The sequence below is a fragment of the Maribacter sp. 1_MG-2023 genome (genome assembly GCF_030547005.1).
Taxonomy (GTDB): domain Bacteria; phylum Bacteroidota; class Bacteroidia; order Flavobacteriales; family Flavobacteriaceae; genus Maribacter.
Genome location: NZ_JAUOPN010000009.1, coordinates 57,672 through 173,014, shown reverse-complemented (window position 1 = coordinate 173,014; position 115,343 = coordinate 57,672). Strand labels below are relative to the sequence as shown.

The 115,343-nt window shown below is 35.0% G+C and carries 104 protein-coding genes and 1 pseudogene (2 of these 105 cut by a window edge); 57 read left to right on the top strand and 48 right to left on the bottom strand.

Features of this window, described 5'->3' with window-relative positions:
• Positions 1 to 2,513: the 5' portion of a carbamoyl-phosphate synthase large subunit gene (gene carB / locus Q4500_RS11925; protein WP_303599884.1), read on the bottom strand. 340 nt of this gene lie to the left of the window's left edge; the window shows 2,513 of its 2,853 coding nt (coding positions 1-2,513); the start codon lies at positions 2,511 to 2,513; its stop codon lies off the left edge, out of view.
• Positions 2,514 to 2,603: 90 nt separating this feature from the next.
• A complete protein-coding gene (gene rpmH, locus Q4500_RS11920) occupies positions 2,604 to 2,771 on the bottom strand; it encodes a 50S ribosomal protein L34 (protein ID WP_027067351.1) in 168 nt (55 codons plus the stop codon).
• 252 nt (positions 2,772 to 3,023) lie between these two features.
• On the opposite strand from rpmH, the gene Q4500_RS11915 reads away from it, so the two are divergent.
• On the top strand, positions 3,024 to 3,539 hold the full coding sequence (locus Q4500_RS11915) for a DUF2892 domain-containing protein (RefSeq protein ID WP_299317760.1): 516 nt from the start codon (positions 3,024 to 3,026) through the stop codon (positions 3,537 to 3,539).
• 2 nt (positions 3,540 to 3,541) lie between these two features.
• Here Q4500_RS11915 and Q4500_RS11910 read toward each other — a convergent pair whose 3' ends face one another.
• Complete coding sequence (locus Q4500_RS11910) at positions 3,542 to 4,498, bottom strand: lytic transglycosylase domain-containing protein (protein WP_303599883.1); 957 nt, start codon at positions 4,496 to 4,498, stop codon at positions 3,542 to 3,544.
• A 65-nt stretch (positions 4,499 to 4,563) separates the two neighbouring features.
• On the bottom strand, positions 4,564 to 5,226 hold the full coding sequence (locus tag Q4500_RS11905) for an alpha/beta hydrolase (RefSeq protein WP_303599882.1): 663 nt from the start codon (positions 5,224 to 5,226) through the stop codon (positions 4,564 to 4,566).
• A gap of 177 nt (positions 5,227 to 5,403) precedes the next feature.
• Between Q4500_RS11905 and Q4500_RS11900 the strand changes: the two genes are divergently transcribed.
• Positions 5,404 to 5,700, top strand: coding sequence for a GNAT family N-acetyltransferase (locus Q4500_RS11900; RefSeq protein WP_073244921.1), 297 nt, complete (start codon positions 5,404 to 5,406; stop codon positions 5,698 to 5,700).
• 35 nt (positions 5,701 to 5,735) lie between these two features.
• Here the strand turns inward: Q4500_RS11900 and mtaB are convergent, their stop codons facing one another.
• From mtaB to Q4500_RS11885, 3 genes are all read right to left on the bottom strand, one after another.
• Positions 5,736 to 7,064: a tRNA (N(6)-L-threonylcarbamoyladenosine(37)-C(2))-methylthiotransferase MtaB gene (mtaB, locus tag Q4500_RS11895; protein ID WP_303599881.1), complete on the bottom strand. Its 1,329-nt coding sequence runs from the start codon at positions 7,062 to 7,064 to the stop codon at positions 5,736 to 5,738.
• A gap of 84 nt (positions 7,065 to 7,148) precedes the next feature.
• Entirely contained in the window at positions 7,149 to 8,324 is a 1,176-nt protein-coding gene (locus Q4500_RS11890; RefSeq protein ID WP_303599880.1) for a GlmU family protein, read from the bottom strand.
• A 143-nt stretch (positions 8,325 to 8,467) separates the two neighbouring features.
• Positions 8,468 to 8,752 (bottom strand): type B 50S ribosomal protein L31, encoded by a 285-nt coding sequence (locus tag Q4500_RS11885; RefSeq protein WP_303599879.1) that lies wholly within the window; start codon positions 8,750 to 8,752, stop codon positions 8,468 to 8,470.
• Between the two features lie 181 nt (positions 8,753 to 8,933).
• Between Q4500_RS11885 and Q4500_RS11880 the strand changes: the two genes are divergently transcribed.
• Genes Q4500_RS11880 through Q4500_RS11865 form a run of 4 tightly spaced genes read left to right on the top strand, consistent with a single transcriptional unit; the run spans position 8,934 to position 14,040 of the window.
• The gene (locus Q4500_RS11880) at positions 8,934 to 9,455 is read left to right on the top strand and encodes a DUF4199 domain-containing protein (RefSeq protein WP_303599878.1); all 522 of its coding nucleotides are present in this window, start codon (positions 8,934 to 8,936) and stop codon (positions 9,453 to 9,455) included.
• Between the two features lie 46 nt (positions 9,456 to 9,501).
• Positions 9,502 to 10,461, top strand: a complete 960-nt coding sequence (locus Q4500_RS11875) for a glycosyltransferase family 2 protein (RefSeq protein ID WP_303599877.1) — start codon at positions 9,502 to 9,504, stop codon at positions 10,459 to 10,461.
• Between the two features lie 43 nt (positions 10,462 to 10,504).
• Positions 10,505 to 12,214 carry a phospho-sugar mutase gene (locus tag Q4500_RS11870; protein WP_303599876.1) on the top strand — a complete coding sequence of 570 codons (1,710 nt, stop codon included), beginning with the start codon at positions 10,505 to 10,507 and terminating at the stop codon, positions 12,212 to 12,214.
• Positions 12,214 to 14,040 (top strand): ABC transporter ATP-binding protein, encoded by a 1,827-nt coding sequence (locus tag Q4500_RS11865; RefSeq protein ID WP_303599875.1) that lies wholly within the window; start codon positions 12,214 to 12,216, stop codon positions 14,038 to 14,040. Before Q4500_RS11870 ends, Q4500_RS11865 begins: the two co-directional genes overlap by 1 nt.
• Positions 14,041 to 14,087: 47 nt before the next feature.
• Here the strand turns inward: Q4500_RS11865 and Q4500_RS11860 are convergent, their stop codons facing one another.
• Positions 14,088 to 14,672, bottom strand: a complete 585-nt coding sequence (locus tag Q4500_RS11860; RefSeq protein WP_303599874.1) for a hypothetical protein — start codon at positions 14,670 to 14,672, stop codon at positions 14,088 to 14,090.
• 140 nt (positions 14,673 to 14,812) lie between these two features.
• On the opposite strand from Q4500_RS11860, the gene Q4500_RS11855 reads away from it, so the two are divergent.
• The 3 genes from Q4500_RS11855 to Q4500_RS11845 are packed head-to-tail and all read left to right on the top strand — an operon-like array spanning position 14,813 to position 16,325.
• Positions 14,813 to 15,355 (top strand): RNA polymerase sigma factor, encoded by a 543-nt coding sequence (locus Q4500_RS11855; protein WP_303599873.1) that lies wholly within the window; start codon positions 14,813 to 14,815, stop codon positions 15,353 to 15,355.
• A 33-nt stretch (positions 15,356 to 15,388) separates the two neighbouring features.
• A complete protein-coding gene (locus tag Q4500_RS11850) occupies positions 15,389 to 15,895 on the top strand; it encodes a hypothetical protein (protein WP_303599872.1) in 507 nt (168 codons plus the stop codon).
• Positions 15,888 to 16,325 carry a hypothetical protein gene (locus tag Q4500_RS11845; protein WP_303599871.1) on the top strand — a complete coding sequence of 146 codons (438 nt, stop codon included), beginning with the start codon at positions 15,888 to 15,890 and terminating at the stop codon, positions 16,323 to 16,325. The genes Q4500_RS11850 and Q4500_RS11845 overlap by 8 nt, the downstream gene beginning before the upstream one ends.
• On the opposite strand, the gene Q4500_RS11840 is transcribed toward Q4500_RS11845, so the two are convergent.
• Positions 16,326 to 17,348, bottom strand: a complete 1,023-nt coding sequence (locus Q4500_RS11840; RefSeq protein WP_303599870.1) for an oxidoreductase — start codon at positions 17,346 to 17,348, stop codon at positions 16,326 to 16,328. It abuts the gene before it with no gap.
• 157 nt (positions 17,349 to 17,505) lie between these two features.
• Here Q4500_RS11840 and Q4500_RS11835 point away from each other — a divergent pair, with 157 nt between their 5' ends.
• Positions 17,506 to 18,720 (top strand): RsmB/NOP family class I SAM-dependent RNA methyltransferase, encoded by a 1,215-nt coding sequence (locus Q4500_RS11835; RefSeq protein WP_303599869.1) that lies wholly within the window; start codon positions 17,506 to 17,508, stop codon positions 18,718 to 18,720.
• A 79-nt stretch (positions 18,721 to 18,799) separates the two neighbouring features.
• On the opposite strand, the gene Q4500_RS11830 is transcribed toward Q4500_RS11835, so the two are convergent.
• Positions 18,800 to 20,392, bottom strand: a complete 1,593-nt coding sequence (locus Q4500_RS11830) for an amidohydrolase (protein ID WP_303599868.1) — start codon at positions 20,390 to 20,392, stop codon at positions 18,800 to 18,802.
• 171 nt (positions 20,393 to 20,563) lie between these two features.
• The gene (locus Q4500_RS11825; RefSeq protein ID WP_303599867.1) at positions 20,564 to 20,938 is read right to left on the bottom strand and encodes a helix-turn-helix domain-containing protein; all 375 of its coding nucleotides are present in this window, start codon (positions 20,936 to 20,938) and stop codon (positions 20,564 to 20,566) included.
• 276 nt (positions 20,939 to 21,214) lie between these two features.
• Here Q4500_RS11825 and purL point away from each other — a divergent pair, with 276 nt between their 5' ends.
• The gene (purL, locus tag Q4500_RS11820; protein WP_303599866.1) at positions 21,215 to 24,934 is read left to right on the top strand and encodes a phosphoribosylformylglycinamidine synthase; all 3,720 of its coding nucleotides are present in this window, start codon (positions 21,215 to 21,217) and stop codon (positions 24,932 to 24,934) included.
• Positions 24,935 to 25,013: 79 nt separating this feature from the next.
• Here the strand turns inward: purL and Q4500_RS11815 are convergent, their stop codons facing one another.
• Positions 25,014 to 27,611 carry a T9SS type A sorting domain-containing protein gene (locus Q4500_RS11815; RefSeq protein WP_303599865.1) on the bottom strand — a complete coding sequence of 866 codons (2,598 nt, stop codon included), beginning with the start codon at positions 27,609 to 27,611 and terminating at the stop codon, positions 25,014 to 25,016.
• Positions 27,612 to 27,865: 254 nt separating this feature from the next.
• Between Q4500_RS11815 and Q4500_RS11810 the strand changes: the two genes are divergently transcribed.
• From Q4500_RS11810 to Q4500_RS11785, 6 genes are all read left to right on the top strand, one after another.
• On the top strand, positions 27,866 to 29,638 hold the full coding sequence (locus tag Q4500_RS11810) for a long-chain fatty acid--CoA ligase (RefSeq protein WP_303599864.1): 1,773 nt from the start codon (positions 27,866 to 27,868) through the stop codon (positions 29,636 to 29,638).
• 385 nt (positions 29,639 to 30,023) lie between these two features.
• Positions 30,024 to 30,455, top strand: coding sequence for a MarR family winged helix-turn-helix transcriptional regulator (locus Q4500_RS11805; RefSeq protein ID WP_303599863.1), 432 nt, complete (start codon positions 30,024 to 30,026; stop codon positions 30,453 to 30,455).
• Between the two features lie 33 nt (positions 30,456 to 30,488).
• Positions 30,489 to 32,894, top strand: a complete 2,406-nt coding sequence (locus Q4500_RS11800) for a 3-hydroxyacyl-CoA dehydrogenase/enoyl-CoA hydratase family protein (protein ID WP_303599862.1) — start codon at positions 30,489 to 30,491, stop codon at positions 32,892 to 32,894.
• A gap of 99 nt (positions 32,895 to 32,993) precedes the next feature.
• The gene (locus tag Q4500_RS11795) at positions 32,994 to 34,184 is read left to right on the top strand and encodes an acetyl-CoA C-acyltransferase (protein WP_282075395.1); all 1,191 of its coding nucleotides are present in this window, start codon (positions 32,994 to 32,996) and stop codon (positions 34,182 to 34,184) included.
• 61 nt (positions 34,185 to 34,245) lie between these two features.
• A complete protein-coding gene (locus tag Q4500_RS11790; protein ID WP_303599861.1) occupies positions 34,246 to 36,057 on the top strand; it encodes an acyl-CoA dehydrogenase family protein in 1,812 nt (603 codons plus the stop codon).
• Positions 36,058 to 36,159: 102 nt separating this feature from the next.
• The gene (locus Q4500_RS11785; protein ID WP_303599860.1) at positions 36,160 to 37,596 is read left to right on the top strand and encodes an aminotransferase class V-fold PLP-dependent enzyme; all 1,437 of its coding nucleotides are present in this window, start codon (positions 36,160 to 36,162) and stop codon (positions 37,594 to 37,596) included.
• Here the strand turns inward: Q4500_RS11785 and Q4500_RS11780 are convergent.
• Positions 37,585 to 39,387: a glycoside hydrolase family 15 protein gene (locus Q4500_RS11780; protein WP_303599859.1), complete on the bottom strand. Its 1,803-nt coding sequence runs from the start codon at positions 39,385 to 39,387 to the stop codon at positions 37,585 to 37,587. The two genes, Q4500_RS11785 and Q4500_RS11780, sit on opposite strands and share 12 nt — an antisense overlap.
• A gap of 103 nt (positions 39,388 to 39,490) precedes the next feature.
• On the opposite strand from Q4500_RS11780, the gene Q4500_RS11775 reads away from it, so the two are divergent.
• The 9 genes from Q4500_RS11775 to Q4500_RS11735 all read left to right on the top strand — a co-directional run bounded on the left by Q4500_RS11775 (position 39,491) and on the right by Q4500_RS11735 (position 50,723).
• Entirely contained in the window at positions 39,491 to 41,704 is a 2,214-nt protein-coding gene (locus tag Q4500_RS11775; RefSeq protein WP_303599858.1) for a bifunctional alpha,alpha-trehalose-phosphate synthase (UDP-forming)/trehalose-phosphatase, read from the top strand.
• 22 nt (positions 41,705 to 41,726) lie between these two features.
• Positions 41,727 to 43,250 carry a nuclear transport factor 2 family protein gene (locus Q4500_RS11770; RefSeq protein ID WP_303599857.1) on the top strand — a complete coding sequence of 508 codons (1,524 nt, stop codon included), beginning with the start codon at positions 41,727 to 41,729 and terminating at the stop codon, positions 43,248 to 43,250.
• Between the two features lie 4 nt (positions 43,251 to 43,254).
• Positions 43,255 to 44,418, top strand: a complete 1,164-nt coding sequence (locus Q4500_RS11765; RefSeq protein WP_303599856.1) for a nitrate/nitrite transporter — start codon at positions 43,255 to 43,257, stop codon at positions 44,416 to 44,418.
• 153 nt (positions 44,419 to 44,571) lie between these two features.
• Positions 44,572 to 45,903: a M28 family metallopeptidase gene (locus Q4500_RS11760; RefSeq protein WP_303599855.1), complete on the top strand. Its 1,332-nt coding sequence runs from the start codon at positions 44,572 to 44,574 to the stop codon at positions 45,901 to 45,903.
• Positions 45,904 to 45,921: 18 nt separating this feature from the next.
• Positions 45,922 to 47,529, top strand: a complete 1,608-nt coding sequence (locus tag Q4500_RS11755) for a M1 family metallopeptidase (RefSeq protein WP_303599854.1) — start codon at positions 45,922 to 45,924, stop codon at positions 47,527 to 47,529.
• A gap of 106 nt (positions 47,530 to 47,635) precedes the next feature.
• Complete coding sequence (locus tag Q4500_RS11750) at positions 47,636 to 48,751, top strand: DUF2914 domain-containing protein (protein WP_303599853.1); 1,116 nt, start codon at positions 47,636 to 47,638, stop codon at positions 48,749 to 48,751.
• Positions 48,752 to 48,896: 145 nt separating this feature from the next.
• Positions 48,897 to 49,502: a YkgJ family cysteine cluster protein gene (locus Q4500_RS11745; protein ID WP_303599852.1), complete on the top strand. Its 606-nt coding sequence runs from the start codon at positions 48,897 to 48,899 to the stop codon at positions 49,500 to 49,502.
• A 106-nt stretch (positions 49,503 to 49,608) separates the two neighbouring features.
• On the top strand, positions 49,609 to 50,244 hold the full coding sequence (locus tag Q4500_RS11740; RefSeq protein ID WP_303599851.1) for an alpha/beta fold hydrolase: 636 nt from the start codon (positions 49,609 to 49,611) through the stop codon (positions 50,242 to 50,244).
• Positions 50,245 to 50,255: 11 nt separating this feature from the next.
• Positions 50,256 to 50,723: a GAF domain-containing protein gene (locus Q4500_RS11735; RefSeq protein WP_303599850.1), complete on the top strand. Its 468-nt coding sequence runs from the start codon at positions 50,256 to 50,258 to the stop codon at positions 50,721 to 50,723.
• Between the two features lie 67 nt (positions 50,724 to 50,790).
• On the opposite strand, the gene Q4500_RS11730 is transcribed toward Q4500_RS11735, so the two are convergent.
• Positions 50,791 to 54,186 (bottom strand): ThuA domain-containing protein, encoded by a 3,396-nt coding sequence (locus tag Q4500_RS11730; protein WP_303599849.1) that lies wholly within the window; start codon positions 54,184 to 54,186, stop codon positions 50,791 to 50,793.
• 122 nt (positions 54,187 to 54,308) lie between these two features.
• Here Q4500_RS11730 and Q4500_RS11725 point away from each other — a divergent pair, with 122 nt between their 5' ends.
• From Q4500_RS11725 to Q4500_RS11710, 4 genes are all read left to right on the top strand, one after another.
• On the top strand, positions 54,309 to 54,902 hold the full coding sequence (locus Q4500_RS11725; protein ID WP_303599848.1) for a YdeI family protein: 594 nt from the start codon (positions 54,309 to 54,311) through the stop codon (positions 54,900 to 54,902).
• 129 nt (positions 54,903 to 55,031) lie between these two features.
• Positions 55,032 to 55,799 carry a CDP-alcohol phosphatidyltransferase family protein gene (locus tag Q4500_RS11720; protein WP_303599847.1) on the top strand — a complete coding sequence of 256 codons (768 nt, stop codon included), beginning with the start codon at positions 55,032 to 55,034 and terminating at the stop codon, positions 55,797 to 55,799.
• A gap of 34 nt (positions 55,800 to 55,833) precedes the next feature.
• A complete protein-coding gene (locus tag Q4500_RS11715; protein WP_303599846.1) occupies positions 55,834 to 57,264 on the top strand; it encodes an amidohydrolase family protein in 1,431 nt (476 codons plus the stop codon).
• 13 nt (positions 57,265 to 57,277) lie between these two features.
• The gene (locus Q4500_RS11710; protein WP_303599845.1) at positions 57,278 to 58,522 is read left to right on the top strand and encodes an amidohydrolase family protein; all 1,245 of its coding nucleotides are present in this window, start codon (positions 57,278 to 57,280) and stop codon (positions 58,520 to 58,522) included.
• A gap of 151 nt (positions 58,523 to 58,673) precedes the next feature.
• Here Q4500_RS11710 and Q4500_RS11705 read toward each other — a convergent pair whose 3' ends face one another.
• The 3 genes from Q4500_RS11705 to Q4500_RS11695 form a co-directional block, all read right to left on the bottom strand.
• Positions 58,674 to 59,741, bottom strand: a complete 1,068-nt coding sequence (locus Q4500_RS11705; RefSeq protein ID WP_303599844.1) for an OmpA family protein — start codon at positions 59,739 to 59,741, stop codon at positions 58,674 to 58,676.
• A 78-nt stretch (positions 59,742 to 59,819) separates the two neighbouring features.
• Entirely contained in the window at positions 59,820 to 60,452 is a 633-nt protein-coding gene (locus Q4500_RS11700; RefSeq protein ID WP_303599843.1) for a DUF998 domain-containing protein, read from the bottom strand.
• A gap of 90 nt (positions 60,453 to 60,542) precedes the next feature.
• Positions 60,543 to 61,442 carry a sterol desaturase family protein gene (locus tag Q4500_RS11695; protein WP_303599842.1) on the bottom strand — a complete coding sequence of 300 codons (900 nt, stop codon included), beginning with the start codon at positions 61,440 to 61,442 and terminating at the stop codon, positions 60,543 to 60,545.
• A gap of 195 nt (positions 61,443 to 61,637) precedes the next feature.
• Between Q4500_RS11695 and Q4500_RS11690 the strand changes: the two genes are divergently transcribed.
• Positions 61,638 to 62,114, top strand: a complete 477-nt coding sequence (locus tag Q4500_RS11690; RefSeq protein WP_303599841.1) for a Dps family protein — start codon at positions 61,638 to 61,640, stop codon at positions 62,112 to 62,114.
• A 93-nt stretch (positions 62,115 to 62,207) separates the two neighbouring features.
• Here the strand turns inward: Q4500_RS11690 and Q4500_RS11685 are convergent, their stop codons facing one another.
• From Q4500_RS11685 to Q4500_RS11620, 14 genes are all read right to left on the bottom strand, one after another.
• Positions 62,208 to 62,621 carry a hypothetical protein gene (locus Q4500_RS11685; protein WP_303599840.1) on the bottom strand — a complete coding sequence of 138 codons (414 nt, stop codon included), beginning with the start codon at positions 62,619 to 62,621 and terminating at the stop codon, positions 62,208 to 62,210.
• A gap of 237 nt (positions 62,622 to 62,858) precedes the next feature.
• Positions 62,859 to 63,281 (bottom strand): VOC family protein, encoded by a 423-nt coding sequence (locus Q4500_RS11680; protein ID WP_303599839.1) that lies wholly within the window; start codon positions 63,279 to 63,281, stop codon positions 62,859 to 62,861.
• Positions 63,282 to 63,363: 82 nt separating this feature from the next.
• Positions 63,364 to 63,591: a hypothetical protein gene (locus Q4500_RS11675; RefSeq protein WP_303599838.1), complete on the bottom strand. Its 228-nt coding sequence runs from the start codon at positions 63,589 to 63,591 to the stop codon at positions 63,364 to 63,366.
• A gap of 111 nt (positions 63,592 to 63,702) precedes the next feature.
• A complete protein-coding gene (locus tag Q4500_RS11670) occupies positions 63,703 to 63,849 on the bottom strand; it encodes a hypothetical protein (protein ID WP_303599837.1) in 147 nt (48 codons plus the stop codon).
• Between the two features lie 45 nt (positions 63,850 to 63,894).
• Positions 63,895 to 64,290, bottom strand: coding sequence for a hypothetical protein (locus tag Q4500_RS11665; protein ID WP_303599836.1), 396 nt, complete (start codon positions 64,288 to 64,290; stop codon positions 63,895 to 63,897).
• A 56-nt stretch (positions 64,291 to 64,346) separates the two neighbouring features.
• Positions 64,347 to 64,889 carry a hypothetical protein gene (locus Q4500_RS11660; RefSeq protein WP_303599835.1) on the bottom strand — a complete coding sequence of 181 codons (543 nt, stop codon included), beginning with the start codon at positions 64,887 to 64,889 and terminating at the stop codon, positions 64,347 to 64,349.
• 35 nt (positions 64,890 to 64,924) lie between these two features.
• Positions 64,925 to 66,337 carry a carbon starvation protein A gene (locus Q4500_RS11655; RefSeq protein WP_303599834.1) on the bottom strand — a complete coding sequence of 471 codons (1,413 nt, stop codon included), beginning with the start codon at positions 66,335 to 66,337 and terminating at the stop codon, positions 64,925 to 64,927.
• Between the two features lie 107 nt (positions 66,338 to 66,444).
• Positions 66,445 to 66,612 carry a hypothetical protein gene (locus tag Q4500_RS11650; protein ID WP_303599833.1) on the bottom strand — a complete coding sequence of 56 codons (168 nt, stop codon included), beginning with the start codon at positions 66,610 to 66,612 and terminating at the stop codon, positions 66,445 to 66,447.
• A 78-nt stretch (positions 66,613 to 66,690) separates the two neighbouring features.
• A complete protein-coding gene (locus Q4500_RS11645) occupies positions 66,691 to 67,113 on the bottom strand; it encodes a hypothetical protein (protein WP_303599832.1) in 423 nt (140 codons plus the stop codon).
• A 103-nt stretch (positions 67,114 to 67,216) separates the two neighbouring features.
• On the bottom strand, positions 67,217 to 68,326 hold the full coding sequence (locus Q4500_RS11640) for an alpha/beta hydrolase (protein ID WP_303599831.1): 1,110 nt from the start codon (positions 68,324 to 68,326) through the stop codon (positions 67,217 to 67,219).
• A 207-nt stretch (positions 68,327 to 68,533) separates the two neighbouring features.
• Positions 68,534 to 69,004 (bottom strand): OsmC family protein, encoded by a 471-nt coding sequence (locus Q4500_RS11635; RefSeq protein ID WP_303599830.1) that lies wholly within the window; start codon positions 69,002 to 69,004, stop codon positions 68,534 to 68,536.
• A 175-nt stretch (positions 69,005 to 69,179) separates the two neighbouring features.
• Entirely contained in the window at positions 69,180 to 69,503 is a 324-nt protein-coding gene (locus Q4500_RS11630; protein WP_303599829.1) for an HNH endonuclease, read from the bottom strand.
• A 5-nt stretch (positions 69,504 to 69,508) separates the two neighbouring features.
• Positions 69,509 to 70,018 (bottom strand): hypothetical protein, encoded by a 510-nt coding sequence (locus Q4500_RS11625; protein ID WP_303599828.1) that lies wholly within the window; start codon positions 70,016 to 70,018, stop codon positions 69,509 to 69,511.
• Positions 70,019 to 70,124: 106 nt separating this feature from the next.
• The gene (locus Q4500_RS11620) at positions 70,125 to 73,352 is read right to left on the bottom strand and encodes a S41 family peptidase (RefSeq protein ID WP_303599827.1); all 3,228 of its coding nucleotides are present in this window, start codon (positions 73,350 to 73,352) and stop codon (positions 70,125 to 70,127) included.
• Between the two features lie 158 nt (positions 73,353 to 73,510).
• Between Q4500_RS11620 and Q4500_RS11615 the strand changes: the two genes are divergently transcribed.
• The 8 genes from Q4500_RS11615 (at position 73,511) to Q4500_RS11580 (ending at position 83,458) form a co-directional block, all read left to right on the top strand.
• Positions 73,511 to 74,104 carry a methyltransferase domain-containing protein gene (locus Q4500_RS11615; protein WP_303599826.1) on the top strand — a complete coding sequence of 198 codons (594 nt, stop codon included), beginning with the start codon at positions 73,511 to 73,513 and terminating at the stop codon, positions 74,102 to 74,104.
• A 561-nt stretch (positions 74,105 to 74,665) separates the two neighbouring features.
• Positions 74,666 to 77,902, top strand: coding sequence for a hypothetical protein (locus tag Q4500_RS11610; RefSeq protein ID WP_303599825.1), 3,237 nt, complete (start codon positions 74,666 to 74,668; stop codon positions 77,900 to 77,902).
• 40 nt (positions 77,903 to 77,942) lie between these two features.
• Complete coding sequence (locus Q4500_RS11605) at positions 77,943 to 79,883, top strand: alpha/beta fold hydrolase (RefSeq protein WP_303599824.1); 1,941 nt, start codon at positions 77,943 to 77,945, stop codon at positions 79,881 to 79,883.
• A 33-nt stretch (positions 79,884 to 79,916) separates the two neighbouring features.
• The gene (locus Q4500_RS11600; RefSeq protein ID WP_303599823.1) at positions 79,917 to 80,642 is read left to right on the top strand and encodes a DUF2490 domain-containing protein; all 726 of its coding nucleotides are present in this window, start codon (positions 79,917 to 79,919) and stop codon (positions 80,640 to 80,642) included.
• A gap of 28 nt (positions 80,643 to 80,670) precedes the next feature.
• Positions 80,671 to 81,306, top strand: a complete 636-nt coding sequence (locus Q4500_RS11595; RefSeq protein WP_303599822.1) for a YceI family protein — start codon at positions 80,671 to 80,673, stop codon at positions 81,304 to 81,306.
• 151 nt (positions 81,307 to 81,457) lie between these two features.
• Positions 81,458 to 82,051, top strand: a complete 594-nt coding sequence (locus tag Q4500_RS11590) for a superoxide dismutase family protein (RefSeq protein WP_303599821.1) — start codon at positions 81,458 to 81,460, stop codon at positions 82,049 to 82,051.
• A 74-nt stretch (positions 82,052 to 82,125) separates the two neighbouring features.
• On the top strand, positions 82,126 to 82,662 hold the full coding sequence (locus Q4500_RS11585; RefSeq protein ID WP_299800069.1) for an RNA polymerase sigma factor: 537 nt from the start codon (positions 82,126 to 82,128) through the stop codon (positions 82,660 to 82,662).
• A 1-nt stretch (position 82,663) separates the two neighbouring features.
• Entirely contained in the window at positions 82,664 to 83,458 is a 795-nt protein-coding gene (locus Q4500_RS11580; RefSeq protein WP_303599820.1) for an anti-sigma factor, read from the top strand.
• A gap of 267 nt (positions 83,459 to 83,725) precedes the next feature.
• On the opposite strand, the gene Q4500_RS11575 is transcribed toward Q4500_RS11580, so the two are convergent.
• Together Q4500_RS11575 and Q4500_RS11570 are read right to left on the bottom strand one after the other, a co-directional pair.
• The gene (locus Q4500_RS11575; protein ID WP_303599819.1) at positions 83,726 to 84,772 is read right to left on the bottom strand and encodes a VOC family protein; all 1,047 of its coding nucleotides are present in this window, start codon (positions 84,770 to 84,772) and stop codon (positions 83,726 to 83,728) included.
• Positions 84,765 to 85,277: pseudogene (locus Q4500_RS11570) on the bottom strand (glycosyl transferase); the annotation flags it as partial. The pseudogene Q4500_RS11570 and the gene Q4500_RS11575, both read right to left, overlap by 8 nt.
• A 401-nt stretch (positions 85,278 to 85,678) precedes the next feature.
• On the opposite strand from Q4500_RS11570, the gene Q4500_RS11565 reads away from it, so the two are divergent.
• Both Q4500_RS11565 and Q4500_RS11560 read left to right on the top strand, forming a co-directional pair.
• A complete protein-coding gene (locus Q4500_RS11565) occupies positions 85,679 to 86,467 on the top strand; it encodes a DUF547 domain-containing protein (protein ID WP_303599817.1) in 789 nt (262 codons plus the stop codon).
• A gap of 83 nt (positions 86,468 to 86,550) precedes the next feature.
• Entirely contained in the window at positions 86,551 to 88,839 is a 2,289-nt protein-coding gene (locus tag Q4500_RS11560; protein ID WP_303599816.1) for an RND family transporter, read from the top strand.
• 347 nt (positions 88,840 to 89,186) lie between these two features.
• Here Q4500_RS11560 and Q4500_RS11555 read toward each other — a convergent pair whose 3' ends face one another.
• The 3 genes from Q4500_RS11555 to Q4500_RS11545 form a co-directional block, all read right to left on the bottom strand.
• A complete protein-coding gene (locus tag Q4500_RS11555) occupies positions 89,187 to 90,464 on the bottom strand; it encodes a CDC27 family protein (protein WP_303599815.1) in 1,278 nt (425 codons plus the stop codon).
• Positions 90,465 to 90,595: 131 nt separating this feature from the next.
• Positions 90,596 to 91,357, bottom strand: coding sequence for a DUF4331 family protein (locus tag Q4500_RS11550; protein ID WP_303599814.1), 762 nt, complete (start codon positions 91,355 to 91,357; stop codon positions 90,596 to 90,598).
• Positions 91,358 to 91,381: 24 nt separating this feature from the next.
• A complete protein-coding gene (locus tag Q4500_RS11545; RefSeq protein ID WP_303599813.1) occupies positions 91,382 to 92,092 on the bottom strand; it encodes a DUF4331 family protein in 711 nt (236 codons plus the stop codon).
• Positions 92,093 to 92,295: 203 nt separating this feature from the next.
• Here Q4500_RS11545 and Q4500_RS11540 point away from each other — a divergent pair, with 203 nt between their 5' ends.
• The gene (locus Q4500_RS11540) at positions 92,296 to 93,501 is read left to right on the top strand and encodes an LETM1-related biofilm-associated protein (RefSeq protein ID WP_303599812.1); all 1,206 of its coding nucleotides are present in this window, start codon (positions 92,296 to 92,298) and stop codon (positions 93,499 to 93,501) included.
• Between the two features lie 24 nt (positions 93,502 to 93,525).
• Here the strand turns inward: Q4500_RS11540 and Q4500_RS11535 are convergent, their stop codons facing one another.
• The 8 genes from Q4500_RS11535 to Q4500_RS11500 form a co-directional block, all read right to left on the bottom strand.
• Positions 93,526 to 94,290: a LytTR family DNA-binding domain-containing protein gene (locus Q4500_RS11535; RefSeq protein ID WP_303599811.1), complete on the bottom strand. Its 765-nt coding sequence runs from the start codon at positions 94,288 to 94,290 to the stop codon at positions 93,526 to 93,528.
• A 34-nt stretch (positions 94,291 to 94,324) separates the two neighbouring features.
• Entirely contained in the window at positions 94,325 to 94,690 is a 366-nt protein-coding gene (locus tag Q4500_RS11530; protein ID WP_303599810.1) for a 2TM domain-containing protein, read from the bottom strand.
• Position 94,691: 1 nt separating this feature from the next.
• Positions 94,692 to 95,051: a 2TM domain-containing protein gene (locus Q4500_RS11525; protein ID WP_303599809.1), complete on the bottom strand. Its 360-nt coding sequence runs from the start codon at positions 95,049 to 95,051 to the stop codon at positions 94,692 to 94,694.
• Positions 95,032 to 95,370, bottom strand: coding sequence for a 2TM domain-containing protein (locus Q4500_RS11520; RefSeq protein WP_303599808.1), 339 nt, complete (start codon positions 95,368 to 95,370; stop codon positions 95,032 to 95,034). The genes Q4500_RS11525 and Q4500_RS11520 overlap by 20 nt, the downstream gene beginning before the upstream one ends.
• On the bottom strand, positions 95,361 to 95,651 hold the full coding sequence (locus Q4500_RS11515; RefSeq protein ID WP_303599807.1) for a 2TM domain-containing protein: 291 nt from the start codon (positions 95,649 to 95,651) through the stop codon (positions 95,361 to 95,363). Before Q4500_RS11515 ends, Q4500_RS11520 begins: the two co-directional genes overlap by 10 nt.
• 21 nt (positions 95,652 to 95,672) lie before the next feature.
• Entirely contained in the window at positions 95,673 to 95,954 is a 282-nt protein-coding gene (locus Q4500_RS11510; RefSeq protein WP_368389755.1) for a 2TM domain-containing protein, read from the bottom strand.
• A gap of 143 nt (positions 95,955 to 96,097) precedes the next feature.
• On the bottom strand, positions 96,098 to 96,550 hold the full coding sequence (locus tag Q4500_RS11505; protein WP_303599806.1) for a pyridoxamine 5'-phosphate oxidase family protein: 453 nt from the start codon (positions 96,548 to 96,550) through the stop codon (positions 96,098 to 96,100).
• 22 nt (positions 96,551 to 96,572) lie between these two features.
• Positions 96,573 to 97,895 carry a 2TM domain-containing protein gene (locus tag Q4500_RS11500; RefSeq protein ID WP_303599805.1) on the bottom strand — a complete coding sequence of 441 codons (1,323 nt, stop codon included), beginning with the start codon at positions 97,893 to 97,895 and terminating at the stop codon, positions 96,573 to 96,575.
• 304 nt (positions 97,896 to 98,199) lie between these two features.
• Here Q4500_RS11500 and Q4500_RS11495 point away from each other — a divergent pair, with 304 nt between their 5' ends.
• The 3 genes from Q4500_RS11495 to Q4500_RS11485 are packed head-to-tail and all read left to right on the top strand — an operon-like array spanning position 98,200 to position 99,564.
• The gene (locus tag Q4500_RS11495) at positions 98,200 to 98,661 is read left to right on the top strand and encodes a hypothetical protein (protein ID WP_303599804.1); all 462 of its coding nucleotides are present in this window, start codon (positions 98,200 to 98,202) and stop codon (positions 98,659 to 98,661) included.
• Between the two features lie 30 nt (positions 98,662 to 98,691).
• Positions 98,692 to 99,153, top strand: a complete 462-nt coding sequence (locus Q4500_RS11490) for a RidA family protein (RefSeq protein ID WP_303599803.1) — start codon at positions 98,692 to 98,694, stop codon at positions 99,151 to 99,153.
• A 60-nt stretch (positions 99,154 to 99,213) separates the two neighbouring features.
• Positions 99,214 to 99,564 (top strand): nuclear transport factor 2 family protein, encoded by a 351-nt coding sequence (locus tag Q4500_RS11485; protein ID WP_303599802.1) that lies wholly within the window; start codon positions 99,214 to 99,216, stop codon positions 99,562 to 99,564.
• 219 nt (positions 99,565 to 99,783) lie between these two features.
• On the opposite strand, the gene Q4500_RS11480 is transcribed toward Q4500_RS11485, so the two are convergent.
• Positions 99,784 to 100,353 (bottom strand): peptidylprolyl isomerase, encoded by a 570-nt coding sequence (locus Q4500_RS11480; protein ID WP_303599801.1) that lies wholly within the window; start codon positions 100,351 to 100,353, stop codon positions 99,784 to 99,786.
• 190 nt (positions 100,354 to 100,543) lie between these two features.
• Here Q4500_RS11480 and Q4500_RS11475 point away from each other — a divergent pair, with 190 nt between their 5' ends.
• The 6 genes from Q4500_RS11475 (at position 100,544) to Q4500_RS11450 (ending at position 106,214) form a co-directional block, all read left to right on the top strand.
• Positions 100,544 to 101,413 (top strand): alpha/beta hydrolase, encoded by an 870-nt coding sequence (locus Q4500_RS11475; RefSeq protein ID WP_303599800.1) that lies wholly within the window; start codon positions 100,544 to 100,546, stop codon positions 101,411 to 101,413.
• A gap of 28 nt (positions 101,414 to 101,441) precedes the next feature.
• Entirely contained in the window at positions 101,442 to 102,272 is an 831-nt protein-coding gene (locus Q4500_RS11470; protein ID WP_303599799.1) for a PIG-L family deacetylase, read from the top strand.
• 11 nt (positions 102,273 to 102,283) lie between these two features.
• Positions 102,284 to 103,141, top strand: a complete 858-nt coding sequence (locus Q4500_RS11465) for a hypothetical protein (RefSeq protein ID WP_303599798.1) — start codon at positions 102,284 to 102,286, stop codon at positions 103,139 to 103,141.
• Between the two features lie 43 nt (positions 103,142 to 103,184).
• Entirely contained in the window at positions 103,185 to 104,315 is a 1,131-nt protein-coding gene (locus Q4500_RS11460) for a two-component regulator propeller domain-containing protein (RefSeq protein ID WP_303599797.1), read from the top strand.
• Between the two features lie 137 nt (positions 104,316 to 104,452).
• Positions 104,453 to 105,427 carry a carbon-nitrogen hydrolase family protein gene (locus Q4500_RS11455; protein WP_303599796.1) on the top strand — a complete coding sequence of 325 codons (975 nt, stop codon included), beginning with the start codon at positions 104,453 to 104,455 and terminating at the stop codon, positions 105,425 to 105,427.
• A gap of 34 nt (positions 105,428 to 105,461) precedes the next feature.
• Positions 105,462 to 106,214, top strand: a complete 753-nt coding sequence (locus tag Q4500_RS11450; RefSeq protein ID WP_303599795.1) for a glycosyltransferase — start codon at positions 105,462 to 105,464, stop codon at positions 106,212 to 106,214.
• A 12-nt stretch (positions 106,215 to 106,226) separates the two neighbouring features.
• Here the strand turns inward: Q4500_RS11450 and Q4500_RS11445 are convergent, their stop codons facing one another.
• Together Q4500_RS11445 and Q4500_RS11440 are read right to left on the bottom strand one after the other, a co-directional pair.
• On the bottom strand, positions 106,227 to 107,243 hold the full coding sequence (locus Q4500_RS11445) for an LLM class flavin-dependent oxidoreductase (RefSeq protein WP_303599794.1): 1,017 nt from the start codon (positions 107,241 to 107,243) through the stop codon (positions 106,227 to 106,229).
• Between the two features lie 53 nt (positions 107,244 to 107,296).
• Positions 107,297 to 107,566, bottom strand: coding sequence for a helix-turn-helix transcriptional regulator (locus Q4500_RS11440; protein WP_303599793.1), 270 nt, complete (start codon positions 107,564 to 107,566; stop codon positions 107,297 to 107,299).
• Positions 107,567 to 107,801: 235 nt separating this feature from the next.
• Here Q4500_RS11440 and Q4500_RS11435 point away from each other — a divergent pair, with 235 nt between their 5' ends.
• From Q4500_RS11435 to Q4500_RS11420, 4 genes are all read left to right on the top strand, one after another.
• Positions 107,802 to 109,274 carry a potassium/proton antiporter gene (locus Q4500_RS11435; RefSeq protein WP_303599792.1) on the top strand — a complete coding sequence of 491 codons (1,473 nt, stop codon included), beginning with the start codon at positions 107,802 to 107,804 and terminating at the stop codon, positions 109,272 to 109,274.
• Between the two features lies 1 nt (position 109,275).
• Entirely contained in the window at positions 109,276 to 109,650 is a 375-nt protein-coding gene (locus Q4500_RS11430; protein WP_303599791.1) for a hypothetical protein, read from the top strand.
• A 108-nt stretch (positions 109,651 to 109,758) separates the two neighbouring features.
• Entirely contained in the window at positions 109,759 to 110,238 is a 480-nt protein-coding gene (locus Q4500_RS11425) for a hypothetical protein (RefSeq protein WP_303599790.1), read from the top strand.
• Positions 110,239 to 110,373: 135 nt separating this feature from the next.
• Complete coding sequence (locus tag Q4500_RS11420) at positions 110,374 to 110,985, top strand: alpha-ketoglutarate-dependent dioxygenase AlkB (protein WP_303599789.1); 612 nt, start codon at positions 110,374 to 110,376, stop codon at positions 110,983 to 110,985.
• An 18-nt stretch (positions 110,986 to 111,003) separates the two neighbouring features.
• On the opposite strand, the gene Q4500_RS11415 is transcribed toward Q4500_RS11420, so the two are convergent.
• A complete protein-coding gene (locus tag Q4500_RS11415; RefSeq protein ID WP_303599788.1) occupies positions 111,004 to 112,449 on the bottom strand; it encodes a PLP-dependent aminotransferase family protein in 1,446 nt (481 codons plus the stop codon).
• Positions 112,450 to 112,561: 112 nt separating this feature from the next.
• Here Q4500_RS11415 and Q4500_RS11410 point away from each other — a divergent pair, with 112 nt between their 5' ends.
• On the top strand, positions 112,562 to 113,965 hold the full coding sequence (locus Q4500_RS11410) for an aminotransferase class V-fold PLP-dependent enzyme (protein ID WP_303599787.1): 1,404 nt from the start codon (positions 112,562 to 112,564) through the stop codon (positions 113,963 to 113,965).
• A gap of 76 nt (positions 113,966 to 114,041) precedes the next feature.
• Positions 114,042 to 115,343, top strand: partial view of an NAD(P)/FAD-dependent oxidoreductase gene (locus Q4500_RS11405; RefSeq protein ID WP_303599786.1) — the 5' portion only. Its footprint extends 249 nt past the window's final position; the window shows 1,302 of its 1,551 coding nt (coding positions 1-1,302); it begins with the start codon at positions 114,042 to 114,044; the stop codon falls past the right edge of the window.

The following is a 115,343-nucleotide window of genomic DNA, read 5'->3' as shown; positions in this document are numbered from 1 at the left end:
TGAATATTAATAAGACCTACTGTATTTAAAGCTAACGCAATTTTCTTTGTGTGATCTTTAATTTGCTGCATTACCAACTCACCTAGATTAAATGGCGGTAAAGTTGAATTTGAATCTCCGGAATGAATTCCACAAGGTTCAATATGCTCCATTATTCCTATTATGTAAACATCTTGACCATCACAAATGGCATCAGCTTCCGCTTCAATAGCGCCATCTAAATAATGATCTAATAATAATTTGTTATTTGGTATTTTTCTAAGAAGATTAACAACATGTTCTTCTAGTTCTTCCTTATTGATTACAATTTTCATTCCTTGTCCACCCAAAACATATGAAGGTCTAACTAGTAATGGAAAATCTAAAGTATCTGCTAACTCAGAAGCTTCATCTGCAGTTTCTGCAATTCCGTATTTTGGAAAAGGAATATCATTCTCTAATAGCATTTCTGAGAACCTACCTCTATCTTCTGCTAAATCTAAAGCATCAAAACTTGTTCCAATAATCTTTATACCGTATTTCGATAATTTTTCAGCAAGTTTAAGAGCAGTTTGACCACCTAATTGAACAATTACTCCCTCAGGTTTTTCATGACGAATAATGTCATATATATGTTCCCAAAAAACTGGTTCAAAATACAATTTATCTGCCGTATCAAAATCTGTTGAAACCGTCTCAGGGTTACAGTTGATCATAATAGTTTCATATCCACATTCAGCTGCAGCCAAAACCCCATGAACACAGCAGTAGTCAAATTCTATACCTTGACCTATTCTATTCGGTCCTGATCCAAGAACTACTATTTTCTTCTTATCAGAAACTATACTATCATTTTCAACATAGCGTGTTCCATCTGGTTTTTCTATTTCTGCTTCAAAAGTGGAATAATAATAAGGTGTCATCGCCTTAAACTCGGCAGCACAAGTATCAACCAACTTATATACTCTATTTATATTAAGCTCGGTACGCTTGTTATAAACTTCGCTTTCATAAGAATCTACCATGTGCGCTATTTGCCTATCTGCAAATCCTTTCTGCTTCGCTTCCAGTAATAAATCTTTTGATAATGTCGCAATGGTATACTTTGATATTTCTTTCTCCAAGAAATACAGCTCCTCATATTGCTTCAAGAACCACATATCTATTTTTGTGATTTCATGAATTCTGCTTAATGGAATACCTATCTGTATTGCATCGTAAATTACGAACACACGATCCCAACTAGGTATGGTCAACTTACTTATTATCTGATCGTAATTTTTATACCCTTTACCATCAGCACCTAATCCATTTCTTTTAATTTCTAATGATTGGGTTGCTTTATGCAATGCCTCCTGAAAAGAACGACCTATACCCATAACTTCTCCTACAGATTTCATCTGCAGACCTAAAGTACGGTCAGAACCTTCAAATTTATCGAAGTTCCAACGTGGTATTTTTACTATCACATAATCTAGTGTTGGCTCAAATAATGCCGATGTAGATTTCGTAATTTGATTATCTAATTCATCTAGCGTGTACCCTATAGCTAATTTGGTTGCCACTTTTGCAATCGGGTAACCAGTTGCTTTTGAAGCTAATGCAGATGATCTTGACACTCTAGGGTTTATTTCAATCGCTATAATATCTTCTTTCTCATCAGGACTAACAGCAAACTGCACATTACATCCACCTTCAAAATCACCTATACTACGCATCATATGAATCGCCATATCACGCATTTTCTGATATGTTCTATCTGAAAGTGTCATTGCGGGCGCTACAGTTATAGAATCTCCTGTATGAATTCCCATTGGATCCATATTCTCTATAGCACATATAATAACAACGTTATCGTTTTTATCCCTCAGAAGCTCTAATTCATATTCTTTCCACCCCATAAGGGCTTTATCAATCATTACCTCATGAATTGGAGAAATCTCTAAACCATAACTTAATTGCTCGTCGAAATCTTCTGGCTTATAAACTATAGATGCTCCTGCCCCACCAAGTGTATACGAAGCACGTATTACCAGCGGAAAACCAAACTCTTGAGCGATTTCTTTACCTTTTAAGAAAGAAGTTGCCGTAGCCTGTGGCGCCATACCAACACCTATCTTCAACATCAATTCTCTAAACTGCTCTCTATCTTCGGTAATATTAATGGCATCAATATCTACACCTATTAATTCTACACCAAAATCTTCCCAAATACCTTTTTTATCAGCTTCTATACAAAGATTCAACGCTGTTTGACCTCCCATGGTTGGTAAAACTGCATCTATCTGAGGGTGAGCTTTTAAAATCTCTACAATAGATTTTGTAGTTAATGGTTTTAAATAAACATGATCCGCCATTGAAGGATCTGTCATTATAGTTGCAGGGTTACTATTTATCAAAATAGTTTCAATACCATCTTCACGTAACGAACGTAAAGATTGACTACCTGCGTAATCAAATTCACATGCTTGACCGATAACAATAGGACCGGATCCTATTAATAAAATTGACTTTAAATCTTTTCTTTTTGGCATATTGAAATCTTTGTATTTTGGGAATTGGGCAAAAAAAAGGTGCTACTTTCAAAAAAGTAACACCTATATATTTTAAAATCTATGCAATCATTATTTCTTATGTCTTGTTTCAGAGGAAACAGTCAATTTCTTTCTTCCTTTAGCTCTTCTTCTTGCAAGAACCTTTCTACCGTTTACGGAAGCCATACGCTCACGAAAACCATGTTTGTTCTTTCTCTTTCTTTTTGACGGCTGATATGTTCTTTTTTGTCCGGGCATCTCTTAAACCTTTTCTATTTAAATTGAATAATTCAGATTTCTCTGTGAAACTGGGCGCAAATATACAAAGAGTTTTTTCTTTAACAAGTGATATGAAAAAAATATTTTTATAAATCCGTACGTCACAAAACGAAGCTTTTGATTAATTTTGCCCGAATCGAAATTTAGCACCGAAATCGCTTTATTTTAATAGGGTTACGATTAATTTCAAAATTTCAACCAAACAATCATCGACTAACAAAAACTTTTAATATGTTCAATAAAAATTTAAAATTAATCATTGCAGGACTCATAATTGCTTTTTCTGTGTACCAATTTATAGAAGGCAACATAGGAAATGGCATATTTTTAATCCTACTATCATTAATTTTTATCTTTCTTTATTTTAGAAATGAAATTATTCTTTTGGCTTTTTTAAGAATGCGAAAGCAAGATTTAACTGGAACAAAGAATTGGTTAGATAAAATTAAAAATCCTGAAGGGGCACTAACCCTTAAGCAACAAGGCTACTATAATTACCTACATGGTATTATATTTTCTCAAACCAATTTAACCCAAGCTGAGAAATACTTTAAAAAAGCATTAAAGCTTGGCTTAACAATGGATTATGATGTTGCTATGGCAAAATTGAGCCTAGCAGGTATTTCTATGCAAAAACGTCGCAAGAGAGAAGCTACCATGTTACTGAACGAAGCCAAAAAATTAGACAAAAACAATATGTTGACGGATCAAATTAAGATGATGCAGCAGCAAATGAAGAAAATCTAATCTTATTTAGTTTCCCTGTAGTATCCTTTATTAGGAATTTCTACAGTATACTTCTTACGAGAATTATTATTTAAATGCGCCTCTCTCAACCAAGGATTGTGGCGCTTTAATATTTTGTAGTTGATTTCATATTCTTGTGCAAAATTAGCAAAATCACTTACTGGCTTGTCTATTTCTACAGTAAATGTCGGTACCGCTTCGTACATATCTTCTTTCTCGATATGAAAACCATACTTTTCTGGATTAGAAAGGATTTCTTTAATCGCCATAATTCTAAATACATACCTACCTGTTTCACTACCAAGTAACAAATCCCAGTAATTATCTACTTGCTGAATACCCATATATTTATTGATAGCGCCTGGTCCTGCGTTATAAGCTGCAGCAGTTAATGCCCAACTACCATATTTGACTTTCCATCTGTTTAAGTACTTACAAGCAACCTCTGTAGACTTTTCTAAATGGTAACGTTCATCTACATTTGAATTTACCTCTAAACCATATTCTCTACCGGTTTCTCGCATTATCTGCCAAAAACCAGTTGCTCCTGCTGGCGAAACTACATTCGTCAATCCGCTTTCAGCTACAGCTAAATATTTGAAATCATCAGGAATTCCATTTTTAGCTAAAATTGGCTCTATTACAGGAAAAAACTTATTAGCTCTTTTAATAAGTAATACTGCGTTTGACTGCCAATAGGTATTCACCAAAAATTCACGATCTATGCGCTCCATAATTTCTGGATCTGCCTGAGGAACTATTTCTCCTGCAAAATTTAAATCAGCAGGTATATCAATTGATGAAATCTTATATGATTTAGATACGTTTTTCTGAACACTATCATTTGCAACCACCCTAGCATTATTTACAATACCGTCAGTGTTTCCCACAGCAAATATCAACGTACCCGCAACGAACACAACACCTAACAACATCAATATATTCTTAATAGTTTTCATGAATTTTATATTTTAAATTATTTCTATCAACACTTTACGCTACCAAAGGTATATATAGAACTATCTTATTCCAAAATAATTGTTGGCAAGTTCTCGTTAAACCACTTTGCCCTATGTATTATCATGGTATGGGTTCCATTGGGCACATGTATACATTTACCACAATTTTCAATTGGGAACACAGGGTCCTTCTCACCTTGTATATGCACCAATTTTTCACAGGGCACCTCTTGCTTCCAATTTACCAGCTCATTTATACACCAATCTATATAGCTTTTATCTCTAACAGATAAATACTTTTCATACAAAGAAAGACGCTTTGTTACACTTTCGCCAAATGCATATTTAGCTAATAATTCTACATTGTTAACCAAACCAGTAGGTAGCAGTTTATGAACACCGGTATACCTCGAAAATATCATACGTTTAGGTAGCTCATATCTAGTTTTTACACTCGACACAATTATCACTTTTCTCACCTCAATATACTTAGACATTTCTTGGACTAGGAGTCCGCCTAACGAAACCCCCAACAATACCACATTCTTGTGTTGTATTTTACTACACATGTTTTTTGCATAATCAACGAATGAAATACCCTTTACAGGAATACTCCATTCTAAAAAATGAAGCTCAAAGCTTTCTTTAGGTAATTTTATATACTCAAAAATCGTAGGACTTGCTGCCATACCAGGCATACAATACACATGAATTACATTATCTGTCATAGTCACGAAGCGTAGTAAAAACTAGGAAATTAAGTATTTTTTAACTACTTTTGTAAGAGAATGTGAAAAACATACGCAATTTGATATGTTATATTTTGTACAGCATTCTCGAATGATTAATTACGATATGAGAACATCGTAATTTTTTTGTCTAACAACAAAATTAAAATTTTCTATATGAACGATGTTATCATTAATGACAATTCTTTTCTGCGACAATTTGAAACTACTGTAGATGGTCATCTTGCCAGAATTGAATATTCTTCTCAAGAAAGAAAGATATTCCTTACCAAATTAGTCGTTCCAGAGGAAATTACAGATGAAGATTTTAGAGAAAACTTCATAAAAGCTGTTTTGAGTATTATTCAAGATAGAAATCTTAGAGTTGTTCCTACTAGTCCTCATATCGCAGGATTTCTTAGAAAGAACAGAAGACAATACAAAGAAATGTTACCTATCGGTATTCGTATCTAATAAATTAAAAAGCCTTTCAATTGAAAGGCTTTTTTTTATGCTTCTACTTTTTCATTTACAAAATTAAACCGAACCAGACCATCCTTATCAATTTCGGTCAACTTCACTTCATGCAAAGTATTTACTAGTCCGGGATTCCAAGGTAATTTTACTTTCACGTAATTCTCAGTAAACCCATGAATATATCCTTCTTTATTCTCACCCTCGAACAACACCGTTAAATTATTACCCAACTGACTCTCATAGAACGCTCGTCTCTTCTTTACAGACAATCCGCGCAACATTTTACTCCTTTTACTCCTTAGTTTATTAGGAACCACTCCACCCATTGTAGCAGCTGGTGTATTTTCTCTTTCCGAATACGTAAAAACGTGTAAATAAGAAATATCTAAATCATTCAAAAAGTGATACGTTTCTAAAAAATGTTCTTCGGTCTCACCAGGGAAACCAACGATAACATCAACCCCAATACAACAATTAGGCATTACCCCTCTAATCTTCGCTACTCGTTCTTTATAAAGATTCGTCATATAACGACGCTTCATTAACTTAAGAAGATCATCACTACCACTCTGCAAAGGAATATGAAAATGAGGTACAAAGGTTTTACTTTGAGAAACAAACTCAATTGTTTCATTCTTTAATAGGTTTGGCTCAATTGATGAAATTCTTAAACGATGAATACCATCTACCTCATCTAAAGCGGTAACAAGATCTAAAAAAGTATGCTCATGCTTTTTATTACCAAACTCTCCTTTACCGTAATCTCCAATATTTACCCCAGTTAGAACAATTTCCTTAATACCCTGCTCAGATATATCAGCTGCATTCTTTAAAACGTTTTCTAAAGTATCGCTTCGAGAAATACCACGTGCTAAAGGTATTGTACAATACGTGCATTTATAATCACAACCATCTTGAACCTTTAAGAATGCCCTTGTTCTATCTCCAATAGCATAACTACCTACATAAAAATCGGCATCTGCTATTTCACAAGAATGAACCTTACCATGATCATTTTTGGTTAAGTCATTTATGTAATCGGTAATCTTGAATTTTTCTGTAGCCCCCAAAACCAGATCTACGCCATCTACATCAGCAAGTTCTTCTGGTTTTAATTGAGCATAGCAACCTACTGCCGCAACAAAAGCATCGGGATTTACCTTCTGCGCTTTTTTAACTATAGTCTTAAATTTTTTATCAGCATTATCGGTTACAGAACATGTATTTATAACATACAAATCTGCTTTTTCTGAAAAACCTACCCTATCGAATCCCTCGTCTGCAAAACTTCGGGCTATGGTAGATGTTTCTGAAAAGTTCAACTTACATCCTAAAGTGTAAAAGGCCACTTTCTTCTTCATCTAATAATCTCTTTTGAGATTGTAAAAATACTTAATCTTAATTTGGCTTAAAAACACAACTATCTGTATTACAGCCTTAAGTACTTAATACTTTCTCCATTTTTTGGTTAATTCAAATACATGGGTAAGAATATCTGCCTCAACATCATTAAACTCCACTCCCCTTCTAGCCATCATTACCTTAGCTGCATCAAATGCTTTTGCAGGTTGATATGCCGTAAATCCAGATGCCCCACCCCAACTAAAACTTGGAACAAAATTTCTAGGAAACCCAGGGACATAAATATTAGAATTTACTCCAATTACAGTACCTGTATTAAACATCGTATTAATAGCCGTCTTACTATGGTCACCCATCATCAGACCACAAAATTGTAATCCTGTTTGTTCAAAACGCTCCGTTGCGTAATCCCACAAACGGACTCTAGCATAGTTATTTTTAAGGTTTGAATTATTGGAATCTGCACCTATATTACACCATTCTCCTAATACTGCATTCCCTAAATATCCCTCATGACCTTTACTTGAATATCCAAATATAACCGAGTTACTAACTTCACCGCAGACCTTACTAAACGGACCAATAGTTGTAGCTCCATAAAGCTTACCTCCCATTTTTATGATAGCATTGTTACAAAGTGCCAAGCCCCCTCGTATTAGGCTGCCTTCCCAAATTTCAGAGTTCTTACCTAAATAAATAGGTCCGTCGGTAGCATTTAGAATACTAAATTCAACTTTTGCTCCTTCTTCCAGAAATATGCGTTCAGGATGTATTAATCGATTAGTACCTGAAATAGGTTGACTTTTTCTACCTTTTGTTATAAAATCAAAATCAAACTGTAAGATATCTGCATTTTTATCGAAAATATCCCAGGTGTTATTGATTTGAACAATATCATCTTTAAATTCAACTATATTGAAATTACTTAATTCATCTACATTTTTAGAAGTCGCAGCTAAATAAGCTATTACCAATTCGCCCGACATTAACCTTTCGCCCAATCGCAAAGCTTTTACCGCTTTTAGCAACTCATTAGATGGTAATACCGAAGCATCTATAAAAACATTAGATTCTTCTAAATTAACAGGGTATTTTACACTTAAATATTCTTCGGTTAAAGATGTAACCGAAACTTTTAAAAATGCTTCCCAACGCTCTTTCAAGGTCATAATACCCACTCGAATTTCTGAAACGGGACGCGTAAAAGTGAAGGGCAAAAGATGATTCCTACGAGGACCATCAAAAAGAATAACATTCATACGAGATGATTTTTTTTCAAAATTAACAAATATCCGTAGAGCATCTATATTTAATAGACAACTTCCTTTATTTAAAAGTTAAATGAAAAAGAAACGCCTTCGAAAATTTCGAAGGCGTTATATAATATAAAGAAATAAAAGTACTATTCCTGTTCTTTTGTCTCTTCTGTTTTCTCTTCCTTGACAAATTTCTTGTACTTGTTCTTGAACTTGTCGATACGACCTGCTGTATCCAAGAATTTAGCTTTACCAGTGTAAAACGGGTGAGAGGTTCTTGAAATCTCCAATTTTACTAAAGGGTACTCAACACCGTCTACATCTAAAGTCTCTTTAGTGTCAGCTGTTGATTTAGTTAAAAATACTTCTTCATTAGACATGTCCTTAAAGGCCACTATCCTATAATTTTCTGGGTGTATATCTTTTTTCATTTTAAAAACTTTAACGCACCCATTCCGACGGGCACTCATTTTAAGGCTGCAAAAATAGTGAAATTCTACAAATGCACAATTAGAAATCTAAAAAAATATTGAAAATTAATTTTACCACATTTGTAACATTATTAATTATTGCCATACTAATATACAAAACAACCTATAATCACTATACATCATGGAAGAAAACGAACCAAAAACAGGAAAATTTGCAATGAATTACGGCTTACTTACAGGTCTTGTAGGTGTTGTATTTGCAGTTATGCTTTTTGTAATGGACATGCATTACGAACAAGTGACTTCTGTACAAATTATTCAAATAATAATATTAGCTGCCGGAATTGTACTCGCAATACTACAATTTAAAAAAGCAGGTGGCGGACTATTGTCCATCTCTGAAGCTTTAAAAGTTGGTGCAGGTGTGGCGTTGATAGCTGGAATTGTTGGACTGCTATGGTTTTTCATACAATCTAACCTAATAGAACCTGATTATTTAGATAAGGTATATGAAATAGGTAAGATAAAAGCAATGAAAGACAACCCTAGTCTTACTGAAGAACAAATTGACCAAGGCATTGAAATGCAAAAAGGTCTTGCATGGATTATGTACCCAGTAGGTTTAATAATAAATGTTCTTATTGCTTTAATCATCAGCTTAATTACAGGATTAATTCTGAAAAAAGAAGAAGCTGCTTATTAATGCTAAGTAATTGTAGTATTTTTGGAGGCAATACCACAAGTCGCGCATGCAATTATCAATAGTAATTCCTTTACTTAACGAAGAAGAGTCACTTAAAGAACTTCATGATTGGATTGTATCTGTGATGCAAGCCAATCATTTTTCTTATGAAATACTATTTGTTGATGATGGCAGCACAGATGCCTCATGGAAGATTATCACCGCATTATCTGAGAAAAACCCCGCTGTTAAAGGAATTCATTTTTTACGCAACTTCGGAAAATCTCAAGCACTACATGCCGGATTTAAAGCTGTAAGCGGCGATGTTATCATCACTATGGATGCCGATTTACAAGATAACCCAGAAGAAATTCCGGAGTTATATCATATGATAACCAACGAAGGTTTCGAATTGGTATCTGGCTGGAAAAAGAAACGATACGATTCTATCGTCTTTAAAAATACACCTTCAAAATTATTCAATTGGGCAGCAAGAAGAACATCTGGTGTTCGATTACATGATTTCAACTGTGGTCTAAAAGCATACGCGCATGATGTTGTAAAGAACATTGAAGTATCTGGCGAAATGCATAGATACATTCCTGTTCTTGCAAAAAATGCCGGTTTTTCAAAAATTGGAGAAAAGGTAGTTCAACACCAAGCTCGTAAATACGGTAAAACAAAATTCGGAATGGAACGTTTCATAAATGGCTTTCTAGATTTACTGACCATTTGGTTCGTATCTAGATTTGGTAAACGACCTATGCACTTATTCGGCGCATTGGGCGTTATAATGTTTTTGATCGGATTCGGATTTGCTATCTATTTAGGTATCGATAAATTATTCATCAACAAGTTTGGAAGATTAATTACAGACCGACCTCAATTTTATATTTCACTGATAGCCATGGTTATAGGAACACAATTGTTCTTAGCTGGTTTTCTTGGTGAAATATTAATACGTTCTAAGAAAGAAGAAAAAAGATATATCGTTTCAGAAGAAATAAACACAGCACTTTTAGAATAGTAAAATTCTTACTAACTTAAATGCACATAAAACTATAAACCAAATGGATAACATCCTTGATACCGCAAAAACCTGGCTAACCGATTTTTTCGACCCATCTGTTAAAAAAGAAATTGAACACCTTATCGCCAACGATAAAGAAGAACTGAACGACCGTTTCTATAAAAATATGGAATTCGGTACCGGTGGTATGCGAGGCGTTATGGGCGTGGGCACCAATCGTATTAACAAATATACATTGGGTAAAAGCACACAGGGCCTTAGTAATTACCTTAATAAGGCATATAAAGACGAAGAAATTAAGGTAGTTATTGCTTTTGATTGTCGTCATAATAGTGATACGCTAGCTAGAATTGTAGCTGAGGTATTTTCTGCAAACAATATTAAAGTATACCTTTTCTCAGATTTGCGTACTACTCCAGAACTTTCGTTTGCAGTTAGACATTTAAATTGTCATGCCGGTATTGTACTTACAGCATCTCATAACCCACCAGAATATAATGGGTATAAGGTATATTGGACAGATGGTGGACAAATTGTACCACCACAAGACGGAGCTATAATTTCTGAAATTAACTCTCTTGACTTTGAAGATATAAAGTTTAAAGCAAATGATAGCCTTATTCAAGTAATTGACAAGGAAGTTGATGAAGCTTTTATTTCACAATCTGTAGCTGCAGGAAACTTTAATGCTGCCGGTAAAGATGATTTTAAAATTGTTTTCACATCACTACACGGAACTTCAATTACCGCTATACCAGAAGTATTAAAACGTGGCGGATATGAAAACGTAACTATTATAGAAGAACAAGCTAAACCTGACGGAAACTTCCCAACGGTAAAGTCTCCGAATCCAGAGGAACCCGAAGCGCTTTCTATGGCTGTTAAAAAGGCTGAAGAAATTGGTGCTGATATGGTTGTAGGTACAGATCCAGATAGTGATCGTTTAGGTATTGCCGTTCGTAATCTTGATGGAGAAATGGAAATAGTCAACGGAAACCAAGCAATGGTTTTAATGACAAAATTTCTTCTTGAAAAAAGAAAAGAAAAAGGATTCAAAGGCAATGAATTTATTGCAACTACTATAGTTTCTACCCCTATGATGGAAGCTATGGCCAAAGCATACGGCGTTGAATTTAAAACTGCACTCACAGGCTTCAAATGGATTGGTAAAATGATTAAAGATTTCCCTCAATCAGATTTTATTGGTGGTGGTGAAGAAAGTTTCGGTTATATGGTTGGTGATTTTGTTCGTGATAAAGATGCGGTTACTTCTACCCTATTGGCGTGTGAAATTGCTAGTCAGGCTAAAGCTAATGGTAGTTCTTTCTACAAGGACTTAATTCAATGTTATGTTGATTATGGCTTCTACAAAGAGCATTTAGTGTCTATAACCAAAAAAGGTATTAGTGGTGCAGAGGAGATTAAGCAAATGTTGAAGGACTTTAAAGAAAATCCGGTGGAATCTGTTGCTGGCTCTAAAGTAAAGTGGATTGAAGATTACAACACTTCAATTGCTAAAAATGTATTGACTGGCGAAGAGAAAACTATTGATATTCCAAAATCTAATGTTTTAATTTACGAAACTGAAGACGGAACTAGAATAGCAGCAAGACCAAGTGGAACGGAACCTAAGGTGAAATTCTACATTAGTACAAATACAAAATTAGAAAAAACTGAAGATTATAAAAAAGTGGCAGCAGAACTTGACAATAAGGTCAAGAGTATTCTTGCTGAGCTTAATTTAGCTTAATGAATTATTTCAAAAAGATTCTTCGCTTTGCGAAGCCCTACAAGATATATGCTATTTTAAATATTATATCTAACGTCTTTTATGCACTGTTTTCAACATTGGCGATGATTTCATTATTTCCAATGTTGAACGTGCTTTTTAATCAAACAGAAAAAATTTACATAAAACCAAAATGGAATGGTATTTCTGATTTAAAGGATTTTGTTACCGACTCTTTAAACTTTTATGTTACCGAACAAAGCGAGCATAGCGATCCAGGCGAAGTACTTATGTTAATGGTAGGATTAATAATTACGATGTTTCTTCTAAAGAATCTTTTTAATTACCTAGCCATGTACTTCATTACATTTCTGCGTAATGGTGTACTTAAAGATTTACGAAATGAATTATATGACAAAACAGTAGAATTACCAATATCCTATTATTCTGAAAAAAGAAAAGGTGATACTATTGCCCGTATAACATCCGATGTATTAGAAATACAACATTCTTTTTTATCTATATTAGAACTAATTATAAGAGAACCACTTACAATAATTTTTACGATTATAGCCATGTTAGCTATTAGTCCGAAATTAACATTATTTGTATTTCTATTTCTTCCGGTTTCAGGATTTTTAATTTCATTGATAGGCAAATCTTTAAAACGAAAATCTGACAAGGTTCAAAATGAACAGGGTTACTTCTTATCTATATTAGAAGAAACTTTAGGGGGATTACGAGTCATTAAAGCCTTTAACGCGGAATCGGTATTCGCCAAGAAATTTCAAGCGTCCACCAAAAGATTTTTTAATTTTTCTAATAGCCTGCTCAATAGACAAAATTTAGCATCGCCGACAAGTGAATTTTTTGGTATTGCTGCTATCGGAGTCATTCTTTGGTATGGAGGACAAATGGTACTTGTAGATAAAACACTTGAAGCTGAACTCTTTATAACGTATATGGCATTGTCGTATCAAATACTAACGCCTGCAAAATCTATTAGCAAAGCTTCGTATAGTGTCAAGAAAGGAAATGCAGCAGCAGAACGTGTTTTAGAAATATTAGAGACAGAAAACCCGATTTCTGAAATTGAAAATCCTATTCAACAAGAAATTTTTAATACAGCCGTTAACATCAATAATATCTCTTTTAAATATGAAGATGATTATGTGTTGAAGAATTTCAACTTAACTGTTGAAAAAGGCAAAACAGTTGCCTTAGTTGGACAATCTGGTAGTGGAAAAAGCACCATTGCTAATCTTGTAACTCGCTTTTACGACGTTAATAAAGGAGACATCAGTATTGACGGTAATAACATCAAAAACCTCAGTAAAAAATCGCTTCGTGGTTTATTGGGCTTGGTTACTCAAGATTCTATATTATTTAATGATACGGTAAAGAACAACATCGGATTAGGAAAAGAAAGTGCTACCGACGAAGAAATTATTGCAGCCGCTAAAATTGCAAATGCACATGATTTTATAATGGATTTACCTAATGGCTACGAAACTAACATTGGCGATAGCGGTAATAAATTAAGTGGCGGACAAAAGCAACGTTTGTCTATTTCAAGAGCGGTATTAAAGAATCCGCCTATAATGATATTAGACGAAGCTACATCTGCTTTAGATACCGAAAGCGAGCGCTTGGTACAGGACGCTCTTGAAAAGATGATGAAGAATAGAACTTCTATTGTCATTGCACACAGGCTTTCTACCATTCAAAATGCAGATACGATTGTAGTACTTCTAAAAGGCGAGATTGTTGAGCAAGGTACTCATGCTGAACTTTTAGAGCTCAATGGCACATATAAGAAACTAGTGCAAATGCAATCGTTGGTATAAGTTTTATACCTGATTATTTTTAATTTTTTTTACGAATAAGGCTTAAACTATCGAACAACCTTTATATCTACAATCATAATTTGACCATCGTTACTCTTCATTTTAATAGCACCTTTATGACCCGCTGCATTCTCAAATAAAACAATAGTCGGATAATCTTGTGGTCCCATTGCCTCATCTTCATTTTCAATTACTAAATCTATAAGCGAACTTTCATCAGCAATTGCATCAAATACTTCAACAGTCATCTGATCAGCTGTATTTTCCATTTTAGTCGTTGTACCACCTTCTATTTGCTCATCTTGGAACAAATCATCAGGGCTCATCCAAAATAAGAATCCGCGATTTGACGGACTCATATCATACCATGCTAAATCAATAGTTGGCGCTATTTCAGCATCAATTTCATCATAAGAATACAAATCGCCTGTGGTTGTAGAAAAAAAACGTTTAGTATTCAATCCTTCTGTATCTACTTCAAATTCAATATTTTCATAAAGTACAAAACTAGCAAGTTCTATAGTTTCCTCTTCGTTTTGTTCCATCACATCTTCATCGTCATCACTACATGAGATTACAGAAAATGAAATTAGAAAAAGACACATCAACAAAAAGCTCTTCTTTAAAATCATAAAATTAAGTTTTGGTTTATTTTACAACGGATAGATTATATAATTATTAGGATACTTATTAAAAAGTATCAAATACCTTACATAATGATTAAACCTTTCCCTAATTTCATAGTCCAAGTAAAAACAAACCTCATTTCTAGGTGATTGAAGAGGAAACATTAGTATTAAATTTAAAAACTAAAAGCAAGCAAGCTCAGGCTTTTGAGGTATTGATAGATACCTACAAAGAGCGCTTGTATTGGCAAATACGAAATATCGTCTTAAGCCATGACGATGCTGATGATGTTCTGCAGAACACTTTTATAAAAGTTTATAAAAATATAGACGGATTTAAAGGAGACAGCAAACTCTTTTCTTGGATGTACCGTATTGCAACTAACGAGGCTTTGAATTTTATTAAGCAAAGAGTAAAAATGCAAGGTGTTTCAGATACTGACTATCAAGATAAATTAGTATCTAATTTAGAAGCTGATGTATATTTTGAAGGAGATGAAATTCAGCTTCAACTTCAAAAAGCTATTGCAACACTTCCTGAAAAACAAAAGCTGGTTTTCAACATGAAGTACTTTCAGGAATTAAAATATGAAGAGATTTCAGAAATACTGAATACTTCGGTAGGCGGATTAAAAGCTTCGTATCATTTAGCAGTAAAAAAATTGGAACAGTATTTAAAAGAAGATTAAACCTTTTATACAATTGATTGTCAAACTTGTATCATGAACAAAAACAAAAATAATCCGTTTAAAACTCCAGAAGGCTATTTCGATAGTTTTGAGGATAAACTTATGGATAAATTATCTAAAACCGAAAGCACTATCCCAAAGGATAGCGCATTTAAGGTGCCTGATAATTATTTTGAATCGTTCAATGAATCTCTTATAGGAAAACTTGATAATGAACCAAAGGTAATTCCGCTTTTTCCAATTAAAAAAATAATAACTGTAGCTGCTTCAATTGCCGCTATTGCAATTATTGCTTTAAATTACAATTGGAGCTCATCAAGTGAATTAAGTTTTAGTAATTTAGCCAATACTGATATTGAAGCTTATTTTGAAAATAACGATTTTGAGCTTTCACCTTATGAGATTGCTGAAGTTTTACCAGTAACGAATACTGAATATTCAGATTTTTTAAGTTCGCCTATTGAGAGCGATAACCTACTAGATTACTTAAATGAAAACGTAAGTGATTTTGATGAATTTAATATTGAAGACAATGAATAAACTTATAATAACCATATTCTTATTTGTAACAACCCTTTCTTTCGGGCAAAGAAACCATGATTGGGAGAAGATAAACACGCTAAAAGTAGCTTTCATTACCGAAAAACTTTCCCTAAGTACCAAAGAAGCTCAAGAGTTCTGGCCTGTTTATAATGAGTATCAAGAAAAAAGAAACGTTTTACGCAAAAAAAATCACAATCAGATTAGAGGTAAAATGAAAGATGCTGATGCGCTGACAGAAAAAGAGGCAGAAAACCTATTAGCCTTACATATACAAATTGAGGAAGAAGAAGAAGTATTGGATACTAACTTTCTAAAGAGTGTAAGCAAAGTTATTTCTGCTAAAAAAACACTCTTACTTTTAAGATCTGAAGAAGAATTCAAACGCCAATTAATGAAGCAGTATCGCCAGAATAAAGGTGGTAGATAATTACCTGAAAGTTAATTTAGATATACGATTCTTACCAGCTGCATAGGCAATAGAATCGTTTTTAAAACGTATGGTAAAGAAAGGCTCTTTTGATAGTTCTTTCCAACTAATTCCAATATCTAATGAATACGATATTCCTGTAAAACCAATAGCTACGAGCCCAGTTCCGTTTGTACCCGGAACAAATTGTACACAACTTTTATAACCTGGGGTATTACCGTTAGCTACCAAGCTCCAAGTTTGTCCACCATCTTTTGTGATTGCTTTGTTAGCCATTGCATTATCCGGATTAGTGTAATCTCCGCCAATTGCAAATCCTAAATTTTCATCATAGAAATCAATGGAGTAAATACCCTCTGTTGCTTCGGCATTTTTAATAGGAGTTTGATAAGTTTCCCATGACTTGCCTTTATCCGAAGAAAACAGAATTCTTCCAGATGTGGTAGCCAACCAAATGTTATCACCTATTGTTTTGATATTTGTATTACTAGCCGCAAAAGCCCCTTCACCTTCTATACCTTCTGGTAATTGTGAACATGGTAGCTTAGACCACGTGTTTCCACCATCCGAAGTAGTTAGTACACTTAAGCATCCGTCGACAGAATCTCCTATTGCAATTCCGTCTTTATCATTCAAAAAGGTCATAGCATCATAAAAAACGCCTTCTCCCTCCTCTTTATACACCAATTCCATTCGACCATTATCTCCCGTTTTGTACAATAGTGCTGGCGATTCTATAGAAAGCATAAAAAAATCGGTAGATGTATGTGCCACTGCTCTAAATGCCGGTACGCTCGTACGGTATTTTTCAATATTCGCACGAACTTTACCAGTAGCTAAATCTATAGTACCAAAAGTGCCTTTATTAGCAGCGAAGGCTAAACTATTACCCATAAGTTCAATAGCTCTAATGCTTAAAGAATCTGAATATACTGTTTCTATATCCACGGTATTAAAAGTAGTTGGCTGCACACTTTCTGAACATGAAACCATCAAAACAATCAAAAGAAAAGTATAACGCATGGTATTCTGGTATAAAGTTCATCAAAAATAAATGGAATCGCTTCTAAAACAATACCTTTGCAGCCATAATTTTTTGGAGGACTAAAGCCTATCTAATCGATAATCAATACTATGACGGCTTCAAATCTTCTGACCATGTAAAATAATATCACTTCTAATGAAATTACACAGAAATTTGGTGTTTGCCGTAATCGACGCCTTAAACCTAATATTTAACGAAAATGAATACGCCGATAAGGTGGTTCAAAAAGTACTACGATACGACAAACGTTGGGGCGCTCGAGACCGTGGCTTTATTGCGGAGACAACCTACGAAATGGTACGTTACAAGCGTTTATATACCGAAATTGCAGAAGTCAAAGCTCCTTTTAGCAGACCAGACCTGTTTCGTATGTGGGCAGTTTGGGCAGTTTTAAAAGGTATTAGTTTACCAGATTGGAAACAGATAGAACCAACACCAGAAAGAAGAATTAAAGGTAAATTCGACGAGCTTTCTCAAATAAGAAAATATAGAGAGGCTGTGCCAGATTGGATCGATGAGCTATGCGTAAAAGCTTTGGGTGAAAAATTATGGACCGAAGAGTTAGCTAAACTTAATGTACCTGCAGATGTAATTTTACGTACGAATACATTAAAAACTAACAAAGAAGAATTACGTAAAGCACTGTTAGAAGAGAATATAGTTGCTGAACCTGTAAAAGGCCATCCTTCTGCATTGAAATTGGTCGAGAGAGCAAATGTATTTGTTACTCAAGCTTTCAAAAACGGAATGTTCGAAGTTCAAGATGCTTCGTCTCAGTTGGTTGCCGAATTTTTAGATGTTGAACCTGGGCAACGTGTTGTTGATACATGTGCCGGTGCTGGCGGCAAATCTTTGCACTTAGCAGCGTTAATGGAAAACAAAGGTCAATTGATTTCTATGGATATTTACGGAAGTAAATTAAAAGAACTTAAAAGACGTGCTAGACGTAATGGCGCTCATAATATTGAAGTACGTGAAATAGATTCTTCTAAAGTTTATAAAAAACTTTATGGTAGCGCCGATAGAGTTCTTATCGATGCACCGTGTACAGGATTGGGAGTTCTTAGAAGAAACCCAGATTCTAAATGGAAAATGCAACCGGAGTTTCTTGACAAGATTGTGAAGACACAACACGATATTATTAGAAGCTACAGTAAAATTGTGAAACCAGGCGGTAAAATGGTTTACGCTACCTGTTCTATTCTACCTCAAGAAAATAGCCATCAGGTTCAGTCTTTCTTAAAATCTGAAGAAGGAAAAGATTTTACCTTGGTGAAAGACAAAAAAATATACGCTTCTAAAAGTGGGTTTGACGGATTCTACATGGCTTTGCTAGAGAAGAAAATCTGACTAATCTTTTATACAACTTAAAAAGCCTTTCAGTTCAATTGAACTAAAAGGCTTTTTTTTATGGATAGTATTCAACAATCTAATCTTTCAATGTTGGGTATTCGATACCTAATTGCTCTAAATATGTATCGTATTTGGTTTCATCGTAATAGAACTTTTCTAATTCTGGTCTAAACTGATCTTGCTTGCCTTTATTTAAATAAATTGGCGGCATATCACTTTCAGAAATCATAGGCTGATACTTAGTATCTTTCTGTTGTTCATTATTGAAATAGTCCCACGCACCTTTCATTAAATCTGGTTTCAATAAAAAGTCAAGTATTGTCATTGCTTCCACCTTTGCCCCTGCTACCACTCCTTTATGGGCTATTGGTGTTGCCATAGCTATCGCATTACTCCAATGATGACCTTGCAGACCAGGTATGTTAGAAGGGTACCTCAACGTTACCGTAGGCACTTTCCAAGACACATCACCAATATCATCGGAACCACCACTAATTGGCTCTAAAACTGGCAGCCCCAATTCATCCAATTTCATTGGTAATCCTTCTATTTTTTCTGAATTCACTTCGGTTTGTACTGCTTTTGCCAACTGTTGATCAGCATCTGACCATTTTGGCAGTCCAACCTCCTTTATATTAGAATACATAGTTTCTGCAATGACCTTATTATAATGTCTTGGCCATGCCGTTCCCAAAACTTTAGAGGTCATGGTTGTACCTGTCATTAATGCTGCACCCTTTGCCATATCGTTTGCTATGGCATACATCTCCATGATTCCCTCATACTTTATATCTCTAAAATAGAACCAGATAGCTGCTTTAGAAGGCACGACATTTGGCTGATCACCAGCATCAGTAAATATTGAGTGTGAACGCTTTAAGGGATGTAGATGCTCTCTCTTATAATTCCAAGCTACATTCATTAATTCTGCAGCATCTAAAGCACTTTTTCCTCTCCACGGAGAACCTGCGGAATGTGCCGCTTCACCATCAAAGGCATATTCAACTGATATTAATCCCGTACCTCTTGTTGGTCCGTACGAGACTCCAAGATTATTACCAACGTGGGTAAAAATACACATATCTATATCATCAAAACGACCATCTCTAACATACCATGCTTTAGCAGCAACAAGCTCTTCAGCTATACCCGGCCAAACTAGAAGTGTACCCCCAATATTCTCACGCTCCATAATTTTTTTTACCGCTAGGGCGGATGAAATATTCATTGGAATACCCGAATTATGACCTTCGCCATGTCCCGGAGCTCCTTCTACTATTGGTTTGTGATATGCCACACCTGGATACTGGGATGCCTTTGGAATACAATCTACATCACTACCCAAAGCAATTGTTGGTCCTTCACCATTGCTCCAAGTTGCAAACCAAGCAGTAGGAATTCCTGAAATGGAGTTTTCGATTTCGAATCCGTTTTCGGCTAGTATTCCTGTGAGATATTTAGAAGATTCGATCTCTTGAAAACCTAATTCTGAAAAACTAAAAATTTTATCGACCATTACCTGAGATTGTTTTTTATTCTCTTCAACAATAGCGGCAACCTCCGTTTTCAGTTTCTCAATTTGCTTGTTTGATCTTTTCTTTTGTGCGTACACGCCACTAAAGGCGAATAAACAACATGCGAATGCACACAGCGTAGTTCTTTGTTTCATGGTGGTTATTTGAATTAGTTGCTAGAAGTTACATAAATTGATTGTGACGCGTGCGCAAACCACCAATTTTTATCTAATTCAAAACCAGAGCAATCAATTTTGCTGTAATTAGGATTTTACATGGCATTAAAATTCACATTCGAAAACTTATGAGATTATTCTAAAGAGTAATTAAAAAAGTGGCAATTGCTGATTTTTTGGAGCTTCTTGCACTTCAGGTATTTCAATTTTCTTTTCCAATTGCTTTTGCCCCCAACGGTTCATTGCCTGCACAACCGGAAGCAATGATTTACCTAACGGCGTCAACGTATATTCTACTCGTGGCGGAATTTCGCCATACAAGGTACGATCAAGAATACCCGATCGCTCCAAAGACTTTAATTGCTTACTTAACATTTGGCGATTTATACCCTCAATTTCTGCAAAAAGCTTATTAAATCGATTAGTGCCTTTATTTATATGATACAGAATTATAGGCTTCCATTTACCACCTATCATATCCATACAATAATCAAGTGCCTGTGCATCATTATTTTGCTTTGCCATGCTATTTTAATTAATCCTTGAACCCTCCTTAGTGGTTATACTATACAATCACCTTAAAGTCCAATAAACATACTAATATTTTATTTACAGTAAAAATCTAATTCTCATACTATAAAGTAAAACTTTATGTAATTAATAATTGTGATTGATAAAGGTAAAACAAATTCTTACTATTTTCATTAACAATTACTGTTTAAAAGTGTTTCAGATTACCGTAAATAGTAACTAGTAAAGTCTTAATTTTGTATTTCAAAAATCAATACCAGACATACTACAATGATTCACTTTTTTGGGGAACCTAGCAAAAAGGTTTTTGCGGTACAGACCGCGAAGGAACTTTCATCTGAAGATATAAGTAAACTTATATGGTTGTTCGGCAACCAACCTAAAATAAATGCGGCGTCTCTTGACGCCTTTTTTGTTGGTCCAAGAGCCGCTATGATTACTCCGTGGAGTACGAATGCAACAGAGATTACTCAGAATATGGGTGTTTCTGGAATTATTCGGATTGAGGAATTCAATGCCATAGATGAAAAATTTACAGGATTCGACCCAATGATTTCTCAGAAATACAGCACTCTAAACCAAGAGGTTTTTGATGTTCATGTAGCACCAAAACCTATATTGGATATTGAAGATATTGCTGCTTTCAACAAACAAGAAGGTTTAGCTCTTAATGATGAAGAAGTAGGATATCTTGACAACCTCAGCAAAAAACTTGGTCGAAAATTAACTGATTCTGAAGTATTTGGTTTTAGTCAAGTAAATTCTGAGCATTGTAGACATAAAATATTCAATGGTACTTTCGTTATTGACGGTGAAGAAATGCCTTCTTCGCTATTTAAATTGATCAAGAAAACCTCTCAAGAGTTTCCTAATGAAATAGTATCTGCTTATAAAGACAATGTTGCCTTTGTAAAAGGACCTAGAGTAATGCAGTTTGCTCCTAAAACGGCAGACAAGCCAGACTTTTATCAAGAGAAGGAGTTTGACTCCGTAATTTCTATAAAAGCAGAAACACATAACTTCCCTACAACTGTAGAGCCTTTTAATGGTGCTGCAACTGGTGCAGGCGGAGAAATAAGAGATCGTTTGGCTGGTGGTAAAGGTTCTTTACCTCTTGCTGGTACTGCAGTTTATATGACAGCTTACTCTCGACTCGAAAAAGAGAGACCTTGGGAAAAAGGAATGCAAGAGAGAGATTGGTTATACCAAACTCCAATGGATATTCTTATTAAAGCTTCTAATGGAGCTTCTGATTTTGGAAACAAATTTGGACAACCATTAATTACTGGTTCTGTTCTTACATTTGAATATGATGAAGCTTCTACTCCGTTTGACTCATCAAAAGACAAGACTTCGGCTTCGCTCAGTCACCGAAGGCTCGGTTATGACAAAGTGATTATGCAAGCTGGCGGTATTGGCTATGGTAAAATTGAACAAGCAATAAAAGACAAGCCTGAAACAGGTAATAAAATTGTAATTCTAGGCGGTGACAACTACCGAATTGGAATGGGTGGTGCTGCTGTTTCTAGTGCAGATACTGGCGAATTCAGCTCGGCTATCGAACTAAACGCCGTACAACGTTCTAATCCTGAAATGCAAAAAAGAGCTGCTAATGCTATTCGTGGTATGGTAGAAAGCGATGTAAACACTATCGTTTCTATTCATGATCATGGTGCTGGCGGACACTTAAATTGCTTATCTGAATTAGTAGAGGAAACTGGTGGTAAAATAGATTTAGATAAATTACCTGTTGGTGATCCTACCCTATCTGCTAAAGAAATTATTGGTAACGAATCTCAAGAACGTATGGGTCTTGTCATCGGTAAAAAAGACATCAAACACCTAAAGCGCATTGCTGAACGTGAGCGTTCGCCAATGTACGAGGTTGGTGATGTTACTGGTGATGACCGTTTTACTTTTGAATCTAAAACCAACGGTGCTAGGCCAATGGATCTAGCTTTGTCTGATATGTTCGGTAGTTCTCCTAAAACGGTCATGACCGATAAGACGGTTATTCGTGATTATAAGAATGCAGATTATTCTTTAGAATTCTTCCATGATTACCTAGATGCGGTTCTTCAACTTGAAGCTGTTGCTAGTAAAGATTGGCTCACAAATAAAGTGGACCGTTGTGTTGGTGGTCGTGTAGCAAAACAACAATGTGTTGGTCCGTTACAAATTCCTCTAAACAACTGCGGAGTAATGGCGTTGGATTTTAAAGGAAAAGAAGGAATTGCCACAAGTATTGGGCACTCCCCTATTTCTGCTTTGATCGATCCTGCTGCCGGTAGTAAAAATAGTATTGCAGAATCATTAACCAATTTAGTTTGGGCTCCGTTAAAAGACGGATTGGCTTCTGTATCACTTTCCGCTAACTGGATGTGGCCTTGTAAAAACGAAGGTGAAGATGCTCGTCTATATAAAGCCGTACAAGCTGTTTCTGAATTTGCTATCGATTTAGGCATTAACGTACCTACAGGAAAGGATTCTCTTTCCATGAAACAAAAATATAAAGATGGTGATGTTATCTCTCCTGGTACCGTAGTTATTTCTGCTGCTGGTAACTGTAGCGATATCACTAAGGTTGTTGAGCCTGTTTTACAGAAAAATTCTGGTTCTATTTATTACATCAACCTATCTAAAGACAATTTTAAATTAGGTGGCTCGTCGTTTGCACAGACTAGAAATAGTATTGGTAACGAAACCCCAACAATTACTGATTCTGCTTACTTCAAAACTGTTTTTAATACGATTCAATCTTTAATTAAGGAAGATAAAATCGTTGCCGGACATGATGTTGCTTCTGGCGGATTGATTACGACTTTGTTAGAACTTTGTTTTGCCGATACAAATTTAGGAGCTCAATTAGACCTAACCGAACTTGGAGAAGCAGATACAATTAAGGTATTGTTTTCTGAAAATGCAGGTATTGTTTTTCAATCTAAAGATGATAGTATTGAAGCGATTTTGAAATCTAAAAATATAGATGCTAAGAAAATAGGAACCGTTACCAATGAAGCCACCCTTACCGTTAAAAACAATGGTATGGAAATGGGACTCAACATTGAAACCCTTCGTGATACTTGGTTTAAAACATCGTACTTACTAGACAATCAGCAAACTGCAAATGGTTTGGCTAAAGATAGATTTGATAATTACAAGGTTCAGTCTTTAGCATATAAATTCCCTTCTGCAACACCGTTACAACTTCCAAGTCGAAGTTTAAGTGGAGCCGAAATGAGACCAAAAGCAGCGATTCTACGTGAAAAAGGAAGTAATTCTGAGCGTGAAATGGCAAATGCTATGTATTTAGCCGGTTTTGATGTAAAAGACGTTCACATGACCGATTTAATTTCTGGTCGTGAGAATTTAGAAGATATTCAATTTTTAGGTGCTGTTGGTGGTTTCTCTAATTCTGATGTGCTAGGTAGTGCAAAAGGATGGGCAGGTGCTATTAAATACAACGAGAAAGCAAATACGGTTATTAAAAACTTCTTTGCTAGACCAGATACATTATCAGTTGGTATTTGTAATGGTTGCCAGTTGTTTATGGAGCTGGATTTAATTAATCCTGAGCATGAATCTCATGGTAAAATGACGTACAACGATTCTCATAAGCACGAGAGTAATTTTACATCAGTAGAAATTCAGAAAAACAACTCTGTAATGCTTTCTTCTTTAGAAGGTAGTAAACTTGGCGTTTGGATCTCTCATGGTGAGGGTAAATTTGCCTTACCACAGTCTGAAGAGAGTTATGATATTGTTGCTAAATATGGTTACGAAGGTTATCCGGCAAACCCGAATGGTAGTGATTTCAATACCGCAATGCTTTGCGATAAAACTGGTCGCCACTTAGTAACGATGCCACATATAGAACGTTCTATCTTTCCATGGAACTGGGCACATTATCCAGAGGATAGAACTGATGAAGTTTCACCATGGTTAGAAGCGTTTAAAAATGCTAAAACGTGGGTTGACAATCAGAAATAGAAATTGCATATTCATAAAAAAGCAAAAGCTGTGCACTCCCAAGTCTGGGGTACACAGCTTTTTTTACAACCAAAACGTATTATCTAACCAACAATCTACCGCTCCATGTTTTTTCACTAGAGTTTTGTAATTTGTATAGGTATAACCCAGGAGATAGGTCTTTTCTGTTTATTGTTATTTCATTCTGCCCTGCGACACTTTCACCTTCCATATGATGGTTACCAAGTAATCTACCACTCAAAGAGTAAATGTCTAATTGATAGGTATCTGCCTTTTCTTCAAAAAAGTATAAGCTAGAACTTTCTATCATTGGGTTCGGATATACAATCGACTTATTCAAATCTGAATCTACAAACTCTTGACCAAGCTCACGATTATGAAAATCTATATGCTGTAACTCCATAGACTTCTCTTCTGCATACCCATTTTCGGCAACTAGATTAAATGAAAGCACTTTTATATCAGAGAAATCAGTACCTGCATCTGAGTCATTTTTAAAATCGGTTGCAGATAAGGTATATTCATCCATTTCACTTTCTAAACTGATGGTTGTTTTATAAATTGAACCATCACCTTTTATCAACTGCACATCTAAATTCCCCGTTCCTTTTGCCTCAAAACTTACTTTGTTATATTCACTTAAATCGACAGCTGCAAACCTCGGACTCAAAGCACGGTACACTCCTAAATAGTTGCTAGTATTCCCTTCTAATTTTATATTTCTTTCAATAGGATATCCCTCACCAATATAAGGACCATCCGCAGGTAATACTTCATAAGTAGCTACAGTTGTTTCTTCGGCAGAATCATCTAAGCCCCAAGGTGCATCGGCAACAAAAAGATCATCTGGTGTCATACCTAATCCAGCACTTATTCTAAATCCTAAATCGAACAAGGTTCCTGTTTTTAGGGATACGGAATCTAAATACCCATCTATTTCTGCAGTTACCCCTAATACTTCAGTATCACTAGTTTCAGTTAATTTTAATCCGCCCTCTAGATTAATACTTTGAGAATTATTATTGTTCACTAAATTCAATAAAACTTCTCCATTCTTATAGCTAGCAGACTTCACGAAAACTGGCGGCGGAGTCGATCCATTATATTGTGTGATAGCTGCATTAACCTCTAAAAGATTTAAAATTTCGTCTGCTAATAACAGTAAATCATCTACCGAATTTGACCATATCTGAAAATTATAATACCCAGTATCACTAGCATAAGCATCAATATTCCAATGCGATTCAATGGTGAAATTATTGTCAGCATTTACCCTAGCTGAAAAAGTCAAGGCAAACTCAAGACTACCATCTGGTTGCTTAATAATGGACTTTATAAAATCTTTTTCTCGTAACTGAATATTCGAAACAGATAATAATTGTGCCCCTAGAAAACGGTCGCAGATAAACTTACTATGCTCATAAACCTTATTATCTGTTTTAATGACCATTAAAGACCCTAAATTTTCAGAACCATTTAAATAATCTACAGAGTATATATCTGATGCATTCGTTAAATCCAGTAAATCGCTTGGTGAAGATTCTATGGTACTTGTTTCTCCAACAACGCCCAATGGCACTAAGGAATTTAAAGGAATTTCATTAATTGCTGTTTTAGAGCTTAGACCATAAAAAGTATTCTTTACCACCTTCTTGGCATTTACTTTATCAAAAACATAATTGGTTTTTGCTCTATTAAAGTTTCTTTTGCTAATTAAATTCGCTAACCTATCATTACTTTCTAATCCACCTTTATTGGCGCTAGAAGTTGTAACTATTACAGGACAAGCAGCAACACCTGAACACGAAGGATCATCACAATCTACTAATCCGTCACCATCATCATCTATACCATTCATACAATCCTCTTGTGGTACAGGTGCAGTGGGACAACGCGCACCATCATTACTAGATGCTGCAGGACCGAATGCAAAAATATTTGAATTCATGTTTCCGTCCGTAATATTTTGGACTTCCTCAATTTTGTAAACTGAACCGGTTTGGTTGGCAGAGATATAGAAGTTACCATCAACATCAAAATAGACTGCGCCAAAAGTATAGCTTAGCCCTTCTATAATAGGCACTTCACCTAAATTGTAAACTTTACCAGTTTCAGGATCTATTTTATATAAAATTCTACTTCTACCCTCTACAGTATACAAATTACCGTCGGCAGCATTAAAAGCCCAATCAGCTATTGACAAACTCTGACTTAATTCGAAAGCTCCTAAATATTCAAGATAAGTTGGTGAATCAGGATTAATATCAACCTTAAAATAAGAGGAACCACCTGCCTTAAAATAATAAACACCATTTGGTGATATATCACCAACATACTTATTACCTGTTGGTAATGCGGGTATGGTATATTGATCTACCGTATAATTTTTTCCAATTCGTACTATTGTACTAGATGGTGTCGATAAATATCCCCATAAATAACCGTCTGTTGGGTTGTAACCTACACCGTTTACATTACCAGGAGTAATATTTTCTGCTACTAAATAAGAGCTACCTGATGCCAAGTCTAATGCATAAATATCATTATATTGAAACAGATAAGCATTAAAATCACAGTTAAAAGGTTCTGCCTGTGCGTTCATATTCCAACTAGAAAGAGCTATAACAATTACAGAAATTGAGTTTAAGAATATGTTTTTAAAGTATTTTTTTTCCATGTTATCGACGATTTGGGATTTATCTCACTGCTCAAATCTAATAGATATATTTAAAGAATTTTCCTACAAACATGCGAGATGTATACATAACACGCTCAAATACAATTTATTGTAGATGAATGGCTAAATTCGATACATTACATTGTAATAGTCTAGAATTAAGAATATTGTAACAAGATGCTAGTTTATTTAACAATACAATTTTAAAATATCGAGTTCTTTCACTATTTTGCAATTCTTATTAGAAATTACATATGCAGAAAGTTACCCGTCTTTTTGACTTCCCTTATTACCAACTTGAAAAACATGCTTTAAAAGAGGCGTTGGTGTCAAAAACAAATGGAGAGTGGATTAAAACCTCTACTCAAGAATATATAGACAAAGCAAATGCCATTAGCCGTGGGCTTTTACGCCTAGGGGTTAAACCTAATGATAAGATTGCCGTAATATCACTTACCAATAGAACTGAGTGGAATATTATGGACATCGGTATTCTTCAATTGGGCGCACAGAATGTACCTATTTACCCAACAATATCTGAAGAAGATTACGCTTATGTACTTAATCATTCTGAAGCAAAATTTTGTTTTGTTTCTTGCGATGAAGTGTATGAAAAAGTACTTTCAATTAAAGATCAGGTCAAAAGTCTAGAAAATGTTTATTCTTTTGAAGAGCTATCTAGTGGCGATAATTGGAGTAAGGTTTTAGAATTAGGTGCAGATACTTCAAACCAAGACGAAGTTCAAAAATTAATGAATGCCGTAACACCAAATGATTTGGCTACCTTAATTTATACATCAGGTACAACAGGCAGACCTAAAGGTGTTATGCTTTCTCATAACAATCTTGTATCAAACGCTATTGAGAGTTCTAAGCGATTCCCGATTGTAGACGGAAATACAAAGGCATTAAGCTTCTTACCGCTATGCCACGTTTATGAGCGAATGTTAATTTACTTATATCAATTTAGAGGTGTTTCTATTTACTACGCTGAATCATTAGATAAAATAAGCGATAACTTAAAAGAAACTAGTCCGCATGTAATGACTGCGGTTCCTCGACTTTTAGAAAAGGTATATGACAAAATATATGCAAAAGGTACCGAGCTTACCGGCATTAAAAAGAAACTTTTCTTTTGGGCCGTTGACTTGGGTCTTAGATATGAACCATACGGTCAAAACGGATGGTGGTACGAAACGCAACTTTCTATAGCCAGAAAATTAATTTTCAGTAAGTGGAAAGAAGGTTTAGGCGGAAACTTAGGTTTAATCGCATCTGGTAGTGCAGCTTTACAACCACGGTTATCTAGAATTTTCAATGCTGCAGAATTCGGACTAATGGAAGGGTACGGATTATCTGAAACTTCACCCGTAATTTCAGTTAATGACATGCGCGAAGGCGGATTCAGAATTGGTAGTGTTGGTAAACCTATTGACCGCACTGAAGTTAAGATTGCTGCAGATGGTGAAATCTGTATCAAGGGTCCTCAAGTTATGCTAGGCTATTATAAAGATGAAGCAAAAACCAAAGAAGTTATTGTTGATGGCTATTTCTTAACCGGAGATATCGGTGAATTAGATAGTGACGGATTCTTGAAAATTACGGATCGTAAAAAGGAAATGTTTAAAACCTCTGGTGGTAAATATGTCGCTCCTCAACTTTTAGAAAATAGATTTAAACAATCGCAATTCATTGAGCAAATTATGGTAGTCGGTGAAAGTGAAAAAATGCCCGCCGCATTAATACAGCCAAATTTTGAGCATATTAAAGAATGGGCTAAAAGAAAGAATATTGCTGTAGGTGATAATATCGATATCGCAAAAAACGAAAAAGTTATTGCAAGAATTGATGAAGAAGTTGCTTTAGCTAATGAAAATTTTGCCAAATGGGAGAAAATTAAACAGTTTAGATTGACTCCTGAAGTTTGGAGTATGGAAGAAGGACACCTGACACCTACTATGAAAATGAAAAGAAAGATAATTAAGCAAAAATATATCACCCTATATAATGATATTTATGAGCATTAAATAATGCTTTTAAGTTTAGAAAATTTTAATTTTTTTAAAATTGAAATTCATAATATATACCACATTTCAACTTGTAAAACCTAAAAAGGTTTGTTGATATGTGGTATTGTTGTTTTAGCTATTAGGTCTTTACTATTTAAGTATAGTTTTCAATAATCCCATTATTAGCTGCCAAAGCATTCAGCTATTTATTGCTGACACTACCTAGCCAAATACAATACTTTTAGCTATTTTTAGTTTACCCATAGCGTAGTGAATCAAATCGTTTTAGCAAACATCTTACCACATAACATACTATTACTGTAAGATTTGAACATTATTATTTTACCAATTTATTATGCATGCATAATAAATTTTCTTATATTTGGGAACCAACTAACAGAGTATGAAAGAAGCAACGATAGATTATGCGTTGAGAGCTACATGGCAAGCAGTAGCTAGAATGTATAATGAAGAAGCAAAGAATTTTGATTCTACTATGGCTGTTGGTTTTACATTATTAAGTATCGACCCTAAATCAGGTACACCTTCAACTTCATTAGGTCCAAAGATGGGAATGGAGGCTACCAGCCTTTCTAGGATTTTAAAAAGTATGGAACAAAAAGGTCTTATTTTAAGAAAACCTAACCCTAAAGATGGTAGAGGCGTTCTTATTTATTTAACAGACTTCGGACTAGAAAAAAGGAACGATTCTAAAAGTACAGTTCTTAGATTTAATGAGGCAGTAAAAAATGAAGTGACAGATGAAAAACTAGATAGTTTTTTTGAAGTAACAGATGCCATCAATAAACTTATTGCAGACAAAAAATTATTTTAATACAACTTATCAAATTAATACAGCATAAAGTACATGAACAAGCACATTAAAAAAGTAGCGGTCATTGGCTCAGGAATAATGGGTAGTGGTATAGCCTGCCATTTTGCAAATATTGGCGTAGAGGTTTTATTGTTAGATATTGTTCCTAGAGAATTAAATGACAAAGAGAAAGCGAAAGGTTTAACCTTGCAAGACAAGGTAGTTCGGAATAGAATGGTAAATGATTCTTTAACGGCAGCTTTGAAATCAAAACCATCTCCTATTTATCATCAAAAATTTGCTAACCGTATTACTACAGGTAATATGGAAGATGATATTTCAAAAATATCTAAAGTTGATTGGATTATTGAGGTTGTTGTTGAACGTTTAGATATCAAAAAACAAGTATTTGAAAATATTGAAAAGTACCGTACTCCGGGTACTTTAATTACTTCTAACACTTCTGGTATTCCTATCAAATTTATGTCTGATGGTAGAAGTGATGACTTTCAAAAGCATTTTTGTGGTACCCACTTTTTTAACCCTGCACGTTACTTAAAACTTTTTGAGATTATCCCTGGTCCAAAAACAGATGCTGATGTATTAAGCTTTTTAAATGGATATGGAGAAAAGTTTTTAGGTAAGACTTCTGTAGTTGCCAAAGATACTCCGGCATTTATAGGTAATAGAATTGGAATCTTTAGTATTCAAAGCCTTTTTCATATGGTAAAAGATATGGATATGACCGTTGAAGAAGTTGATAAGCTTACCGGTCCTGTAATCGGTAGACCAAAATCTGCTACATTTAGAACTGTTGATGTTGTTGGGTTAGATACTTTGGTACATGTTGCCAATGGTATTTATGATAACTGTAAAGATGATGAGCGACACGATTTATTTAAACTACCAGGTTTCATCAATACCATGATGGAGAACAAATGGTTAGGTAGTAAAACAGGACAAGGTTTCTATAAGAAATCGAAAGACGCAAAAGGTAAAACTGAAATATTAACGCTTGATTTAGGTACGATGGATTATCGTTCTAAAAAGAGTGCAAAATTTGCCACGTTAGAATTAACAAAAACGGTTGATAAAGTTGTTGATCGCTTTGCTGTACTTTGTGGCGGAAAAGATAAAGCAGGTGAATTCTACCGTAAGAGTTTTGGACAGTTGTTCGCTTACGTTTCTCATAGAATACCTGAAATTACAGATGAGCTTTATAAAATTGACGATGCCATGAAAGCTGGTTTTGGCTGGGAACATGGTCCATTCCAAATTTGGGATGCTGTTGGTTTAGATAAAGGTCTTGAATTTATTAAAGCTGAAGGTTTAGAAGCTGCAGCATGGGTTCAAGAAATGAAATCTGCTGGTAAAGAATCTTTTTACTCAGTAAAAGAAGGAAGCACCTATTTCTATGATATTCCGAAAAAATCCATGGAAAAAATTCCTGGACAAGATTCATTTATCATATTAGATAATATTAGAAAATCTAAAGAAGTATTTAAAAATGCCGGTGTTGTTGTAGAAGATTTAGGTGATGGAATTTTAAATGTAGAATTCCAATCTAAAATGAATACCATTGGTGGTGATGTTTTAGCTGGCTTGAATAAAGCAATAGACATGGCCGAAAAAGATTTTCAAGGTTTGGTTGTTGGTAACCAAGCTCCGAATTTCTCTGTAGGTGCAAATATTGGTATGATTTTCATGATGGCAGTCGAGCAGGAATATGACGAGCTTAACATGGCTATTAAAATGTTTCAAGATACCATGATGCGTATGCGTTACTCTGCTATTCCAACAATTTCTGCCCCTCATGGTATGGCATTAGGTGGTGGTTGTGAAATTTCACTACATGCAGATAAGGTTGTTGCGGCAGCTGAAACTTATATGGGACTTGTAGAATTTGGAGTTGGTGTTCTTCCTGGTGGAGGTGGCTCTAAAGAGATGGCATTACGTGCACAAGATACCTTTAAGAAAGGTGATGTTGAATTGAATGTATTGCAAGAATACTTTTTGACCATAGGTATGGCAAAAGTATCTACTTCAGCCTACGAAGCTTTTGATTTGGGATTACTTCAAAAAGGTAAAGATGTTGTAGTGGTTAATAAAGATCGTCAAATTGCAACTGCAAAAGCACATGCTATTTTAATGGCAGAATCTGGATACACACAGCCAGCAGCCCGAAACGATATCAAAGTTTTAGGTAAACAAGCTTTAGGTATGTTCGTTGTAGGTACAGATGCTATGGAAGCTAGCCACTATATTAGCGAACACGACAAGAAAATAGCAAACAAGCTTGCTTATGTAATGGCAGGTGGTGATTTATCAGAACCTACATTAGTATCTGAGCAATATCTATTGGATATAGAGCGTGAAGCTTTCTTATCATTATGTACTGAGAGAAAAACTCTAGAACGTATTCAGCATATGTTGAAAACGGGTAAGCCATTACGTAACTAAAATTACGTAGCTGTTAGCCTGTAGCAATTAGCTATCGGTCTATTATAAAACAACAATTAAATGCTAATAGCTAAAAGCTAATAGCCAAAAGCATAAAAAATGAAAACTGCATATATAGTAAAAGGATATAGAACTGCTGTTGGAAAAGCTCCGAAGGGTGTTTTCCGTTTTAAGCGAACAGATGAATTGGCTGCCGAAACCATCGAGTATATGATGAAGGAATTGCCGCAATTCGACAAAAAACGTATTGATGATGTCATCGTAGGTAATGCGATGCCAGAGGGTTCTCAAGGTTTGAACATGGCAAGACTAATCTCATTAATGGGATTGGATATTGTTGATGTACCAGGTGTAACGGTAAATAGATTCTGTGCATCAGGCTTAGAGACTATTGGTGTAGCCGCTGCTAAAATTCAAGCCGGTATGGCCGATTGTATTATTGCTGGTGGTGCAGAAAGTATGAGTTCTGTTCCTATGACAGGTAATAAACCAGAACTTAACTATGATTTAGCAAATTCTGGTCATGAAGATTACTACTGGGGAATGGGTAATACCGCTGAAGCTGTAGCAAATGAGTACAACGTATCTCGTGAAGACCAAGATATGTTTGCTTACAACTCTCATATGAAAGCATTGAAAGCACAAGCCGAAGACCGTTTTCAAAGTCAGATAGCACCTATTGAAGTTGAAGAAACATATTTGGACGCTAACGGAAAAAAAGCACATCGCAAGTATACAGTTACTAAAGATGAAGGACCAAGAAAAGGAACTTCTGTAGAGGTATTAAATAAACTTCGCCCAGTTTTTGCAGCAGGCGGAAGTGTAACAGCTGGTAACTCTTCTCAAATGAGTGATGGTGCAGCATTCGTTTTAATAATGAGCGAAGAAATGGTAAAAGAATTAAATCTTGAACCAATTGCTCGTCTAGTAAATTATGCTGCTGCTGGTGTACCACCTAGAATAATGGGTATCGGACCTATTGCTGCTATTCCGAAGGCATTAAAGCAAGCAGGATTAAAGCTTAACGACATTGATTTAATAGAATTGAACGAAGCCTTCGCTTCTCAATCTTTAGCTGTAATGCGTGAATTGAAAATCAATCAAGATATCGTTAACGTAAATGGTGGTGCAATTGCACTTGGTCACCCACTAGGATGTACAGGAGCAAAATTATCTGTACAATTATTTGACGAAATGCGCAAAAGAGATATGCAAGGTAAATACGGTATGGTTACCATGTGCGTAGGTACAGGTCAAGGAGCTGCAGGAATATTTGAATTTTTAAATTAACAATTTCACTAATTATTATCAGAGTATTTCTGAATACTTTATACTAAATACTATTAACAACATGAGTACAGATACAGCAAAAAAAGATATTCTTAGAGGAGGACAGTTCCTTGTAAAAGAAACCAATTGTGAAGATGTTTTCACACTTGAAGATTTGAACGAAGAGCAACGCATGATGCGTGAGAGTACCAAAGAATTTGTTGACAGAGAGCTTTGGGCACATTGGGAGCGTTTTGAAAATAAAGATTATGCTTTCACTGAAGAAACTATGCGTAAAGCAGGTGAGTTAGGATTATTGAGTGTTGCTGTACCAGAATCATATGGTGGGATGGGAATGGGCTTTGTTTCTACCATGTTGGTATGTGATTACATTTCTGGAGCAACTGGTTCTTTCAGTACTGCTTTTGGTGCACATACCGGTATTGGTACAATGCCAATTACGCTTTATGGATCTGAGGAGCAAAAACAAAAATATGTGCCAAGATTAGCTTCTGGAGAATGGTTTGGTGCTTACTGCCTTACTGAGCCGGGTGCTGGTTCTGATGCAAATTCAGGAAAAACGAAGGCTGTTCTTTCTGAAGACGGAAAAACATACAGCATTTCTGGTCAGAAAATGTGGATTTCAAACGCAGGTTTCTGTAATATGTTTATCGTATTTGCTCGTATTGAAGATGATAAAAACATTACTGGTTTCATTGTAGAAAATGATCCAAGTAATGGTATTACCTTAGGTGATGAAGAAAAGAAATTAGGTATTCACTCCTCTTCTACGCGTCAGGTTTTCTTTAACGAAACTAAAGTTTCAGCTGAGAATATGTTATCTACAAGAGGTAACGGATTCAAAATTGCAATGAATGCATTAAACGTAGGTCGTATAAAATTAGCGGCTGCTTGTTTAGATGCACAAAGAAGAGTTATCGGTGAAGCTACTAAATATGCTAACGAGCGTATTCAGTTTAAAACTCCCATTATGAACTTTGGTGCTATTAAGTCTAAAATTGCCGAAATGGCAACTAGCGTTTATGTTGATGAATCTGCAAGTTACCGTGCTGCAAAAAATATAGAAGATCGTATTGCTATGCGTGAAGCTGAAGGTAATACACACCAAGAGGCTGAACTTAAAGGTGTTGAAGAATATGCTATAGAATGTTCTATTCTTAAAGTAGCTGTTTCTGAAGATTGTCAAAAAACTACAGATGAAGGTATTCAGATTTTTGGAGGTATGGGCTTTAGTGCCGATACACCGATGGAATCTGCTTGGAGAGATTCAAGAATTGCCCGTATCTATGAAGGTACAAACGAAATCAACAGAATGTTGGCAGTAGGTATGCTAGTGAAAAAAGCAATGAAAGGTCATGTTGATCTTTTAGGTCCTGCTACGGCAGTTGGTGAAGAATTAATGGGGATTCCTTCTTTCGATACTCCAGATTTTTCTGAACTATTCGCTGAAGAAAAAGATATCTTGAAGAGACTTAAAAAGGTTTTCTTGATGGTTGCTGGATCTGCGGTTCAGAAATACGGAGCAGAATTAGAAAATCACCAACAATTAATGTTGGCTGCATCTGATATTCTTATTGAAGTATACATGGCAGAATCTGCTTTATTACGTACCGAGAAAAATGCAAAACGATTTGGAGAAGAAGCACAAGCTACTCAAATTGCCATGTCTAGATTGTACTTATTCAGCGCTACTGAAACTATCATCAATAAAGGTAAAGAAGCTATCGTTTCTTTTGCCGAAGGTGATGAGCAAAGAATGATGTTAATGGGACTTAAACGTTTCACTAAATATACAAACTACCCTAATGTAGTTGCCTTACGCACACAAATTGCCGATAAGGTTGCTGCAGATAACGGTTACACGTTTGACTAATTCAGATTACCTTTTGTTGTTTGGTAACTTGAATATTAAACCGTCCCAATTGGGGCGGTTTTTTTGTTTGGTAAATATTGATATTGCGACTACTTTTAAACCATGCATAAAAAATTACTAGAACAGGTTTATAATACTCCCGATTTTAATTCGAATGGTCATATTCTAATCGATCAATTGTCTTCTCACTTGGAGGATAAACTGAGTGCTTCTTCTCGTAATGCTATCAACTGGAACGAACCTGAAAAGGAACTAGAATTCTGGAAGAAATTTTTAACTAATGGAAATAAAAAAGATCTTTTTTTAGAAATAACTAAACGTACCACTTACGTACACCACCCAAATTATATGGGGCATCAAGTAAGTCCGCCAGCTCCAATTACTGCACTTACTGGGTTAATTAGTTCATTATTAAATAACGGGACTGCGGTTTATGAGATGGGTATGTCCTCTAATGCTATTGAACGCATTATTATAGAATTGATTTGCAAGAAAATTGGTTTCGACAACGCTTCTGGAGGATTCTTAACCTCTGGTGGAACATTAGCAAATTTAACTGCATTATTAAGTGCGAGAAAAGCAATTACCAAAAGAGATATTTGGAACGAGGGCTACCAAAATCAATTAGGTATTATGGTAAGCGAAGAAGCACATTATTGTGTTGATCGCGCCGCAAGGATTATGGGTTTAGGTGAACAGGGAATTATAAAAGTTCCTGTAACCAAAGAATTTAGAATGGATACCGATTTACTGGAATCTAAATTTAAAGAAGCACAGGAAAAGGGAATTGAAATCTTCGCTATTATTGGTAGTGCTCCTTCTACTGCTACTGGTATTTTTGATGATTTAGATGTAATTGGAGAATTTGCTAAAAAACAAAATATTTGGTTTCATGTTGATGGCGCACATGGTGGAGCGGGTATTTTCTCCAAAAAATACAAGCACACCCTTAAAGGTATTGAATTGGCTGATTCTGTTGTTATTGACGGACATAAGATGATGATGATGCCAGCACTGACCACTGCCCTACTCTATAAAAACGTCGTAAATGCTAATGCCACTTTTAGCCAAAAAGCAGATTACTTACTTACAGATTCTGAGCATGAAGATTGGTATAACTCTGGCAAACGTACGTTTGAATGCACTAAAAATATGATGGCTATTCATTGGTTCACGCTGCTTAAATTATACGGAGAAGAAGTTTTTGATTCTAATGTTACACACCTTTATGATTTAGGTGCTCACTTTGCTCATCTTATTGAAAAAGAGCCAAATTTTGAACTAGCGCTACAACCAATGTCCAATATTGTTTGTTTTAGGTATTGCCCTATTAATATGGACGAAGAATATATAAATGCTCTTAATGTAAAAATTCGCCAATCCCTTTTAGAAGATGGCGAATTTTATATTGTACAAACGAAATTAAAAGGTACGCATTATATGCGTATAACGGTGATGAATCCGTTTACAACTGAACAACATTTTAAAGTCTTAATCAATAAGATTAAGTCCCTTGTTAACAGCTTATTATTCCCTTAAAGACTCTAGCATTTGATCTTCACTTTCTTTCTTAGAAAAGTTGATTGCACACTCTATTAACGCTAAATGCGAATACGCTTGCGGGAAGTTTCCTAATAATCTTTTCGTCTTAAAATCAATATCTTCACTAAAGAGACCTAAATGATTACTATAACTCAATAATCGCTCAAAATACTCCAACGCTTTTTTACGTTCTCCTATTTTAAACAAGCTATTTATGTACCAAAATGTACATACTGTAAATGATGACGAAGGCAAACCAAAATCATCCTCGTTTTTATATCGATAAAGTAATCCGTCATTATTTAACTCCTTCCCTATGGCATGTACTGTACTTATATATCTTTCATCTTTAGCTTTAATACAGCCATAAGACTCCATTAATAATACAGATGCATCTAACTCTTTAGATCCGTAAGATTGCGTGTATGCGCCTACTTCTTCGTTCCAAGCATTGTCATATATATCTTTCCAGATTTCTGCTCTAATAGGCTCCCATTTCTCAATTTTGTGCTTCTTATCTAACATCTCGGCAACCTTGATTGCACGATCCAAAGCTGTCCAACATAACACTTTTGAGAATGTAAAATGTCTATCCTCTGTTCTGAACTCCCAAATACCTTTATCGGCATCCTTCCAATTATTACTTACAATCCAAACGATTCCTTTTGTAATCGCCCATAAATCTTCACCATTATCGATATCTACACTAAATTTCGCCATCTGTTCGTAGATAACATCCATAAGTATACCATAGATATCGTTTTGCTTTTGGTGATAAGCTGCATTACCTATTCTTACTGGCTTAGAACCTTTATAGCCCGCTAGGTGTTCTAAGGTTACTTCGGTCAACTTCTTTTCTTTATTAATACCGTACATGATTTGAAGCTTCTCTGCCTTATCTGGTATCAAATCTATAATGAACTGTAAATAACGTCTTGCAACGTTCTTATGACCTAATTCTGACACTACCTTAATTACCATAGATGCATCGCGGATCCAACAGAATCGGTAATCCCAATTACGTACTTCGCCTATTGTTTCTGGTAATGATGTGGTCGCTGCCGCTAAAACCGCACCTGTCTTATCATAACTTAATAGCTTTAAAGTAAGTGCACTTCTAGAGATTTCTTCATTGAACTTCTTGTATGTAGGTGTCAAATTAGACCAATTCAACCAATATACTTTTGTATTCTGTAAATCTAAGTAAGCCCTATCCGTAGTAGGTAACAATAATTTTTCATTGTAACCTACCAAAATATAACCATCTTCTTTTAATTCAATTTCACCACTATCTATAATAGTCTGTTTATCAAAAGAAGAATACAAAAATATAGTATCGAATTTTACGTCATGTGTAAGACTCGCTATAAAATCTTTTTTTATAAATGATTCAGTTTTACCCATAGCATACTCAAGCTTGGGGTCATATACTACCGAAAATTTTGGAGCACCAGATATATGTTTAAAATATCTAATCAACTCTGGTGGCGCATGGTAAGCATTGCCTTCTTTTCTATAACGTGGCATGAAATCATTAATCTCAAAATGGTCGTCGCCAGATTTAAAAGAAGTGATTAATATATTCGTGAATTGCTCATATTTTTGGGTAATCACATAACTGTCATCCACATTAATTTCAAAACTACCACCAATCTCTTCATCTAGTAATTTTGCAAAAATAGATGGACTATCAAATTCTGGTAAACAGCACCATTCGATGCTTCCTGTCTTTGAAATTAATGCTGCACTTCTACAATTCCCTATTATTCCGTAGTCTAAATTATCCATTCAATAAAAATCTTAATTCATATGAGGTTTCAATTGGTAATACCCTCCTTTTTCGCGAAATTTAGAGAAATAATTATCAAGAAGTAGCAAAAATATCTCTTTTATGGCGAAAACTATCATTATCTCAAATAGACTACCTGTACAATTACAAATTAGCAATGGAGACATTACTGCGGTACCAAGTGTTGGTGGTTTAGCAACTGGAATGAAATCTGTACACTCGGGTGGAGATAGCCTATGGATTGGCTGGAGCGGATTGACAGATGAAGAAATACCAGAAGAGTTAATCCCTAAAATTGATAAGGCACTAGCGGAACATGGATCTTCTAAAGTAAATCTTACAGAAAAAGAAGTTGATGGTTTTTATTACGGGTTTAGCAATCGAACCATATGGCCTTTATTCCACTATTTTTTAGAATACTCTGAATTTGAGCTTGAAAGTTGGGAAGTTTACAAGGCTGTTAATCAGAAATTTGCAGATGCTATTCTTGAAAAAGCCGATAATGATGATACGATTTGGATTCACGATTACCAATTAATGCTAGTACCACAAATGGTTCGTGCCCAAAGATCAGATATTTCAATCGGTTTCTTTTTACACATTCCTTTTCCATCGTATGAAATATTTAGAACACTACCTTGGCGAAAAGAAGTATTACAAGGCTTATTAGGTTCAGATTTAATTGGTTTCCACACCTATGACTATGAACGTCACTTTTTAAGCTCTGTGCGCAGACTATTGGGATTAGAGGTTAGTTTTAATGATATTTACTTAGATGATAGAGTTATTAAAGTTGACTCTTTCCCCATGGGAATCGATTATAAGAAATTCAGCGAAGCAGCTAAAGAACATTCACAACGAAGTGAAGATGAAAAGTCTGAATTGCAAAAACGATTAGATACTCATAAAAAATCAGCTCCAGATGCTAAGTTCTTTTTATCTATTGACCGTTTAGATTACACAAAAGGTATTGCGAAACGACTTAATGCTTTTGAATATTTCTTAAATAAATACCCGCAGTATAAAGAGAAAGTAAGACTTATTATACTTGCCGTGCCTTCACGCTCCAATGTACCGCAATATCAATTACTTAAACGTGAGGTTGATGAATTGGTTGGTCGCATTAATGGAGAACTTTCAACCGTAAGCTGGACACCTATTTGGTATTTCTACAGGTCTATGCCTTTTGAAAACCTAATAGACCTATATACGTCTTCTGACATTGCTTGGTTGACACCAATTAGAGATGGTATGAATTTGGTAGCCAAAGAATATATTGCTACTAGAACTGATAAAACAGGAGTTTTAATACTTAGCGAAATGGCGGGTTCTGCCAATGAAATGAATGAATCGCTATTAATAAACCCTAATAATTTTGAACAAATTGCAGATGCTTTGAATGAAGCTATTAATATGCCTAAAGAAGAACAGATTGCTAGAAACACGCTATTACAAAAGAGACTAGAGCGCTATAATGTGGAGAAATGGGCAAACGACTTCATGAATTCTTTAGTAGGGCAACAAGAAAAAGATCAAACCTATAAGTCAAAAAAACTATCTGCAGACATCATGAATACTGTGATGGATAGTTACAATAAAGCCAAAAGAAGATTGGTATTTTTAGACTATGATGGTACGTTGGCTGGTTTTCATGCTGATCCGCAAAAAGCATCACCAGACGAAGAATTATACAAATTACTAGATTCGATCTCTTCTCAACCAAATACAGATATGTATTTAATTAGCGGACGAGATAAAGAAACATTCACCAAATGGTTCTTGCCTAAAAAATATAATATGATCGTTGAACACGGCGTATGGATCTCTCAAGGTGGTGAAGAATTTAGAATGTTAGAAAATGTTAAGAAAGACTGGATGGAGAAGATTTTACCGGTGTTAGAATCTTTTGTTGACCGTACACCTGGTAGTTTTATTGAGGAGAAAAATTATTCTTTAGCATGGCATTACAGAAAAACAGATCCCGACTTTGGTCAAAAACGTTCTGTTGAACTGAATACGGTACTAACAAGCCTTATTGCAAATGATGACCTCAGTGTTTTAAATGGCAACAAGGTGATGGAAATTAAAAGTAGTAACGTGAATAAAGGTAGAGCTTCTATGCGCGTGTATTCTGAACATGATTACGATTTTGTGTTTGCTATTGGTGATGACTGGACCGATGAATTTATGTTTCAAGAACTTCCAGAGGAATCTATTACCGTAAAAGTAGGGCGTCAAAAAACACAAGCAAGGTACTTTGTTGATAACACAAAAAATGTTCGTGCAATTTTAAAGAGATTTGCCGACAAAGAATAATGTTACTCACAAACTATTCAATATGAAACAAATTTACAACCTTGTATTTGTAGGTGTTTTTTGCTGCCTTACAACTTTTGCCCAACAAGGCACGGAAGTTTACTTAGCAAATTTAGATTTGAACAATGATAGTTTGAAAATTAATGGAGAAATAAACTTGTCTCAAAATGAAGGTTATGATAATCAACCTTCATTTTTTTCTGATAATAAAATTCTATTCTCATCAACTAGAAAAAGACAAACCGATATCGCTCTTTATGATTTAATCGACAAAACAACAACTTGGCTTTCAAATACACCAAATGGCAGTGAATATTCTCCTCTGAAAATTCCGGGTAGAGATGCCGTTTCTGCAGTTCGTTTAGATGAAGATGGTTTGCAACGTTTATACGAGTATGATTTAAAAACTGGTGACTCAAAAGTTTTAATACCAAATCTTAAAGTAGGCTACCATGTTTGGTATTCTAACGACATTATTGTTTGCACGGTTTTAATTGAAAACCGAATGGATTTAGTGGTGTATAATCTTAAAGAAAATACCAACTACACCGTTCAAAAGAATGTAGGTCGATCGTTGCATAAAATTCCGAATTCTGAACTTATAAGTTTTATAGCAAAAGTTGGTGAGAATGCCACAATTACATCACTAAATCCTTATTCTAAAGAAAAAAAGAATATCACAACCCTTTTAGGAGATTCTGAAGATGTCACTTGGACTACCGACGGAAGTTTAATTACTGCGTATAATAAATATCTGTTTTCCTTTAAGCCATCAATAGATACGGAATGGAAATCATTGTTTGAATTTCAACAAACTGATATTCATGGTATATCAAGACTAGCCGTAAGCCCTAACGGAAAGTTTATTTCGTTTGTTTCTAAAGATGCTCCGTATAAGATTGTTCAAAAACAGGTAGAAACCTTCAATGCTCGTGATTTAGAAGCATTCGCAAATTGTTATTCAGAAGAAGTCTTAGTAAAAAATTTCTCAAAGGATACCATATCCGTTGGTAGGGAACAATTAAAAGAGGGCTATGATGCATTTTATAAAAGAACACCTGCCGTAGAAGTTAAAGTCTCTTCAAGAATTGTAATTAATTCTACTGTAATTGACCAAGAATTTGTTTCTATTGGAGATAAACAAAAACAGCAAGTGGCAATTTATGAAACTGACGGACTCATAAAAACCATGACTTTTATTAGAGATAAAAAAACAACTTTTGACCCAGAGGTCATTGTGCAAAAGCAACTTGACGCTTATAACAGTAGAGACATCGACGGTTTTTTAGCCACGTATTCTACACAAGCTAAAATATTAAGCTACTCAGGAGAATTAAGATCTGATGGTACAGATGCAATGCGAGCTGGCTACACTGACTTCTTTAATTCTGCCCCTGATTTACATTGTGAGATAATTAACAGAATTGTCATCGGAAATAAAGTTATAGACGAAGAATCGATTACTGCAAATGGCAACACTTTTAAAGCTGTAGCTATTTATGAAGTGGAAAATAATGAGATAGTCAAAGTAACCTTTGTTAACTAATCTATTGAAACAAAAGCTACATATTCTCCCGATTATAATTCTATCACAGTTCGCTTGTACTTCTACATGGTTTGCAGGGAATGCGATATTAGAATCGCTAACCAAAAAGTTAGATTTTGGTGCAGACATTGTTAGCCATGTCATTTCTTCTGTGCAATTCGGATTCATCATCGGGACTCTTATTTTCGGAGTTTTGATGATTGCAGATCGATTTTCTCCTTCAAGAGTATTTATGATTTGTGCCTTTCTAGCATCCGTTTCTAATCTGACATTAATTTATCCAAATTTAAACGTTGGTGGTTTACTATTGGCTAGATTTAGTACAGGTTTCTTTTTAGCAGGTATTTATCCCGTAGGAATGAAAATAGCAGCAGATTATTACGAAAAAGGACTCGGTAAAGCATTGGGATTTTTAGTTGGAGCATTAGTTCTAGGCACCGCTTTTCCTTTTTTAATTAAAGGAAGCCCTTTAGCAAGCCATCCAGACAAGGTTATTATGTTAACTTCAGGTATTACCGCTTTTGGTGGACTCATACTTTTTTTACTGGTGCCAAACGGTCCGTATCGAGTGGCAAGTACTACTTTAAAATTTGATGCGGGACCAAAGCTTTTCAAAAATTTCGAATTTAAAAAAGCTGCATTTGGTTATTTTGGTCACATGTGGGAACTCTATGCCTTTTGGGCTTTTACACCTATTGCCATTCAATATTTTGCAAAACAATCTGGCAGCGATATTTCGGTGTCACTTTGGTCGGGAATCGTAATTGCCCTTGGCGGATTATCTTGTGCCTATGGAGGTATACTTTCGCAACGAATAGGCAGTAAAAAGGTAGCACTTATCTCATTATTGGTATCAGGATTGCTTTGTTTAATCTCCCCTTTATTATTTTCTCTCCCTATTTATTTATTCTTGGCAGGTTGGTGTTTATGGGGTATTGCAGTTACCGCAGATTCACCTCAATTCTCAAACCTAGTGGCATCAGCCGTAGCACCCGAATTAAAAGGCACTGCACTTACACTAGTAAATTGTATTGGTTTTGCCATTACTATTATAAGTATTCAACTTCTAGGATCACTTCAATCGATCATCTCTATTGATCTTTTATTTATTCCTTTAGCTATAGGTCCGCTGTTAGGTGTATACTATTTATTGATCAAAAAGCGATGATAAGCCCTGCTTAAAAAGAAATCTCTTTTTTATCTTATTAAAACTATACCATATGCTCTTATACTTTTATACCTGAAATTATGCTCAACCCTATATTTTACTTAATTTTAGAAACCTATTGCCCACACTAGCTTTACTCATAAAAAAATTGAAATGAAAAAATTATTACTGCTTACCTTACTAACCTCTGCAATTACCTTAACTGCACAAACCGACCAACGTATTTATGATATTATCGATGCTGTTTCTGCTGAACGAATAGAAAACGATGTTACTAAACTTATCAATTTTGGTACTAGACATACCTTAAGCGATACCGTTTCAACAACAAGGGGTATTGGTGCTGCAAGACGTTGGATCAAAAATGAATTCGAAAAAACATCTACTGAATGTAATGGGTGTTTAAATGTTTTCTTTCAAAAAGACTTAGTTAAAAAAGGTGCAAACGATCGTATTGTAAAAGATGTAGAAGTAGTTAATGTACTTGCTATTCAAAAAGGGACAAAATATCCTAATCGCTATATAATTATGAGTGGCGATATCGATTCTCGTGTAAGCGACCCAACCAATTTTACAGATGATTCTCCGGGTGCGAATGATAACGCTAGCGGAATGGCAGGTACCATAGAAGCTGCTCGCGTACTGTCAAAATATAAATTCGAGAACAGCATTATCTATATGGGTCTTTCAGGTGAAGAACAAGGTCTTTTTGGTGGTGGCGGCATTGCGCAATACGCTAAAGATAAAGGCTGGGAAGTTATTGGTATTTTCAATAATGATATGATCGGCAATATCACTGGTGTAGATGGTACTGTAAGTAATGTAGATTTTAGAATTTTCTCTGAACCTGTACCACCAACAGAAACTGAAAAGCAACGTAAAGCAAGACGTTTTTACGGTGGTGAAGTGGACGGAATTTCTAGACAACTGGCGCGTTATGTTCATAAAAACGTGAAGCAGTACATGCCTGAAATGAACCCAATGATGATTTATCGTTTGGATCGTTTTGGTCGTGGTGGACACCATAGACCTTTTAACGATGCAGGTTTTCCTGGTATTCGTATTATGGAAGCTCATGAGAACTACACACAACAACATCAAGATATTCGTGTTGAAGATGGTATTGCCTATGGTGATGTTCTAGAACATGTAAACTTTGAGTATGCAGCTAAATTAACTGCTGTAAACGCTATAAACTTAGCATCTATAGCATGGGCTCCTCCTGCTCCAAAAACGGTTAAAATAGGTGGCATTGTTGAGCCTGCCGCAAAACTTCAATGGAGCAAGGTTGATGGAGCAAAAGGATATAAAATATACTGGAGAGATACTACGTCCCCAACTTGGGATTATAGCAGATATGTTGGTGACGTTTCTGAATTCTTATTGAAAGGCATCGTTATCGATAATTTTTTCTTCGGTGTTTCTGCTGTTGGCGAAAACGGATTTGAGAGTCCGGTTGTTTTTCCTAATGGAATTTTTAGATAGGCATAATCCATATTAGACATGAACAAATTACTTGTTGCTTTTACCCTTGGAATATTTACTTTTTCACAAGCTCAAACTTTTACTGAACAAGATACGCTTAGAGGTAGCATTACCCCTGAACGTGAATGGTGGGACCTTAACTATTATCACTTAGATATTGATGTTAATCCTGATGATAAATTTATAAACGGAAGCAATACAATTCGCTACAAGGTACTGAAACCTCATCAAGTATTACAGGTAGATTTGCAACCACCATTGCAAATTGAAAAAGTGACACAAGACGGAGTTGAACTTGAAGTGACACATAACATAAATGCTCATTTTATACAATTAACCAAACCTCAGCAAGTAGGTGATTTTAATGAGGTTGTTGTCACGTATTCTGGTCACCCAAAAGAAGCGGTTAGAGCTCCTTGGGATGGTGGATTCTCTTGGAAAAAAGATGCTAATGGTAACGATTTCGTTGCTACTTCTTGCCAAGGTTTAGGGGCTAGCGTTTGGTGGCCGAACAAAGACCACATGTACGACGAAGTAGATAGTATGTTAATCAGTGTAAAAGCACCAAAAGGATTAATGAATGTCTCCAATGGTCGCCTTAGAAGTGTTGACAAAGAGACAAATACCTACAATTGGTTTGTTTCTAACCCAATCAATAACTATGGTGTTAATGTCAATATCGGTGATTATGTACATTTTGATGAAATATATCAAGGAGAAAAAGGTGCACTTGATATGGATTATTATGTTTTAAAAGATAATCTAGAGAAAGCAAAAGAACATTTTAAAGATGCTCCTAAAATGATGCAAGCCTTTGAATATTGGTTCGGACCCTACCCTTTTTATGAAGACTCATTTAAACTGGTCGAAGTCCCCTATTTAGGTATGGAACACCAAAGCTCTGTTACGTATGGCAATCAATATCAGAAAGGATATTTAGGTAGAGATTTATCGGGAACCGGTTGGGGATTAAAATTCGATTTTATTATTATTCATGAAGCTGGGCACGAATGGTTTGCAAATAATATTACTTATAAAGATGCCGCAGATATGTGGATCCACGAAGGGTTCACCTGCTATTCCGAAAGTCTATTTTTAGACTATCATTATGGTACAGAGGCGGCAAATGCATATGTACAAGGCATTCGAAATAATATTAAAAACGACAAACCCATTATCGGGATCTACAATGTAAATCATGAAGGTAGTAGCGATATGTATTATAAAGGCTCTAATATTCTTCACACCTTACGCCAAGTAGTAAATGATGATATAAAATGGAGAACTATTTTACGTGGTCTAAATTCAGAATTCTATCATAAAACAGTAACTACTGACGAAATTGAGAAAGTAATCGGTATAGAAATGAATCGCGATTTAAAACCCTTTTTTGACCAGTACTTAAGAACGACCAAGATTCCGGTTTTCGAGTATAAGGTGAAAGGTAAAAAGCTATCATATCGTTTTACAAATACTGTCGAGAAATTCACACTACCTATAAAAGTATATATTGATGACACCCCTGTTTGGCTAGAACCTAGTAACGAATGGCAATCGGAAAAAATGAAAGGCAGCTTTGAAAACTTACATGTAGATCCAAATTTCTATATTAAGACTAACCCTTAAAATTCACTTTACAACATATTAATTTTTAGCGTTCATCATAAATTAAATAGGATTAATTTCCTTTTTAATTTATGGTATTTTTACCGCATCTATTTGATAGGTCTCCATGAAAAAAACGCTTGCCAGATATAGAAATAGTGCCTTCAGAAGTTTTATACGAAGACATTCTAAATATGCGCCAATACTGTTCTTTATTGGAGGATTCATTTTTGATACCTTAACTTTAGGTCGTATTGACCGTACGTATGACCTTACGGTTTTATGTCTACACATGACCTCTTTATCTATTGCGCTATACCTCTATAATTTAGCTGATGATGGCAAATGGAAAAATACGTTTTTAGCACGGTATGAAGAATATTTTCCTTTAGCTATTCAGTTCTTTTTCGGCGGATTATCAAGTGCCTATGTAATCTACTTCTCTAGAAGTGTTTCTTTATCTAAAACAGCATCATTCTTTATAATTCTTGTGCTATTGTTGATTGCCAATGAGTTTCTTAAAAAAAGAATCTCTAACAAATATCTACAATTCGGAGTCTATTACTTTATTAGTTTCACTTTTTTCACGTTTATGATTCCTGTTTTCTTGAAGGAATTAAACACATCTATATTCTTAATCTCTGGTGCGGTTAGTTTAGTAAGTACCTTGGTGCTTCTCACTTTTATCTATGGAAAAAGTCCGAGTACCCGTAAAGAAATTAAACTGGGTAAAATGATTGCCATAATTTTAGCCATTTATGGCATAATTAATCTGTTCTATTTTCTAAGATTAATACCACCAGTTCCATTAGCACTAGATAAAGGTATTGTCGCCCATGATGTTGTACTAAAGAATGGTAAATATGAGGTAACCTACGAATCTGAAGAATCGTTCATTTTTTGGAGGAAATACAAACTAGATTATAACTATACTCCAGACCAAAGGGTGTATATTTTTTCTTCAATTTTTGCACCTACAGATTTAAAAAAGTCCATTTTTCATCGGTGGAGAAAATATAATGACAAAACCAAAGAATGGGTCACCGTAGATGATATCGGTTATGATATTACAGGTGGTAGAGATGGCGGCTTTAGAGGCTACACCTATAAAAGCAATGTAACGCCAGGTGAATGGGAAGTGCAAGTTCTTACTGAAGAAGAACAGGTACTAGGTGTCATTGGTTTTCATATTTACCTTAAAACAGACCAAGAACCATTGCGCCTGAAGACCTTAAAGTTTTAAGTTGATAACAACAACATCTTAAATTATTCAATTTCAAAACGTTAACTTCTGAATTAGAATCAATAATCATCACTAGTTATTTAATTTTTTAAATTGTTTAGTATATTAAAACATAGCCTACCTTCGTACGACCTTAAATACATAAGTGACCATATATCAAAAAGTTCAAGCGGTAGATCGTATTTTCAACCAATTGGATAAGGAGTTAGGCTCCTTTCAACAATCTACAGGACTTAGCTGTGTTGCCAATTGCGGACTATGTTGTTTAAAACCGGACATCAACGCTACTGCATTAGAATTTTTACCACTAGCCTATCATCTTTTACTAAATGACGAAACAGAACAATGGTTAGCGCAATTGCAAAATAATACTGAGGATAAACACTGTCCTGTTTTGAACAAAGTTATTGCTCCGGGTTCTAAAGGCTTTTGCTCAGAATATGCACACCGTGGCCTTATTTGTAGACTATTTGGGTTTTCTGCCATGCTACACAAGAACAAAACTCCTACTCTGGTTACCTGTAAACCTATTAAGGAACAAAAGACAGAAGCTTTTAATAATGCCAATGCTCATATTGCAGCTAATAAAAAATATCCGCTTATTAGTAATTACTACATGCAACTGCGCTCCATAGATGAATCTTTAGGAGAAGAATTGTTTCCGATAAGAATTGCCATAGAAAAAGCTATCTATGCTGTTCTGGCATATTATGCCTATAGAGAACTACCAGGTAAAGACAATGTAGTATAATGTAGATTGCTTTAAAAAAGAGATTAAACGTATCTTTATCATTAGATTTTTCATCTTCCAAATTATTGCTTTGGGAGATTTATAGTCATTTCTATAAAAGTTTGTTTTGAAAATATACGCTATTAGTGGATTAGGTGCCGACCAAAGAGTTTTTAATCATTTAACTCTAGATTTTGAGCTAATAGCTATAGATTGGATTACTCCTTACCACAACGAATCTATTAAAGAATATTCGAGAAGGCTTAGCGCAGTTATAGACACCAATGAAGAGTTCTGCTTAATCGGAGTTAGTTTCGGCGGATTAATTGCCACAGAAATCAATCAAATACTTCATCCGAAAAAAGTAATTCTTATTTCTTCTGCACAAACAAAACGTGAATTAAGACCCATTTATAAATGGGTAGGCAAATCAAGAATTTTAAAGCTTATACCTGCTTCTCTTTTCAATCCACCAAGGTTTCTTGCGAGGGATATCATCGGAGCCAATAACGCTAAACTATTTTATGAGATATTAGATGATACCGATTTAAACTTTGTGAAATGGGCTTTACAAGAATTTACTACTTGGCAGAATTTAAAGCAATCAGCAAACGTTATTAAGATTAATGGCACAAAAGATAAATTGATTCCCCCTAGAAGGACTACAAAAATGAAACTAATTGAGGGTGGAGAACACTTTATGCTAGTTGACCGAGCAAATGAAATCAGCGAAATCATTAATTTTGAATTGAAAAATTCTTAGATAAAAATAAAATGAACAACTCTAAAGAAATTATAGCAGCTATACATACTCAATTATCAAAGGATTCTCCTAATTGGGATGCCCTTTTAAAAATAACTTTAGAACATTTTGATTGCTCTACCGGCACCTTACACTTTTTAGATAAAAACGCTTTATTACAGCTTCAATCGCAAGTAGGTATTCCTGAGTTTTTGATTCCGAAATTATCTACTATTCCTATCGGTAAAGGTATGGCGGGTATTGCTGCAGAACGTAGAAAACCTGTAGAAATGTGCAATCTACAAACAGATGATTCTGGCGTAGCTAGACCTTCAGCAAAAGATACTAAAGTAGAAGGTTCACTAGCGGCACCATTACTATTCAATGAAAAGCTTTTTGGAACTATAGGTATCGCTAAACCTGTACCTTATGACTTTAAAGAAACTGAAATGGATTTATTAATGGAAATTGGTGAATTGATAAGCAAAAAATTGAGCTAATTATTTAGCTTATGTAAATAAAAAAAGCCCGCTTTATAGCGGGCTTTTCAATTCAATGTATTTGAGTTTATTTAAAGATAGCGCCTGTCAAAGCTACTTGAGCAAGTTCTTTACCTTCTTCTCCTTTAAACGTTACATAATACGGTCCGTCACCTGAAACTGTCCCGGTTATTGGAATAGTAATCATTGTTCCTTGAGAACCTTCTAGTTGGGCTGTTAATTTACCTGTACCGATTACTGGTCCGTCTGCCGTATTTTCATGTATTTCGAAATCAAAGTACATGGTAGGTGGTGCTTGCCATCCTGCGGTAAGCGAAACAGATTTCACTCCTTTTAAAGACATGTTTTCTAACATGAACCATCCTTTAGATTTCCCTACTAATAGAATGTCCATTCCTCCGAATTGCATTGCTTGCATTCCGTCCACCTTCATTTGGTCATTGAACTTGACCGTGCTACTTGGTATAACAACAGATTTAGAACCTGTTAGTGGAATAGTATCTTCTGCACCTGCATCTGTATAACTAGCAGTTAACACCAACATATTACCTGGTGCAGAAGATTCTGCTGTAATTGTCCCTTTAGCTGGTAACGATATTACTTTTTTATCATTTCCATTTAAAGAAAGAATATATAATGCGATCTGTCTAGATTCATCTGATGTAATATTCGGGTGAGCTGGCATTGTTACCTCGCCCCACACTCCTGCTCCACCTGTTTTAATTTTACCTTGCAAGTATTTTAAGGCATCTTTACGCTCTTTGTACTTCGCAGCAACATCTTTGTAATTTGGTCCTATAGAAGCTTCTGCTTCTTTATGACATGTTTTACAGTCCATTGCTTGAGTCAAAGCTTTACCTGTAACTGTTGCAGATACTTGTTGGTGCCCCATATTCATAGCAACCTTATCCATCCCTTCTAAATAATCGACACTTACAAATATATTGCTTGCGTCGATTTTAGTACCATCAGGATCTGTTACCGATACCTCATAGGCAATTTTCTGACCTGGCAAATAAAATGCCGGTGCACTATCACCTAATAAGATAGCAACTGCTGGTCTTGAGTTACCAGCTACAATACTGGTGCTTTCACTAATTGCCTCTTCACCTTTATCATCTGCAACGGTTACTTTTAACTTATAAACGCCGGCATCTGCATAATTGTAGCTTACATTTGGTTCTGTAGTTTCTTTAGTGTCGCCGTTACCAAAATCCCATAGATACTTTATGGAATCATCTTCGCGATCACTTGCTTCTACCGTTGCGTTGACTGTCAACGGAGTTTTGCCTGCTGTTTCACTAACAGTTACCTCATTGATTAACGGTGGTCTGTTACCGCCATTGAATTCGATATATCCTAAAGAAGAATTCGCATTTTGCGAGAACCAACCGCTACCGTATTCTAACAGGTAGATTTTACCATTAGGCCCTACTTCCATATCAATTAAACTATTGACCTTAACCTCGGGTGCAAAAGGTTCCATTTTACTGAAATCTCCGTTTTCATCTAAATGAACGGCAAACATCCAACCACGCATCCAATCATAAATAATCACCTTACCGTCGTAATAACTTGGTAGCTTCTCATCGCCTTGATACATATCTGAATAATATGTAGGACCTGCCATTGCATTTCTACCACCTGTAGCTGTTTGCGGAAAATCTTGTGAATCTACATATGGATAATACACATACGCCGGCATTGCAGGTGGCAATTCTGTTAACCCTGTATTATTACGAGAGTTATTTATAGGTTTTTCAGGATCAAATGCCGCACCTGTTTTTCCTGTTTCATAGTCGTATGCATTATAGGCGAAGTTATTTCCTATAAATAGTGGCCAACCAAAATTACCCGCTTTTTTAGCCTGGTTCATTTCATCATATCCTCTAGGGCCTCTAGTACCTAAACTATCTGCTCTTGCATCAGGACCAACATCGCCCCAGTACACATATCCTCTCTTCATATCTACTGATATTCTATACGGATTTCTATGACCCATAGTATAAATCTCTGGTCTCGTTTTATCTGTACCTACCGGAAATAAGTTTCCTTCAGGTATATCATATGTACCATCTTCTTTTACCTTTATTCTTAGGATCTTACCACGTAAATCATTCGTATTTCCTGAAGAACGACGCGCATCGTACTGCTCATGCCCAGGAATATCGTTTAGAGGTGCAAATCCGTTATTTACATACTTAACACCTTTCTCATTAAACGGCGTAGAATTATCACCTGTAGATAGGTATAGTAAACCATCAGGACCAAATGCTATAGAACCACCGGTATGACAACAAATTTCTCTCTGGCTATCCACATCCATAATTACTTGTTCTGACGCAACATCAAACTTACCATCTTCAAATTTGAATCTTGACAAACGGTTTACCCATTCGTCACCAGTTGGTGAATAGAATAAATAGATCCAATGGTTATTGGCATAATCTGGATCTTTTTGCAATCCCATCAATCCTTCTTCTGCATTTACACCTGGTGTGTTCAATGTTTTGCTATAAACATCAAGCTTAAGCACTTCACTAAGTTCTTTTGTCTCATCATTGTATAACATTACTTCTCCCCTACGTTGCGCTACTAATACATTACCGTTTGGTAGAACAGTCATTTCTGTAGGCTCAAAAAACTGACCTTCGCTCAATGTTACTTTTGCAAAACGATCAGCATCTGGTGGTATTTGAGAAGTTACTTTCGAATAGTCAAGATTTAGGTTTTCACCTATGGCATATTGAATTCCGCCTAACAAATGCTTTAAAAATAAATCTTCAGAAAAACTAGCATCAGCGTGCCCACCACCTGTGTAAAATGCGCGTCCGCCATCAAAATCATGATACCAAGCTATAGGGTGAAAATCGCCATTTTTTCCGCCTTCATAGGTAGATTCATCTAAAGTCATAAGGACGTTTATATCAGGATTGATGTTTTTGTAATTATACAATTCATCAGTTCTGTTCCACACAGAGTCGGTAAAAAACTGTGTAGCAACAAAATTCTTGTCTTTAATAATAAAATCTGCCGTTGGCATTCCCCTTGGGTGACTCAAAAACTGAGCTCCTGCCAAGTCATTGTACCAACCCCAGTCATATTCGGTATCTGCAGCAGCATGTATACCTACATAACCACCACCTGCTTGAATATAGCGCTCAAAAGCAGCTTCTTGAAATTGATCTAAAACATTACCCGTTGTACTTAAAAAGATAACAGCCGAATATTGTTTTAGGTTTTCATCTGTAAATAGCTCTGCATTTTTGGTAGTATCGATTGCAAATCCGTTTTCTGTTCCTAACTTTTGAATGGCTGCAACTCCTGCAGGTATGGATCCATGTTTAAAACCCATTGTTTTTGAGAAAACCAAAACCTTAGGTTCTCCTTCTCGTTTATTGCCACCACATGAGACAATAATAAGCGCAAAGCCCAAAAGCAGCGCAATGAAGATTTTTTTCATACGTAAATTGTTGTTGTTGTTGATTTTAGAAAGCATAAAAATAGGGCGCACGTTTGTATTAACCAATACTTTATTTTAATCATTGTACATTTATGATAGATTATTAACCATTTAGTACAATTATGCTAAATATACCCGAGTTATATTTTACAAATGATAATGAATTCAAAAATTGGTTGCACAATAACCATTCTGAACACTCGGGAGTTCATCTCATTTTCTATGCTGTAGCCCATGAAAACGAAAGTATGCGATGGGAAGAAGCTGTACAAGTTGCACTTTGCTATGGGTGGATTGATAGTACCGTAAAAAGCTTGGGTAACGGAAAACGAAGACAATACTTTTGTCCACGAAAACCTAAAAGCGTTTGGAGCAAAGTCAATAAGAACTATATAAAAGAGTTAAAAGTTAATGGCAGAATGCATGCTGCAGGATTAGCCTCTATAAAAGTGGCGAAAGAAAATGGTTCTTGGACTTCTTTGGATGATGTGGAAAACGGAGTTATACCTGAAGAACTACAATTAGCATTCGATAAAAACCCTGATGCATTTAGCAACTTTAAAAACTTTACCCATAGCCAACGTAAAAGCTTTTTGTACTTTTTAAACCAAGCAAAACGCCAAGAAACTAGGTCTAAAAGAATCAAAGAAATTATACAGCACGCCGCTGAAAATATTAAATATAGAAATGGTGGCGGATGGCAAATTAAGAAGTAAGTAAAATATTTGTAGCATCCCATTCAATGATACTTTACTGATTGTTAATTATACCTTATTTTTACATTTCCTTTTGTGGTGTACCAAGCCAACGTGTTTCCGTTATTGGTTTTCCCGAAGATGTATTACATGTCTAAATTACCTAAAGAACATCAGTTCTTAGATCTATCTGATTATGGTAGACCTGTTGCCTTTGTAATTGCCAACCGCTTAAAAACAACCATATTTACACCAATACACGTCACGCTAGCATTTACGTTCTGCGGACTTTTGGCCATTGTTTCTATTTTGAACGGATTTTATTGGTCAGCCTTACTTTTTCTAGTTTTAAAATCTATTCTTGATGCCGCAGATGGTGAACTTGCACGATTAAAGAATACCCCGTCTCATATTGGTCGGTACTTTGATTCAATTTCAGATTTTATACTAAATCTTCTTTTAATGCTTTCTATTTGGTATGTTACTAATGTTAGTATTTACTTAGTATTGCTTGCATTTGTGGGACTTGAATTACAAGGAACGCTCTACAATTACTATTATGTAATTTTAAGAAATAGACATGATGGCGATAGCACAAGTAGAGTATTTGAGAATAAAACGCCGACTGCATTACATGGTGAAAATCAACAAACTGTCAACATACTATATAAAATTTATAGCTATTGCTATGGACCATATGACCGAATCATCTATAGCCTTGATAAGAATGCCATAAAAGGAAAGTATCAACCCAAATGGTTAATGACAGCGGTATCAACATTTGGGCTTGGTTTTCAATTATTACTCATTGGGCTCTTTTTAGTATCGGGCTTAAAAGCCTATATCATCCCCTTTTTTATAGGTTATAGTCTATTAATTTTTGTTTTTATCTTGACCAGACAATTATTAAACAAGTAATTATTTTTACCTTTCTGAATCAACCAAAAGCAACATGAATATTTCAATTATATTAAAACAGTCTTGTCTAGTCTTATGCTGCTTAACAATTCTTTTATCATGTAAATCTGAACCGCAAACAACCTACGATGTAATCATAAAAAATGGTAATCTTATTCATCTAGAAGATGGTTCTGTTTCAATTTCAAATATTCTTATTAATGACAATAGAATCACTAAAATCATATCTGATTCTGACTTAGCCAACATTCAAGCCGAAACTATAATTGATGCAAAAGGTAAATTTATAGTACCAGGCTTTTGGGACAACCACACACATTTTAGAGGTGGAGATTCATTAATTAATGCAAATAAGAACTTCTTGAAACTCTTTATGGCAAATGGAATTACTACAGTTCGTGATGCCGGAGGCGATCTTACCTCGTCTGTTTTAGAATGGCGAAAAGCTATTGCAAAAAATGAACTTGTTGGGCCTACCATTTTTACATCAGGACCCAAAATTGATGGACCAGGTGGTACTTGGGCCGGTTCTTTAGAAGTAGATACTGATGAAACTATTACTAAAGCTTTAGATTCTTTGCAATCTATACCATCTGATTTTGTAAAAATTTATGATAGCCGTATTTCGGGTAAAGATTACTTAAAGGTGATACAAGAAGCTGAAAAACGAAATTTAATTACATCGGGTCACATGCCCTTTACAGTGGAACTTGACGCCACTATTGATGCAGGTATTGATGCTGTTGAACATTTATATTACATCATGAAAGGGTGTTCTAACAGTGAAAAAGAAATCACCATAAAACTGATAGATAAAGAAATAGGGTTTTGGGATGCCATGCCCCTACTCCAATCTTCATTTTCTGACTCGACCGCTTTAAAAACTTTCGAACATTTAAAATCGAATGACGTATTTGTAGTACCTACACTACATATTGGCGGAGTGCTTAGCTATTTAGATAAAGTTGATCACACGAATGATGCCTATTTAAAGTATATGAGCGACGGAATACAGCAAACCTATAAAGGTAGAATTGACCGTGTAAAAAATGCAACCGAAAAGCAAGTGACAGACCGTAAAGCACTAGATACTTTTTTCGGTAAACTTGCTTATAAATTGAATAAAAACGGAGTATCTCTTTTGGCAGGCTCTGATAGTGGCGCATATAACAGTTATACGTATCCTGGTATTTCATTACATAAAGAAATGGAAGCCATGGTCGCTACCGGAATTTCTCCTTTAGATGCACTTAAATCATCTGCTTATAATGGTGCTAAATTTTTAAAACTAGATGCTGATTACGGAACTATTTCTGAAGGTAAAATTGCTGATATCGTTTTACTGAACAGCAACCCGTTAGAAGATATTAAAAGTACCAAAGACATCTTTATGGTAATTTCTAACGGAAATCAACATACCAAAACTGACTTAGACAACTTATTAACCTCTGCTATTGCCAACTAATCAAACTACCTTTATGAAATCAATACTATTTTTCTTTCTATTCTCTGTAAGCCTATGTTTTGCTCAAACACTCTTAAAACCAGACCAGGTATTCGACGGTAGTGAATTACATACCAATTGGGTGGTATTAGTCGAAGGAAATCAAATTACGTATGCAGGAAATACAAACGGAATAACACTACCAGATAACACCACAGAAATAGATTTGGACGGCACTACCCTTATGCCCGGTATTATTGAAGGTCACTCCCATGTTTTATTACACCCATACAATGAAACCGATTGGAATGATCAGGTATTAAAAGAATCACCTGTTGAACGTGCAGTTAGAGGTACCGTTCATGTAAAGAATTCTTTAATGGCCGGTGTAACCACCATGCGAGATTTGGGTGCTGAAGGTGCCGGTTATACGGATGTTTATTTAAAGAAAACTATTGATAAGGGGATTATAGACGGACCACGTTTATTGGTTGCCGGACCTGCAATTGTAGCTACAGGAGCATACGGACCAAAAGGATTTCATGACGGTGTAACTGTACCCTTAGGTGCCGAAGCTGCAAGCGGAGTTGACCAGTGTATCGAAACCGTTCGTAGACAAATGGGTAACGGTGCCGATTTAATAAAAATTTATGCGGATTATCGTTGGACACCAGGTGCCGATTCTAAGGCGACATTTTTACAGGAAGAAATTAATGCCATGGTTGCGACCGCTACTACAGCAGGAAAATATGTAGTCGCCCATGCCGGTACTCCCGAAGGAATGAAAAGAGCCATTCTCGGTGGCGTTGAAACTATTGAACATGGTGATGGCGGTACACCTGAAATTTTTAAGATGATGAAGGATAAAGGTATCGGTCTATGCCCTACTCTTGCTGCTGGCGATGCCATTACACAATACCGAGGTTGGAACAAAGCTACAGACCCAGAACCTGAGCGTATTAAACAGAAACGCAAGTCTTTTAAAATGGCGTTAGATTCTGGTGTACAAATTGTTTTTGGCGGTGATGTAGGTGTTTTTACCCACGGAGAAAATTATCGTGAAATGGAATTGATGGTAGATTACGGAATGAAGCCTTTAGCGGTCTTAAAATCTGCTACCTCTGGTAATGCCAGTATGTTTCATTTAGATCAATTAGGAAGTTTAAAAGAGGGATTTTTAGCTGATATTATTGCAGTAAAAGGGAATCCCGTAAAAGATATCTCTTCTGTGAAAAATGTGTCTTTTGTAATGAAAGATGGTTTGGTTTATAAGGAGTAGTTGTTGGTTGTTGGTTGTCACTTCGCTCAGTGACCATTTTAGAATGTCATAGCCAGCATGGCTATCTGTTCTTTTGGAACAAGTTCAATTCAACTAAGCTTAGAGCGCTTTGAACTTTGTACTTATTACTTTGTATTTTATTCAGTATAAATTACATCTTCACTAATTCTACTCGTCTATTTTTAGCCTTGTTTTCATCACTATCATTTACGACCATTTGTTTTTCGGACCCAAAACCTTCTGCTTTTAATCGTGAAATATCAATTCCCTTACCCGCTAAAGCATACATTACCGTATTTGCTCTTTGTTTGGATAACTCCTTATTTCTTTCATCTGTTCCCGTGTTATCCGTATGTCCTTCTATAGATAATTTTAAATCTGGGTTGGTATCCAGTAGAATAAATATATTATCTATAATTTCTAGAGCATCTGGTTTTAAAGATGCCTTGTCCGTATCAAAATTTATATTTAAAATAGCTTTACCATTTGTATCTATATCCTCTTTCATTTCAGATGCCGTAGGTGCTTTAATTGTTTGCACAAAGTCTTCTAATTCAACAACTCCTACCTCTGCCCCATACTTGTTAGACCAAACCTGAAACATTATTTTACCGCTTTTGTGATTTAATGCGTAATGCCTAATTGGATCACTATTATAGGCACGACCAACAATATAATCGCTCTGTGCCATTGGGTCTATTTTATCAAGTGCATACATTTTTTTTCTAGGTACACTTCCTTTAAATATCAATTCTGCACCTATACTTTCCAAATAATCATCCACACTCTTATCAAATATCAATTTGTTGAAAGCTTTACCTTTTTCTGCCATTCCATAAAGCATTTTTGCCATTTTTCCTTCGGCATTATAAAACGCTTCGCCTGTATACATCATTAACTTACCAAATTCAGAAAACTTGGTCATTCCGTCTTTTGCCGGTTTCCCTTGTTTTGTTTTTACAAAGAAACCTTTAGGTGGTGACATGTAAGGAAACTCGCCTATATGAACAGACGATACAGGTATTACAGTCCAATCGAAATTATCTGTAAATAATTCGTCCTTTGGCTTATCAGTATTTGGTTCTTTAGCTTCTTGTTTTATTTCAACATCTTCTGTTGTAGGTGCTATTACCTCCTCATTTTTCTCTTCAACCTTTTTATCAGATTTACATGAAATTGTAAACACAATAATGACTAGTAAGAAGCTTAATTTTTTCATATTTAAGTATCGTTAATGGTACTCAAAAATAAATAATTTAAGATTAATAGCGCTAATGGCTTAAAACTAAAAGAGATACTATTTTTCTGCTATCGTACCATTTTTAATAGCCATAGCAATTGACACCATAAAAGTAATAAACGAGGTTTCTATAATTCGTTGTAAAACGCCGCGGTAATCTGATTCTGGATTGGAGAATAATATGAATATAAAAATTCCGCTGATGATAGCCGTAGCCATTGCTATTTGCGACAATCTATTATAGCCTTCCATTTTCTTTAATCCGAGTCCGATTGCGATAATACAAATCGGTAGAAAAATATAGGTTAGCGATCCCATGGCATTATGTATTAATTGCGATAGGCTAGAATCTATGACATCTGTTGGGCAGCCTGCATCACACGGAAAAAATCCGACTAATACAGTACCCAATCCGTAGAATAATGCCAATCCGAAAAAACCGGCTACTATCAATTTGGAACTTGGTAGTTTTTTGGGGGCACTAAAACAGAAAATGGTAATGAGAATTCCGCTAGGCACATATCCGAAGTACTGCAAATACTGACCAAATTCAGTATTAGACGCAAAAGATTCACTTATGTACTGACTTACTACACTGTAGTCTTCTATTAATAATGGACCAACGATGGCGGCTATCGCAAATAAACTTACTCCTAAAATTCCTAAGTATGCTACTAATTTATTGGTCATTCTTCTGGTGGTTGATGGTATGACGACTAATCAACACGATTGTTACATCACCAAGGAATAAAAAACCGAGAAAAAAAGTATTCAAAAAAATTAACTGTCAATGTTCCTCTGCTCTTCCCACTCTCTTCTTAAATCTGTAGAAAGAATACTTGTACCATCATGTTTCCAGCCTGGTGGTTTTGTTAGGTATTTGAACCTATTTACCAATGAGGTTTTTGATGTGAAGAAATCGCCTAACATCTTGTACCATTCTGCAAAGGCAATTTTAATAGGGTTATAGGTATTTATGTTCGCTACTAAACCATAAACAGGCTTTTCAACTTCTGGTTCGAAGGTGCCGAACAACCTATCCCAAATAATAAATACTCCAGCATGATTTCTATCTAAATACTGCGGATTAGTAGCATGGTGTACCCTGTGGTGACTGGGTGTATTAAAAATGGCTTCGAACCACTTGGGCATTTTCTTGATCATTTCTGTATGTATCCAATATTGATAGATTAGACTGACTGACATCTGTACCAAAATCATTACAGGATGAAAACCGATAAGCACTAACGGAGTCCAAAATATGAAGGTATAAAATCCACCAGACCATGACTGTCGTAATGCAGTGCTTAAATTATAATTTTTAGAGGAATGATGCACCACATGGCTCGCCCAAAAAAAACGGCTGACATGGCTAGTTCTATGAAACCAGTAATAGCATAAATCTTCTGCAAAAAGTAAAATCAACCAAGACCACCAGGCAAAGGGAATTTCAAAAAGATGATAAAAATTATACAATAGATAAAAGAAGCCTAGCGCAATGCCTTTGGTTACCAAACCAATTGCCACATTGCCCAAACCCATAAGAATAGAAGTACCGGCGTCTTTAAACTCATAATCATGGAGTTTCACTTTAACCGATAGAATAACTTCTAGAATTACGGTCACCGTAAAAAACGGAATGGCGTAGTGTATAAGATTGGGGATTTCAGGAATTTGCATACGTATAAGTTGTCATTTTTGCCTTCCTAATTTACGAATCTATTTCGTGAACTACAATTACCCTAAAAGGCAAGTATTATCATTATTTAAATTCAATAGTTGCATAGGTAAAACGTATTGCTTGTGTAACCTTTGTTACCCTTATACAAAGGCTTTGTGCGTAATTTTACATCAAGAAATTAAAACAATAGACTTATGGAAACTTTAGAACTTAAATTAGGATTAGACCAAGATTATAAAATAGCTATCAGTACCAAACTGAACATTCTTTTAGCAGATTATCAAATTCATTATATGAACTTGAGAGGAATGCATTGGAATGTAAAAGGTAGTAACTTCTTTCTACTACATGAGAAATTTGAAGAATTATATACAGAGGCAAATGAAACAATTGATGAAATAGCCGAACGTATTTTAACCTTAGAACAACAACCTTTACATACATTCGAAGATTATTTAGAACATAAGACTATTAGAGGTATTATAGGAGTAACTGACGGTGCTACTGGTGTTTCTTTAATTATAGATAACCTGAACGAGTTATTAATTCAAGAAAGAGAAATTATAGCTTTGTCTTCTGATAACAATGATGAAGGAACTGCTTCTTTAGTAAGTGATTTAATATCTGGTCAAGAAAAATTAATTTGGATGCTAAAATCTTGTCTACGCTAAATCATATATTTATATACGAGTAAAAAAGGCAAAAACCGATGTAGACTTTTGCCTTTTTATTTGAATTTATTTGAGTTGAAATACTGTACTGATTCATGTACGCTTTTCAATCTCCAATGCTCTTTTGTAAAACTCTTTAAACTCATCTTGAGAATACTTAGCTCGCATAGCAGAAAGAACATCAGATAAACCTAGACTGCACCAATCCCACAACATGGTGTCAAAATTATAGGTATACATCTGTTCTTTTACTTCGTTTCTAATGTCATCGATTTCGGTTAGTGAGAAACCATTTTCTATGAGTCTTGCTAAACAACGTTCTTCGTTTTCCTTGGTAAATTCGGTATCTAGATAAGGCTCTAGAATCCAATCCCAGTTCCAACTTTGAGGTATAAGTCTAATATTGTTACTTTCAGCAAACTGCTTCAATCGTTCTTTATGTTCTGACGAAACAAATATGATATCGCTTTCGATATAGACTTTACACACTCCGAAATCAACCGACATACCTTCGATATCACTTTCAGAAATCAGTGTTTTAGAATAGGCTATCGATGGCTCAAAAGGATAGTCGGTAATTACAATTTCACTTTCTCGTATTTCAGATTTCCCTATACCGCATAATAAGTTTTAGCATTAAAAAGATTCAATGAACTACTAGAATCCGATAAGGGTTTTTTATACTTGAAATTGAGTATTTTTTAAAAGATTTCCACATCTTTTCGCAGTGATAAAATGACCAACTTATTGTTGCTGTTGCTGCTGTTGTTTTAGATTTTCAATAGGCTGAAGTAAATCCCACATGTTGCCGTATAAATCCTCAAAAACTGCTACCATACCATAAGGCATTTTTTCTGGTGAACGCACAAATTTAATTTTACGTTCCATCATTTTGTAATAGTCCCTCCAAAAGTCATCAGTATACAAAAACAAGAATACGCGACCACCTGTTTGATTTCCAACACTTGCCAGCTGTTTTTCATCATCTGCCTTTGACAGTACCAAAGAACAATCTCTTGATCCTTGTGGTGCCACAATAACCCAACGTTTACCATCGCCCAAGTCCGTATCTTCTACAAGTAAAAAATCAAGTTTATTGGTATAAAAATTAATGGCTTTATCGTAGTCCTCTACTACTAGTGCTATACGTGCTATGCTTTGTTTCAATATTATTTTTGTTTTAGTTGAATGTTTTAATCCGTAATCATATTGGTGTTAAAGCCATTCAAATGGTTATTATATTATTGTTTTATAATTCTGATGTCATTTTACCAAGATTTATCATCTCAGCCTTTACAAAGATGATATCACGTACATATTCCATCTTACCCCATAGATAGGTGTTTCCTTTTAAGCCTTTAGTCATCCGCATTCTTCTGTTCAGTCGTTTTGTTTCTTTTTCGGTCGCTAATCTTCTTTCGCCAAGCTCTCCGTATAATTTTACACCCGGATAGTCTGAAAACTTTTCTTTGAACAATGCACCAAGCCAAAAGAACCGACTACTATTGACCCCAAGTAGACATACATTATTATTCGTTTTTGCGTGTAACGGTAATTTCTTAGGGAACTTTTCAAAATAAAATCCTGTTTAATTATCGTTTAAAAACAAGGACCCGATGGGAGTAACCGTAGGGTTATTCTCTGCGTCTACAGATGCAACAGAAATATGAAAATTAGAACTGAAACTCTTATTGAAATGCGTTCGTATCTTTTTCCAGTCTTGAGTGATGTCCATTCTTAAATTATTTAAGTTGCTATTATAACTGTCTGCTTTAAAAGTTTACAAATAATTCATATCAATATACATCCAAGAATACATCAACAATTTCAATAGCACTACTACACCGAAGGATGCCAATAAACTGTACCAATACTTCTTACTATTGTTTTTAAATTTCCGATTTATATAATACACCTGAACAGGAATAAATAATATAAAAGCAACAATTGCCAAACCTATGGCTGAATATAAATAGAATACCATTGCCATGCTTTCTAAGACACTAAAAATTGCATTAAAGGCTTCTAAAATATCATCTACGGAATTTAACCCACTGTTGCCACGGTAGTTTTGATTACTTCGTTTAAATAAAACACTTATTTCAATAAAAAATAGCACTGCATTGAACAGGATATAAAGTATGAACCAGGATAGCTTTTTAAGTATTTTAATCAATTTATGCTCTTTAAATCTTAAGTTCAAGTGTTACGGAGAGTATGCTTACTTGATCATTACTCTTGAATGACCATCTCAATTTCCTCTCGTAAATCTTTTTCTGAAACCATAATATCTTGCATCATTAACATTACAAGTTCTTTTTTGTCAGTACTGGTGTCTTTTATATTTGGATAAAGGAAATTTATTAAATATTGCGTTTTCGATAGTATTAACTCTTTTTGCTCTTCAATATTTACCAAAGCAGAAACTCTATCGTATTCCAACAATTCAATTTTTGAACTAGAAATAGCTTTCCATGAACTAATTCTAATTTGGGGAATTTGAACCCCATTGACTTTCATCATGACATCGAAAATAGAAATTGTATCATTCTTTTTGTAAAAACCTAAAGTGTCAATAAGTGTCTGCTGTTGAGGTATTTTTTTCTTAATGTCTTCGTTGGTTTCCTTCAGTTCCTTTTCCATTGATTCAAAGATTTTATTCATATACTTTGTATCTTTTTGATCTTCATTCCAATTATTGATAAAAAGTGCTATCAAAATACCAACAATAATTGTAAGTATCTCTTTGAAAAATTCTAAAATAGTTTTATTCATATTGTAAGTTTAGTTGGTATTAAAATATCATGTAATTACGTCGCACTTTTTTCATCTTTCAACTTTCTAAAAAATAACACTGTTAGTACAGTAGAAATTCCAACACCTATCCAATTAGAAATTTCAATGTCCAATCCTAAACCAACATTAGGGTCATAAAAAATATAAGAACCAACCACGGACGTAATAAAAAATGCCGGAACTAATGCAATGATATAATGCGTTTTCTTTTGATATAAATATACAGCACCGATCCAAAGAGCAATGGCAGCAGTTACTTGATTTGCCCATGAAAAGTACCTCCATAATAGTTGAAAATCCATATTTGTAAGTATAAATGAAACGATAAAGAGCGGAATAGCCACCATAAATCTATTCTTCAATACTTTCTGGTCTATATTCAAATAATCTGCAATAATCATGCGTGCCGCTCTAAATGAAGTGTCTCCTGATGTAATAGGTAATACGATTACACCTAAAACGGCAATGGTACCACCAATGGTTCCTAAAGAAATGGTAGCTATTTTATTCACCACAGCGGTTGGTCCGCCATTTTGCAAAAGCTCATTTAAAGAATCTCCATCTAAAATACTCATAGACGCCGCTGCCCAGACCATGGCAATAGCGGCTTCAAGTATCATCATACCATAAAACACTTTTCTACCATCTTTTTCATTATTGATGGTACGTGAAATTATGGGAGATTGCGTAGCATGAAAACCTGACAGGGCACCACATGAAATGGTCAAGAAAATTACCGGAAAATAAGGTATGTTCTGCGGATGCATATTTTGAAATGTAAGCTCTGGAATAGGATTGCCTACAACGAACATGCCTATGCAAATACCAATGGCACTTAATATGAGCAACAAACCAAGCACAGGATAAATTTTACCTATGATTTTATCTATTGGTAATAAGGTTGCAACTATGTAATAGAGGAATATGGCAAAAAGTACTATGGTCAAATAGCTTGTTTCTGAACCTATAACATCATTAATCATATTTGCTGGAGCAGTTACAAAAACCGTCCCTACTAAAATTAGCAGTAATAGCGCAAAGAAGTTTACAACGTGACTAAACGATTTCCCTAAAAAACGAGATGCCAATGCCGGTAAGTGTGCACCACCAAAACGTAACGAGATCATACCGGTTAGGTAATCATGCACTGCACCTGCAAAGATAGACCCAAGCACAATCCAAATAAATGCGATGGGACCATATAGAGCACCTAGTATTGGACCAAAAATGGGACCTACACCTGCAATATTCAAAATTTGAATAAAAGCATTTCTATTACTGTTCATGGGTACAAAGTCCACCCCATCTTCCATAGTATGTGCGGGAGTTTCCTCTGTTTCATTTGGTTGAAATGTTTTGTCCACAAATCTACCGTAGATGATATAACCCAATACCAATAAGACCATGGAGGTAATAAATGTAATCATGAGGGTGTTTTAAACTTGGTATAAAATGAATTGAATATTTGCATTAACTAGTGACCAGTATGGGAGTTAGAAGAATTTTCAAACCTAAGGTCCAAGCAAATTTAATTCTATTTTTTAAGCCTATCAATTACAAACATGATAACCACTGACAGAATAGCCACTACAATTGCTTTAATCCAGTCGATTTCATCTTTTGCAAAGGCATCATAAATTATAAAACCGGTAGCGAAACCTAATACGAATTTTAAATTTTGAAGGGTGAATAAGTTTTTCATTTTGTGGTGGATTAGGTAAAGAACTAATGTTAGTCATTCCGAGCAGATTCAAACATTGTCCAATTTGTGTTACTTGCGTTATACGTTATTGGCAATAGTATTTTTTATTATTATTTCGTTCAGTTTTTGTGTGTCAGATTCCGCTATTTCATTCAAGTCAAACGTGACTGTTTTTCCGTTGTCTTTAGTTATTATTAACTTTTTTTCAGTCAGTTCAGTTTTTTTGATTTGGTCAAAACTCAATGATTTTCCACTCCAAGAGTTAATTCTTATAACAGCTCCTTTTTTGTTCCATTGAACATAATTTTTATGCCAAAACATTTTACTGTAATAAATGACTTGAAGAAAAAATCCGATAACACTTAATCCTTTATTCAATTTTGGGTTTTCAAACTCGAATAACTCTAAACCTCCTGTCAAAATGAGAACCAGAGAAAGGATTAGAATAGAAATCCAAATCCAACTTTTCATATTGTCAAAATGTATCTTTTTCTTTTCCATTTGTGTTCAAATTCTATTATTGCTAACGTCTCCGTAAGATAAGTAGGGTAATTGTGGGCTTAATGTAAAAGTAAGCAAACCTTTCATTTTCATCTCCAAGCAGTTATTTTTTCAATATTTCATTAATATAAATTGAACGATATTTTTCTGGATATTCAATCTGCACACCGTGTGTTCCATTTTCAAATAAAAACCACTTTTTAGATGGTGCAACAATGGAATCAAAATAAGTCTTTGCCACAGATGTTTCGGTAAAATGATCATTGTCTCCTTGTAATATATAAACGGGTACTTTAAATTCTGGGATATCACGCATTAAATTCATATCTATTGCGGTAGGTTGTAAAATCATAGCTGCAGGATAGTAGGATTCAGGACTATTCAGCATATCCGTAAATTTTTCGCTAAACGTTAATCCATTATCTAAAAACATACTTTTAATAAAATTAAAATCGGTTTCTAATTTTATCGGTGCATACTTCATAACAATTTGACGTTCTATTTCAAAGGCTTCAGTTACTGAATTTTTTGAGTTTTCAACATAAGGTGGTCGTCCTATTTGTTTTAATTGAGTAATAGAAAGAGTGTCATTATATTTCTCAGCTTCTGACATTGCAAAATCATAAGATAGTTCTTCAGAAAGCGATTGATTCGCCATGAGACCACTACCAATATAGGCGTAATATAACTCAGGCTGTTTTTGAACCATATAAGCAGCTACAGCAGTTCCCCACGATAAACCTTCAATGTAAATCTTATCCTTTTTAAAAGTCTTTGTTAAATGTTCTGATAATTGCAAACCATCATCCACTATATGGTTTAAGGTAATGGAAGAATCAGGTATACTATCATTATAAGCTAATCCAGATCCTCTTTGATCCCAATAACACACCGTAAATAAATCTTCCAAATCAACCCCTGCCAGTTTATATATGACTGGTAAAATTGGCGCACCTGGTCCTCCATGAACTATTAATAGCACGGGATTATTCTTGTCTTTTCCCCTAATTGTAATCCTTTGAGGTACTCCATTTATTGTCATGTCCTCGTGCATGGCAATACTATTTGGTAGTACATCTCCCTTTTCGTCTAAAAAAGGTTCTTCTTCTCCATAACTATTGATTCTAATTATTAGCAATACAACTAAAATTAACATAACAATTGCTCCCAGTAAAATCAAAATCCACTTCCCTATTTTCTTTACTATTTTCATATGCTCTTAATTAGTTCTATGATTTTTTCTTATTACTGCTAGCGGTCTTGTGTGTGTAACACAGCGTGTATAAGGACACTAACTTTCCAAATTAACACAGTTCCGAGTAATTATACTTTGTTCTTAATTTTCTCTTTTTAAATAGGCTATAATCTTTTGGTTTATCACAAATTAGCTATAATCTAAACAACTTACTTTATGCCGTTTTTATTCAATTGTTGTATTCGGTATATGTCCAATTTTAAAGTTACAAGAATTTGCGATGAAGCACATTTTATTAGCTTCTTCGTGTAATTCATTTGCTTTTGCAATCATATTTTCTTCTGTAACTTTTACCTTCGGGTTAAGTGTAACTTCAGCAAATTTTCCGCTTCCATTTTTTGTTTCTTCCATTATTCCTGTAGCGTTGTCTATATATTCAGTTACTATAATTTTATGTACGGAACATAAATGCAAATACCAAAGCATATGGCAGGCAGACAAGGAAGATAAAAAAAGGTCTTCTGGATTGTATCTTGTCTTATCTCCTAAAAATGAAGGGTCAGACGAACCATTAATAACGTTATTCTTTTCATCAGCTATGATAGTATGGTTTCTGTTATAAGACTTGTAATTAAGAGTTCCGTTTCCCTCGTTTCCAGTCCATTCAACTTTTATTTCGTAATTGTGTTTTTTCATTCTGATTTTATATTCTTATCGGATTTTTCAAACAACACCAAACGGTCTTGTGTATGAGTAGTTGCGTGATTTAGCACTTAACATTGCAAGTACACATAAACTTGGAAATTCCGCAGGAATTTCCAAAGTAGGCGAGAACAAGCAATAACTTATAGCCATTGTTGTGCATAATTTTTTATTTCAGTTTAGGCGTATTTTCAATCGCTTCTTTTACTATTGAAGCAACAGTTTCTTTTGTAATTCCTTTATTTTTACAATATTTACTTTCAAGCCAAATTTCTAACAATTTAGCTCCTTTACTTGCATTACAAGACATACAACAAAGTGTAATATTATCAGCTCCATTAATTCTTATATCATTAACTATATGTTCCCAAGATTGCCTTGTTTTTCTTGAATTATCATTTTTAGTAAAAGTTACTCCACAATAAACACAGGCTTTATCTCTTGATAATACTAAATTTTCCACTTCAATTGGAATTCCCCATTTATTAGCCATATTAATTATTCATAAAGATTACTTATTAAGTTCTTCCACTTCTCTGAATCAAATAATATTCTTCTGTTAGTCAAAACATTGGATATTCTTTGAGCTAAAAGTCCTCCGTAAACCATAAGTTCTTGGATGTTCATACTACTTTGAATATGTTGATTACATCTTGCAGAGTAAAGTCCAATATTTTCTATTGAACTACTTTTTTCAGGCATTTGATTTTGAGATAGTAGATGTCCCCATTCATATTTTATATAATCAATATTCCAATCTGAAGGTCTATTCCAGCAAAGAGGTAATTCAGTTCCTTCAACGTGAAAAAAAGGTCTGTGTTCTTGAGCTTCAAAAAGTAGAATTACTATTTCTCTTAAAATTCCTCTTTTCTGCTGGTCAAATCTAACATTTGAAAAATCATTCCTAATATGATTAATAATTGATTTTACTAATCGGTCAGATTCTAAATCCGTTTCGTATGCTTTAGGATTCTTATTTATTATTCTTCTGTGTTCAATTAATTTCATTTCTCAAATTATCCACAACTATTATATATGCACACAATTGTACATATCCCTAAATATAAATATATATGGACAATAGTAATCGTCTCTTATTTAATAAATTCTAAGGCTACTCCACCTCCTTCATCAACACCTCAATAGATTTATCCAATTGCTCATCAATACCTTTGGCAATTACTTCCGGCTGATTTTTCACAATAATTTCTGGGTCGGTTTCATTGTTTTCCATCCATTCGCCTGCTTTGTTTTTAGCACTTACGGGTACAACACCCCAAACACCTCCATTGGGTAAACGTTCCCAACCAGCAAAGCTACAGGTGCCCGGTACCGGCATACCTACGGTTTTGCCAATCTTTAGATCTACATAGCCGCTTGCAAAACAAGAACCATCACTGTACATAGATTCGTTGAACATTGCCAAGGTCGGTTTTGTCCATCTAGAGGTTGGTTCGCCACCTACTACCCTAGCCTCGGTTTCATAGGATAGAAATGGAATTCCGGTAAAGAACATTGCCAGATCGGCTACCAAGTCGCCACCGCCATTAAAGCGAGTATCTACGATAACTGCTTTTTTATCATTGAATTTACCCAGCATTTCTTCATAAATGGTACGGTATGGTCCGTCGCTCATGCCTGGTATGTGTACATAACCCAATGTGCCGTTACTTTTTGCCAATACTTCTTTTTCATTATTTTTCACCCAACGGTCATATAGCAATCCGTTTTCTACACGCAAAGAAATAGGTTTAACGGTTAGCTGTTTTCTCTTACCTTTTTCATCGACAATATCTAACAAGGTAAAATTGCCCGCAATACGGTTTAAGTAGAAAGCCGCATCGGTAGATTCGGCTATAGTAACACCGTTAATTTTCTCGATTATTGTACCTGGTTGTATATCGAATCCTGCTTTATCTAGCGGTCCGCCTTTAATAACTTCCGTAATTTTTAATCCGACACCTTTGTGCTTGTAATCTATAAAAACACCTAGAGAAGCTGTTTGGTCTCCGTTTTCGATATTGTCAGAGAAACGACCTCCGGCGTGACTCACATTCAGCTCGCCTAACATTTCTGAAACCATTTCAGAAAATTCAAAACCATTACCAATATGCGGTAAATACTTCTCGTATTCGGTATGCATAGCTTTCCAAGCTATACCGTGAAAATTTGAAGTGTAGAAAATACCGTTGGTACGCAACCAAATATGATCGAACATATACTTACGCTCTGCATCGGCATCTAAAACCATTTCTGCCTTTACTTTTACCGGTTCTGTCTTACTAGTAGCTACATCAACTTTAGATATACTACCGTCGGATAATAAGAACAGATGCTCTTTCTTGGCATCCCACTGTAAACTTCCTGATTTCGCATCTAAGGCTATAAGCATTTTGGTGCTTTTAGTACGTATTTCGGTTTCCCAAAGATTCAATCCTTTTTCAAACCTAGTTAGGTAATACAGTTTTTCTCCATCTTTAGAAAGTACGGCATCCGACAGTTTTGAGGAGTGTATGGTTAAACGCGCTTTTCTACGCTCTACATCTTCCAAATCGAATTTTAAGGTTTTTACTGCTGCTTCCTTTTTATCGTCTTTCTTCTTTTTATCTTCAGATTTGGCTTCGTCCTTTTTTTCTTTGGCAGCCTCTTCTATCATTTTCAACAAATCGTATTCCTCTTTTGTATTATTGAACTTATCCCAAGTCTCTTGGTTCAAGAACATGGTATACACATCTGTTTCAAAAGAACCACTGGTCGCGTAACTTTTGAGTCCGTCACGATTCGAGAAATAGATAATCTGGCTACCATCATTCACCCATTTAGGTGAAAAATCGTAATAGCCGCTTTGGGTCAAATTTTTGCGCCGTTTTCCGTCTTTAGAAACCAAAAGCAACTCGGTATTATTCAACGAAACACTCCAATCTACCAACAGCCAATTACTATCCGGACTCCACTGAAAATACTGATCACCATCTCTCATGTGAATTACATTGTCGGGCGTCATTAAGGTGGTAATTTCTTTCGTTTTCAAATTCTTCACCTTTATCGTTCTTCTACCTTCTACATAGGCGACAGAGGTGCTATCTGGTGAGAATTCTGACAGATAAATATCTTCTTTTGAAGTGACTAATGTATCTTCTTTGAATAACGTTGCTGCAAAGAAATAAGGTTCTTCTTTTCGCACTTTAGAAGATTTGAAAACACTCCATTTACCGTTGCGTTCACTGGAGTATGCGACAGATTTACCATCGGGCATAAACTTCACAAAACGTTCTTGTTCTGGGGTATTGGTGATACGTTTTGTCAACGAACCATCTACCGATGTTACAAAGACTTCTCCCCTACTTATAAAAGCGATTTCTTTACCATTAGGTGCAACATCCATTTCTTGAACACCACCGTTTACAGATACATATTTTAGAGGATTACTGTCTTCTTGTGTTCTAACGATAATATCAACTTTCTTGGCTGTTTCTCCTTCTGTTAGTGTATAAATCTCACCATCGTAACCAAATGCCAATTTATTATTACCAATACTTAATGAACGTACCGGATGCGTTTTGAAATCGGTCAATTTCTTAGATTGAGAAGCACTTTCTACAGCCATTGAAAAGACATTAAACGCACCTTCTTGCTCACTTAAATAAAACACTACATTACCATCTTTAGAAAATACCGGATTACGATCTTCCCCTTTAAAAGTAGTAAGTTGTTTATGTTTTCCGGTGGATGGGTCATACGACCAAATATCTCTAGTTACGGAAGATGTGTGATGCTTTCTAAATTCGTCTTCGTATCCCTTTTTATCATGATACACCATTTTTGTACCGTCTGCATTTACTTGTACGTCTTCTGCAGGCACTGTCAGCACTTGACCTACACGCCCACCAACTACAGGTACGTTATATAGTTCTGGTTGGTCATCTGTTGGGTATTGGCGATGCAGGGCAATATCTAACCGATCTGCACCAAATAGTACATCTGAATCATCGGCAGAAAAACTAAAAGGTTTTTCGTCATTACTATGGTAAGTTAATCGTGTTGCCTCACCTCCTTGGGCATCCATAACATAAATATCGAAATTCCCATATCTATTAGAGGCAAAAGCTATCTTTTTTCCGTCTTTACTCCAAATTGCTTTATAATCATGTGCTGAATGATAGGTTAACTGCTTTGCCACACCACCATCTACAGGAACCGAAAATAGGTTGCCTTTATAGGTAAATGCTATAGTAGTACCATCTGGAGAAATAGATGGGTAACGTGCCCATTGCGGATTAGTTTGTGCCGTGCAGACAAAAGTTAAGCATACCGCAATTGCAGTTAAAAAAGAGTATTTCATGTGTTTACTTTGTTGGTAGTTAGTCCGTTCGAAAGATAGCAAATTGGTTCGTTTACTACAATCAATCTATGATCAATGGTATTGAATTCTACATACTTTGCTAAAACTCACCAAATGTTTATAAATTTACTATCGCAGATAATCATTAAGATACCATATTGAAAGAAGAACAAGATTACTGGACGCAGCGCTACCAAGAACATCAGACGGGCTGGGATATTGGCTACCCCTCTACACCCATTAAAGAATATGTTCATCAATTAACCGACAAGACCATTCCGATTTTAATACCGGGAGCCGGAAATGCGTATGAAGCGGAATACCTGTGGAAAGCAGGATTCAAAAATGTTCACATTCTAGATATCTCTGAAATTCCGCTAAAAGAATTCAAAAAAAGGAATCCCGATTTCCCAGACGAGAATATGCATCAAGCAGATTTTTTTAAGTTCAAAGGGCTCTACGACCTCATACTAGAACAGACTTTTTTCTGCTCTTTTGTGCCCACCGACGAGAATAGAAATGCCTATGCCAAACACATGGCCGAACTACTAAAACCAACTGGAAAATTAGTGGGACTCTGGTTTAATATTCCCTTAACCGACAACATGGAAAAGCGCCCATTTGGAGGAAACAAATATCTGTACACCAATTATTTATCACCCTATTTTAAAACGATCACTTTCGATCCCTGTTATAACTCTATTAAGCCTAGGCAGGGCAATGAGTTGTTTGGGATTTTTGTGAAAATTTAGTTGTTAGTTGTTAATTGTTAGTTGTCACTTCGCTTTCGCTCATTGACTTAAATACATAGTGTCATCCTGAGCGCAGTCGAAGGGAATGGAGCACGCTCACTTCGGCTACGCTCAGTGACCTAGACAATGTTGTAACTAATAATCATAGAAACATTAATTAAACAGATTGCCACGTCACGAAAAGCTCCTCGCAAAGACGTCTTTATAACCGCCAACTGTTACTGTAAACTGAACACTCACAACAAGCCGTATTATCACTTCGCTTTCGCTCAGTGACCTAGCTACAATTCCTATCCGTTCGAGCGCAGTCGAAAATTATAGGTGTTCCAAACTATCAGATTGCTTCGTGCCTCGCAATGACGTTCGCGAGAATCTCATAGTTTAACTGCCCACTGACCACAGATCATTGATACTGGAGACTGAAAACTGACACTGCCAACTGAGAATCAAAACTGTTAAAGGATTACCGATTCTATAAAACTGCCCACTGTTAACATCCTTTTAAGAATACTTCCCTTTCTTTTCCGCTATTTTTAAGCACATAACTAACAAACCACTCAAATGACTTCAAGATTACTATCCTTGCTGGTGCTTTTTGCATCTTTTTTCGTTTCTGCTCAAGATTTTAAAATGGACCTAGTACAAGACCTGAAACCACGTAACATCGGTCCTGGTGGTATGAGCGGTCGTGTTACCAGTATTGATGTCGTGAATTCCAATCCTGATATTATGTATATAGGTACCGCTTCTGGCGGGTTATGGAAATCTACCTCTGGCGGTATTAAATGGGATCCCATTTTTGATAAGGAAGTAACCGCTTCTATTGGTGCCGTTGCCATTCAGCAAAGTAACCCTGCTGTAATTTGGGCTGGTACCGGAGAAGGTAATCCTAGAAATAGTTTGAATGGTGGCTACGGGGTTTATAAATCTCTCGATGGCGGTAAGACCTGGAAATCTAAGGGTCTTGAAAAAACGAGACATATTCATAGAATTAAGATCGACCCAATGAATCCGAATACGGTTTATGTAGGTGCAATCGGCTCTCCTTGGGGCGAGCACCCTGAACGTGGAGTTTTTAAAACTACCGATGGTGGTGAGACTTGGGAGAAGGTTCTTTTTATAAATAATAAAACAGGGGTTGCTGATCTTATTATGGACCCAACAAACCCGAACAAGCTAATCGCTGCGATGTGGGAACACAAGCGTGACCCTTGGTTCTTTAACTCTGGCGGTTCTGGTAGTGGATTATACATTACCCACGATGGTGGTAAGAATTGGAAAAAGCTAAGTGAAGAAGATGGTCTACCTGCAGGTGATCTAGGTAGAATAGGTGTTGCCATTGCTCCTGGCAAGCCCGATGTTATTTACGCTTTAGTGGAAGCTAAAAAGAATGCGCTGTACAAATCTGAAGATGGCGGATTTAAATGGAAAAAAATTAATGATAAAGATGATATCGGTAATAGACCTTTTTACTACTCTGAAATTTATGTAGATCCTGAAAATGAAAATAGAGTTTTCTCAGTATTTACATACGTGAACGTTTCGCAAGATGGTGGAAAGAACTTTACACAATTAATGCCTGCATATCGCGCTGATAACGGCGTGCACCCTGATCACCACGCATTCTGGATTCACCCAGAAAACGGACAGTTTATGATGGACGGTAATGATGGCGGATTAAACATTTCAAAAGATGGTGGAAAAACATGGCGTTTTGTTGGTAACCTACCGGTTGCGCAATTTTACCATATAGCAACGGATAATGAATATCCTTATAATGTATACGGTGGTATGCAAGATAATGGTTCATGGAGAGGACCTGCTTATGTTTGGAAAGCTCAAGGAATTCGTAATAGCTATTGGCAAGAAATAAGTTTTGGTGATGGTTTTGATGTGGTACCCGATCCTGTAGATTCTAGATATGGTTATACAATGAGTCAGCAAGGTAACGTACAACGTTTTGATCATGTTACGGGTAATAATTACATCGTACGCCCTACTCCACCAGATGCTGAAACTGAACTTCGTTTTAACTGGAATTCGGCTATTAGCCAAGACCCTTTTGATAATAGCACCCTTTATTTTGGTAGTCAGTTTGTACACAAGAGTACAGATAAGGCATTGACGTGGAAGGTTATTTCTCCAGATTTAACTACCAACGATCCTGAAAAGCAAAAGCAAAGCGAAAGTGGCGGATTATCCATGGATGCAACCGGAGCTGAAAATCATACTACAATCTTAGTAATTGAACCTTCTAAAGTTGAGAAAGATATGCTTTGGACGGGTTCTGATGACGGTCGAGTTCATTATACACAAAATGGTGGTGAGACTTGGGTAGACGTAACAGCCAACATAAAAGGTTTACCAAAAGGAAGCTGGATTCCGCAAATAAAAGCATCTACCCGTAATAAAGGGGAAGCACTTTTAATCGCTAATGATTATAGAAGGTTTAATTACACACCGTATGCATACCGTACTAAAGATTATGGTAAATCATGGACAAGAATTGTGGACGCTACTGATGTAGAAAGCTATGCTCTTTCCATTATCGAAGATCCTGAGAACTCTAATTTATTATTTTTAGGTACTGATGACGGATTATATGTTTCTTTCAATGCAGGTGAAAAATGGCAAAAATGGACCGAAGGTTTCCCTACGGTATCTACAAAAGATTTAGCTATTCACCCAAGAGAGCATGATTTGGTGATTGGTACGTTCGGTAGAGCTGCATGGGTATTAGACGATATTCGTCCGTTACGCGCATTGGCAGCTGATGCATCTATACTAAGCAAAGACATCGAATTATTTACTCCTCCAACAGCATATCAAGCAGCATACCAACAACCAACAGGAAGTCGTTTTGGTGGTGACGGATTGTATCAAGGTGAAAACAAGAAGTCTGGCGCTATGATTACCTACTATTTAAAAGAAGGTAAGAAAGCTGTTAAAAAGCCAACAAAATCAATAGATAAAAAGGATGAAGAATCTGAAGAGACATCCGAAGAAAAAACAGAGAAAGTAGAATTAACAGGCGTTCAAAAGAAAGATTCGGTCCAATTCGATTTTTACGATGGTGATAGATTAATTCGTACCTTAAAATACAAGACTCCAGAAAAAGCAGGTTTCCATAGAATTTACTGGAGAATGGATGAAAAAGGTGCAGACAGACCTTCCAGAAAAGTAATTACCAAAAAGAAAGAATCTGGCGGTTTAGATGTAAAACCAGGAACTTACACTATCAAAATGCTTTATGGTGACATGGTAGAAGAAACTAAAATTACAGTAGCTTCTGACCCCCGTTTAAATGTCTCTACCGTAGCTATCAACGAAGCGTATGACAACGGAAAAGTTCTAGAATCATACATGCAAAAAGCTGCGGATGCCGTACAGCAATTTGCAAAAAGTAAAGAAACAGCAGAAAAGTTTCAAAAAGAACTAAAGAAGGAAGATGATAAAAAATACAAAGAGCAGATTGATGCTTCTAAAGATATCATCAAACAAATAGATTCTGTAACTGCAATCTATTTAGGCAAAGTTGATAAGCGACAAGGTATTACCCGTAGCAAAGAGATGACGGTAATGCAGCGTTTACAAATTGCAAGACGTTATGTTGGTTCTAGACAAGCAGGTATGACTGCTACAGAAAAGCAGCTTATGCAATTTGCAAAAGAGGAACTAGAAGGGGCTCTAGAAAAAACGAATTCATTTTTCTCTACTAAATGGAAAGCTTACAGATCAACTATGGAAAGCTTAGAGCTTTCTCCGTTCAAGGAAGTAGACACCTTTAGTTTAAAATAATTCTCATAATATTAGGCATACTCACTTAAAACCATCAATTATGAAAAAACTATTCGCTTGTTTTGCCATAGCTCTTATTTGGAGTTGTACAGAAAAAAAAGAAGTTCAAAAGGAAGAGCAAAAAGAAGTAGAAATCACCAAAATACCCGACCAATATTCCATTAAACAAATGATGGATAATGAAGCTATTTCTGGAGGTAGTTTTTATCGTGATAATTCTAAATTATTGGTTTCAAGTAATAGGTCTGGTATATATAATATGTATACCGTGCCTACCACAGGTGGTGAGTTAACGCCCATAACACAATCTGACAGTGCTTCTATTTTTGCGATTTCCTATTTTCCTAGAGATGAGCGAATGCTTTTTAGTATGGATGGTAATGGTGATGAAATATACCATATCTACATCCGCAATCTAAATGGTAGTCTTACAGATCTTACGCCTGCCAAAGGTGCTAGGGCTAGTTTTCAAGGTTGGGCTGAAGATGACCAAAGTTTCTTTTTTACATCGAACAAGCGAGATGCTAAATACATGGATCTGTATCAAATGGATTTTCTTAATTATTCGCCTAAATTAATTTTTAAGAATGAAGAAGGATACGAAATTGGAAACCTTAGTAAAGATGAAAAATATTTGACGTTGGGTAAATCTTTAAATACCAACGATTCAGACTTATACCTTTATGACCTATCAACAAAGAAGAAAATTAAGATCAATAAAACGCAGAGTGCGAATAGTAGTCAAGATTTTTCTCCCTCTGGCGATGAACTTTATTATACCACCGATGAAGGCAGTGAGTTTTCATACTTAATGAAGTATAATATTGCATCTGGCGCGACCGAAAAAGTGATTACCCGTGATTGGGATATTTTAGGTAGTTACTTTACAGATAATGGCAGTTATTTAGTTACCTATATCAATGAAGATGCAAAAAACACTATCGAAGTGATGGATGTAGCCACTATGGAGAATATAGATTTACCTGAGTTTGATGCTATGGCAATAACCAATGTAGATTTCTCAAAAGACGAAAAATGGATGCGTTTTTACGCAGGTGGCTCGCATACTCCAAGTAATTTATATGTCTATAACCTAGAAACGAAAGAACAGAAACAATTAACGGAAGTACTAAATCCTGAAATTGAAGCAGACGATCTTGTTTCTGCTGAAGTAGTTCGTTATAAGTCTTTTGACGGAGTAGAAATACCTGCCATTTACTATAAGCCTCACCAAGCAAATGCCGATGCAAAAGTACCCGCTTTGGTTTGGGTTCATGGAGGACCAGGCGGACAAAGTCGACAAAATTTTAGTTCTTTCATTCAATACCTTACCAATCATGGGTATGCAGTACTTGCTGTAAACAACCGTGGTAGTAGCGGCTATGGAAAAACGTTTTACCAAATGGATGATCTAAACCATGGCGATAAAGATTTAAAAGATTGTGTTGAAGGTAAAAACTGGCTTGCGGCTCAACCTGAAATCGATGCCGATAAAATAGGAATCATAGGTGGTTCTTATGGTGGTTATATGACCATGGCAGCATTGACGTACACTCCTGAAGAATTTGCAGTTGGTGTTAACTTGTTCGGAGTAACCAATTGGATAAGAACACTAAAAAGTATACCACCATGGTGGGAATCTTTTAAAGATGCTCTTTATTTAGAATTGGGAGACCCCTACAGTGCAGATTCTGTTCGTTTGAAAGAAATCTCACCTTTGTTTCATACAGATAAGGTAACCAAACCTTTAATTGTACTGCAAGGTTCGCAAGATCCACGTGTGTTACAAGTTGAATCTGATGAGATTGTTGCAGGGGTAAAAAAGAACGGAGTTCCTGTAGAATATGTTCTTTTTGAAGATGAAGGACATGGTTTTGTCAAAAAAGAAAATCAGATTGAAGCCTACAGTAGGGTTTTAGATTTTTTAGATTTGTATTTAAAGAAAGATAAAGACACCCCAATTGAGGCGGGTGAAGAATAAATCTAAAAATAGAGTTACACCTTAAATTAAAGAATGAAGAAAGTTATTACCGCACTGGTACTATTAGCAACCATTACGTATACAAACGCGCAAAGTGAAATAACCGGTGAAGATGATTTTGGTAGTTGGTTCATGTATTTTGGAACCAATAAAATTGCCGAAAAATGGAGTATACATACCGAAGCGCAGTTTAGATATTATGAGATGGCATCTAACTTTAATCAGTTGTTGCTGCGTACGGGAGTAAATTATCATATTAATCCTAATGCTATTGCCACTTTGGGGTACGGTTTTATTGATACCGACCCTACCTTTAGGGAATTTGATGTTCTTGGTGATGATGCCATTTTTGAAAATAATGCTATTTCAGAGCATCGCATTTTTGAGCAGTTTATTCTAAAAAACAAAGTATGGGAATTTAAATTTGAGCATCGCTATCGATTAGAGCAACGCTTTGTACAAAACAACGCCACCGGCATCAGTAATACATTACACAGAGCTCGCTACAGAATTCAAATGACCCTACCCCTAACCGATATTTTTTTCCTGAATTTCTATGATGAGATCTTTATCAACCTACAAGACGATGCCTTTGGTCAAAACCGTGCGTATGCTGCCCTAGGCGTTAATGTAACCGAAGATTTAAGCATGCAATTTGGGTATTTAAAAAATCACTTTAGCGAGACTAATTTTGATCGTTTTCAAGTAGGATTATTTTATAACACAGATTTACGTGGCATTTTTAAAAAGAAGAAGTAAATTTATACTATAATTAAAACACATTATCATGAAAAAAATAGCACTTACATTCGCTAGTGCACTTTTAATCGTTTTTGCAAGTTGTAAAGACGCTAAAAAAAGTGAAGAGTCTAAAAGCGTTGAAGCAACAAGCGAAGCAACTGAAATGTTCAGCTTAGTACAAGATTCAACAAAAGTAAGTTTTACTGCTTACAAGACAACAGATAAAGTACCTGTTGGCGGAATGTTCAAAAAGATAAACTTCACAAAAACAAATAGCGGTGCAACTGCTATGGAAGCCTTAAACGGAACTGAGTTTAGCATTCCTGTTAGTAGCTTATTTACTAACGACCCAACGGGAACAAGAGACCCTAAATTATTAGAGTTTTTCTTTGGCGTATTAAAGGATACCGAATTAATTTCTGGTGTATTTAAAGTTGAAGGTGATAAAAGTTCTATTGATGTTACTTTAAACGGAGAAACACAAAACATTCCCCTTGCATACGAAATGAACGGTGATGATAAAATCACCTTCACGGGTACTATGGATTTGGCAAATTGGAATGCAATGGATGCCGTTGCTTCTATCAACAAAGCTTGTGAAATTTTGCACACAGGTAAGGATGGTGTTAGTAAAACATGGAGCGAGGTTGCCGTTAAAGCAGAAGTGCTATTGACAAAATAAAAAATCAATTTTATCATATTTAAAAAAGAGGTGCTTTTCAGCACCTCTTTTTTTTTGCCCTAAAGATTAAAAGGATTGCTCATATCATGTAAATATTTGATATTGAATGTTTTAAATTATAATTTTACTATTCACAATAAAAACTATCAAAATGAAAATATTTAAAATTGAATTAGCACTATTGGCACTATTAGCTGTCTTTAGCTGCAAAGAGGTAAAAAAAGAGGCGTCTGAAGCTAAAGAAGAAGTTGAAGAACTAATGGATGAGGCTAAAGAAGAAATGAACGATGAGGAAACAGTCGTGAAATTTATGTTGGAACCGAAAAGCGATAGTAATGTAAAAGGTGAAGTAACTTTTACCCAAGATGATGACGAGGTAGAAATGGTAGCCATGCTATCTGGCTTATCTGAAGGCGAGCATGCCATTCATATTCACCAAACGGCTGATTGCACTGCTGCAGATGGTTCTTCTGCTGGCGGACACTGGAACCCAACAAATGAACCACATGGTAAATGGGGAGCTTCTGAAGGGTATCACAAAGGTGATATTGGTAACTTTACCGCAGATGCCGATGGTAATGCAAAAGTTGAATTTGAAACAGAAGAATGGTGTATTGGCTGTGATGATGAAAACAAAAATATTTTGGGCAAAGGTGTTATTGTACACCAAGGTGTAGATGACTACACTTCTCAACCAAGCGGTGCAGCTGGTGCACGTGTAAGTTGTGCCGGTATAATTGAATAGGGTTAATAATTTTTTTAATAAAAGCTGTTCTTGGAACAGCTTTTTCTATTTTTAACCGTTTTAAAAAATTACGTATGCAACTAGACCTTTTGGTTGATCAGTTTAAAAAGAAAGACCAATCGGCTTTCGAAAAGCTATATGGCATGTATAGCGAAAATATTTGTGGTGTAATAAACACCATCGTTAAAAACGATGCACGTTCCCAAGAAATTTGTCAAGATGTATTCATTAAAATATGGAACAACTGTGAAAGTTACAACTCATCTAAAGGAAGATTCTTTACCTGGGTATTGAACATTGCAAGAAATGCTGCTATCGATGAAATACGCAGTAGGTCGTATAAAAATGAAAAAAAGAACCTTAGTGCAGATTACTTCGTAAATATTTTACAGCACAAGGAAGAAGAAGAAACTTCTAATGTGGACACCAAGGGAGTAAGAAACCTCGTTAAAAATTTAAAGGAAAAATGTGTTCAGATCATTGAACTGTTATACTTTAGAGGATACACTCAAAAAGATGCTGCCGAAGAATTGGAAATTCCGATTGGTACTGTAAAAACAAGAAATAGAAGTTGCATTTCCCAACTAAGGGAAAATATGGCCGTAAGATAGTATGGATGTAGAAAAATACATAGCATCGGGAATTTTGGAGCTTTACGTAGCCGGTACACTTTCAGAGAAGGAAAATCTGGAAATTGCCAACTACGCTAAAGAGTATCCTCAAATTCAGAGAGAAATTGAAGCTATTGAAGCTTCAATATTAGAGTTGTCAAGAAAGGCATCACCTGGTTATAACTATTCATTTGCAGCATTAATGAATAGAATTAATGGTGAAGTTAAGATAGTTGATATTAATGAAAAACGTAGTTCACCGTTCTTATCATATATCGGTTGGGCAGCATCTGTTCTATTGGCTGTTGGTCTATTTTGGATGTATCAGCAGAACCAAGATTTAAAATCTAATATTGAAGTTGTAGAAAAACAGAATGTAGATTTGGAACAGCAAATTGCAGATACTGATTCTTCTTTAGAACAAACTCAAGAACTTTTGAATACGTTACGTGATCAAAACATTAGTGTAATTGCATTAGGTGGTCAAGCAGTCTCACCAACTTCTTACGCCAAAGCATATTGGAACAAAGAAGATCAAAAAGTTTTTATAGATGCAATAGGATTACCTGAACCACCAGATGGTTTTGTATATCAAGTTTGGTCTTTAAAACTTTCTCCGCTTACCCCTACTAGTATGGGGCTGCTAGAAGATTTTGCTACGGATGAGAACAAAGTATTCGTGTTAAACAACCCAAACGAGTCTGAAGCATTCGGTATTACTCTAGAACCGGCAGGTGGTAGTGAATCGCCAAACCTAGAGCAATTATATACACTAGGTGTTGTAGCTAGTTCATAATACATTAAAATTTAAAGTATAACGGGCAGTTTTTAAAAACTGCCCGTTTTTTTATTCTATTTATTTAACAAGGATTTTAAAAAAATCGAAAACGTTTGACCCTCATTAGGTATTGGCGGGCTTGTTTATACTGCAATTTCATTTGCTAATAGCACTGGTACAACTAAACAACTAATCGTTTTTGGCGTATTAGGCGCTATATTTTTCTTCTCAGGAATAGGATTGATCAGAAATACCAGTAAGAACTAAAACTGCAGATGTTTTAGATTACTTATCTTTCTTTACCCGACTAAAACTTAGACTTTTTACCAACCATTTTGGTAAGGTTTTATGCGGATTCCTTTTTTTAAGATTTAAGAACAATCCTAATGATTTTAGAATAGGGACTTTATGCGTTTCTACCAACTCTATTAATGTACCATCGGGATCTTCCATATAACTGAAATGACCCGCGGCATCGCCCATATCAAAACTATTGGCACTATCTACGGTAAAAGGATAACCATTGGCTTTAGCTTTTTCTCTAATCGAGCTCATACCCGACACGTCAAAACATAGGTGTATATACCCCAAGTCTCCCCACAATCTATTTTCAAAAATTTTTACTGGAGCTCTATCAAAAACCTGAATTAATTCTAGTTGTGTGGGACCTAGCAGATCTCCAAATCCGCCGACGGACTTTCGTTCTTGAGAAATAATTACTCTTCTATATTTTCTTTTGGCATTATCGTTTTCAAGTGTTTCAATAGTATCGTATGCTATTACTGAATACCCTAACATTGAACTATAAAATTCGATTGAGCTTTCCATATTACTAACGCCAATTACAGCACCTAGCACTCCCCCATTTTTTGATGACTGCTCACAAAAAACATAATGATCTTCAACCATTTGAACCCGGTTACCAAAAGGATCGGTGAAATAAAAACTAGAACGATAAGACTGACTGATTTCTGAGAGATTCGATACTTTCAAATCTTTTAAATATGAATGCATATCAATTAGATTTTCACATCTAATTTTCATTGCATAAATACCTAAATCCCCTAATTGAACTGGATTAATAGCAGCAGTTGGTGTCCGATCTTTGAACTGCCAAATTTCTAATCCACCGCCACCCGTCATATTTAATGATAAGTAAGCCTCTCTTCTTTCTTCTTTGCCATTGGTATATCTGGTCATTAAAGCTGCTACAGCCTCATCTTCAAACAGTAGTATATCGAAGCCTAAATGTGTTCTATACCAATTAAATACATTTTTAACATCCAGAACGCCTATGCCGATTTGCTGAATTCCGTTTATTGTTTCAACCATTATTTGGAGTGGGTATCAATTTATTATGAAGTGATTTTAATTTGCTACCTGAATATCCGAATTTAAACAGTACCACCAAAAGAAAATTAGAAAGATTTACGCGTAAATAAGAATTCGACTCATATTTACGTGCAGATACTATTAAGTCATTTTTAACGATGGTATAGGATAAGTTCGCTTTTTTCATCCGACGGAAAAACTCAAAATCTTCCATCAAAACTTGTTCTTCATTAAATTTACCGAGTTGGTTAAAAGCTTTTTTTTTAATGAAAAGGCATTGGTCACCACCACTGGTAAATAATCCGTCTTTAGCCGTAAACCATGCATTTACACGTAAATACCATGTGTCCTTATCAAATCGGTAAGAGAAAAATCCGGCATCATATCCATTCTGTAAACTATTTAAAATATCATCAATGAATCCCGTTGGTGGTACCACATCTGCATGTAAAAAAACAAAGGTATTTCCTAAGGCAATTTGAGAAGCTTCATTCATTTGTGCCGCCCTACCTTTATTCTAACAATGCAGTAATTTGACTTTCTTACTACTATTTAAATTTTCAATAGTATCAGAATTACCCGGAGATACGGCCACTATAATTTCCAAAAGCCGCTCATGCTCTAAAAAGCAAGCAACCTTAAAGAGCCGTTGTAAGTTATTAAATTAGTTATGTGCTGGTATTATTATACTTATCATAGAAATAGCTAGGGCGCAGTAGTTATCAAGTAAAAACTAACACCCATAAAAAAGGTTTACGCCTTACCTACGCAAATTCCGTTTAATAGTTTTATTACTATCCTAAAATTATAGAAAAGATTATCGTAATCGATTAAATAAAAATACGACCAAGCTTTCACGAACCTTTTAGCTACTATTACTTAGTTAAGGTAACCTAAAACAATATCATGAAATTAAAAATATCTTTTCTTGTAACTATGTTGGCTATATTATTTTTGGCGAAAACCGAAGTACAAGCACAGGTTGACACCAATTCAGAAACAGATTTCAATGAATTATCTGAGACCTTCTTAAAACGTATTATCGATAAGAAAGATACGCAAAATCTACAAGACATATTAGCGAATACTTCTATTTCAGAATTAGATAATGCTCTGGATACCAATGATAAAAGGCTAGCTTTTTGGCTCAATATTTACAATGCCTACATACAAGTGATTCTTCAAAAGAATCCGGAGTTATATGATGAACGAAGTAGCTTTTTTAAATTGGAGCAGATAAAAATTGCAGGTGAAATGGTATCGTTTGCTAAAATAGAACATGGTATTATTAGAAAATCGCAATGGGAATATGGCTTAGGCTATATACGCAAGTGGTTCCCCGGCAAATTTGAACGTAAATTGAGAGTAAACAAGCCTGTTTTTAATGTACATTTCGCCCTTAATTGCGGCGCTAAAGATTGTCCGCCAGTGGCTATTTACGAATGGGAACGATTACAAGAGCAATTGCAAAAAGGTACCAAAAGACTTTTAGAGAAAACTAGTGAATACAATAGCGAATTAAATGTGGTTAAAGTTACTTCGATTTTCAGTTGGTTTAGAGGCGATTTTGGTGGAAAAGGCGGTATCAAGAAAATTCTTAAAGAAAACGAAATTATACCTTCTACTAAAGGTGTAAAGGCTGAATATACCAATTACGACTGGACGTTATATCTCGATAATTTTATAGAACTATAGTTTGAATAGTACATTTGAGAGCGAAAGCCATTTTTTATTGAAATTTACTTCGCTCTTAATTGTTTCTTTTTACCAAGGTTACCATGAAGAATGGTAAATTTGCAACCGAAATAGATTTTATATATTCTATGAAAGTTAACTTTGGCTTTCTTAAAAAGCTTTTCATTGTTCTGTTTGTCCTGTTAGGCGTATTAGCTGCTTCTAAGTTGGATGAGCTACAGTTTTCTTTCGATTTTAGTCAGTTTTTCCCTGAAGAAGATCCTGATCTAGCCTTTTATGACAAATATGTAGAAGAGTTTGGTACTGATGACAATTTTCTACTGATTGCCGTAAAGAACAAGCCAGATGTATTACAACAAGATTTTCTAAAGAGTTTTCAAGCATTTTCTGAAGAGAGTAAAACTTTTGAATATGTTTTAGAAAGTAGTTCTTTAACCTCACTCTCTTACCCGCTTAAAACTTCTTTTGGTTATACCACTTTACCTATCATTCATATTGACGACCCTTCGCAATACCAGAAAGATTGGAATAAAATTGAAGAGGATTCCCTTTTTATAAATGTACTTGTTGATGAAAAAAGAACCTCTTTGGTGTTGGCTCTACAGACCGAGGACAACTTAGATTACAAGCAGTCCGAGCTTCTTTTAAACAGCATAAGAACCTCTCTAAAAGAACATAATTTACCCGATTACCATATTTTAGGTAGAGCCTTCTTTTATGAAGCTATTGTTGAAATGCAGAAGAGCGAAGTACTTACAACCACTATAGTAGCTTCTATTTTAGTTTTTATAATTCTTTTGCTGGTATACAGAAGTATGCCCGTGGTTTTAATTTCTGTTTTTTCTATAGCAATGTCGCTCTTGCTGTTTATGGGGCTATTGGGTTGGCTAGGTAAAGAACTCAATGCCATGGCTGCATTCTACCCAGTACTCATGCTTATTGTGGGTACTTCTGACGTTATACATCTTACGGATAGTTACATTAGAAAACTACAAACAGGTATACCACGATATAAAGCGATTAAATCTTCGTTAAGAGAAGTGGGCATGACTACCTTGCTTACCTCAATTACTACTGCAGTTGGTTTTGTAACCTTGCTTTCATCTCGATTGGTTAGTATTCAAGAATTTGGAATTAACGCTGCTATCGGCGTACTTGTCGCTTATATAACAGTTATTTTCTTAACGGGTTCATTACTGGTAAGTATACCTGAAAAATCATTGATCGGTCGCAAAAGTATCTCTGAGAATTGGGTAAAATACCTTTTAAAATTAAATACGTTCACCAAAAACAACCCTAAGTCTATCATATTTGGCACTGCTGTTTTTACCACACTTTGTGTTGTAGGTATTTACATGGTACAGACCAATCAAGAATTAAAGAACACGTTACCTGCTGAAAGTAAAATAGCAAAAGATTTCGATTACTTTCAAAGTAATTTTTCAGGATTCAGACCTTTAGAAATTGCCGTTATGAGTACTGAAGGAAACAAAGTGACGGATTTTAAAGTTGCCCAAGAAATTGAAAAATTACTTACGTATTTAAAAACATTTAAAAGTATTGGTAATGTGCAGTCTGCCAATCTACCTTATAAAATATTCAATAAAGCGAACAACTTAAATAGCGCTGCATATTTTACCCTACCTAGCGATGAGAAAACGTTTTTAAAGTATCAAAAAGATGCTCGTAAATTTGGTCGTAAACAACTTGCTAAGTTTATAAATGCAGATGAAAGTATTGCCCGTATCAATGGTAGACTGCAAGATATTGGTACCGATAAGCTTAAAGTGGTTTACAGCGATATAGATAACTTTACTAAAACGCAATTAGACACTTCTCTTGTTGCCATAAAGGTGACCGGTAAAAGTATTTTGCTCGATAAAAACTCTGAATATATTAGAAGTAGTTTGTTAGAAGGACTCCTTTACGGATTATTATTGATTGGAGTAATTATGGCTTTTGTCTTTCGTGACATTAAAATCTTTCTAATATCACTAGTACCAAATGTGCTACCAATATTATTTGCCGGTGGTATGTTAGGTTTCTTAGGCATACCATTAGAAGCCTCACTTTCCGTAGTTTTTGCTATCGTCTTTGGTATTGCCGTTGATGATACCATTCACTTCTTAGGAAAATATAAACTAGGTATTAGCCAAGGATTGGATAAAGAGGCAGCACTTGAAAAAACATTTGCACAAACCGGTAGAGCACTGGTTATTACAACCATTATCCTCTTCTTTGGATTTATGGTAATGTTATTTTCTATACATCAACCTAGTGTAACTATAGGGTTGATTATAAGTGTAACCTTGGTAACAGCATTGATACTAGATCTGCTATTACTACCGGTATTACTTAGAAAACTGATTTAGTTAGCCTTATTGGTACGGTCCAATGTTTTTTGTAGAGACCTGTAGGCAAATATTGTTTTGCCAACCATTAAAATCATTAAGCTAATCCATAATGTAAAGAGTAGGTATTCCATAACACTAATTGGTTTACTTGGTTACTATTTTTAGTTCACTTATTTAAGATGCTGGGGCATTTTAAATGCATTTGGTCGATAAATATATGCATTTCATCTATGCGCCTGTTAAAAAAAACCAAATTTTCGATGAAATACGTAATAATAACAACGCCACGACTTTATATCGTGACGTTGAAAAAAAAAACAATCCAACCTAAAACAAACATGAAATGAATATAATTGGGCAATCAATTACAAATCATGGACTTGCTTTTCCATACCAGGACCTAATTCATAAATGGCCCCAATTAATTCTCCTTTTAATTCTTTAACTCTTTCATCTTTTCCATTCGCTTTATATACTTCAGCAGCTTGGTACAATAATGCAGGTTCAAATGTTTTGCCATATACGTAGGTGTTCATAATTTCCATTGCTTTCTCTTTGTCTCCGTTCTTTAGAAGACTATAACCCAACCAGCTATAAGATTCTGGCGTTGTTCTATTGTCAACTTCTCTCTGTGCCAAAATCAAAGCACTATCATACTGTTTTGTTTCGCCTATATACAAGCCTAAGTTATATGCATTGTACATATCACCATATGCTGTATTTTTTACTCTCGTGAAGTACTCATCTAAGTTTTTGGTTCTTACCAAATCATCGCCAATATAATCTGCTATTTCAGCTTTTAACAAGAAATAATCTGGAGCATTATATGTTTTGGTCACTGAATCTAGAATTCGGATTGCTTCAGCAGCATTTTTATCATTTGAAAATACGATCCAGGCAATTCCCTTTTTAGCATATGCATTGTTATGATCAATCTCTAATGCCTTTATATATTGATGGTAAGAATCTTCAATTCTACCTGCATGCCCATAGTAATCTCCAAGATTAGTATAGCTCCACAGCATTAAATCTTTATTCTTCGCCAACTCGGCTTTAGTTCTAGCCTTCTCCATAAAGTTTATGGTCGTATCTAAATCTCCTTTATAATCGTTCCATTTAGCTACACGGATCATATAACCGAAATCTGACATATTCTTTAAACTGTCCAAATAGCTTTCTGCAAGTTGGTAATTACCTAATTCCATATGCACATCAAAGTACAAGCTTTGTGTTTCACTTTTATCACCGCCAATTGCAGCTGCAGAATCTGCTAATTTCAATGCTTCTTTAAAGCGATGTTGAGAAATATAATTTCTAGCCAAAGACCTGTAAAAACCAGGCTTTCCAATATTTGCTATATCAACCGCTTTCTTTAAACTTTTTTCTGCCTTCTTTAAAAACTCAATATCGCCTGTCTGTTTAAAGTATCTGTTGTACTCCCCGCCTACTACGCCAAAACTGTTAAGCTGCATACTATCTGGTCTTATTTTAGAATTCCAAAGATTAAAATATTTTGATGTTGTTTTAATCTCGTTGGAGACTAAAAATTTGTTGTAATCTTTTTTATGTGCAATTGCGTCTTGATTTTTGGTACCACATGATGATACCAGTATCACTACTATTAAAAGCTTCAATAATTTCATAAGGTTGTTTTTTTGTGGATCGTTTAAAATAAGGGGAGTTTTTCAACTCCCCTTCCCCTTTTCTTTCATAAACAATTTAGGGTTGTGCCTGTCTTATCTATCCTATCAATAGATAAGGTGATAGCAACTTCTTATTCTGGTGCTCCCAAGTATGGGAACGTTGTACCTACAGTAGCGGTTAGCCCAACGCCATCTGAGGTTAATCTTGGTAAATCTGCAACACCATCACCATCGGTATCTTGACCGCTAAAACGATCACCTTCCATACCACCGAACAGTAATATCAAAGAAACATCGATAACATCGTCTTGTGGAGTTCTACCTGTCAACGCAACTTCATCACCATCAGGAACCAAAATTCTACCATCATCATCTGCATCTGTACCTGGATTAAAATATGTAGTCGGTAAGTTTGGAGCTACTTCTAAAACATCGGCAGCTAAATAACCTGTTAATGTTGGTGCATCTAAACCTAAAATGTTGTTCTCATAATTTACGGCAGCTATATCAGCTCCTAATATATTTGCATATACATCATGGTATGCCTCTAACCTTGCTTCAAAATCTGCTTGAAAAGTAGCTGCCATTTCTGAAGGAATAGACACGTTATGAGCATCTTTAATAGTACCATCTGCACTTAATACGGTGTTGATACCCGGTCTACCCATAAAATCAACTTGTGCATATGTTCCTGTGAAATCTGGCGCCATTGCCTCTTCACATGGTGTACAAGAGCCACCACAATCTACTCCGGTTTCATCTCCGTTCATAATACCATCGTCACATGTTTCTGTAACAACTATTGGTGTATTGTCATCATCATCACTACAGGAAACTAAGGCTACCACTGCTAAAAGAGACAAAAACGTATATTTTATATTTTTATATTTCATCGTTATATTTTTATAAGGTTATAATTATTGTTTAACGTTTGTTGTTACCCAAGTTTTGTACACTTCTAAACCAAGTGCATTCTGACCTGTTGTACTACCTAAAAGACTATTTGGAAGCTCTACAACAATAGACATTGTATTTGACCCGTCGAAAGTATCAACAGCGGTATCATCATCGTCGTCAGTTGTATTTGGATCACCTGCTGGTTTAAAACCTAAAGGAGCCGTACCACCAATTACTTCATTGAATTGAAAAAAATCAAAGAAAAAAGCATCTTGTCTTGGACCTGCGAATAAAGAAACTCCGTTTGCCGTAGTTTCTACAATAGCAGTTTCAGCAGAAATGTCTACCGATCCTAATGGAGCGTCTACCATTATAGCACCATTTAATCCTGTTTCGCTTGGTGCAACCGGACCAAAGAAATACATTTTACCATCTCTAGGTATTGCCTGTATTACTAAATCTTCTACCAAATCATTATTGGTATCAATATTGATTTCTAATAATACATTTTCATCAAATGTACCATAAGCCAAATCTGGCAATACATTAGATTGAAGGTCTACTGCGAATACAGTATTGTCTGAACCTTCTGTAGGTTCAAAAGCATAAAAATCGGCAATATCTGCCGAGGTTCCCATAGCACCTGGTGCATCAATATGATCTGCGGCCACTAAAAGAACTCCTACTAAGGCTAATGCCCCAAGTCCCATAAATAATTTTGATTTTTTCATTATCTCTTTTTTTTAGATTAGAATCACCCCTACTTACGCAGCAAAAAAGAGAAGGTTCATTTTTTCTTAAAAAAAATTAAATTTTATTTTTAAGGATAAAATGAGAACTATCAATAAAAACAGTATTACAGACCAGTAGCAACTATTTATAAATTAGTATGAAGTAATAATTAGCTAACTTTGCAGTCTTAAATAATTAAGATATGAACCCGTCTTCCTCTGGTTGGATCGAGAAATATGGTTCGGTTGTTCAAAAACACCAAGACGCTTTCCCCACCTTTGAAGCTTTGTATGATACGCTTAAAAAAAGTGGGTTCGTATATGGGCTAAATTCTAGTATACCAGAGTTCATTGAATTGGAGCATACCTTATCTGAAGATGAAAAGGCGAAAATAAATTTACTACACGCATTGTTCTTTACCTATAGAATTAAGGGTGGTAATGACTATAGCACTTTTATAGAAGAGGTATTTAAGTTTTATGAAATACTGAATATTAGCCGTGCAGGTTTTTTTGATAAATGGTTTACTGGAAGTAAAACATCTGCCAAGCTTGAAAAACTAATGACTTCAAGAATTTATATTGAAGACAATATTATCAGTAAAACTTTTAATAGCCTTATTACCAACTCCCTCCTATTTATAGATGTTTTGCTTTTTAAGCATTATTTAAATAAACATTCTGCTTTAATAGAAAAGGCAGCAGAAATAGAATATTTAGCTATCAATATTACTTACGACGCGCTTAGCTCAAAAGAAATTGATAGAAACGACAATAAGCTTTCTCAGTTATTGGCTTCTTCATTAACCTATATTAATTGCGCAGAGAGTAGTTTTGATGGTTCTTACCGAGAACGACTTTTATTAAATAAAGAGAATTGGGAGAATCGCTATCTGTTAGATATGGCTTGCCTTACGGTTTGGGAAGATCACTCTTTAGATTACACCGAATCTGATTTTATTTTCGGAATAGGAAAAGACTTAGGATTCGGTAGAACTGTTATCTCTACATCAATTACCGATGTTACCGAGTTCTTTAAACTTAATTTTGATGTCATACCCTATTTAAAGGAAAAGAACCTAGCACAACAGTTTTACGACAGTATGGGTAAAATTGTAAAGAAGCTGATTCTACGCAATAGTAAACGCCTGCTTAAAGAGCTTTCCCAAAGTGCAGAGCTAGTAGGTCTGTTATCAAAATCTACGGTCAGGGATTTAAGTAATGAAGAAAAGAAAAAAGTACAGAATCAACTTTTAGATATTTTTAAAAGTATTCCTTCTTTGGCTATATTCATACTACCTGGCGGAGCTATTTTACTTCCGATATTCATTAAACTGATTCCCAAACTATTACCATCGGCATTTGATGAAAATAGAATTGACGAGGAAGAAGATTTGTATCGTAAATAACTTAATATCAAAATATTAATTATTCTACTCTAACCAAAGCTTAAAGTCTTTCACCTTTTCTCTACTCACTATAATTTCATGATCAGGATTGTTCTTTAGCTTGATCTGTAATCTAGAATTGGTGTATGAAACAATGTCCTTAATGTGATCTATATTCACAAAGAACTTTCTACTGACCCTAAAGAACATCTGTGGTTTTAGTTCCTCTTCTAACTGTTCTAATGTAGTATCCAATAAATAATTGCGACCATCTTTAGTAGCCGCGTATGTACCTTTGTTTTCACTATAAAAAGACTCAACATCTTCTGCATTTATAATTTTTAAATGCTGACCTACCTTCGCTGTAAATCGCTTTTTATACTCGCGCTCGAGCGGATTTACCAATAATTTTTTGATATCTTCAAAATCTAAAGCGATTTTACTAGGCTCATTGGCAGATTTAAACAGCTTTCTATATTTATTGACCGCCTGCTCTAGATCTTCATCATCAATAGGTTTCAATAAATAGTCTATACTATTCAGCTTAAATGCCTTAAGGGCATACTCATCAAAAGCAGTAGTGAATATAATGGCGCTGTGTACTTCTATAACATCGAAGATCTCGAATGAGAGTCCGTCCGATAATTGAATATCCAAGAAGATTAAATCTGGGTGTTCATTGGTCTGAAACCAATCTATAGCCTCTTCTACAGAATGTAGCATCGTAGAAACGGTCAAATCTAAACTATCTAACATTCTACCCAACCTGCGTGCTGCCGGTTTTTCATCTTCTATTATAATGGTCTTCATGGTCTGGTTTTATGGTTTACTAGAATTGTATGCTTTAATCGTTATATGAATTTATGTATTTCTGAATCTTACGTTCTTCCCACCTCTTCAAATATCCTGAAATATTGCCATAAACAATAATTCCATGAATAGCCAGTATTATCCCCCAAACAATGGTGGTACCGTAGACATTCCAGTTTATCCACTCTAAAAACTCAGGATTACCGAATGCTTCTTTACTTACCAAAATGAAAACGAACTTATGTCTTAAGAAGTACAACATGATATTTATGATCAGAAAAACCAATACATGATTATAGAAGCGCTTTATACTTGCCACTTTCTCTTTTGCTCTTTCATACTTAGAAAAACTACTGTCCTCTCCATTAAAAAGATAATTGTTTGCTCGTTCAGTTTCCATATTATCTATATTTTTCAAATTCACGTTTATCTTCCTCCATATATTTACTTATTTGCCGAGCTTCCCAGTCTTTACCAAAAAACGGATGGTAATCAAAGACTTTGACTGCGTGAAAAACCAAGCCTATTCCCCAGAAAAAGGGCGTTATAAAAGTGCCAAAATTCACCAATGCATCATATAAAGATTCCCCTTCATATATTCTTATCATCACATTCATTGCAACAATAATAATGTTTGCCAAAATGTATAAGGAAAAATGCAAATAAAAACCCTTTAAATCTTTAACCTTCTTTTCTGCATTTGCTAATGCATCTGACTTATCTACCATTGAAATTTCCATATTATCTATATTTTTCAGCATCTCGTTCATCTTGCTCTACATATTTATTGATTTGGCGCTGCTCCCAATCTTTGCTAAAGAAAGGACTATATCCAAATACTTTAGCGGCATGAAATGCCAACCCTATTCCCCAGAAAAACGGAGTAGTTAAAGTACCGATGTTAAATAAAGCCTCTGTGAACGAAGCTCCGCCAGACATAATCCCCATAATGGTAATTGTCATAATAAACAGATTTACGAGTACGTAAACAAGTAAGTGAATATAAAACCCCTTTATCTCTTTTACCTTCTTTTGGGCTCTTAATAATTTATCCGATTGTTCAAATTCGTTTAGCTCCATCTTCTTGTATTTTCCTCTTGTTGTAAAAACTCTTGTAATTTTCTTTCTTCCCAGTCTCTGCCCGTAAACGGATTCAAGTTAAAGATTTTATTTGCTTTAAAAAATAAGCTAATACTTAAACCGAATACTACCCAAAGAAACCAGGCATTCCTCCATTCATTAAAATAATAATTGATTGTCGCTACAATTATAATGGTTACGATAGCCGACGCTACTTTTCTATAAAATTTTCTAATTTTTTCAACTCTTGCTTTTGCTCTTGTATATTTTGTGTTTTCCATGATCTTTAGTCTTTTAGGTTATTATTCTTGCATGAATTCTTTGATCTTTCTTTCTTCCCAATTCTTACCGAATAATGGGTTATAGTCAAAGGCATAAAGTCCGTTCATCAATAGACCAAATCCCCAACCAAGTGCCGGAAAAATAAACCAAAGAAAACTTGTTGTATTATAATTGATATATGCTAAAAATGGTATGACGATACAGTAGGCCAATAAATTACCGTAAAAGCCTTTTATAGCTTGTACTTTTTCTTTTGCCTTTTCATACTTATAATTGCTGTCTGTTGTGAAGTTTGATTCCATCTTTTTAAAGTTTTAGTGATTACTAATTTATTTCTATACTTCAAATTTCGGCAGATCGTACAGGTTTTGAAAAAATGAAATACCCAGTTGTAATTTTTTACGACTGAATTGTAGAAAGCATGTTCTTAGACTATTGAGAGACCTTAAAATCCGTAGTTTTTCTTTGCGCTGGCAATCTGGTCCTCTTCTGTAGTTTCGGGGAACAGTATGTATTTAGGAGCAATTATAGGCTTAGCACTGGTAACGTTAATCTTGGTTATTGAATTAAAAGGGAATTTGCCTTCTGTTAGCACCAACAATACATTTTCCATCTTAGGGTACTCTTTACTAGCTGCTGTAATAATTTCAGCCTCTCCTTTCAATTGAAAGCCTTTCTGCTTTAAAATATCTATAAAGCTGATACAGATGTGTTTATTTTGTTGAATATTTTTTACTGTTTGTGGTGATGCTATATTTGCTACTATAATCATATTCTCTCCAAAACAACTGAATATTTCTTTGGGTGACACATTGGGTATGTTATCAGCAGAAGATGTTGCCAACCAGCATAATACACTATCGCTTATAGCAGCTTTTATCTTTTTTGTTAGCTTCATAGTGCTTCCGTTTAAAATTTCTTCAGAATCTATCATCTTCCATATACTGTTTTATTTTTCTTTCTTCCCAGCCTTTACCAAACAGCGGATTATAACCATATGCTTTTAAACCATGGGCTATTAAACCAATACCCCAACCAATAGCAGGGAAAATAACCCAAACAAAACTGGTAGTCTTAAAATTTATATAGGCAAGAAATGGTATAACAATACAATAAGAAGTAAGGTTACCATAGAATCCTTTAATGAGTTCTACCCTTTCTTTTGCTTTCTCATAGCGCTTGGCGCTTATATGGGAATCTTGTGTTTCTCGAAAAGAAATTGCATTTGTAAGCATAGGTAAACGCACTTTAAACTCTTTAGCGGTCTTAAAAATCTGCATTTCCTTTTTAGTAAGAATGGCATAACGTTGACGAATGTTCTGCAGCCCCACACCACTACTCTTTTTAACTACTTGTTTTTCTTGTAAATTGTTGACCACGTACAAATACCCGTCTTCTTCATATATTCTAATGTGTAGTGGTTTTGAAGAAGTTACCACATTATGCTTCACTGCATTCTCTAATAACAACTGTAGGGATAATGGTACTATTTTCGCCTCAGGATCTAGTGCCTCATCAGGAATTTCAAATACGATACTATCTTCAAAACGCATTTTTAGAAGTCGCACATAAGTTCTTGCAAACTTTAGTTCTTCGTCAACAGAAATAAGATTTTTGCTCTTCTGCTCCAATACATATCTGTACACCTTAGATAGCGAAGTAGTAAATTTTTGCGCCTGCATAGGATCTTCTTCTATAAGGCTGGTCAATACATTTAAGCTATTAAAAAGGAAGTGAGGGTCTAACTGATTCTTCAGAGCATCGAACTTTGCAGATGCTGAACCTGCAATAATTTTTTGTTCTTTTACCTTGGTATCTTGTAAGGCTTTATAGAAGTAGAAAGCGTGTAAAAACAATGAAACTACTAGGGTTACCAACAGCGCATAGAAGTAATATTGTATCCTTTCCCCGGCTACGTACTGTTCAAAACTTTTACCAAATATATAGATTTCAGTAAACGCGCGTACAGCACCAAACGCCAATACAGTAAGTACAATAGAGCCCGCGGCACCGTACCATAATCGTTTTTGCGTTTCATTCTCCCATGTATACTTTTGAGAGATATAGTCGCTGAAATACATATTAACCATAGATAGCACAAAAGAATACAGCAAGGCTATACCAGTAAATTGTAATTCGCCATATAATGTTATGCTTTCCCAATCAGATAATAGCAACCGAACAAGTTCCATAACCAAGGCTATAATTATTGCTATTCTTACTACCTTTAAAAAACTACTCATGTTTGTAAGCTTAAATTGATTGGTTTCTAATTTTTAAAATTAGGAATTTCATTTTAGACCTATACCTCTTTCTGTAAATGCCTAGATAAAAGCAAACATGAAGCCTTTTCTAACCATTTAGAAAAAATATATTCTGAATTGTACTATCTGATAGCTGAACTGTATTTTAGGCTAGCTGAAACTATTGTTATCTAATTCATAGAATCTTCTCGATCATTAAAAATTTATAAAAGATATATGTTATATATTGGAAGTACAAATAACATTATTTTTATATAGACTATTGTTGTATGCAATTTGAGAAATGGAAATAATAATCACAAAAGGTAAAAATAGAAACACCTTAACTTGTAAAAGAAAAGATGGAACCTTGACAAGTATAAATCTTGGACCTGATATCCCGAATCACGATATTGCTCACTATGTTGTTGAAAAAGTATTTAAATTAGAAAATGGTTTTTACGGAAAAGTTAAATCTGGAATGACCATAGAAGAACTATCTGATAAAGAAATAATAAAAAGTTTAGACTCTGAAACTTGGCTATCTGAAATTATGGCGAGAAATCTTCAATCTATTGGTTCCGGAGCAGCGAAAACTGAACAATTCATTGAATTAATAAATTGGGAAGCTCAAAATATCAGTGGAATTAGAGTTCCGAATATGAATTTAACAGATATTAAAAAAATGAAATCTGAATTTGACCAACTGTGCGAAAAGTGGAATTTGATTCCTGAAAACGGAAAGTTAAAACTGATTTTTAAATAAAAATTGTATAAAACTAGGTGTATAAAACAAATGAGCCCAATCGAAATATTAAAAACTAACGGACTTCAACTACCTAATGTATCAACGCCAGGAGGAAGTTACGTTTCTGTAAACGTTAGAGAAAATATAGCCTACATAGCTATTCAATTTCCAATTTTAAATGAAGAATTTAAATTTCAAGGGCGTTTAGGAAATGAAATTTCGACCGAAGATGGTTATAAGGCGATGGAATTATGTGCCTTGAACGTTTTAGCTCAAGTGAACAAGAAAATAGGGTTTGATAAAGTTGTTGGACTAAACCATATAGACGCCTACTTTCAATCGGGTAAAGATTGGGATGAATCGCCCAAAGTAGTTGATGGGGCTTCAGACTTATTCGTAAAGGTGCTTAAAGAAAAAGGTAAACATTCTAGAGCAATTTTTGGAGTTGAAAAGCTTCCTCGAAATTTTAGTGTAGGACTAACAGCTTCATTTACCATTAAAAAAAAATAGCATAATCAACGGAAGTAAATTTTCAATTTTAAATCGAAGTCAATATAAGAAAACCTGCCTATGAATAAGATATCAAAAAAGGAAGTATGTCTTTCATATTTGAAAAAATATGCGGAAAAGGATCTAAACAATATCGAAAAAATGTTTTCTGAAGACATTGTATTACGTGACTGGAAAATTCGTGTTGAAGGAATAAAAAATGCTCTTGCAGAAACACGTAAAAATTTTGAAAATGCAGATAAAATAGAAATTGAAGTGCCATCTACTTTTGAAAACAAAAACACCGTAGCGGCTGAATTGAAAATCATAGTAGACTCCACTGAGATACTTTATGTTGTAGATGTGATAACCATTAATTCTGAAGGTAAAATATCTTCAATTCGTGCATATTTAGGTAGAGGAGATAGTTAAATAAAACTAAGAACTAGTTATTGGAATGAAATTAGGCGTTATTTTCAAATCGGATTGAAAAAAAAGTACTACAAAAAGATAGCATTACCTGCGTAGCAGAAAGCAAATACCAATTTGCTTTCTGCTATTTATTGCAAACCCTTTCAACTTCTGGAGAAAAAATAGCCTAATATTAAAAAAAGTATTTTTTAGGATTACATTAATTAAACTATAAACATTCTATTGTTTATAATCATGCCGTAGTTCTTTTAACCTTTTAGAGGATACCTTCACTACTGAAATGTCTAATGGTAACGGTGTAAACGGCCTATCTGTAGAATCTTTTGGAACATTGACTAATTGGTCCACAACATTCATCCCTTTTAAAACATTACCAAAAACAGTATAATCACCATCTAAGCGATGTAGACCATCTTTATTTTGTACAATATAAAACTGACAACGGGCAGATAATTTTTCGGCATTGCCATCTCGCCCTGCCCCTACTGCGCCATACGTATGTGTTAGTTTTGAATCAAATTCTGGCGCTAACAAATATTCGGGGTCATTAAACCCTTCTGGAGTATCTGGGCAACCACCTTGTGCTACAAAATCCGGAATTACCCTATTAAAGGTCAACGAATCCCAATAACCTTCATTTGCCAATGCTATAAAACTTGCTTTATGATTGGGAGTCTCATCATGCAACCATATCAAAATTTCTCCTTTTGGAGTGTCTATCTTACCTATTTCATATGATTTACATGCTGTAAACAACACAAATACCATTAAATACTTTAAACACTTCATGTAGCTATTATTTAGTAGTTGGTTAAAGTAGTAAAAATTGATGTAAAAATTTAATGCTTACCGAAGGACTAAATTGATATCAAAAAAGGTCAAACTACAATACAATTGAATATACGCTATATCTAAGACCATTAGGAATCTAAAAAGCTTCTTTCAACAACAAAACATCTACAAATACGTTGCACCCAATATGAAAAAACCAATCAAATTTATCATCCGATCAATTTTAGTTTTAGTAATTTTAATAACCTCCTACGGTCTATTTATCTATATATCAGACCAATATATAAAGGCATTGGTACAAAACAATGAAACTAAACTTTTCTATAGACCTTCTTCAGAAATTGAGACTTTAGATGATTTAAATTTTTCAGAACAAATACTTACCGTAGAAGATTCTATTAATATTCATACTTATTTATTCCATCCCTCAACTAAAGCAAAAGCAAACATATTTTTAGTCCGTGGCAACAGTGGAAACACCAGCCAAGGTAAAGAACTGATTAAACCTCTTGTAGATAATGGCTTTAAGGTTTATTCTACAGACTGGAGAGGCTATGGAAAATCTAATGGAGTACCGACTTACAAAGGTTTAATGAAAGATACAGAGTTAGCATTCGCTGATTTTTTGAATCGAACAAAAAATGACAGTATTAAAACCATAGTATATGGCATGTCTTTAGGTGGTCAATTGGCTGTTAAACTGACAAAAGACAACCAGACCAAAATTGATGCTCTGGTGCTCGACGGATCTTTAGAATCTGCTCATAGCTTTATTACAGATAATTTTAGAGCGTTTTATTTAAAATCATTTACCAATAACGTCCAAGACTATAATCAAGATTATGTTGCCATTAGAGACATAGCTGAAATTAAAAATATACCTAAACTTATTATACAAAGTGCTAAAGACAGGGCTGTTCCATTCGAAAGAGGACAGAACATTTTTAATGCTGCTAAAGAACCAAAACTATTTTGGGAAACCAATACGGATCATATAAGAACCATACCCGAATTGACAGAGGAATTAAATTTGAAGTTGATTGAATTAATTCGTTAATTGAACGTTATCATTCTTAACCAACACAATGAGAAACCTATTACCGATTCTTTTAACTATTCTTCTATTATCTTCCTGTGGTAATCATGAGAAGAAATCAATTAAAAATAAAATCTCTTCCAATAACGGCAAAACCCTAATGGCGATATTTGCTCATCCAGATGATGAGATTGTTATATCCCCTATTCTATCGAAGTATCAAAAAGAAGGGGTAAATATTCACTTGGTGATTGTTACCGATGGCTCAAAAGGAGTTACACCTCATGCAAATATTCCTGCGGGTGAATTATTGGCAGAAATACGTGCAGAAGAAGCCTTATGCGTTACAAAAACCTTAGGAATTAATCCACCGATATTTCTTAGTTATATAGACGGAGATTTAGCGCAAAAAGAGAACATTAATTCTTTAGACGAAAAAATTGATAGCCTTTTTACGAAATACCGACCCAATACTGTAATTAGTTTTGGACCTGGTGGCCAATACGGTCACCCAGACCATAGAATTGTTAGTAACGTGGTTACCGAGGTTTTTCAACGAGAAACATCAGAATCTTTACAAAACCTTTTGTATTACGGGTATCCGAAAGAAATAAGTAACACGAATGTCAACTTTAATACTGATTTAGTACAATGGTTAAACGATAATTTAAAAAGAACTCAAAAGAGATTTCTAACCTATAGAATACCATTCAATGAGGAAGATTTATTGCTTGGGCATACCGCATCAGATTGCCACAAATCTCAATATATACCAGAAGCTATTGATGATTTAATAAAAATTGTAGGTCAAGCCGATTCGGTAATATATTTTAGATCTTGGAATGGCTCGAATGAAATTAAAAACAATATTTTCGATTAAACCTATTTTCCATGTCATTGAAGTATTCCCTTTATGTACTAGCTTTTGTATTGTTTACTTCATGTCAGCAAAAACAAAATAAATCATCTAACCAACCAGCCGTTTACACTTACGGCGCTAAAAACGATTCTGCTGTTTTTTACTTTAATAAAGGTTGGGAGCATATTCTAGATTATGGTCAATGGACGCTATCTGAAAAAGCATTTAGAAAAGCCGTAGCATTCGATTCTACTTTTATTGTCGGGCAGGCGTTGGTTGGCAAAAACACGACCAATCTCAAGGAAAGAATTCAAATTTTAAACGACCTAAATAACTCTCAAATTAAAGTTCGTGAAGACGACCAACTGATTTTAGAAGTTACCATGATTACGCTAGAACTGTTTAATACACGTGAACAACAAATAAAACTAGAGAAAGATTTTATATCAAATTTCTTGTCAACAGCTGAGAAAAACTATAGAACTTTTATACATAAATACCCCAACGAATCATATATAAAGGCAGAATACATTGAGGTATTGAATGCTATTTACGGACCTGAATTAGCCTTAGATTCGTTACACATTCTTACCACACCTAAACAAAAGAAAATACTATTTTTTATTAGCTATGCAGCTACCTTGGAATCTGATTTGGGGAATTTCAAAAAAGCACTCGCTATTGCCGACCAATTTAATACCCAGATCAATGACCCGAATATACCTCAACCTTATGTGTTATACGGTAGTATTTATTTAAAAATGGATAGTTTGTCTTTAGCAACTTCAAACCTTGATAAAGCTCTTGAATTAGACCCTAATCATATTTTCGCACAACGAATTAAAAAACAGCTTCAAACTAAATTAAACACCAATATCAGTAATGACTAAAATTATAGACAACAACAAGTAAACCATTTTAAAAACAGTATAAATGAAAAAGACGACATATATCTATAATGGCATTACTGGTGTATCGTCTTTACTCCTACTCCTGTTTTCAGCCTTTATCATTTCTTGCAACGGTCAACAAACAGAAAATAAACAGCAGTCAAACGATACAGATTCAAGAACCTCTCTGAAAGACATTCCATTACAAAAAACACAACCGCTTAAAAATGAATATAGTAGTCCTTTTTTGCAACCGACTATTGATGTACCCATAAGCGAATTTGTTCGGAGGATATTTCAAGATAAAAGTGGAAATCTATGGTTTGGTACCAATGGAGATGGTGTTGCACGGTATAATGGAAAATCTCTTGATTATTTTTCTATCAATGAGGGTTTTGGTGGCGTCGCTGTTAGGGGAATCATTGAAGATAATGACGGAAATATTTGGTTTGGCACCGAACGCGGTATAACAAAATTTAATGGCAGTTCTTTTATAAATTTTACAGAAAAAGATGGACTTAACAACAATAACGTTTGGAGTCTTTTTGTGGACAGTAAAGGTATCATTTGGATAGGTACTTTAGAGGGAATAAATTTATTTGATGGTCAAAAATTTACTTCGTTTACTTTACCAGAATCCAAACCAGATTACAACAGAGGTATTACAAGTGCTAAAATAGTACATAGTATAATGGAAGACAGTAAGAATACTATGTGGTTCGGCACTAACGAAGGTGCTTATTATTATGATGGAAAATCATTATTTAATCTTTCAGAAACCGACGGATTATGCAATAACGCTGTTAATGACATTTTAGAGGATAAAAATGGTAACATTTGGTTTGCCACTCATTACGGAGGAGTATGTTATTGGGACGGAAAATCTTTCACTAAAATTGCTACAAAGGAAAGAGAAAACAGTACTGAAGTTTGGAGCTTATTTGAAGATACAGCTGGTAAAATTTGGTTTCCCATTGAAAGTTTTGGTGTTTACAGATACAACGGTACAATTGCAACAAATTACAACGAAAAAGACGGACTTAAAAGTGGCGCTATACAAAGTATATTTGAAGATAATGAAGGGAGAATTTGGCTGGGAGGCTATATGGGTTTGTTCCGTTTTGACGGAACTTCTTTTTATAGCGTTAGCCAAAACGGCATTTTAAAAGAATAAATAATCAACCACAATAGACTATAAACTAGATATTTACATATTTCATATTAAAGTTGATCTTTATCATACATTTAATAATCAACATTCTCTTGATAAAAAATAATTTCAAAATTATAATATAAAAATAGTATTCAGCAATGGCTAAAATAATAGATACCCCAGAACAAAATAACCTTAAAATAGGTATGGCTCAAATCTCACCTGTTTGGCTAAATAAAGAGAAGACTATTGATAAAATCAAGGATTATATCATTAAATCTGGTGAAGATGATTGTGAGCTTGTAGTTTTTGGTGAAGCTCTATTACCTGGCTATCCTTTTTGGGTTTCCATGACCGATGGTGCTCAGTTTGACTCTAAAGTTCAGAAAGAAATTCATGCCCATTATATTAAAAATTCCATTCAAATTGAAGCGGGAGAATTAGATGACATTTGTGCTCTTGCAAAGCAACATAAGATTGCCATCTACTTAGGATTAATGGAACGAGCAAAAAATAGAGGCGGACACAGTATTTACTGCTCGCTGGTTTATATCAATAGTGATGGTGAAATTAAATCGGTTCACAGAAAATTACAGCCCACCTATGAAGAGCGACTTACATGGGCACCTGGTGATGGTAATGGTTTACGAGTTCACGAGTTAAAAAACTTTACTGTTGGCGGACTAAATTGCTGGGAAAACTGGATGCCTCTTCCGCGCACCGCTTTATATGGTTTGGGAGAAGATTTGCATATTGCCGTATGGCCGGGTTCCGATTACAACACTGCTGATATTACACGATTTATCGCAAGGGAATCTAGATCTTTTGTAGTTTCCGTTTCTAGTTTAATGAGCAAAACCGATTTCCCTAAAGACACACCACACTTAGATACTATTCTTGAAAACTGCCCAAATACTCTGGCAAACGGAGGCTCTTGTATTGCCGGACCGGATGGAGAATGGATCTTACCACCGGTTATTGACAAGGAAGGTCTTATTACAACGACAATAGATTTTAATAGAGTACTTGAAGAACGACAAAATTTTGACCCTGTTGGGCATTATTCACGTCCAGATGTAACAAAACTCACCGTTAATAGAGAGCGACAATCTATCATAGATGTCAATGAATAACACTAAAAAAATATGATTTACTTATTACAAAATAATGATTAAAATAGTAATTGTAATTCCCTCTTTTAACGAGGAAAAAAATATAATTGCTACGCTAAAAACAATTCTAGTACAAATTTCTAATTACAAAGATTATTCTTTTCAGTTAATTGTATTAGATGATTTTAGTACAGATGAATCTTTGTTTGTATTAAATAAATTTAAGGATGATACTTTCAATGAACTTCAAATAATAAGTAATAGTATTAATAAAGGAATTGTAAAAAGTACAAAAAAACTGTTTGAAGAAGCATTAAAATCAAAAGCAGATTTCATTTTAAAATGTGATATGGATAGTGATTTTCCTCATGCCATATTTCTTGATACGTTTATTAATTACATCAAAGAGAGCCAACCAAGTTTTGATGAAATTTTAGTTGGTGAAAGGCAAATTGAAAATGTAATTACTCAATCTACCCTAGAAATTCAAGAACGAGCGAAAATGGAACTTTATTTAAACGAAAACCTTAATATAACGAACTTCAACCCTGTTTCGTCTGGGGTTTTATTATATGGAAAGAATGTTTTAAAAATAGTTTTACAACAACAAGTTGTAAAGGAATATAACCTAAAGTGGGGGCTAGATTTTCTGCTCCCACTTGTAGCCATTAAATTGAATTATAAGGTGGTAAAATCAAAAATAAATAATGGAACTTACACTAAAGAAAGAAGACCAAGATCTAAAATTAAAGCTCAATATTCAGCATACTACCATATTTTAAACATAATTAAAAACACCTATCAATAGTAACAAATAAGCTTAAAGCAAAGGTGTTTCAACGTTCAATTCTTTCATAATCTCCGCAAACAGTTGATAAGATTTTATACGGTCTTTACCGTCGTAAATATTGGTCACTGCAATCAATTCATCTACCTGAGTATCTGATATAAACTGCTGTACTTGTTTTTTAACGGTCTCTTTGCTTCCAATAAATGAGTATTTCAACATTTGCTGCACAGCAGGGTTCTGACTTAACTCACGCAAATCATCTGTCATGTCAACTGGTGGTTGCATAAAGGTTCTATTACCCGTCAACAGTGCAATTATCATTTTATATAACGATGTAGAAATGCGTTCTGCTTCTTCGTCCGTATCTGCAATAATGATGTTTACTCCAGCAGCCGTATAAGGTTTTTCCAACTCTTGTGAAGGCTGAAATTCATTATGATAAATTTTCAACGCATTCATTAAGTGGGTTGTAGCGAAGTGACTCGCAAAAGCATAAGGCAAACCTTTTTTAGCTGCTAAATGTGCACTATCAGTACTTGAACCTAAAATGTATAAAGGCACCTCTACCCCTTCGGCTAAAGTAGCACGTACTTTTGCATGGGCATTTTCAGGAGAAAAGTAGCGTTGTATTTTTTCAACTTCTAAAGGAAATGACTGAGCTGCTTGATAAAAATCTGAACGTATGGCTTGTGCTGTCAACTGATCTGTACCCGGCGCGCGACCCAAGCCTAAGTCTATTCGTTTAGGATATAATATGCCTAAGGTACCAAACTGCTCCGCTATAATTAACGGGGAATGGTTAGGTAACATTATTCCGCCAGAACCAACTCGTATTGTTTTTGTCTCTTCAGCAATTTTACCTATTAAAATAGATGTTGCACTACTACCTATAGCTACTGAATTATGATGCTCTGCCAACCAAAAACGGGTATAGCCAGATTCTTCCGCAGCTCGTGCCAAAGCTACCGAATGATCAAAGGTATCTTTCAATGTAGTCCCCTGCGATACTATGGCTAAATCTAATATGGAATATTTTATTTTTTTCATACTATTAAATTCATTTATATATTTAAAAGTATCTATATATCTATTTTAAAAAATTACAAATTTTGCAACCTCAACATATAATTATCCCACACTTCATGATTCAGTGAATAGTTATAATTACGACCAATTTTATGTTGACTTATTAATTCCGATTCTACTAGTTTCTTTATATGATGACTAATAGAAGGTTGTGCTAAATCTAATAAATCACATGCTTTAGTACATTCTACCTTACCTTGATTCTTTTGCATGTATTGTAATATTTTTAGACGATTGACATCACTTAATGCTTTAGATATTTTTTCTATTTGTTTTAGCTCCATGATGAATTTAATATATTGATACATGCAAATGTATTTATAATAAACTATGTAAAATATTAATTGGGAAGATCTTAATAATCATTAACTTGACCTTAAGATTAAAAGACAATAATTTTTCTTGCAACTTCCGGTATTAATACAACATGTTAACATTGTGCCAAACCTTAACATTTACATTGAATTTTTGATAAATAAATTAACTTTACAGCTACAAAATTTAAGTTAATAACCACCAATGAATCTTACCATTGAAAACATACTTCTTGTAGGTTCTATTCTGCTGTTTATTAGCATTATAGTAGGTAAGACCTCCTACAAGTTTGGGGTACCTACATTAATCCTTTTCTTGGCTATTGGTATGCTGGCAGGTTCTGATGGTATTGGTGGCATTCAGTTCGACGACCCCAAGCTTGCTCAATTTATAGGTATCGTTTCTTTGAACTTTATTCTCTTTTCTGGTGGATTAGATACCAACTGGAAAGCTGTAAAACCGATTTTAAAAGAAGGTTTGGTACTTTCTACCTTAGGAGTTTTACTTACAGCACTTACACTAGGTACTTTTGTGTACTACATTACAGACTTCACCATTTACGAGAGTATGCTTTTGGGATCTATAGTTTCATCTACCGATGCCGCCGCTGTCTTCTCCATATTACGCTCAAAGAACTTAGCGTTAAAAAGCAACCTTAGACCTACATTAGAACTAGAAAGTGGTAGTAACGACCCTATGGCCTATGTACTAACACTTGCTTTTTTAACCTTGGTCATTAATCAAGATTTAAGTGTTCTTTCCATCATACCCCTATTTTTACAACAAATGATACTGGGAGCTATAGGTGGATTTGCTTTTGGTAAATTGAGTGAGATTATCATCAATAAAATCAAACTTGGTTTTGAAGGCCTTTACCCAGTATTGGTAATCGCTCTAATGTTCATCACCTTTTCAGCTACAGATGCTGTTGGTGGTAACGGATTCTTAGCCATTTACATTTGTGCCGTATATTTAGGTAATCAAGATTTAATACATAAATCGACCATTTTAAAGATGTTCGATGGTATGGCTTGGTTAATGCAAATTGTATTGTTCCTAACCTTAGGATTATTAGTTTTTCCATCGCAAATTATTCCATATTTAGGCATCGGATTACTAATTTCAGTATTTCTCATTCTAGTAGCAAGACCGGTAAGTGTTTTTCTCAGCTTAATGTTCTTTAAAATGAAAATGGGTAGAAGATTCTATATCTCTTGGGTGGGTTTGCGTGGTGCCGTACCAATTGTATTTGCTACCTATCCCCTACTTGCAGGTATTGACAAAGCGAATATCATTTTCAGCATTGTATTCTTTATATCGGTTTCATCAGTACTAATTCAAGGTACTACATTGTCTATTTTTGCAAAATGGCTGAATGTTGCTTTACCTGACGAAGTGAAACCTATAGCAGAAAATGATAGATATATTCTCAATCTACCGAAATCTGCTATGGAAGAAGTTATAATTTTGCCAAATAGTTTTGCGGTAGATAAACGTATAATAGATTTGCACTTACCAAGAGCTGCATTCATTGTAATGATCAAACGAGATGGCACTTTTGTTAGACCCGGAGGTTCTACCATTATAGAAGCTAATGATACTCTAGTATTGCTGCTAGATAATGACGAAAGTTTGAAAGAAGTTAATGTAATTCTAAACCAAGCGGTTATTGCTTAATATGAAAAGTATAAATAACATATTTAAAGTGCTTTTACTCGTTACAATTTATTGTTTCGGGATATATAGTTCTGCAAATACGTTACCATTTTCTAATGAGGTTGTAATAAACCTTAGCAATAATAAGCAATCCTTATTCAAAGAATCTACAAAGACATTATCTCCACATGCACAGCAATCTGAAATTTCAGTTTCTGATGTTGCGGAAGTATCATCACCGAATTACAAATTACCGTTCACAAGTTTAATCTCACATATAAATAATAGTGAGTTACGCTTTGCAGCAAGAATAAAGCAGTACCAACTGTTCGCTAATACGTTATTGATAAGACATAGAAAGTCTGATTACATCTTCCCTTTCCATAGTTTCTGGTAATCCATTTTTTTAAAGGTTATCGTTTTGGTAACCATATGTAACTATTTAATATGATGTTATTTAAAACATCATACAGAAAACAATATATCATATTTAAAAAATTAGAAAATGGAATTAGGAATAGCCGCTATTGGTTTAGCATCTGTTGCACTTTGTGCAATGCCTTTTGTTGTAACTAGCAGAAGTAGAAAAACGAAAGAAAAACAAATGATGACATCTCTTAACGATGTTGCCAGTAAACATAATTGTCAAATAACGGAACATGAAATTTTTGGTCACTACGCCATAGGTGTTGATGCACAGAAAAAATTCGTATTCTTTATTTCTAAAAATGGTGATGTTTTAAATCAACAATACGCCGATTTATCTACCATTAAGACCTCTGAAATTGCCAATATCGGCAAATCGTATGCTAGAAAAGAGAAAATAACAGAGCGTTTACTTTTGAATCTTTTTTCTAAAAAGGCAAATGAACCCGATACCGTTTTTGAATTCTATAATGCTGAAGTAAACTATCAATTGAGCGGAGAGTTTCAGTCTATAGAAAAATGGAACAAAACGATTAAAAACTTGCTTAAAAGCAAATAGTCTATATCAACAAAGTTCTCTTTAATTATAAAAGCGAGTAGATAATCTTATAAAAAAAGGTTAGCTATTCGCTTTTGTTTTTTAAAGCGTTAAAATTTTATTAGCTTGTAAAAGCACACGAGCATGAATTAGAAAATGAAATTATTCGATATAAAGGTTGACCATAGTAAAAACTTGCTTCCGCAGGGAGGAACAGTTAATTACTACGGAAAAATACTTACCCAACAGGAAGCTGAGAATTACCTAGATAAACTACTCAATAACATTGTTTGGAAAAATGATGAAGCTATCATCTTTGGAAAAAAGATTATTACCAAACGTAAAGTAGCTTGGTATGGCGAAAAACCATTCGAATATACTTACTCTAATACTACAAAAGAGGCTTTACCGTGGACGATGGAATTACTGGCATTAAAAGATAGAATAGAACAAGAAACAGGAGAAACGTTTAACTCGTGCCTACTAAACTTATATCACGACGGTAGCGAGGGTATGGCTTGGCACAGCGATGGAGAAAAAGACCTAAAGAAGAACGGAGCCATTGCTTCTCTTAGTTTTGGCGATGAACGCAAATTCGCATTTAAACATAAAGAAACTAAAGAGAAAGTAGAATTGGTTTTAGAACATGGCAGCTTATTGATTATGAAAGATGAAACGCAAACAAATTGGTTACATCGATTGCCGCCAACTACTAAAAGTAAAAACCCTAGAGTAAATTTGACTTTTAGAACTATTGTAGAAAAGTAATTTTAAACAAATAAATGCTTAGTTCTTTATCTGCTCATAGTTTTTAATGAGTATTCCTAAACGGTATAAAGCATTATCTATTTCTTCATTCCAAACCAGTCCGTAACTAAGACGAAGACAATTGTTGTACTGATCTTGGAGTGTAAAAATCTTTCCAGGAAAAAATCTAATTTCTTCACATTCCGCTAACTTATAGAGTACCTCTGTATCTATAGTTACAGCTAATTCTACCCATAATAGAAAACCTCCCTTTGGTTTGCTTACTCGTGTATCTTTTGGAAAATATGCTACAATAGCTTTTAAAAATTTCAAACTGTTCGTATGTAGCGTATGCCGTAACTTTCTTAAATGATGGTCATACCTACCCTTTTCTAAAAATAACGCCAATGCTTCTTCGGTAATTGTCGCCGTGGTTGAAGACAAATAAAGTTTTAGTTTCACGATTTCATCGAAATAGTTACCTGGTGCCACCCATCCTACCCTATACCCACAAGCAAGTGTTTTAGAAAAAGAGCCGCATAGAATTACAAGACCTGTATCATCATAGGTTTTACATGTAGTAGGTCTACTTTCGCCATAATAAATATCACCATATATATCATCTTCTATAAGTGGAATGTTATGTTTTTGAATAATTTTCACCAATGCCTTTTTACCATCATCAGACATTGTATTCCCCATAGGGTTATTAAAATTAGAAATTATTGCAATTGCTTTAATATCATTATTGTCAATTGCTTTTTCTAAGGCATTCAAGTCTATACCTGTAAGGGGATCTGTTGGCAACTCTAGAACCCTTAACCCTAATGTCTTTGCAAGTTGTAATAATCCAAAATAAACAGGGCTTTCTACTGCAATGGTATCTCCTGGCTTCGTTACGGTCATCAAAGAAAATGATAATGCGCTGGTACAACCAGATGTTATGATTAAATCATTTTCTGTAAGTTTACCTCCCCATAAAATAGACCTTCGCGCTATTTGTCTTCGTAAATTCTCACGTCCTAAAATATCGCCTTGTGCACTGCCACCTAGCGGCAACGATATAATTGCATCATGCATAACCTTGTTTAACTTCGCAATAGGTAACAACTCTTTTGATGGTACACCCAATGAAAAATCAACGCCCTTTTCAATAGAAAGGTTTTGAAAAAAATCAACGATAATTTCTGTTGAACTACTTTTTACAGATGATTGATCCGGACTACTCTTCACAGGACTCTTTGGAATATCCGCTGAGCAAAAAATGACAAAATATCCAGATTTTGCTTTAGGCTCAATTAAACTTTTTGCCTCTAATTGATAATACGCCTGTAGAACTGTACTTATGCTAACGCCGTATTCTTGCTGCAATACACGTAATGAAGGTAACTTATCGCCTAACTTAAGAACTCCATCATAAATTTGTTGCTCTATACTGTTAGCAATTTCTATGTATTTATAACTTTTTGTGGGTATTGATTTCAATATGATTTTTTATCTGTACTGGTTAAATTTACAAAAACTGAATCTGTTATGGTATTTATAAATTGTTCAATTTTGAAAGCGATAATCAGTAACAATTCTAAAAATATATAAAATGAAAAGCACAAGTAAAGTACAGAAACAGATGTATAAAGAAGTGGATGAGAAAATCATTTTTGAAAAAGCGTCTCAATTCGCAAAAGAATATCTAGAAAGTGTTTTTGAAAGAAATGTATATCCAACTGAACAGGCATTATCTGACTTAGATAAATTCGATGAATCTATGCCGCAGAATTCGAGCAAAGCCAATGATGTTTTAGATTTTTTAAACCAATACGGTTCTCCAGCAACAGTTACAACAACAGGTGCTAGATACTTCGGCTTTGTTTCTGGTGGCGCTATACCTGTAAGTTTAGCCGCAAAAGTAATATCTACATTTTGGGATCAAGCACCTGCCATGCATGTGCTCTCCCCTATTGGATCAGTACTAGAAACTGTTGTTGAGAAATGGTTAAAAGAGATTTTAAATCTTCCTGAAAGTACTGTCGCAGGTTTTGTAAGTGGCACTTCTACTGCTAATTTCTGCGGATTAGCAGCTGCGCGCTTTAGATTACTATCCAACCTTAATTGGGATATTAACGATAAAGGTTTGTTCAATGCTCCTCAATTACGAATTGTTACTGGTAAACATGCGCATTCTACTATTCTAAAAGCAATAGGACTTTTAGGATTTGGTAAAGAAAATATTGAATGGGTAGATGTTGATGATCAAGGTAGACTAGAGCTGAATAATTTACCTCAATTAGATGAAAGAACTATATTAATTCTACAAGCTGGGAATGTTAATAGCGGTTCTTTTGATAATTTCTCCGAGCTATGTAAAATTGCAAAAAAGGCAGGGTCATGGGTACATATTGATGGTGCTTTTGGTCTGTGGGCCGGTGCCGTAGATAAATTAAAACATTTAACAAAGGGTATTGAAGGAGCCAACTCTTGGGCTGTTGACGGACATAAAACTCTAAACACTCCGTATGATTGCGGCATTGTACTTTGTGAAGATGAAGCTGCAATTAGATCTGCCCTACATATGACCGGAAGCTACATTATAACAGGCGAAAAGCGAGATGGTATGTTCTATACACCAGAGATGTCACGCAGAGCCAGAGTTATTGAGCTATGGGCAACAATGAAATATTTAGGCAAAAATGGTATTGATGAAATGATTTATGAAATGCACCTAAGAGCCAATCAGTTTGCCAATGAAATTAAGATTGTAGACGGATTCTCTGTTCTTAATGACGTTGTTTTTAATCAAGTATTAATTCAATGTGAAACCGATGCACTTACCGATAATGTGCTGAAAAGGGTTCAAGAGTTACGAGAATGTTGGGCAGGCGGATCCATATGGAAAGGTAAAAAAGTGATTAGAATAAGTATCTGTTCTTGGGCGACAACAGCTTCTGATATTACACGCTCCGTAAACTCTTTCAAACAAGCTTTAAATGAAATATCTAAATAAATCTATGATTCAAATTACCTTAAAAGGAATGTCAGGATAATTAAATCAGTAATTTAATTTCATTTAATTTTGCAGCATGGTCAGAAATGTACAATTGCGGTTAACATTAAAGGAAGAAGGCACACCTAACGGATTAGAAATTCGTGCGGCAAAGTACTTAGGACTCGAAGATGGCACCTTTAAAATTAAGGTACTTCGTAAATCTATTGATGCTCGTAAGCCTAAAATTTTCTTTAATTACAAACTGGCGATTTATATTAATGAACCTGCCCCTAGCGATGCCCTTAACTTTAAATACAAAGATGTATCGAACGCAAAACCAATTCATATTGTAGGATTCGGACCAGCTGGGATGTGGGCTGCATTACGTTGTTTAGAAATGGGTTACAAACCTATTGTTCTTGAGCGTGGTAATAATGTAAAAGATCGTAGACGAGATTTAAAAGCCATCAACCAAGACCATCAGGTAAACCCTGAAAGCAATTACTGTTTTGGTGAAGGTGGTGCAGGCACTTATTCTGACGGAAAATTATATACCCGTAGCCTTAAACGTGGCGATGTTCGTCGCATTTTTGAAAGTTTAGTTTTTCACGGTGCTACAGACCAGATTCTGGTTGATGCTCATCCGCATATTGGCACGAATAAACTTCCTAAAATTGTTCAGAATATTCGTGAAGTAATTCAGCATCACGGTGGTGAAATTCATTTTAATACTAAAGTGACCGATTTCGTTATTAAAGAAAATACCTTAAAAGCGATTGTTTTAAACGAGAATGATGAAATGGCTGTGGAACGGGTAATCTTGGCAACGGGACATTCAGCTCGCGATATTTTCGATTTACTGCATAAAAAAGATATTGCACTTGAAGCAAAGTCATTTGCTATGGGTGTTCGTGTAGAGCATCCGCAACATATTATAGATAGTATTCAATATCATTGCTCTGGTGATCGTAGCGAATTGCTACCCGCTGCTTCCTATAGTTTGGTAGAACAAGTTAAAGAACGTGGTGTATATTCTTTTTGTATGTGCCCTGGCGGATTCATAGTTCCCGCCGCAACGTCACCTGGTGAGGTTGTCGTGAACGGAATGTCTCCGTCGAAACGAAATAACCTGTATGCAAATTCGGGTATCGTGGTTGAAATTAACGTAGATAAAGATATTCCCAAGTACGAGAAATTTGGAGCATTAAAAGGATTAGAATATCAGAAGGCTTTAGAGCGATTGGCTTTTACCTCTGGAGGAAGAACACAAACTGCTCCCGCACAACGATTGACAGATTTTGTAGAAGGAAACCTTTCTGTAGATTTAAATCCGACTTCATATCAACCCGGACTCAACTCTGCTCCACTACATTCACTATTACCCAAACTTATAGGT

Coding starts and splice junctions, on each gene's coding strand:
- rpmH (WP_027067351.1), bottom strand. CDS start 2,771: ATGCCCGGACAAAAAAGAACATATCAGCCGTCAAAAAGAAAGAGAAAG.
- Q4500_RS11915 (WP_299317760.1), top strand. CDS start 3,024: ATGTTCAATAAAAATTTAAAATTAATCATTGCAGGACTCATAATTGCT.
- Q4500_RS11910 (WP_303599883.1), bottom strand. CDS start 4,498: ATGAAAACTATTAAGAATATATTGATGTTGTTAGGTGTTGTGTTCGTT.
- Q4500_RS11905 (WP_303599882.1), bottom strand. CDS start 5,226: ATGACAGATAATGTAATTCATGTGTATTGTATGCCTGGTATGGCAGCA.
- Q4500_RS11900 (WP_073244921.1), top strand. CDS start 5,404: ATGAACGATGTTATCATTAATGACAATTCTTTTCTGCGACAATTTGAA.
- mtaB (WP_303599881.1), bottom strand. CDS start 7,064: ATGAAGAAGAAAGTGGCCTTTTACACTTTAGGATGTAAGTTGAACTTT.
- Q4500_RS11890 (WP_303599880.1), bottom strand. CDS start 8,324: ATGAATGTTATTCTTTTTGATGGTCCTCGTAGGAATCATCTTTTGCCC.
- Q4500_RS11885 (WP_303599879.1), bottom strand. CDS start 8,752: ATGAAAAAAGATATACACCCAGAAAATTATAGGATAGTGGCCTTTAAG.
- Q4500_RS11880 (WP_303599878.1), top strand. CDS start 8,934: ATGGAAGAAAACGAACCAAAAACAGGAAAATTTGCAATGAATTACGGC.
- Q4500_RS11875 (WP_303599877.1), top strand. CDS start 9,502: ATGCAATTATCAATAGTAATTCCTTTACTTAACGAAGAAGAGTCACTT.
- Q4500_RS11870 (WP_303599876.1), top strand. CDS start 10,505: ATGGATAACATCCTTGATACCGCAAAAACCTGGCTAACCGATTTTTTC.
- Q4500_RS11865 (WP_303599875.1), top strand. CDS start 12,214: ATGAATTATTTCAAAAAGATTCTTCGCTTTGCGAAGCCCTACAAGATA.
- Q4500_RS11860 (WP_303599874.1), bottom strand. CDS start 14,672: ATGATTTTAAAGAAGAGCTTTTTGTTGATGTGTCTTTTTCTAATTTCA.
- Q4500_RS11850 (WP_303599872.1), top strand. CDS start 15,389: ATGAACAAAAACAAAAATAATCCGTTTAAAACTCCAGAAGGCTATTTC.
- Q4500_RS11845 (WP_303599871.1), top strand. CDS start 15,888: ATGAATAAACTTATAATAACCATATTCTTATTTGTAACAACCCTTTCT.
- Q4500_RS11840 (WP_303599870.1), bottom strand. CDS start 17,348: ATGCGTTATACTTTTCTTTTGATTGTTTTGATGGTTTCATGTTCAGAA.
- Q4500_RS11835 (WP_303599869.1), top strand. CDS start 17,506: ATGAAATTACACAGAAATTTGGTGTTTGCCGTAATCGACGCCTTAAAC.
- Q4500_RS11830 (WP_303599868.1), bottom strand. CDS start 20,392: ATGAAACAAAGAACTACGCTGTGTGCATTCGCATGTTGTTTATTCGCC.
- Q4500_RS11825 (WP_303599867.1), bottom strand. CDS start 20,938: ATGGCAAAGCAAAATAATGATGCACAGGCACTTGATTATTGTATGGAT.
- purL (WP_303599866.1), top strand. CDS start 21,215: ATGATTCACTTTTTTGGGGAACCTAGCAAAAAGGTTTTTGCGGTACAG.
- Q4500_RS11815 (WP_303599865.1), bottom strand. CDS start 27,611: ATGGAAAAAAAATACTTTAAAAACATATTCTTAAACTCAATTTCTGTA.
- Q4500_RS11810 (WP_303599864.1), top strand. CDS start 27,866: ATGCAGAAAGTTACCCGTCTTTTTGACTTCCCTTATTACCAACTTGAA.
- Q4500_RS11805 (WP_303599863.1), top strand. CDS start 30,024: ATGAAAGAAGCAACGATAGATTATGCGTTGAGAGCTACATGGCAAGCA.
- Q4500_RS11800 (WP_303599862.1), top strand. CDS start 30,489: ATGAACAAGCACATTAAAAAAGTAGCGGTCATTGGCTCAGGAATAATG.
- Q4500_RS11795 (WP_282075395.1), top strand. CDS start 32,994: ATGAAAACTGCATATATAGTAAAAGGATATAGAACTGCTGTTGGAAAA.
- Q4500_RS11790 (WP_303599861.1), top strand. CDS start 34,246: ATGAGTACAGATACAGCAAAAAAAGATATTCTTAGAGGAGGACAGTTC.
- Q4500_RS11785 (WP_303599860.1), top strand. CDS start 36,160: ATGCATAAAAAATTACTAGAACAGGTTTATAATACTCCCGATTTTAAT.
- Q4500_RS11780 (WP_303599859.1), bottom strand. CDS start 39,387: ATGGATAATTTAGACTACGGAATAATAGGGAATTGTAGAAGTGCAGCA.
- Q4500_RS11775 (WP_303599858.1), top strand. CDS start 39,491: ATGGCGAAAACTATCATTATCTCAAATAGACTACCTGTACAATTACAA.
- Q4500_RS11770 (WP_303599857.1), top strand. CDS start 41,727: ATGAAACAAATTTACAACCTTGTATTTGTAGGTGTTTTTTGCTGCCTT.
- Q4500_RS11760 (WP_303599855.1), top strand. CDS start 44,572: ATGAAAAAATTATTACTGCTTACCTTACTAACCTCTGCAATTACCTTA.
- Q4500_RS11755 (WP_303599854.1), top strand. CDS start 45,922: ATGAACAAATTACTTGTTGCTTTTACCCTTGGAATATTTACTTTTTCA.
- Q4500_RS11750 (WP_303599853.1), top strand. CDS start 47,636: ATGAAAAAAACGCTTGCCAGATATAGAAATAGTGCCTTCAGAAGTTTT.
- Q4500_RS11735 (WP_303599850.1), top strand. CDS start 50,256: ATGAACAACTCTAAAGAAATTATAGCAGCTATACATACTCAATTATCA.
- Q4500_RS11730 (WP_303599849.1), bottom strand. CDS start 54,186: ATGAAAAAAATCTTCATTGCGCTGCTTTTGGGCTTTGCGCTTATTATT.
- Q4500_RS11725 (WP_303599848.1), top strand. CDS start 54,309: ATGCTAAATATACCCGAGTTATATTTTACAAATGATAATGAATTCAAA.
- Q4500_RS11720 (WP_303599847.1), top strand. CDS start 55,032: ATGTCTAAATTACCTAAAGAACATCAGTTCTTAGATCTATCTGATTAT.
- Q4500_RS11715 (WP_303599846.1), top strand. CDS start 55,834: ATGAATATTTCAATTATATTAAAACAGTCTTGTCTAGTCTTATGCTGC.
- Q4500_RS11710 (WP_303599845.1), top strand. CDS start 57,278: ATGAAATCAATACTATTTTTCTTTCTATTCTCTGTAAGCCTATGTTTT.
- Q4500_RS11705 (WP_303599844.1), bottom strand. CDS start 59,741: ATGAAAAAATTAAGCTTCTTACTAGTCATTATTGTGTTTACAATTTCA.
- Q4500_RS11700 (WP_303599843.1), bottom strand. CDS start 60,452: ATGACCAATAAATTAGTAGCATACTTAGGAATTTTAGGAGTAAGTTTA.
- Q4500_RS11695 (WP_303599842.1), bottom strand. CDS start 61,442: ATGCAAATTCCTGAAATCCCCAATCTTATACACTACGCCATTCCGTTT.
- Q4500_RS11690 (WP_303599841.1), top strand. CDS start 61,638: ATGGAAACTTTAGAACTTAAATTAGGATTAGACCAAGATTATAAAATA.
- Q4500_RS11685 (WP_303599840.1), bottom strand. CDS start 62,621: ATGTCGGTTGATTTCGGAGTGTGTAAAGTCTATATCGAAAGCGATATC.
- Q4500_RS11670 (WP_303599837.1), bottom strand. CDS start 63,849: ATGGACATCACTCAAGACTGGAAAAAGATACGAACGCATTTCAATAAG.
- Q4500_RS11660 (WP_303599835.1), bottom strand. CDS start 64,889: ATGAATAAAACTATTTTAGAATTTTTCAAAGAGATACTTACAATTATT.
- Q4500_RS11655 (WP_303599834.1), bottom strand. CDS start 66,337: ATGATTACATTTATTACCTCCATGGTCTTATTGGTATTGGGTTATATC.
- Q4500_RS11650 (WP_303599833.1), bottom strand. CDS start 66,612: ATGAAAAACTTATTCACCCTTCAAAATTTAAAATTCGTATTAGGTTTC.
- Q4500_RS11645 (WP_303599832.1), bottom strand. CDS start 67,113: ATGGAAAAGAAAAAGATACATTTTGACAATATGAAAAGTTGGATTTGG.
- Q4500_RS11640 (WP_303599831.1), bottom strand. CDS start 68,326: ATGAAAATAGTAAAGAAAATAGGGAAGTGGATTTTGATTTTACTGGGA.
- Q4500_RS11635 (WP_303599830.1), bottom strand. CDS start 69,004: ATGAAAAAACACAATTACGAAATAAAAGTTGAATGGACTGGAAACGAG.
- Q4500_RS11630 (WP_303599829.1), bottom strand. CDS start 69,503: ATGGCTAATAAATGGGGAATTCCAATTGAAGTGGAAAATTTAGTATTA.
- Q4500_RS11625 (WP_303599828.1), bottom strand. CDS start 70,018: ATGAAATTAATTGAACACAGAAGAATAATAAATAAGAATCCTAAAGCA.
- Q4500_RS11620 (WP_303599827.1), bottom strand. CDS start 73,352: ATGAAATACTCTTTTTTAACTGCAATTGCGGTATGCTTAACTTTTGTC.
- Q4500_RS11610 (WP_303599825.1), top strand. CDS start 74,666: ATGACTTCAAGATTACTATCCTTGCTGGTGCTTTTTGCATCTTTTTTC.
- Q4500_RS11605 (WP_303599824.1), top strand. CDS start 77,943: ATGAAAAAACTATTCGCTTGTTTTGCCATAGCTCTTATTTGGAGTTGT.
- Q4500_RS11600 (WP_303599823.1), top strand. CDS start 79,917: ATGAAGAAAGTTATTACCGCACTGGTACTATTAGCAACCATTACGTAT.
- Q4500_RS11595 (WP_303599822.1), top strand. CDS start 80,671: ATGAAAAAAATAGCACTTACATTCGCTAGTGCACTTTTAATCGTTTTT.
- Q4500_RS11590 (WP_303599821.1), top strand. CDS start 81,458: ATGAAAATATTTAAAATTGAATTAGCACTATTGGCACTATTAGCTGTC.
- Q4500_RS11585 (WP_299800069.1), top strand. CDS start 82,126: ATGCAACTAGACCTTTTGGTTGATCAGTTTAAAAAGAAAGACCAATCG.
- Q4500_RS11580 (WP_303599820.1), top strand. CDS start 82,664: ATGGATGTAGAAAAATACATAGCATCGGGAATTTTGGAGCTTTACGTA.
- Q4500_RS11575 (WP_303599819.1), bottom strand. CDS start 84,772: ATGGTTGAAACAATAAACGGAATTCAGCAAATCGGCATAGGCGTTCTG.
- Q4500_RS11565 (WP_303599817.1), top strand. CDS start 85,679: ATGAAATTAAAAATATCTTTTCTTGTAACTATGTTGGCTATATTATTT.
- Q4500_RS11560 (WP_303599816.1), top strand. CDS start 86,551: ATGAAGAATGGTAAATTTGCAACCGAAATAGATTTTATATATTCTATG.
- Q4500_RS11555 (WP_303599815.1), bottom strand. CDS start 90,464: ATGAAATTATTGAAGCTTTTAATAGTAGTGATACTGGTATCATCATGT.
- Q4500_RS11550 (WP_303599814.1), bottom strand. CDS start 91,357: ATGAAATATAAAAATATAAAATATACGTTTTTGTCTCTTTTAGCAGTG.
- Q4500_RS11545 (WP_303599813.1), bottom strand. CDS start 92,092: ATGAAAAAATCAAAATTATTTATGGGACTTGGGGCATTAGCCTTAGTA.
- Q4500_RS11540 (WP_303599812.1), top strand. CDS start 92,296: ATGAACCCGTCTTCCTCTGGTTGGATCGAGAAATATGGTTCGGTTGTT.
- Q4500_RS11535 (WP_303599811.1), bottom strand. CDS start 94,290: ATGAAGACCATTATAATAGAAGATGAAAAACCGGCAGCACGCAGGTTG.
- Q4500_RS11530 (WP_303599810.1), bottom strand. CDS start 94,690: ATGGAAACTGAACGAGCAAACAATTATCTTTTTAATGGAGAGGACAGT.
- Q4500_RS11525 (WP_303599809.1), bottom strand. CDS start 95,051: ATGCTGAAAAATATAGATAATATGGAAATTTCAATGGTAGATAAGTCA.
- Q4500_RS11520 (WP_303599808.1), bottom strand. CDS start 95,370: ATGGAGCTAAACGAATTTGAACAATCGGATAAATTATTAAGAGCCCAA.
- Q4500_RS11515 (WP_303599807.1), bottom strand. CDS start 95,651: ATGGAAAACACAAAATATACAAGAGCAAAAGCAAGAGTTGAAAAAATT.
- Q4500_RS11510 (WP_368389755.1), bottom strand. CDS start 95,954: ATGGAATCAAACTTCACAACAGACAGCAATTATAAGTATGAAAAGGCA.
- Q4500_RS11505 (WP_303599806.1), bottom strand. CDS start 96,550: ATGAAGCTAACAAAAAAGATAAAAGCTGCTATAAGCGATAGTGTATTA.
- Q4500_RS11500 (WP_303599805.1), bottom strand. CDS start 97,895: ATGAGTAGTTTTTTAAAGGTAGTAAGAATAGCAATAATTATAGCCTTG.
- Q4500_RS11495 (WP_303599804.1), top strand. CDS start 98,200: ATGGAAATAATAATCACAAAAGGTAAAAATAGAAACACCTTAACTTGT.
- Q4500_RS11490 (WP_303599803.1), top strand. CDS start 98,692: ATGAGCCCAATCGAAATATTAAAAACTAACGGACTTCAACTACCTAAT.
- Q4500_RS11485 (WP_303599802.1), top strand. CDS start 99,214: ATGAATAAGATATCAAAAAAGGAAGTATGTCTTTCATATTTGAAAAAA.
- Q4500_RS11480 (WP_303599801.1), bottom strand. CDS start 100,353: ATGAAGTGTTTAAAGTATTTAATGGTATTTGTGTTGTTTACAGCATGT.
- Q4500_RS11475 (WP_303599800.1), top strand. CDS start 100,544: ATGAAAAAACCAATCAAATTTATCATCCGATCAATTTTAGTTTTAGTA.
- Q4500_RS11470 (WP_303599799.1), top strand. CDS start 101,442: ATGAGAAACCTATTACCGATTCTTTTAACTATTCTTCTATTATCTTCC.
- Q4500_RS11465 (WP_303599798.1), top strand. CDS start 102,284: ATGTCATTGAAGTATTCCCTTTATGTACTAGCTTTTGTATTGTTTACT.
- Q4500_RS11460 (WP_303599797.1), top strand. CDS start 103,185: ATGAAAAAGACGACATATATCTATAATGGCATTACTGGTGTATCGTCT.
- Q4500_RS11455 (WP_303599796.1), top strand. CDS start 104,453: ATGGCTAAAATAATAGATACCCCAGAACAAAATAACCTTAAAATAGGT.
- Q4500_RS11450 (WP_303599795.1), top strand. CDS start 105,462: ATGATTAAAATAGTAATTGTAATTCCCTCTTTTAACGAGGAAAAAAAT.
- Q4500_RS11445 (WP_303599794.1), bottom strand. CDS start 107,243: ATGAAAAAAATAAAATATTCCATATTAGATTTAGCCATAGTATCGCAG.
- Q4500_RS11440 (WP_303599793.1), bottom strand. CDS start 107,566: ATGGAGCTAAAACAAATAGAAAAAATATCTAAAGCATTAAGTGATGTC.
- Q4500_RS11435 (WP_303599792.1), top strand. CDS start 107,802: ATGAATCTTACCATTGAAAACATACTTCTTGTAGGTTCTATTCTGCTG.
- Q4500_RS11430 (WP_303599791.1), top strand. CDS start 109,276: ATGAAAAGTATAAATAACATATTTAAAGTGCTTTTACTCGTTACAATT.
- Q4500_RS11425 (WP_303599790.1), top strand. CDS start 109,759: ATGGAATTAGGAATAGCCGCTATTGGTTTAGCATCTGTTGCACTTTGT.
- Q4500_RS11420 (WP_303599789.1), top strand. CDS start 110,374: ATGAAATTATTCGATATAAAGGTTGACCATAGTAAAAACTTGCTTCCG.
- Q4500_RS11410 (WP_303599787.1), top strand. CDS start 112,562: ATGAAAAGCACAAGTAAAGTACAGAAACAGATGTATAAAGAAGTGGAT.